This window comes from Rhodococcus sp. PSi06 (assembly GCF_054960675.1).
In genome coordinates, this window is record NZ_JBHNYO010000011.1 from 57,672 (window position 1) to 170,009 (window position 112,338).

Below are 112,338 nucleotides of genomic sequence, written 5' to 3' on the forward strand. Positions count from 1 at the left end.
GCATCGAGGTGAGTGTGATGGTTCTCGTCGATGCCGACGCGGAACTTCACGGTGACTGGGATGTCTGTCCCTTCCGTGGCTTTCACCGCCGCGGCGACAATGCGACCGAACAGGTTGCGCTTGTAGGGCAGCGCGGCACCGCCGCCCTTACGGGTGACCTTGGGAACCGGGCAGCCGAAGTTCATGTCGATGTGATCGGCCAGATTGTCGTCGACGATCATTTTCGCCGCGGCGTAGGTGGTGTCCGGATCGACGGTGTAGAGCTGCAGCGAGCGCGGAGTCTCGGTGGGGCCGAAGGTCGTCATGTGCATCGTGGCCGGCTGCCGTTCGACCAGAGCGCGGGCGGTCACCATCTCGCAGACGTACAGGCCCGACGTGCTGCCTGCTCGCTCGAGTTCCTGCTCTCGGCACAGGGTTCGGAACGCCACATTGGTGACGCCCGCCATCGGTGCCAGGACGACGGGGCTACGCAACTCGAGGGAGCCGATCTGCAATGTCATGAGAAGTGCCTTTTGGAACGGAGGGAGAACTTCCGGGAGAAACGAGGAGTGCCCGGCACCGAAGTCGGTACCGGGCACCCAGTGGAGCGAGAACTTACGATGCGCGGGCTTCGGCCTTGGCGCGTTCGCGGGCGAGCGAGCGGTCTCGCATTTCCTCGAACTTGGTGGCTTGGCGTTCGAGGTCTTCGAGGAACGCGGCGAGTTCTTCACGCTTGTTCTCACCGCGGGCGGTGAAGTCGTTGCGTTCGAAGACCTGCCACTTACGCAGAACCGGCCAGACGACGTCTTCGAGGTGCTGACGCAGATCGTAGATGCCGTGCTTGGCCATGAGCACACCGTTGCGGCGGAAGTTCGGCATCCCGGCACCGGGCATGACGAAGTTGGTGACGATGTCGGAGACGGCCTGCAACGTCTGATCGGGGGAGATGTCCATTGCCGCGCCGGTGATGTTGCGGTAGAAGATCATGTGCAGGTTCTCGTCGGCGGCGATGCGTTGGAGCATCCGGTCGGCGATCGGGTCGTCGCAGACCTTGCCGGTGTTGCGGTGCGAGACGCGGGTGGCGAGCTCCTGGAAGGTGACGTACGCGACCGAGTGCAGCAGACCGACCTGTGATCCGGCGGGCGATGCGTAGCCGTTGGTCATGTGGATCATGCGGGCTTCTTCGAGGGCGACGGGATCGACGCCGCGGCTGACCACGAGGTAGTCGCGCATGACGATGCCGTGGCGATTCTCTTCGGCGGTCCAACGCCCGACCCAGGTGCCCCAGGCACCGTCGCGGGAGAAGTTCTCGGCGATCTCACGGTGGTAGGAGGGCAGGTTGTCCTCGGTGAGCAGGTTGGTGATCATCGCGGCTTGGGCGACCTCGGAGAGCTTGGACTGCTCGGGGTCGTAATCGGTGCCGCCGAGGGCGGCGAAGTTGCGGCCTTCGTCCCACGGCACGTAATCGTGGGGGTGCCATTCGCGCGCCATCGTGATGTGCCGGTTCACGTTGTCTTCGGCAGTGGGTACCAGCTCCTGCAGAAGCTCGAGCTGTGTCAGATCCCTCGCCATTAGATCGCCTCCATAGATTGCGTACGACCGGTCCAGCTTACGGCACCGTAGGTTCGGTGTGAACCGTGTCGGGCCTGTTCACTAGCTGTTCCGTCAGTCGTGATGTCCGGTGTCGAGCGACGTGACTTCCCCGAATGCCGATCGACCGGTCGGCCTGCGCGACTCGTGCAGTTCCCCCTGCACGTCGCTTCGTCTCGGCCGATCGTTACTCCCGAGTGTACGTACCGGGGCAGGTGTGATCACTGTTACCCGGACGACGTGTGGTGCCCCCAGTAGGACTCGAACCTACGACCTGCGGATTAAAAGTCCGTAGCTCTACCAACTGAGCTATAGGGGCGCGGCTCGAAAGTGTAACGGGCCACGCAGCGCCGACGGGCATGTACCCCCGACAGCGCTGCGCAGGGGTCAACGCCCGAAGCTGCTGCACCCGCTCGGCGCAGGAATGCCCGCCAGACGAGCGTCGATCCACGCGAACGCACCGGGCATTCCGGTCAGTGCGACGACGAGGTGCTCGCCGACGTACTCCTCGAGCCGGACGTTCGCGCCGTTGGCGCACCACTCGTCGTACAGGTTCTCGGCACCTTCCGCGGGGATCCAGAACTCCTGCCGGCCGTGATAGATGAAGACGGGGACGGTCGGTGTCCTGTCTCCACCCATGCGCGTCGACGCGATGATCTGCTCGGCGATCGGTGTCCGATCGACGTCCGGAATGTCCGACAGCGCCTGAGCGGGAATGGGTGCAACCAGGCCTCCCGGCGCGGTGAGATAGATGCACATGTCCTTGGAGATGGCGGCCAGGCGCAGCCCGTTGGCATTCATCAGCGAGAACATTTCGGGATACTCCCGGGCGACTCCCAGTGTGGCGGACAGGAAGAGTGTGGAGCCGATCGTTCCGTTGAGCGAATGCAGCAGAATGCGGTAATCGGTGGGTGCACCGCCGAACGCCACGCCGACGAGATTCACGTCCGGGGCGTAGGTGGGAGCCAGTTGTGCGGCCCATCCCGAGGCAATGGCACCACCCGAATAGCCCGTCGCGGCGATCGGAGACTGCGCAGGCAGGCCCAACTCCGGCAGTTTCACCATGGCGCGGAGGGAGTCGAGAATGGCGTGTCCCGCCATCGGTCCCGACGCGTAACCCTGACGCGGACCCTGGTGATCGGTGACGACGACTGCATAGTTCTTCGCCAGGAACGACTGCACCGGAACGATCTCCGGTGCGATTCCGCGGGGGAGCGTCCACGACGGAGCGCAGGTGTTTCCGAGTGAATCGATGGCCATGTTGTAGGCCACCACCGGCCGGCTTCCGGGTCCGGTCCACGGGGCCGTGGGCACGATGACCGTGGTCACACCCGCCACCGGCCGGTCCTTGGAATCGTTGGTACGAAACAGGATCTGGGTCGATCGGACCGGGGTGAGCAACGGCCCGACGGTGACGGGGCGAGTCGCCAGTACCGACCCGGGAGGTTGCTGTTCGTATCCGGCGGGCGGATCGAACCAAGGCTCACCGAGCGGACTCGGCATGTAGAGAGCCGGATCGGGGACGGGGTTCACGAAGTTGCCGATGGGGTCCGCGGCCGCAGTGCTGATTGTCGAAAGAATCAGCAGAGAAATTGCGAAAAGTGTTGTGATGGAGCGATATATGCGGACCGATACCTTCATGGCATGCACTCGATTCCGATAGGACGAGCCGGTTGTGTGATGCAGTTCACAGTAAGCCGACGCGATGTCGAGGGTCGTGCGTTACGGGGAAAGTATCGAAACTGTTATCTCTCGTCGGTGCGTGACATCGATTATCCGACAGAGAGTTTCGACGAGGAAATGGGAAAAGCGACCGTAATTGTCTGGTGTGCAGTCGTTTTGGCTTGTTAACAAGCGGTGCGAATGAAATTGGCTCGAGATACGTTATGGCGAAATGTAATTCGGTTTTCAACCGAAATCGAGATGTGTGCTCGAGACCGTTCCGGTTATGCGTCGACGATTCCGTTCTCGGCGTGCAGATCGGGTGAATGGCGCACTTCGGGTATCGGGACCGGCGATGGCGCGGGTGGCTTCGGTTCGGCGCGGACCGGTGGTTCCGGCCGGGCTACGCGCGGCAGAAAACGGCTCGAGTGCGCACCCCCTGCAGCGCACTCGAGCCGCGCAGATCATACCATCCGGCTTGTTTCGGTTGCCTAATCAAAATTTCCGTCGGTAGCGTCCGTCGAACCGAACCGCTGGTGAGTCGACTCGCGTGTCGTTCGGGTGAAGTACTCTCTATCTGTACTGCCTGTGGATATGCAGGGCGCTTGGGGCTCGGAGGCACGGAGTAAATGGCACAACAGGAGCGCGCACGGCGGACCCGGGCGGCCATCGTGGAAGCGGCGGCGGCGGAGTTCGCCAAGCGTGGATACGCAGCAGCATCGGTCAACACCATCTTGGAAGGCTCGAATGCCACCAAGGGTGCGATGTATTTCCATTTCCAATCCAAGGAGGATCTGGCCAGAGCGGTGCTCGCTGCCGGGTTGGATCGGTATGTGGCAATCACGGAGAAGTGGGCCGACACCACAGCTCATCCCTTCTACGTCATCCGCGGGATCGTGGACGACATAGCGCAGAACTTTCAGAACGACGTGATCGTGCGCGCCGAATTTCGGCTCATAGTCGAGCCGGAGTTCTACGCCGAGGTTCATTCCGGCGGCGGTCGTGTGTGGGGAGCGCAGGGGCACAAGCAGGCCGAGCGCGCCCTGGCGATGGGTGATCTCAAGCCGGAATTCGATGCTGCCAAGTTCGTCCGCGTGCTCGCTGCGTCGATGGCCGGTCAGCGGTACATGTCCGATCTCGTCGCGGACAACGCGGACCTGCGCGAGCGGTTCGAGGAGTCCGTCGAGGTCGTTCTGTTGGCCATGGCGTCGGAGAGCTGGCTGGCCGAATTCAAACTGCGTGGGTGGGAACAGTACGGCGAGAACTACGCCAAAACTGCCTCTGACCTGCCGGTTTGAGATTTGCCAGGAAAGTGTCCTAAGCTATCCCAGCTCCCAACGGAACGCCGTTGAGGGTAGCGTCGAAGCAATTCGGCGGGCCCCCTTCGTCTAGCGGCCTAGGACGCCGCCCTTTCAAGGCGGTAGCGCGGGTTCGAATCCCGTAGGGGGTACGCAGGAAAAGATCGGTTTGACATCCCGGTCGGCAGTACAGCATTCTTCGTTTCGCTCTTCGCGAGATGCGGATTTGCAGTTCGGAGAGTTACTGCGCTAGAAATAGCGCGGCAACAACAGCAAGGCCCTGTGGCGCAGTTGGTTAGCGCGCCGCCCTGTCACGGCGGAGGTCGCGGGTTCGAGTCCCGTCAGGGTCGCAACATCGGTGCGAAATCACCGACATTGCGATGGCATTGTTTCACCGGTGCCGCCCGGCCAGGTAGCTCAGTTGGTACGAGCGTCCGCCTGAAAAGCGGAAGGTCGCCGGTTCGATCCCGGCCCTGGCCACCACGGTTTTGGATCGACATGCACGATGACAGCCCCTTCCGGTATACGGGAGGGGCTTTTTCGTGGTTACGGCGCCTGGCGTGCTCCGGCGACAACGCTCGTCGAGCGATATGGTCGACGCGTGGACGTGATCGTTCGAGCGCAAGAGGATCTGGCGCGTGGAGACACCATCGGTGCTCGGGATCGGCTCGTGTCCGCGTTGCGTCGTAACCCGGCCTCGCCGGGCATTCTCGAACTGCTCGCGTATACCCACCTGGTTCTGGGCGATCGTGCGGCCGCCGGCGCGGCATGGTTCCTCACCGACAAGTCCGACGACGATCCCACGGCATCGGCTGCATTCGCGGCACTGGAGAGGCAGTATCGATCGCCGCTCGCGCTGGCGGAGGCTCTTCCCATCCACGCGCCGTCGGACTGGTACCCGTCCCGGGCTCGGATCCGCCTCGAACGCCTCGAAGCGGCTGTGTTGGCCAACGGGCAGCGTTGGTTGCCGCCGCGCGACGTCGTCTACTTCGACGAAGACGGATTGAACGCCGACGACTTCTACAGTTCGGCCGGCGAGTACGGCGACTACGACGGCGACCGAACCGGGTCGAGCTATCGCTCGGTGCGACAGCGTGCGATAGCCGCAGCCATCGTCATCGCCATCGCGGCGACGTCGGCTTCGGTGGTCCTGGCGATGATCTTCGGGTGACCCCGGTTCCGTGACGGGCGACGACGCGTGAAGCGTAGAGTCGCACAGGAAATTCCGGCCGACTACCGAGGGCAACTTTTTTCCATGGGCACAGTGAACGGCGCACCGTCACCGGCACCGAGGGACGACAACTACGCCGTCAACCTCGCGCAGGCCAGGGTCTTCGCCCGGGGGTTGGCCGAACACATCCAGACCTGCTCGACGTCCATCGAAGTAGCGCAGTCGAAAGCGTTCAGAGCGCGCGCGGACCGCGCAGAATCGCGTGCCCGGGCATTTGAGGCCGAGGCATCGACGCTGCGTGCCGAGCTCTACGAGATGTACCGGCACATCGATGCGATGACGGCCCGGTTTCCGGAACTGCGCACCGATCCTGCCGTGCGCGGTTGACCGGTCCGACGTGGTTCAGACCGCCGCAGAATCCGTGACCGAGCCGAACGTGGCCTCGGCACCGCGACGGCCCAGGGCCGAGCCCCACACCGCATAGACGGCATCGGTGGTCGAGGATCGCTCGACATCGCGGCCCTCCGCGACGGTGATGAGGGTGCGGGAGAGCTCGAACAAGCTGACTCGGTGATGCCTGGCCGTGGTGAACAGCTCGTCTATCGCGTCGGCGACGGATCCACCGTGGATGCCGATGAGCACTCCGGTAGCGACGTCCACGTCGGTGCGAGACGCAGGTGAATCAGGCAGTCTGTCGGTCATCTTTTTCCTCGAGATGGTGTGGTCGGTACGGATGACCGAAGCGGTTGCCGGCGTCGCGCGGGGGTTCACTGTCTCACACGGACACGACATTTCATACCGTCGGTTTTGCCCGCACATGCATCCGCTCGCCCTGAGGTCCGAACAGGCTCAGCAGCTCCACCGGCCGGTTGCCGACCGCGCCGAACCAGTGCGGTACCCGAGTGTCGAATTCGGCCGCCTCACCGGGCTTCATCGTCAGATCGTGCTCGCCCAGAATCAGTCGCAGCGTGCCGTCGAGCACGTAGAACCACTCGTACCCCTCGTGCGTCCGCGGACGCGGTTCGTCGTCGCTCGGGCGAATCAACAGCTTGTAGGCCTGCAGACCGCCGGGACGGACCGTGAGCGGAAGGATTGTCACGTTGTCGCGAACGGTGGCCGTCGTGCGTACCCGGGGGTCGGCGACAGGCGGAGCCGTCACCAGGTCGTCCAGCGCCATCTGGTGGGCCCGCGCGATCGGCCACAGGAGTTCGAGGCTGGGTTTGCGGTCGCCGGATTCCAGACGCGAAAGCGTGCTGATCGAGATCCCCGTGGTCTCGGACAGGGATGTCAGGGTGGTGTTCTTCTCCATCCTGATGCGTTTCAGGCGGGGTCCGAGACCGGCGATGACCTCGTCGAGACTTGCCGCGGCTTCCTTCATACACCTATTGCAGTTTCGGCAAAGGGATTTGTCAAGTCACGTCGGTGGAGACGCAGGCGGATCCAGACGCCGATTGCTCTCGAACCGTCTGATCAGGCCGGTGAGCGGATCGAGGAATTCGATCGAGCGGGCGAGCAGCCGGAGCGGATCGGAGTAGTCGTCGTCGGCGACGTCACGAAACGACGGATAGAAGTTGTCGCCGACGATCGGAATACCCAACGAGCACAGATGAACCCGAAGCTGATGCGTCTTTCCGGTGCGGGGACGCAATCGATACAGGCCGTAGGATCCGGCGGTGTCCGCCAGCTCCACGAGCGTCTCGGCGTTGGGTTCGCCCGGGACCTCCCTGGCCTGAAGAACGCCGCGCTCCTTGATGATTCGGCTCCGCACCGTCACCGGCAGGTCCAGTTCCTGCGACAGTGGGGCAATCGCCTCGTACTGCTTGGTGATGGTGCGCTGAGCGAACAGCTCCTGGTACGGCCGGCGAGCCTGCTGCCTGACGGTGAACACCAGAACTCCGGCGGTAAGCCTGTCCAGTCGATGCGCGGGGCTCAGCTCCGGCAGGTCGAACCGGCGACGCAGCAGAACCAACGCCGACCGGGCGATGTACGCGCCCCTCGGAGTGGTGGCCAGAAAATGCGGCTTGTCGACCACCAACAGATTGTCGTCGCGGTGGAGCACGTCGAGGGAGAACGGAACCGTCGGCTCCACCGGCGGATCGCGATAGAGATAGATGTCCGCGCGCGGTGTCGCGATCGTCGCCGAGTCGATGGGTATTCCTGCGGCGTCGACGATCTCACCGTCCGCGACCTTCTCGGTAAACCGTGCCGCATCCTGGGGAAAGCGCGTGCACAGGTTCTCGAGCACGGTGGCTCCGCTTGCGACGTCAGGCATCCGGACCCGCGTGGGATCGAGGCCGTCGCGCAACGGGAGTGGGGCGGCAGGCATGTACCGACTGTAAACGGTTCGAGTATGGAAACACCCCGGCCGGAATTCCCGGCCGGGGTGTGGTCTGTGGTGGAACCGTTCGGATTCGATCTAGATGGTGACGACCATCTTGCCGGTGTTCTCGCCCTTCATCAGACCGATGAACGCCGACGGTGCATTGTCGAGACCGTCGACGACCGTCTCGTCGAATTCGATGGCACCGGTGTCGAGCCACTCGGTCATCTTCGCGCGGAATTCCTCGGTGACGTGCGCGTAGGAGCCGACGATGAAGCCCTTGAGGGTCAGCTCCTTGCCGATCGCCAGCGCGAGGTTGCGCGGAGCGGGAGTCGGCTCGGTGGAGTTGTACTGAGCGATGGCTCCGCACATGGCAATTCGGCCGTACTTGTTCATCGACCCGATGGCGGCCTCGAGGTGCTCGCCGCCGACGTTGTCGAAGTACACGTCGATGCCGTCGGGTGCGGCCTTGCGGAGCTGCTCGGAGACCGGGCCGTCGTGGTAGTCGAACGCCGCGTCGAAGCCGAGTTCGAGCAAGCGAGCCACCTTGGCCGGCGAGCCGGCGCTACCGATGACGCGAGATGCGCCCAGCGCCTTGGCAATCTGGCCGACGAGCGACCCGACTGCGCCGGCAGCGCCGGAAACGAAGACGACGTCGCCCTCCTTGAACGAGGCAACCTCGGTCAACCCGGCGTAGGCCGTCGTTCCGGTCATTCCCAGTGCACTGAGGTACGCGGACGCCTTCGCCGCCGAGAGATCGACCTTGCTCGCGGCCTTCGCCGGGACGACGGCGAGATCGCGCCAGCCCTTGCCGTGCAGAACCGCGTCACCGACTGCGAAACCCTCGGCCTTGGACTCGACGATTTCACCGACGGCACCGCCCTCGAGCGGGGCGTCGATCTGGAACGGCGGAACGTACGACTTCACGTCGTTCATCCGGCCGCGCATGTACGGATCGACCGACATCACGATGTTGCGGACGAGGATCTGCCCGTCCTGCAGTTCGGGGAGGTCGACAACCTCCGCGCGAAAGTTGTCTTCGGTCGGCCAGCCTTGTGGGCGGGACGCGAGGTGAATTTCGTGTGCCTTCATGTTCGTACTTCCTATTCGTCTTCGGTGACGGTGACGGTGACGTCGATGTTGCCGCGGGTGGCGTTGGAGTACGGGCACACCTGATGAGCCTTGTCGGCCAGCGCCTGTGCGTTCTCGCGGCTCAGGTTCGGCAGCGTCACCTCGAGGGTGACGGCGAGCTGGAAGCCGCCTGCATCGTTGGGTCCGATGTCGACGCGTGCGCCCACGGCCGAATCGGTGACGTCGGCCTTGTCCTGACGTGCGACCATCTGCAGCGCGGAGTGGAAGCATGCTGCGTAGCCGGCAGCGAAGAGCTGCTCGGGGTTGGTGCCGTTTCCGCTGCCGCCCATGGCCTCCGGGATGGCGAGGTCGAGATCGAGGCGTCCGTCGGAGGTGCGGGCATGCCCGTTGCGGCCTTCGCCGGTGGCAAGTGCCTCTGCGGTGTAGATGGTCTTCATGATGCTCCTTCTGTCGTGCTCGGGTCGGTGTGCTGCAGGGCGCTCGTCAATGCGTCGAGCGCCACTTTGAGTCGAACGAGATCGTCGTCGCCCATTGCGGTCTTCTTGGCCAACTTGCTCGGGATATCGAGTGCCTGTGTGCGCATGGCACTTCCGGTCTCCGTGAGATGGATTTCGACGCGGCGCTCGTCGGTGCTCAGGCGTCGTCGCTCGATGAAGCCGAGCCCTTCGAGTCGCTTGAGCAACGGCGACAGAGTGCCGGTGTCCAGGCCGAGTTGCGCCCCGATGTCCTTGACTCCCTGCCCATCTCGTTCCCACAACACCAGGAGTACGAGGTACTGCGGGTAGGTGACGCCGAGCTTGTCGAGCAGCGGGCGGTACGCCGCGGTGGTAGCCCGCGATGCGGAGTACAGCGCGAAGCACACTTGCTGATCGAGTGCGAGTTCGTTGGTCACGAGAAGAACAGTAGTGCACGTTTAAGTTGTGCGCAACCTATCTAAGCATGGGGGTCAGCCCTGCAGGGCACCCTTCAGGCCGTCGAGCACGATCGTTGCCGCGGTCGGGCCGGCGTTGAGGTACCACGGATCGTCGTCGACTCGCACGATGTGGTTCTCGGTGGCCGCGCTCATCCCGGTCCACAGAGGGTTGGTGGTGTACGACGCGGCGCTCGAATCGGCTCCCGTGTCCTGGCTCGACACGAACACCCAGTCGGCGTTGGCGAGCTGGATCTCTTCCTCGCTGAAGTCCTGCGAGGTCTTGTCGAACTGCTGACTTTCCGGCCGTGCCAGGCCGGCGTCCCAAGCGATGTAGCCGGCGAAGGACGGTACGCCGAACACGCGAGCCCGGTCAGCGGTGAAGCGAACGAAGGAGACCGTGGGTGCGCCGTTGCCGGCAACCGAGTTGCCCAGTGCCGCAGCATCGGAGACGAAAGTATCGATGAAGGTCCGTGCTTGCTCGGTTCGGCCCACGGCGTCGGCGAGCAGCAGGAAATCCTGCTTCCAGTTCACTCCCGTGCCCTCGGTGAGCACGGTCGGGGCGATGGCCGAGAGCGTCGAGTAGATGTCCCCGGAGCCGGTCTCGTTCGCCAGGATGAGGTCGGGTTCGAGGGCTGCGATGGCTTCGATGTCGACGCTCTGGCGGTTGCCCACGTCCACCAGTTGCGTCAGCTGATCGGTGTACTGGGGGAAGGAGAAGCTGATGTAGTCGGGCACCAGATCGGCACCGTCACCGTAGGCGGCACCGGTCGGAACGACGCCCAGGGTCAACGCGGCGTCGAGCTGCCCGGTAGCGATGACGACGACCTTCTTCGGTTCGGCGGGGATATCGGTGGAGCCGCCGAAGTGGCCGACGGTGCGCGGGAACAGTCCGTCGGCCGCTCCCGAACCCATTCCGTCGGGAATGGCGGTCGGTCCCGGTGCGTCCGATGCCGCGTCGGTGCTGGGGGTGGCAGTGGTGCTCGGCGTCTGCTCGCCGCTGTTGCCGCACGCGACGGTGGTCAGAGCTGCGACTGCAACGAAGGCAGTGACGACGAGCAGACGTTTCACTTCGATCTCTTTCACCGAATGGGCAGGAATTAGGTAACCCTAGCCTGGGGCCGTGGGAGCGACGGAGCCGCTCTGCAGGTATCACGGCAGAATCTGTTACGGTGCTCTCCATGCAGCGCACGTATTTCTGGTTTAGCAGGCCGGCCCCGGGTGGGTCAGCCAGCGACGCCATGCGCTGACTTCCACCCCACGAGCCGGATACAGACCGGCTCGAAGTGCGCGTGGAGCATGCTGAGCCGGCCTGGGAACAGGAACCCTCTCATGACGCTCTCCCTCGATACCCCGTCACTCGACGATCAACGGACGATCAGCATCAGTCCGCTGGTTGCGCCGTCGGTCGTGCGCCGCGAACATGCGGTCGACGACGCGATCTCGGCGAGTGTTCGGACCGGACGCTCCGGCGTCGTCGACATTCTCGACGGCCGCGACGATCGACTCATCGTCGTCGTCGGCCCGTGTTCGGTGCACGACACCGATGCTGCCCTCGAGTACGCCCGCCGCCTTGCCGCCACGGCAGCCGAATTGGGCGATCGACTGCACATCGTGATGCGCGTCTACTTCGAGAAGCCCCGAACGACGCTGGGCTGGAAGGGTCTGATCAACGACCCGCACCTCGACGGCAGCTTCGACATCAACGCCGGACTACGGGTGGGACGCCAACTACTGCTGGATATCTCGGCGCTCGGCCTCCCCGTCGGATGCGAATTCCTCGATCCGATCACCCCGCAGTACATCGCAGATCTGGTGAGCTACGGGGCTATCGGTGCACGGACCGCGGCGAGCCAGGTGCACCGCCAGCTGTGCAGTGCGCTGTCGATGCCGGTGGGGATCAAGAACTCCACCGAAGGCGACATCCAGGTAGCCGTGGACGGAACCCGCGCCGCGGCGGCGAGCCATGTCTTCCCCGGTACCGATCTGGACGGTCAGGCAGCACTCATTCGTACCGTCGGAAATCCGGATTGCCACGTCATCCTCCGCGGGGGTGTGGACGGACCGAACTACGACGCCGAGTCGGTCGCAGATACCGTTGCACGACTGCGTAAGTCGAGCCTGCCGGAGCGCGTCGTCATCGATGCCAGTCACGGCAACAGTCGCAAGGACCACAACAAGCAGGTCGACGTGGTGACCGACGTGGCGGCCAGGGTTGCTGCGGGCGAGCACGGGATCGTCGGGCTCATGCTCGAGAGCTTCCTGGTGGCGGGGCGTCAGGACCTCGAACTCGGCCACCGTGACGATCTGGTGTACGGGCAGTCCATCACCGACGCGTGCCTCGACTGGGACACCACGGCAACGCAATTGGCCACTCTCGCGGCGGCCGTCGAGAAGCGTCGGGAATCGAACCCTGTGAACTGAAGAACCCAGCTCGCTAACGAACCCCGCGCGGTCGGAACTGCACGCTGATGCGTGGGCCGATCGCGCGGGTGGATTTGGGAATGGCATGTTCCCACGTCCGCTGACATGAGCCGCCCATCACCACCAGGTCGCCGTGCCCGAGCGTGAACTTCAGCGACGTACCGCCGCCGCGCGGCCGAAGCATGAGTTGCCGTGTGGCACCAAGCGATACGATCGCGACCATCGTGTCCTCGGTGGCGCTGCGGCCGATGTTGTCGCCGTGCCAGGCGACGCTGTCGGACCCGTCGCGGTAGTAACACAGTCCTGCGGTGGCGAACGATTCCCCGAGCTCGCTTCGGTAGTGGTCGTCGAGTGCATCGCGAGCCTCGTACAGTGCCGCATGCGGCCACCGCTCGTGTTCGGCATAGAACCGAACCAGTCGGGGCACATCGACCACGCGGTCGTACATCTGCCTCCGTTCGGCCCGCCAATCGACGTCGGTCACCAGCGAGTCGAAGAGTCGAATATCGGACAACCAGCCGGGGCGCACGTCCACCCAGGCGCCGCGCGCCAGCTGTCGACGGGTGACGGACTGCAGCGACCCGACGCCACCGTCGTCGTCACCGAACAGCGAGCCTTGCATCGCGAGTGACATGGTTCGACTGTATCGAACAGGTGTTCCCATTTCCACCACGCGGCGGTATCTTCCTCCTATGGGCTACGGATTTCAGGTCGTCGTGGACAGTGCCGACCCTCATGCGCTGGCGAAGTGGTGGGCGCAGACCCTGGCGTGGCAGGTCGAGCCGAGCAACGAGGACTTCATTCGCGAGATGGTCGCGGCGGGGCATGCTCGCGAGGAGGACACGACGGTGTTCGAGGGTGTTCTGGTGTGGCGAGCGGGCCAGGGCATCACCGATCCCGAGTCGCCCGGCAGTCCGCGCGTGCTGTTCCAAGCTGTAGCCGAGCCGAAAACGGTGAAGAACCGGCTCCACCTCGACGTTCGCGTCGGTGACGAGCGTGAGGCGGTCGCGGCGCAGCTCGAGCAGCGCGGCGCATCGATACTTCATCGGGGACATCAGGGTCGCAGCAGCTGGATCACCATGACCGACCCCGAGGGCAACGAGTTCTGCGTCAGTTGAGCCGGTACGAGCCGGGAGTCTGACCGGTCCAGCGTTTGAAGGCGCGACGGAACGCGCTGGGCTCGGAGAATCCCAGGCGAGTCGAGATGTCGTCGACGCTGTCTCCGCGACTCAAGCCCGAGATCGCCGCATCACGCAACACTTCTTCGCGCAGCTGATTGATCGAGGTGCCCTCCTGCCGGAGGACGCGTCGAAGGTGTGGCGGGCTGATGTTGAGCATCGCCGCGATGTCCTCGGTTCCCGGTGCGCCGCCCTTGAATCCGGTTTCGAGCGCCCGGCGAACCTGGCTCGATGCGGTGCTGTCGTAGTCCCTGGACGAGAACAGTAGGTTGGGCGATTCGGCGAGGTAGTCGGCGAGAGTCTCCTCGGTCTGCACTATCGGTGCGCGCATCACAGCACTGTCGAATTCCAGTGTGGCGCGGTCGGTTCCGAACTCGACGTGTGTTCCGAAGATGGAGTCGTACATCTTTCCGGCCTCGGGACCGGGGAGCGCGTACGGAAGTTGCACCGACAGCAGTTTCACCCGATTGCCGATCAACCACGCCGCAAATCGGTGCAGCAGAATCAACAGGAAGTCCGTCAGCAAGCGTTCGGCGAGGGCGTTGGCCTCGGCACTGAGGTGCGTGGTGGGCGTGACGTGCACCGTCAACACCGTGGATTCCTCGGTTCGGTCCAGTGTCATGGGGCGAACCGGGATCAGCACCCGCATGGTCTCGGACATCCTGATCAGCGCCGCCCAGAGGTTCTCCGAGTGAATCAGGGTTTGGCACACCACGCGAAAACTACCGCGCCGCACCGGCACTGCGGCAAGGCCGAACAGTTCGTCGCCGGTCATCGCCCACACCGCCTGGGTGAACGCCGTGACCTGGCGGGTGGTCAGCCGTTCCGCCGGGTTCCCGAGAATGGTGGGCCCGATGCCGGCCATCGACAACGGGTAGGTCAAATCCATTCCGCCGCTCGTCGCGAGGTCGACGGCCTGTCGTACGAAATACGCCGGGATCGTCGGTTGCGGAGTCACAATCTCCGTAACCTCTCGGCTGCGTCGGCGAGTACCTCGTCTTTTTTGCAGAAAGCGAAGCGTACCAACGACTTCCACGGAGCAGGTTCGTCGACGAAGGCTGTGACCGGGACTGCCGCGACCCCCACCAGATCGGGTAGGGAACGGCAGAACTCGTATGCGTCCCCGCGCCCGAGCGGCGCGATGTCGGCACAGACGAAATAGGTTCCTGCGCTGTACTTCACGTCCGCGCCTGCGGCGGTCAGTGCAGCCGAGAGTGTGTCCCGCTTGCGTTGCAGACCGTCGCGCATCGAGTCGATCCACGGCTGCTCGTGCTCGAGCGCGTAGGCCACAGCAGGTTGGAATGGGGTGCCGCCGACGAAGCTCATGAATTGCTTGGCGGCGCGCACGGCATCGATCAAGGCGGCCGGGCCCAGCGCCCAGCCCGTCTTCCACCCCGTGGCGTTGAAGGTTTTCGCGGCACTCGACACGGTGACGGTGCGCTCGAACATCCCCGGCAGTGTCGCGATCGGAGTGTGCACTGTTCCGTCGAAGGTCAGGTGTTCGTAGACCTCGTCGGTGAGGACGAGCAGATCGTGTTCGACGGCGATCTCCGCGATGCGGAGCATGGTCGCGCGGTCGAAGACGGTGCCGGTGGGGTTGTGCGGGGAGTTGACGATCAACATCCGGGTTCGGGGGCCGACGGCGCGAGCGAGGGCATCGGTGTCGACGGTCCATCCGTTGCCTTCGGTGACCAGCGGTACGGCTGTCCGAGTAGCACCGGCGAGAGCGATGGCGGCCGCGTAGGAGTCGTAGAACGGCTCGATCAGCAGTACCTCGTCGCCTGGCTCGACCAGGCCGAGGAGCGATGCCGAGATCGCCTCGGTGGCACCGACGGTGATCAGTACCTGCGAGTCGGGGTCGTAGTGCAGCCCGAATCGACGTTCCCGGTCGGCTGCGACGGCGCCGCGGAGCACCGGCATGCCGGGGCCGGGGGAGTACTGATTGAGCCCGTTCGCAATGGCCTCGCGTGCGGCCTCGAGCATGGCGGGCGGGCCGTCGGTATCGGGGAAGCCCTGCCCCAGGTTGACGGCATTCTCGGCCACCGCAAGAGCGGTCATCTCGGCGAATATCGTCGATGCGAACGGGCGCAGGCGCGCTACCGTGCGCGAGGGCGGCATCTCGGACATTCGTCCAGCGTAGTTCACCGGGCCGAACCGGGCTTTCGCCCTGCATCTGTACTGTGCCTGTCATGCGATTCGGATTGTTCGTTCCACAGGGTTGGCGACTGGATCTGGTCGGTATCGACCCCGCCCGGCACTGGAGTGTGATGCGTGACCATGCGCTCGCCGCCGAGGCCGGTCCGTGGGAGTCCCTGTGGGTATACGACCACTTTCACACCGTTCCGATCGCTACCGACGAGGCGACGCACGAGGCGTGGACGCTGATGTCCGCGCTGGCCGCAACTACCTCCCGGATCAGGCTCGGGCAGATGTGCACCGCGATGTCGTACCGCAACCCGGCCTATCTCGCCAAAGTTGCTGCCACGGTGGACATCATTTCCGGTGGACGCGTGGAGATGGGCATCGGCGGCGGGTGGCACGAGCACGAGTTCCGCGCCTACGGCTACGGGTTTCCCTCTGCCGGTGAACGATTGGGCCGGCTCGACGAGGGTGTGCAGATCTTCAAGCAGGCGTGGACCACCGGCGAGGTCTTTCTCGACGGCAAGCACTACGAGATCGACGGTGCCGTGGTGCGGCCGCTGCCGTTGCAGGAGGGCGGGATCCCGCTGTGGATCGCGGGCGGGGGCGAGAAGGTGACACTGAAGATCGCGGCGAAGTACGCCAACTACACCAACTTCGACGGCACACCTGCCGGATTCGCCGCCAAATCGGCTCTGCTACGCGATCATTGCGCGAATGTGGGAACCGACTTCGACGCCATAGTCCGCTCGGCCAATTACAACGTCGTCATCGCCCCAACCGAGGCGGACGTGGAGGACAAGCTGCGAGCCCTGGAGAGTCGGCTCACCGAACTCGTGGGTGCAGACAAGGCCGAAGGATCTCTGGCGGCGTTTCGCGGAATGCCGGCCGTCGGAACCCCGGAACAGATCGTGGAAAATCTGACGGCGTTACAGGAGCAAGGAATGACGTACGGAATCTTCTACTTCCCCGAAGCTGCTTTCGACCGCTCCGGCATCGAACTCTTCGAGCGCGAGGTCATTCCGGCTCTGTAGGTCGTCGCAGGTCCTCCGGATCGACGAGCAACTGTTGATTCCTGGCCTTGCGTACCTTCTCGGACAGACCGACGTTCGCGTGCAGTAGGGCCCACTCGCCCTCGGTGATCTCGTCGGTTGCGCGGGCGAGAACCTGTCGATCCGTAGTCCCCCAGGCGATCGGCATCGCCGAGACCAACTGCCAGGTGCGTCCGCCGGCGTTACGGCCGCGATCGGCGAGAACCGAGACCGCAGGAACCTTCGTGCCGCGTTCGAGGGAGTGCCCGGGCAGTGCACTTACGACGCGAGTGGTCAGCACGTAGTGCGGCTCGTCGACGCCAGGTTTGGCGATGTCGATCAGCGCCAGTAATACAGCGCCGCTCGGCATCGTCTCGGCCACCACGGCCGGTACCAGATCACCCGCGGCGTAGAGCGATTCGATGGACCCCATCTTCTTCGGTGCCCACACCATGACCCACAGCGATGTCGCTGCCGCGATGCACAGCACTGCACCCAGGATGTACGACCACGGCGTCGCGATCCAGAAGAACCAAATCCCCAGCGCGAGCAGCACCACGGCCGTGAGCGCGGCGGAGATGCGCAGCCGGCGAAGTTCGGTGAACGTCTCGTTGACCGACTTCGCGTGGGCTACGTCTACTGGAAAATCGAATCGGCGCACACTGCTATTCCTAGCACGCCGCCGATCCGCATACGAAGCCTCAGATCGCCGGGCCGAGCAGGTCGTCGGCGTCGGTGATGCGGTACGCGTACCCCTGCTCGGCGAGGAAACGCTGACGGTGCGCGGCGTACTCGGCGTCGAGGGTGTCTCGGGAGACCACCGAGTAGAAGTGCGCCTGACCGCCGTCGTGCTTGGGTCGGAGGAGTCGGCCCAAGCGCTGCGCCTCTTCCTGCCTCGATCCGAACGTTCCCGAAACCTGCACTGCCACCGAAGCTTCGGGAAGGTCGATCGAGAAGTTCGCCACCTTGCTCACCACGAGCGTCTGAATCTCGCCCTTGCGGAACGCATCGAAGAGCACTTCACGCTCTTTGTTCTTGGTCGAGCCCTGGATCACCGGAGCGTTCAGCGCTTCACCGAGTTCGTTCAGCTGATCGAGGTACGCGCCGATCACCAGGGTCGGGGCGTCCTGGTGCTTGGCGAGAATCGACTTCACGACGGCGATCTTGGTGTGCGCCGTCGAGCAGAGCTTGTAGCGCTCCTCGGGTTCGGCGACGGCATAGGCCATCCGCTCGGCGTCGGTGAGAGTCACGCGCACCTCGATGCACTCCGCCGGCGCGATCCATCCCTGCGCCTCGATGTCCTTCCACGGTGCGTCGTAGCGCTTGGGGCCGATCAACGAAAACACATCGCCCTCGCGGCCGTCCTCGCGGACGAGTGTTGCCGTCAGGCCGAGGCGTCGACGCGACTGCAGATCTGCCGTCATGCGAAACACCGGGGCGGGGAGCAGGTGGACCTCGTCGTAGATCACCAGGCCCCAGTCGCGGGAATCGAACAGCTCGAGGTGCTTGTACTCACCCTTGGTACGACGCGTGATCACCTGGTACGTGGCGATTGTCACAGGGCGAATCTCCTTGCGCTCACCCGAGTACTCGCCGATTTCCTCTTCGGTGAGCGACGTGCGTGCAATCAGCTCGCGCTTCCATTGCCTGCCCGCGACGGTGTTGGTGACCAGAATCAGCGTGGTTGCCTTGGCCCGCGCCATCGCCGCGGCACCGACCATCGTCTTGCCCGCGCCACACGGCAGCACGACGACGCCCGAACCGCCGGCCCAGAACGAATCCGCCGCCATCTCCTGGTAGTCGCGCAGCGTCCACTTGCCGCCCTCGGTGTCGAGTTCGATGGGGTGCGCTTCGCCGTCCACGTAGCCGGCGAGGTCCTCGGCGGGCCAGCCGATCTTGAGCAGCATCTGCTTGAGGTGTCCGCGCTCGCTGGGATGAACGATGACGGTGTCCTCGTCCACCATGGCACCGAGCATCGGCGCAATCTTCTTGTGTCGCATCACTTCTGTGAGCACGGCACGGTCGAGGCTGATCAGGGCCAGGCCGTGGATCGGGCTCTTGACCAACTGCAGGCGGCCGTAGCGAGCCATGGTGTCGACGATGTCCACCAGCAGCGGTTGCGGCACCGCGTAACGCGAGAAGTTCACCAGCGCGTCGACGACCTGCTCGGCGTCGTGGCCGGCGGCGCGTGCGTTCCACAACGCCAGCGGGGTGATGCGATAGGTGTGCACGTGCTCGGGGGCACGTTCGAGCTCCGCGAACGGTGCGATGGCCGCCCGCGCTGCACCCGCAAGTTCGTGATCGATCTCGAGCAACAACGTTTTGTCGGACTGAACGATCAGCGGGCCGTCTGTCACGGTTCCTCCTAGAGACTTCCGCTGCACCCGAAAGAGCGCAACTTCTCCATTGTCCACAGGTAGGGGCGCGCGTGCACGTACGCGGCGAACTACTCGACCAGAGCGACCGAGGTGATGCGATGCAGGGTGAAGCGCCGGACCCCTCCGGTGGCGGGGTCGAACGCATCCAGTTGGCCGCCCCCGATACTGATCGGATCGACGATCCGGTGGCTGGCAACCCCCTGTGCGTCGACGTAGCCGATGCTGACACTGCGTTTGACCTTGGCTGCGGTCTGCAACAGCGTCATCGTCGCGGTGCTGCTGGCACGTGAACCGTCGGCGCGCACCACCGCGCCGCCGTTGCCCGCTGCTCTGTCGGCGGCGCGCATTCCGCGCACCAGCGAACCCAGTTGTTCCTCGGTGGGAACGGCGGGGGTACGGAAGGTCTGGCGGGCCCGCCTCGCCGATACCCGTGATCCGCGGGAGCGCAGATCGACGATGGTGCCCGACGAGTCCTCACCCGCAGGAGCGAACCCGGCCCCGGCCAACACCGACAGCACCTCGGCGAGCGGGGCCTGCGAGATCGCGACGGTCGGCGCGAGAGCACGCAGGGCCAACGGCTCGGACGCCGGCGAGGCCAGCACCTCCGCCAGCAAGGCAGGATCCTCGCATCGAACGAACGACGCGGCGACGCCTGCCCGCAAGCGACCGTGTCGACGCGCCACGTCGTCGATGAGGTAGGTCAGGGCCTGCGGCACCGGCGTGCGCGAATGAGTGGCGAACAACGCGTGCAGTTCCGACGCACTCAAGCCCACATCGAGGGCCCGGCGCAGGCTGGTGTCGCTGATCCGGTACATCGTCGCTGCGCCCGCCGACTCGACGTCGGCGACCAGTTCGATTCGATCGTGCAGTTCCGGCTCGAGCGGGCCGGGTGCCACCAGGGTGAGGTCGGCCTGCACCAGCACGTAGTCGATGGGTTCGGGCAGGGCTGCGCGCATGTCGGCCTCGGCGTTGCCGTCGTGCAGCAGCGAGCGTCCCGGGGTCGACATCGCCCCGCGCGCGACGATGCCCAGTGCGGTGGCTTCGGCGATGACGTGTCCGACGGGAGTGACGCCGAAGCGTCCGGACCAGCGAGGACGACGCCACGCCAGAGTTCGGGCCAGGTCCGCGGGCGCAGCGGAGTGTCCGCTGCCCAGTTCGGTGAGCAGCTCGAGGATCATGCGGCGATCACGCGGTGCTGCTGGAGAACGGACTTCCTCGGACAGGGCGGCGATGGGCTTGTCGTTGGGGTCGCGCATGCCGATGACCCATGGTGCCCGCGGCACCTCGAGCCAGGAGGAGGCGAGCGTGTGCCACCGGGCCGCCGGGGCAGCGGTGAGCCAGGCGTCGACGGCGGGTGTGGGTGCCCAGTAGTCGTCGCCCGTATCGGACGCGGGAACCGGGTCCGGCGTCCCGCTCGAGATCAGGTGCGCTGCCGCCAGCAGTTCCACCAGGATGCTGACTCGGTCGTCGTCGAGGCCGGTTGCCTTGGTGATCTTGCGGAGCTCCCGTACGCCGAGACCGCCGGCCTTGAGAGCAGGGGCCGGTGACGCGGACAGCGCTTCGATGATCAGGACGCAGTGCCTACCGAGTTCGAGTGCCTCGCCTGCGGCGGCTGCATCGACGTCGGCGAGCGATTGGGTCTTGGTCGCCAGCTTCGGCTCGGCGAGCGACCGTGGATCGGACATCGGCTCGCCGCGCAGAATCTGTCCGACCTGAACGGGCAGCTCGACGGTTTGCTCGTCCAGCCAGATCAGTAGGCCGGCGGCCAGCAGCTTCTGGACGGGTCGGTCCGGCGGGGTGCCCGGTGCCGCGTCTCGGGTGCGGCCGGTCGGGGACGATCTGGCGAGGGTGTCGAGCAGATTGCGTTCTCCCTCGCCGAGCTCGGCCAGTGCTGCGGTGATGTGCGACTCGGTGAGATTGTCGATCGGATCGAGCGCGCGTCCGATGCGCCACGGCACGGCATCCGCTGCGGCCGCGCTGATCCGCAGGCCGGACGCGTCGCCCCATACGAGCAACCGTTCGCGAAGCTGGGCCAGTGCCTTGTCGACGCTCTTGGCCGGCGCACGCTTGGCGACAACGGCCAGCAGCGCAGCGCGAGTGACGGGGCGTTCGTAGGCCTCCTCGATGGCCAGGATCTCGAGGACGGTCAGGGCAAGTGTGTCGAGGGTGTCCGCGGTGTGCAGGATCGACCGTCGCTGCTCTGCCCGTCCGGCCAGTACGGCCAGGGAGGCGGGCGGCGGTGCGGTCAGGTCCGGACGCAGAGACATGGCTCTGATCAGCTCGGCGTCGGAGCGAGCTGCGATCCACTGAGGTAGATCGGGAGGCGTGTCGGTGTGTCGAGGCACAGTCGTGTCGGTCATCGTCTATCAGATTAGAGACCTGGGCTGGTGCTCGCCGCAGTGCAGGTGTCAAAATAGGTGCATGGTGAACAAGTCGAAGAAGCCCTATGTCGATCCAGGCTGGCCGGACACCGCTCGCGGTGACCACGCGGTGACCGAACTCTCGTCCGCTCGATCGGGTGGCTTGTCGCCGTTCGGCGAGGACACGGAGTTCCCGCTGCCCGTCGAAGACCTGCCCTATGCGCACCCGGTGACCGTGGTCAACCGGTAGCGAAGGCCACGCAACAACGAAAAAGCCCCCGACGATGTCGGGGGCTTTTTTCGTACGAGTTGCGAACCCTCGCAGGCGCTTACTGAGGCAGGAATGCCTTGTTGGCCTGGTAGAAGCTCACGACCTGCGGATCGAGCTGGATGCCCTGTGCTGCGTTCTGGACGAACGATGCAATCGCCGGATCGTTGGTCATGTTCTGGACGGCGGTGACGATGCCGTTGACGACCTCGGCGGAGCTGTCCACTGCCGGGATGGACGACAGGTCGGGCAGTGCCGGAACCTCGGGTGCCTTGGGGGTGACCGGAACGCTGCGCTCGGACGGCGCGCTGCTCAGGCCGAGGCTCGAGGAGCAGGACGGCCATGCGCCCCAGCCCTGCGAGTCGAGGACCTTCTCTGCGACTGCGATCTGCTCTTCGCGGCTGGCCTGGTTGGCCGTAGCTGCGTACTGCTGGCCGCCGTGTGCGTTCCAGGTGCTGGGGGAGAACTGCAGGCCTCCCTGGAAGCCGTTGCCGGTGTTGATGCCCCAGTTGCCGCCGGCTTCACACTGTGCAAGGCGATCCCAGTCGGAATCCGGTGCCGCGTTCGCGGTGCCGGTGAAGGCAATGCCTGCGGTGCCCATGATGGCTCCGGTGACAGCAACCTTTGCGACGGTCTTGCCAGTGGTGCTCGGCTTGCGATGACGTCCGCTCATACGAGTTGAAATCCTCTCCACACGCGCCTGCGAGGTCAGCTGTCGGGTTCGGGCTGAGAGGTAGCCCGGCCGTTTTGCCCATTCTCATCGAATCGGCAATTGGGCTTCACCCCAAGGGAAGTCGGTGCAACTTCGTGAGTTGCGACAACTTCCCGGTTGTCCGTGGAGGACGTGGGTCCCCCGTCCTCGTCCCCTGGGTGATCGTCGAGGGTGTTCCGGTGTCCGCGGGACGAGGTTTGGCGCTGCGGACCGGAGTTCGGCCGAACTTTCCGGCCGCTGCTGACCGTACTGAAATTCCCGGCTTACGTCACTATTTGGTAACTGTCGATTTCGTGGCTGCGTCGGGAGCTCGATCGGTGCCGGTTTCGGGTCTCGCGCGTCTGCCCAGCTAGCGGAGGTTGCGACCGGTGGACCCCGGCCCGTTGCCGGGCTGTTACCTCAGCGTTATGTGATGGAAGTCACATCGGCTACGAGGGGCCCCGAAGGTCACCGAACGGCAACGACGTCCTTGCCGAGCGGCATCAGCGATACGGGGATCAGTTTCAGGTTCGCGATCGCCAGTGGAATGCCGATGATGGTGATCGCCATGGCGACCGCGGTGACGACATGGCCCAGCGCCAACCACCAACCCGCCAGGATCAGCCAGAGGACGTTGCCGACGAGCGCGCCGGACCCCGTTCCCGGTCTGTCGACGATCGTCGAGCCGAACGGCCACAGCGCATACACACCGATACGGAACGAGGCGATACCGAACGGGATGGTCACGATCAGGATGCACAGCAACAGACCGGCGAAGAAATACCCGATGGCCAGCCACAGCCCGCCGAAGACCAGCCAGATGACGTTCAGGATCAATCGCATGGTCTACCGGGCCCGCCGTCCGGACGCGAGCGCGTACCCGAGGGCCAGCAGGAACCCGGCCGGTGCCGAGAACATGGCCGTCAGATACAGACTCAGCGGGGGCTTGGCGTCGGAGAAGATCGGAAACAGCAGAATCGCGACGATGGCGACGAGGCCTATCGCGAACAGTGCGAGCGCGATGCGCAGCAGAACCGTGCTGCTCTTACGGGTCGGTGTGTCCACGTCCACCACGGTAGTGCGAAGCGCGGCCCTGTGAAGAACCGTGCGACGAACAACTCGAGTGCTCTATCGGTTTCACCGCGCTAGACTGGTGTATTCGCGTCCTACGTACTCGTAGGGCGCGAAACTTGTGCAGGCCGCAGGTCCGAACAGAGGGCCCGCGAGCAACGAAACGACCGACAGCAACAGATGAACGGGTGAGATCAGTGCCGACCGGCAAGGTGAAGTGGTACGACGTCGACAAGGGATTCGGATTCCTCTCACAGGAGGAAGGCGAGGACGTCTACGTGCGTTCGTCGGCGCTGCCGGAGGGCGTCGAGGGCCTCAAAGCCGGTCAGCGTGTCGAATTCGGCATGGCAGCGGGCCGCCGCGGGCCGCAGGCGCTGAGCCTGAAGGTGCTCGAGCCGGCACCGTCGGTGCGGCAGAACACCGGTGGCACCCGCCGCGAACCCGTCGAGCGCAAACACACGCCCGACGAGCTGCACGGCATGGTCGAGGACATGATCACATTGCTCGAGGCGACGGTGCAGCCCGAACTGCGCAAGGGCAAGTACCCCGATCGCAAGATCGCGCAGCGGATCTCCGAGGTCGTCCGGGCCGTCGCTCGTGAGCTCGACAGCTGAACCACGCCGAACCTACGGACGTGTGCCGATCGACCAGATGGCGTGGCTGACGAAACCCTCTTGATTGGTGTCGGTGTCGATGATGCCGGTGGGCAACCGCACTTCGATGCCGAGCAGCGTCCGGTTGCTGTCGTCCTCGGTGGGAACCGTGACGGAGAGCTTGGTGTCCGGTTCGTGGAACTCGGTGTTCTCCACCACGTCGCCGGTGTCGTCGCCGTAGACCACGGCCAGCACCCATGGTGCGGAGTAGATCGGGGCGGGCAGCGAGAGCTGCACCGTCCTGGCTTCGCCGACCTGAATCTCGGTGGTCTCACCGACATTGGTGCACAGCGGATCGCTCACCGCGCAGTACAGATACGGCTCCACCACAACGGTGCGTCCGTTGGCGTACGCGGTCACCGTCGGTTCCTTCTCGGGAGCTTTCCCGACCAGCAGAGCGAGCACCGCGACGAACGCGACAGCGATGACGGCGAGACCGGCGGCGATGATCGCCGCGATCTTCTTGGTACGGGTAGCGAGTGTCACTTGGTCACGTTTTCGCCGAAGGAGCCGTCGGACATTTCTTGTTCGACGTGATCGGGGCGGTTGCCGCCGAATCCGGGCAGAAGCGATCGGCCGCGGTAGGTGAGGAAGGTCTGCACGAGGCCGATCGTAAGCAACACCGACACCACGGTGAAACCGAGCCAGTATTCGGTGGGCAACAGCACACCGAGCGTGCCGCCCAGAACCCAGGACAACTGCATGACGGTTTCCGAGCGGCCGAATCCCGACGCGATCGATTCCGGCGGCAGATCGGCCTGCAGTGACGCGTCGAGCGAGACCTTGGCCAACGCGCTGGCGCTCGACGCCACCAGAGCTGCCACGGCTGCGGTGAGGAGACTGTCGGTGATCGCGGCGACGACGGCCACCACCGTCACCGCGATGGTGCAGCGCAGAACCACCATCGACGGACGGCCGAGCTTGATCCGGGCACCGAGCGCATTGCCGGCGAAGTTACCGAGACCGGCAGCGGCTCCGACGAGTCCGAGCATGGCCGCCTGCTGCAGCGGCTCGTGTTCGGTGCGTGATTTGGCGACGAACGCGATGTAGAGCGTCAGAAAGCCGGTGAGTATCCGGATGGTGCCGTTTCCCCACAGCCCTACGATGACGGCTCGTCCCAGCGGCTGCCTGCGATTCTTGGTGCCGCTCGAGTTCTTGATGCTGCGCGGGGTGCTGCGCCGCAGATTCTCCGTCGGGGCGCTGCTGCCGGCGAAGTCGGCGCCGTGGTGCTGGTCGGCGTGATAGCTGAGGGTTGCCGGCACTTCGCCCTCGGTGATCTCCACCCAGGACGGGATCTGCATGCTGAGGTAGCCCCCGAGCACGGTGATCGCGGCGACGAACCACAGTGCGCCGGATGAGCCTGCGACGAAGGCGATGCCGCCGGCGACGGCTCCTGCCGCGATGGTGCCACCGAGCAGACCGAACACCGTGAGCCGGGAATTGACTCGGACGAGGTCTATCTCCGGCGGCAGTACTCGCGGCGTCACCGCGCTCTTGAGCACTGCGAAGGACTTGCTGAGTACGAGCATGCCGAGCGCGGCGGGATAGAGCACCCAACTGTCGAAGTTGAACACCAGCACCACCGCGAGCACGGTGCGCAACCCGAACGACGTGGCCAGCGCGATGCGTCGACCGTGTTGCAGACGGTCGAGCAACGGTCCGATCAGCGGAGCGATCAAGGCGAACGGCGCGATGGTGATGACGAGATAGAGCGCCACCTTGGTCTTGTCCTCGCCGGTGGCCGCAGAGAAGAAGAGCGTGTTGGCCAGGGCGATCGCCAGCGCTGCGTCGGACGCGAAGTTCGCCATGGTGGCGTAGGTCAACGCCGTCAGTCCGGACTTGTCGGCACCGTCGGCCTTCGCCGCGCGCTGGAACGACGCGATGCCCTTGCCGGTCAGTTCGCGGCCGCGCATGGCGGCGACGCGAGTGACGGTCAGCTTCTTCGGCATCGGCGGCGGTTTGCGAGCGCCGGACCGTCCACGCGGGGCGATGATCTTCTCGGTGCGCGGCGGATGCAGAGGCGGCAACGGTTCGCGGCGGCTCGGTACACGAGTGGAGTGAGCAGGTGCGGGCGGGTAGTTGGCCAGCCCCGGGTGATCCGGTAGATCAGGAGCAGAGCCCGCGGAATGACCGGCGGATGCGCTGTCCTGTTCGCAATCGTCCGCACCCGGTGGGGTGTGGGGGAGACGTGGATCGGTCACGGTCTCAATTCTGTCCTACGGGTGCGGTATCGGTGAATCGCACCTCGAAGATCGTGGGCCAGAATTTGCCGGTCACGAGGAACCGGTCGGTGCCGGGGATCTGCGCTATGCCGTTGAAGACGTCGGCTCCGTTGCGGTCGGCAGCAGACATCGAATCCCACAGCGGAGTGCCGTCGATCACGGCGGTCACCTGCCCGGTGCCAGGGTCGATGCGCATGATGTCGAACGTCTGCCACACATTGGCGTAGACGGAGCCGTCCTCGGCACATTCGAGCTCGTTGAGCCGCTCCACCGGTTCACCGTCGAGTGTGACGTTCACCGTGCTCACGGCGTCGAACGATGTGGGGTCGCGGAACGTCAGAGTGGACGTGCCGTCGCTCATGACCAGGCGGCCGTTCGGTTGGCGCTCGGTACACAGTCCCCAACCTTCGCCGTCGTAGTTCACTCGGCGCTTCTCGGTCAGAGTGTCCCGGTCGCGGGCGATGGCGATCCCGTCCTGCCAGGTGATCTGCCACAGGGTGTCGCCGTCGACGGTGATGCCTTCACCGAACAGGTCGGAGGGCAGATCGACCCGGCCCAGCTCGGTCATGTTCTCGAGTGCGGTGCGCCTGACGAAGGACGAGCCTTCCAGCCCGGTGCCCTCGTAGAGCACGTCGCCGTCGATCTCGAACCCTTGGGTGAACGCGTCGTCGCCGCGGTCGTATGTGCGCAGCACCTCGGCCGTCAGAGTCGGTACCGAGTCCGACGACACCGGAGCTGAGGTTCTCGATTCCGTTGTCGACGAGCAGGCGGTGACCGCGAGGACGGAAGAAAGTACGACGGCGAAGGTGCGAGCGCGGACGGTCATTGCATCCATGATGGCAGCCCGAACTGGGCGTCATCGAGTCGATGCGGCAAACTGGCTGTGTGAGTGTCGTATCTTCTCCAGAGCTCGATTCCATCCGCCCCGTCTTGGCCGACGCCGTGGACCTCGCGCGGCAGGCTCTGCTCGACCTCGGAGAGGGTGGAGTCGGCGAATACCTCGGAGTCACCGTCGAGGACGCCAGCGCGGCCACGCACCGGTTCGCCAGCGATCTCGACGGCTATCGCGGATGGCAGTGGGCGGTTGTAGTCGCTGCGCCTCAGGACGCGGATCATGCGACGGTCAGCGAGCTGGTACTGCTGCCGGGCCCCGACGCTCTGGTGGCACCGTCCTGGGTGCCCTGGGACGAACGCATCCGACCCGGTGATCTGGGACCCGGCGATCTGCTGTCCCCACGCCAGGACGACCCACGACTGGTGCCGGGCTACGTCAGCTCCGGTGACCCCGCCATCGACGAGGTGGCAGGCGAGATCGGTCTCGGCCGCACCCAGGTCACCAGTCTCGAAGGCCGTCTCGACGCCGCACAACGCTGGCACGACGGCGACTTCGGCCCGGACAGCGAGATGGCCAAAGCTGCACCGTCGACGTGTGGGCTCTGCGGCTTCTACCTGCCCATCGCCGGATCGTTGTCCGCCGCATTCGGAGTGTGCGGCAACGAATTCGCAGCTGACGGCCGCGTGGTTCACACCGAGTACGGCTGCGGTGCGCACTCCGACACCGAACTGCCGACCGGGGCCGGATCACCGCAATTCGAGCCCTACGACGACGCGGCACTCGACGTCACCGCCGCGCCGACGCCTCCGGCCGAGAGCGCGTCCACCGACACTGTCTCCGAAGAAATCAGCCCTTCCGTCGACGAGAGCGCATCGGACGAGAGCACATCGGATGAGAAAGCATTGAACGAGACCGCTGTGGACGAGACGGCTGTGGACGAGAGCGCTGTGGACGAGACGGCTGTGGCAGACGAGCCAACGGCCAGTGTGGATTCGAGCGAAGCACCCGCGGAGACAGTCGAAGCACCCGCGGACACAACGGAAGCACTCGTGGATACAGCCGAAGCACCCGTGGACACAGCCGAAGCAACCGCAGACACGGCTGTGGCGCCGGAAGGTGCAGTCGAGGCTGTGGACGAGCCTGCTGCGGAGATTCCCGACGCAGATGTGACAGAAGATGTTGTGCCCGACGAGGACTCGGCATCTCCGAGCTGATCGACCCGTTCGATACCGGGTCACTGCGCGAGTCGATTCTCGCGGCCTGGAGTTCGTCGCCCACGCGACTTCGCGAGGATTCGGCCTCCGAGGCGGATCTGGTGCGCGGGGGTTATCGCGATCGACTGTTGACCGAGCTGGCGCAGAACGCGGCCGATGCGGCGGCGCGGGCGGGTGTTCCGGGTCGGCTGGCGCTGTGGATCGATGATGCCGGATCCCTCCATATCGCGAATACCGGTGCTGCGCTCGATGTTTCGGGAGTGCATGCACTGATGGCCCTGAGGGCGTCGGCCAAGACGGCTGCCGATGGCGGCGTCGGGCAATTCGGAGTGGGGTTCACCGCGGTGCGCTCGGTGTCCGACGAGATCGAGGTGCGATCGCGAGAGGGCGGCGTGCAGTTCAGTGCGCGGCGCACTCTGGCTGCGCTGCGCGAGCGCGGGACGGCCGCGCCCGAAGCCGGTGTGCCGGTATTGAGGTTGGCCTGGCCGGTGCAGGAACCTCCCGCTGCTGGTTTCGACACCGAGATCGTGTTGACGCTGCGATCCGATGCGGACGCGGAGGCTTTGATCTCCCGGTACGCGGACGAGGCTGTCGATTTGCTGCTCGAACTCGACGCTCTGGTGTCGATCGACATCGACGGCGAGGTGATCGGCTGCAGCAGAACGGCACTCGATGCTCGCACTGTCGACATCGCGATCGGCTCGCGGGCGTGGCGGCAGTTCACCACCCGGGCGGCACGCTGGCTGGCTCCGCTCGTCGACGGTGTGCCTGTTCCCGCGCCACCCGACGTGCTGCGTGCTCCCACCCGGTCGGACGAGCTGTTGTCGTTGCCCGCCTTGGTGATTGCCGACGTGGCGATGCAGCCGGATCGGCGGCGCGTGCTGCCCGGTGTCTCGTTCGATGCGGTCGTACACGGGTACGCGGATTTCGTCGCGTCCCTGCCTGCATCGACGAGGGTGTCGTTCGTGCCCGAGGTCGGTTTCGCTCGAAGTGAGGTCGACGGGCAGTTGCGGGAGCTGATCTTCCGCCGATTGTCCAGTGCGCCGTGGATTCCCGGTGCCGACGGACGCGACTTGGTGCCCGAGCGGGCCAATGTCGTCGCGGACGCCACCGAGGAACTCGCCTCGGTGCTGATCGACGTGGTACCCGATCTGGTCGACGCGGCGCTGTCGGGTGCGCGGCACGCGTCGGCGCTGTCGGCAGTGGGGGTGCACCGGATCGGACTGGCGAGGCTGGCGGACATGCTCGGTGGTCTGAGGCGCGAGCCGACGTGGTGGCAGCAGCTGTTCGACGCGTTGGCCCCTCTCGTCGTGGACGGTGTGGCCGCGGAAGAGCTTGCTGCTCTACCTGTTCCGTTGGCCGACGGTCGCACGGTGACCGGTGCGCGGACCACGGTGATCGGCTCCGACGCCTCGGCTGCGGTGACGTGGGTGCGTCTGGTGGATCCGGGTGCGGTGAGTCCACTGCTGACCCGGCTCGGTGCTCGGGAGGCAACCGCGTCGGAATTGTTGGCGGACCCGGCCCTCGAGGCCGTGCTCGACGATCTCGACTGGGATGACCACGACGAGGTCGAGGCCGTGAAGAACGCCGTTCTCGCTCTGGCCGGTGAGGCGGGTGAACTGCCTGGTTGGATCGGCGGCCTGCCACTCGAAGACCAGCACGGCGAGCTTCGCAGTGCCGACGAATTGTTGCTTCCCGGAGCGCCGTTGGCGGATCTGCTGATGGAGAATTCACCGTTCGGCGTGCTCGCGGCGGCGTCGGTGACCAAGTTCGGTGAGCGGGCTCTGCGCGCGGTGGGCGTCGGGTGGGGTTTCTCGGTGGTGCGTGACGAGCTGCCGACCGGGCCGGATCACGATCTCGACGACGAGTCCGCGTGGTGGTCCGGCCTGTCCGCGGAACCGGAGACTCTGCTCGCGGTCCGCGATCTCGATCTGGTTCGTACGGACGCATGGTCGGAAGCACTGACCGTTCTGCTCGACGATCCGAGTACCCGTGCGGCGCTGACCGATCGCGACGGCTACACCGCGTGGTGGCTCAGGCGTCATGCGCGCCTGCATGATTCGCCTCTCGCCTCGTTCCGGGCACCGTCCGACGAGACGTTCGCCGGTCTGCTCGATCCGCTGGACCAGCCGCGCGCGGACGAATTGTCGGCCGTCCTCAGTGCATCGACGTGTGACTCTGCCGAGACGGCCCGGGTACTGCTTCGGGCTTTGTCGGATCCGCAGCGGAGTCCCACCCCGGCCGTGATCGCGCGTACCCACACGCTGATCGCAACCGCGGTGGTCGACGGGCGCATCGATATTGCCGACATCGACCCACCGGATGTAGTTCGCACCCTGGGCGGAGCGATCGTCGATGCGTCGGATGCGTTGGTGATCGACACACCGTGGCTGGCGAGCGTCGTACCGCCGGAGCGTGCGGTTCTCTCGGACATGGCAACCGCGGCCGCGCTGGCGGATGTCCTCGACATCAGGCCGGCGTCGGAGGCGATCGGCGGAGAGGTCCTCGGAACCGGACGCGTCAGCTCCTGGGACCGAGAACCCGGGGCGGTGCTGGCGTGCGCGGTGATGGGATTGCCGTTGCCCTCCGGCGGGGTGGTGGTCCACCGTGAGCTGGTGGTGCGGTCGACCGGGGACGTCAGCGGCGATCACGGTTCGGGTGAAGAGCACACAGTGCCGCTGTGGGTCGATGCAGACGGAACGGTGCACTGTTCGGAGAGTTGGGAGCGGCCTCGTGGGCTTTGACGCCACAGTGCTGGACTGGATGGTCGATCATCGAGTCGACTGGCTCACCACGGTGTTCTGGATCATCACCACGATCGGCAACACGGTCTCGATGTTTCTGGTGTCCGCGGTCGTCGTCGTTGCGGTGCTTCGCGTCGGACGCAGATCGGATGCCGTCGTCGTCGCGGGTTCGATGCTCACGGGTTGGGGTCTGATGAATGCGCTCAAATATGCATTCGCGCGGGAGCGCCCGCCGATTCCCGAACGGCTGGTGGAGATTTCGAGCCCTTCGTTTCCGTCCGGCCACGCGATGATGTCGATGTTGCTTGCCACGGTGGCGATCGCGGTGCTGCTGCGATCGACCACGCCGTGGCTGCATCGGCCGGCGCTCTTGGCGCTACCTGTGGTCGCGGCCCTGGCGATCGGATTTTCTCGGATCTATCTGGGTGCGCACTGGACCACGGACGTACTGGCCGGCTGGGTGTTCGGTGCCCTGTGGGGGCTGGGTTGGATCTATGCCGTCACGCTGATCAGCGTGAGAAATCCGAACGCTGAGCGATGACGAGGAGTTCGTCGCGCATGGCCGGGCTGGAGACAGCGTTGGCGCGTGCGTAGAGGGCGCGGAGCGAGCGGACGTGGTTGCGGCGATTGCGGTACTGAGCGACGAGCTTCATGGCCTGGCTTTCGTGAATCTGTAGGTTATCTGAACTGACATAACCCATGGTCCACGTTAACTTTGTGTTACTCAACCGGCTGAGGGGTTAGTTTGCCCACGTCAGAGGCGGTGTGGTGACCGAGCTAACGTGAGGCTGGTCTCAATCGAGTCCGCGCTGGGCGGTTTTGCTCCCGCGACGTGACGCCGCTCTCTGAATCAGGAAGATTCCGACGCCCACGGCACCGACCGCCAGTCCCGACCAACAGGTGGCCGATGCGTCGCCGGTGCGGTCTCCGCCGGCGGTGAACACCACCAGTGCGACGATCCAGCCGAGTATGCCGATCGCCAACACCGGAACCGGATCGGTGAGGCTGCGCGGGATCTGGGGAATGTCGGCCACGAAATCACGCTACGCCACGCGGCCGTCTCGGCTTCGCCGTTGCAGTTACCGAACTGCTGCGGTGTGCTTTATCGTTCGCTCATGCAATTGTCGTCGCGGCTACTCGACAACTACTTCAAGATCACCGAACGCGGCTCGACGGTGGGGTCCGAGGTTCGGGGAGGCGTGGTCACCTTCGTGGCCATGGCCTACATCGTCGTCCTCAATCCTCTGATTCTCGGTAGCTTCTCCGCCGACGACGCAGCGGCCAAGACCGACGTGCTCGGCAACATCCTGCCGGTGGCTCAGGTTGCCGCCGTGACAGCGCTGGTGGCGGGGTTCATGAGTATCGCGTTCGGCATCATCGCGAACTATCCCTTCGGTATAGCGGCCGGCCTGGGCATCAACACCCTGCTCGCGGTGACCATCGCACCGCAGGTGACATGGCCCGAGGCGATGGGGCTGGTGGTCATCGACGGCATCATCATCGTGCTGTTGGCTGTCACCGGGTTCCGCACCGCAGTGTTCAACGCGATTCCGCCCGAGCTCAAAGCAGCGATCGCCGCCGGCATCGGCGCGTTCATCGCGCTCATCGGACTGGTCGATTCCGGCTTCGTGCGCCGCATCCCCGACGCCGCTGGTACGACGGTTCCCGTCGGGCTCGGTATCGACGGTTCCATCGCGTCGTGGCCGACGGTCATCTTCGTGTTCGGCCTGTTGCTGATGGGTGTACTGGTGGTCCGCAAAGTGCGCGGCGGTCTGCTGATCGGCATCGTGGTCACGACGGTGCTCGCGGCCATCGTCGAAGCGGTGACCGATGTCGGTCCGTCCAACGGTGTCGACCCCAAGGGGTGGAACCTGTCGGTGCCGCAGTTGCCCAGCCAGCTGGTGCAGTCGCCCGATCTGTCGTTGGTCGGAGACGTCGATCTCGTCGGAGCCTTCACCCGCATCGGTGTGCTGGCGGCGAGCCTGCTGGTGTTCACGCTGGTGCTCGCCAACTTCTTCGACGCGATGGGCACGATGACCGGCTTGGGCAAGGAGGCGAAGCTGGACAAGGACGGGGCACTGCCGAATATCGGGAAGGCCTTGGTCGTCGAGGGCGCGGGGGCAATCGTCGGTGGCGGCGCGTCGGCGTCGTCGAACACCGTGTTCGTGGAATCGGCGTCCGGTATCGCCGAGGGAGCCCGCACCGGGCTGGCCAACGTGATCACGGGATTGTTGTTCTTGCTGGCGATGTTCTTCACTCCGCTTACGGCCGTCGTCCCGATCGAGGCGGCCGCTCCGGCCCTGGTGGTGGTGGGTGCGTTGATGATCGGGCAGGTGCTCGACATCGACTTCCGACGCTTCGACTACGCGCTGCCGGCCTTCCTGACCATCGTGGTGATGCCGTTCACGTACTCCATCGCCAACGGGATCGGCGTCGGATTCATCACCTGGGTCGTACTTGCGGTCGGATCCGGCCGTGCGAAGTCGGTACATCCCCTGTTGTGGATCGTCGCGTTGCTGTTCGTCGTGTATTTCGCCGTGGGACCCATCACCGAGGCGGTTACATGACGCGCGGTCGGTACCAGGGCGTATTCTCTGCGCTGTGACGTCGGGAAACATAGTTAATGACAATCGGGCATTGGCAAGCGATCTCTCGCTTGCGGTGGTGAGGCTGACTCGCCACCTTCGGGGTAGGCGAGTGGACTCGCAAGTATCACTGACTCAGCTGTCGGCTCTGGCCACACTGAGCCGGGAGGGCGACATGACGCCCGGTGCGTTGGCTGCGCGGGAGAGGGTGCAGCCGCCGTCCATGACGCGAGTGATCGCGTCGTTGGCCGAACTCGGCCTCGTGGTGCGCACACCGCACCCCACCGATGGACGTCAGGTGATCGTCTCGCTCTCGCCCGCCGGTAGCGAGCTGATCGCGGACGAGGCCAGCGCGCGCGAGGCCTGGATGACCGCGCAGCTAGCGGGCCTCACACCCGAGCAGCTCGACACCTTGCGTGATGCGGTGAACATCATCGGTGCCCTGGTGAGCGACTCCGAGTAGTTACCTAGGTTTATTATCTGAGTGGTGGCCCCTGCTTCTCGTACATCCGGTTCGACGATGTTCGCTGCCCTGAAGACTCGCAACTATCGATTGTGGGCGTCAGGACAGATCGTCTCGCTGGTCGGAACGTGGATGCAGCGGGTTGCCCAGGACTGGCTCGTTCTCACGCTGTCCGGCGGCAACGGCTTCGCGGTCGGCATCGTCATGGCGCTGCAATTCGGTCCGACGCTGTTTCTCTCGGTCTGGGGCGGAGTGCTGGCAGACCGATACGACAAGCGCAAGCTCCTCATGATCACCCAGGTCTTCGCTGCGCTCTGCGGCCTGGTGCTCGGCCTGCTGGACGTCGGGAACGTGGTCCAACTGTGGCACGTCTACGTCATTGCTTTCATCCTCGGTTGTTCGTCGGCCATCGACGCGCCGGTGCGGCAATCGTTCACCATCGAAATGGTGGGCAAGGAAACCCTCGCGAACGCGATCGCCTTGAACTCCATGACCTTCAACATGGCGCGGATCGTCGGGCCTGCGGTGTCCGGGGTGCTCATCACCCTTGTCGGTACCGGCTGGGTGTTTCTCATCAACGCGGTGTCGTTCGCCGCAGTGTTCGGTGCCCTACTGGCGATGAACGTCGATCGGCTCTTCCGCGTGGAACCGGCACCGCGAGCCAAAGGGCAGGTGCGAGAGGGCTTTCGGTACGTCTGGAGCCGGGGAGACCTCCGTGTTCTGCTGGCGACGGTGTTCATGGTCTCGACGTTCGGCCTCAACTTTCCGCTGAGTCTGTCGGTGTTGGCGCGCAACACGTTCGGCAGCGGAGCCGACGCCTACGGATTGCTCTCGACCACTCTGGCGGTCGGCACGTTGGCGGGAGCGACACTGGCTGCCCGGCGCGCGTCCGCCCCGAGGTTGCGCCTCTTCATCGGTGCGGTCATCGCCTTCGGACTCTTCGAGCTGCTCGTGGGGCTGATGCCCAATTACGTTCTGGTGGCAATACTGCTGGTACCCACCGGCGCACTGACACTGACGTTCACGACGTCGGCGATGAACATTCTGCAGATGTCCGTGCCATCCGACATGCGTGGGCGAGTGATGGGCATCTACATGCTGTGTTTTCTCGGCGGAACTCCGCTGGGCAGCCCGGTGCTCGGATGGTTCGCCGACGTACTCGATCCACGCGCACCGCTGCTGTTCGGCGGCATCATCTCACTCGCGACGGGGATCTTCGCAGCGGTGTATCTGCTGCGACACAACAACTTGCGGATCACCGTGGTACCGCCCGCCGACGGTCACCGGCTGCCCACCCTCGACACGGTGGCCGCAACCACCAAGGTGTGACGGGAATCAGATCCACCCGTGGCGCCGGGCCAGCGCGCAGGCCTCGTGCCGATTCGCCGCGCCGAGCTTCGCAGCGGCGGCGGACAGGTAGTTGCGCGTGGTCCCCGGAGACAGATGTGCGCGCTGTGCGATTTCCGCGATCGACGCACCGTCGGCAGCGAACTCGAGTACGTCCGCCTCACGCGGTGTGAGCGGGGAATCCCCGGCCCCGATGGCTTCCGCAGCGAGCGTGGGATCCACGTAGCGACCACCGCCGTGCACGGTGCGCACCACCTCGGCCAGGGTGGCAGCGGAGGTGGTCTTCGGCAGAAATCCCCGCACGCCGGCCTCCAGTGCCTTCTTCAGGTAACCCGGTCGACCGTGGCTGGTGACGATGATCGACGCGCAGGCCGGCAGGGTCTCGGCAATTTTCTGGGCCGTCTCGATGCCGTCGATCCCGCCCATCTGCAAGTCCAGTACCGCCACATCGGGTGCCAGGGTGGCGGCCACGGTCAGCGCCTGTTCACCGGAGTCGGCCTGACCGACGATCTCGATGTCGTCCTCGAGATCGAGCATCGTCGCCAGCGCGGTTCTGATCAGGTTCTCGTCGTCGGCCAGTAGAACTCGAATCATGGTGTGGTCCTCGGCTTCTGGTTCGACGCGGGTAACTCCGCGATGAGGGTGAAGTGCTCGGTCGTCTTCTCCGTGTTCATCGCCCCTCCGACTGCGACCAACCTTTCGCGCAGGCCGCTCAAGCCGGTGCCGTCGTCGCGGCCGGTCGATGCCTGCGGATTGTCGTTGATCAGTCGAATGCTGCGCTCGGTCAGCTCGATCCGGCAGTAGGTGGCCTCGGAATGTCGCAGGATGTTCGTCACTCCCTCGCGGACCACCCACGCTGCCGCCTCGGCGGCTCGCTCGGACAGGGCCGATGTCTCACCGACCAGTTCGGTGGAGATGCCGGCGGCGGACAGCAGCGATCGAGCGCCGTCCAGTTCCGACGCCACATCGACCGATCGGTAGCCCCGAACCAGCTTTCGGGCGTCGGTCATGGATTCCTGAGCGAGAATGCGCACCTCGTCCATCTGGCCGGCCGCTCGGTCGTCCCCTCGACGAGCCAGTGTCGCGGCAAGTTCGCTCTTGACGGCGATGGCAGACAAGGCGCGTCCGACGACGTCGTGCAGATCACGCGAGAACCTCAAACGTTCCTCGGCAACGGAGAGCGCAGCAGCGGCGTCGCGGGTGGCGTCGAGTTCGGTGACGATGCGCAGCAGCCACGCCGACAGTTGCACGGTGAACGCCATGAAGGCAATGAAGAGGCCGAGTATCAGAGTTTCCACTGCCGGGGTTCCCAGAGCCGCCGCGAGCGCAGCGGCGGCGACGGCCGCCACCAGAGACCATCGCAATGGAATCCGGGTCGCAACTGCGGTGGTGACCAATACGCCGGCCCACAGGGTGTTGCTCGTGGTCCCGCCGGCGACCAGGACCACAGCGGCGACGGCCAGGATCGCCAACGGGATTCGTGGGTCGGCCGTCGACTCGCCGCCGAGTGCGGGGGTGCGCTGCACGACCACGAAGGCGGCGGCGGAGCAGGCCGCCATCGCTGCCATCGAGAGATAGTCGTCGAACTGCAATGACGTCAGCACCCCTGCCGCGGCAACAGCGACGGAGATCAGCAGAAACGACTGGCGGGTGTAGACGCGTACCTTGTCCACTGCACTGCTGTCGTTCCAGCCGTGCAGTGGATTGAGGTACTCGTACAGCTTCATGATCTCCAGCCTTGCAGATGGACGGGGAAGGGGGCGGTCTAGGACCGCGGTTCCCAGCGGAAGTGCGTCCGGGCGATCAGCAGGCTTCCGACGATCCAGGCCAGCATCACCGCCAGAGGCATGGCGGCCTCGCCGAAGGTGCCGGCGAACTCGAACGACGCGTCGCCGGGAGTGGTGTTACCGAACCAGCCCAGATTCAGCAGGTCCGACACCGCGGCCATGGGGGTCAGGTCGATGACGTTCCTCAGTGAATCCGGGACGACGCCGCGCAGCGCGGACGAGCCGGCCAACGCGATCAGAATGACCGGCAGGCTGGTGATCTGTGCCGCTTCGGCGTTGCGGGTGAAGGTCGAGGTGATCAGTGCCAGTGCGGCGAACAGCCCGGCACCGCCGAGGAGGGCCACGGCGACGAGCAGCACGTTGACGGGAACTGGCCCACCGAAGGCGATCACCACAGCTCCGACGATCACACCGAGGGCGACGGTGAGGATCAGCGAGGGTATTGCCGGGCCGAGCAGAATCTGGACGTCCGAGCTCTCGCCGGTGCGAAGTCGCTTGAGCACCAACTCGTCTCGACGGGTGGCGTAGACCGAGAGCATGTTGTAGTAGACCACGAGCACCACCAGGAACAATGCGAAGATCTCCAACGCACTCGCGACGCCTGCGTCTTTCAGTCCGCCGTCACTCCGGCTGCCGATGATCAGCAGCGCGATAGGGAAGATCAACGGCATGACGATCGCGTTGAACAGAAGTACTCGGTTGCGTCCGAGCAGCGTGAATTCTGCTCGCGACAGGGCGGTCATCGTGCTCATGCGCTCATCACCTCGGTCTTTTCGATAGCTGGGTCGTTCACAGTGGAGTTGTCGAATTCGTCTGCGATGGAGAGGAACACGGTCTCCAGTGATGCCGCGCGGGCATCCAGACCGTGCAGAGTGACGCCATTGGTGCGGGCCCACACGAGCAGGTCGGTGAGCGTGTCCTGTACCGATGATGTCTGGATCGAGACGGTGTCACCCGAGACGTCGATCGACGTACCGGGCAGCGACGGCAATGCCGTGCCGGGGGCCTTCAACTCGATCTTCGCCGGGTGGTCGGCGACCACCTCGTCCACGGTGCCGCTGCGAACGACTCTGCCGCGGTGCATGATCGCGAGTCGATCGCACAGGGACTCGGCCTCGTCCAGGTAATGAGTCGTCAACATGATCGTCACGCCGGAGTCCTTCAGCTCCTGAATCAATCGCCATGTGTTGCGACGACTTTCGGGATCGAGCCCGGTGGTCGGCTCGTCCAGGAACAGGATGCGCGGACGGCTGATGATCGCGCAGGCGAGGTCCAGCCTGCGCTGCTCGCCGCCGGAGAGAAACTTCACCCGGGTATCGGCGCGATCGGCCAGGTCGACGCGTTCGAGCACGTCCGCCACCGGCAGTGGATCACTGCAGGTACCTGCCCACATCCGCAGGCTCTCGGCGGTTGTCAGATCCTGTGGCAGGCCGCCTTTCTGCAACATGATGCCCAGAGCCGGGCGCACCTTACGGCGATCGGCCACCGGATCCATTCCCATGATCCGGACGGTTCCCTTGCTGGGGCGCGAAAGACCCTGGATCACTTCGAGAGTGGAGGTCTTGCCGGCACCGTTGGTGCCCAACAATCCGAACAGCTCGCCCTCGGCGATATGCAGATCGAGGGCTTGGACGGCCTCGTACGCGTTCTTGCCCGAGCCGTAGCGGCGCGTCATTCCGTCGACGTCGATGATGCTCATGATTGCTTCTCCCAGTGCCGCAGTCCGATGACGAACCGGACGCCCATGAAGGCGACGATGACGCCGAGTGCGACGAACGCCGGAAGGGACGTGCCGACGATCGCGAACAACACGGCGACAATGGCCAAGCTGATGACGATGACGACGATCTCACGCGCCATCGTCGGAGCTGGCCCGATCTCCATCAGATCGGTGAACAGGTTTCCTTCGTCTGGTTGCTTCATGACTACGAGTCTGCTGCGCCCGAACCGCCGAAAACAGTGCAGCGCATCATGACCTGAAGTGACACCGTCACGGTCCAGCCATGACAAAAGTCATGGTCCTTTTCGCTCGGGTTTCTCCACCCGTTCTCCACCCGTGGGTCGATTCGCCACCCTCGCGATCTTCGTAGCGTTACTGCCATGAACATCGCAACGATTGCTCTCGTAGTCCTTCTGGTCGGATACCTGCTGGTGCGGCGCATGACCGGCCAGCTCATGGAAGCCCGGCGCCTGCTGATAATTCCAGCGATCCTCGCCCTCGTCGGGCTGACGACACTCGACTCGACGGTCCTGTCGCCCATGGCGATCGGGTTCCTCCTCCTCGGCTGCGTCGTCGGAATCGTCCTCGGTGCGATCCGCGGTTACACCGTCAGAATCACCGAGCGAGACGGGATGGTGTGGATGCGGTACTCCGTCGCGTCGATCGGTCTGTGGATCGCCGCCATCGCCGTTCGGATTCTGCTCATTCCCTTGGAGGTCGTCATAGACCCGACTGCCGCCTCTGCCGCCGGCCAGGCCACGATGCTGGCCGTGGGCATCGGATTCCTCGCCGAGTCGGTCGCCGTCCTCTACCGAGCCATGCACTTGGACGCAACCATCGTGTGGCGCGCCGACAAGGCCGGAAACCACACCACGTCGCCTACGCTGACCGACATGCACAATCGGGTTCGCGGCGGAGGGTCGAAGATTCGGTGACATCGGCACCCCACTCCGACGTACGGTTGCCCACGCTCGACCGCCTCCGGCTGTCGAGCCGGCCGTATGTCGCGATCGTCGTGATCGTCGGGGCCTTCGCCACCTCGGACCTGAGCAATCCGCTCGTACTTGCGCTGCTCGTCGTCAACGGTGTGGTGCTACTGGCCTCGTCGCTTCCACGACGGTTGATCGGCCCTGGGATCTCTCTGGCCGGCGCGGGTGTCGCGCTGATCGCCTCTGCGGCAATCCTGGCCGTGGACGGCACGGCTGCGGCTACTCTGTTTCCGTTTCTGTTTGCGGGACATGCAGGGTGGCGGTTCAAGCCGTCGATCTCGTTCCCGTTCGCGATCTCGCTCAGCGTGGCGTGCGCAGCCGCTCTGTGGGTTGCAGAGCACAGTGGTGTCGACGGATGGCCCTGGGCTGCAGGATTGTTCGCGGGTTGGCCGGTACTGATCGGGTACTCGCGGCGCAGTCGGCTGGACGCACTGCTCAATGCGCGCCGCGCCACCGATGCCGAACTTCGCGAGCATGCCCTGGCCGAGCGGGCCCGCATCGCGCGCGATATTCACGACGTTCTCGCTCACTCGCTGTCCGGCGTCAACATGCAACTCGAAGTCGCCGACGCGTTGCTCGACGCGGGCCGCGTCGAGGAGGCCAGAGCGGCAGTGGGCAAGGCGCAGAGTCTCGCTCGGGAAGGGCTCACCGAAACCCGCCGTGCCGTCCAGACTTTGCGTCAGGATGCGCTGCCCCTCGTGCCGACGTTGGCCGCACTCGTGGGTGATGACGCGAGCTTCCGTGTCGACGGCACACCGCGAGATCTCGATACCTCGCAGGCCCAGTTCCTGGTCCGGTGCGCGCAGGAGGCGATGACCAACACTCGCAACCACGCCCCCGGCGCTGCCGTCGAGGTACTACTTCGGTTCGATGCCGGATCGGTCGAACTCTCCGTGACCAACGGTCCGGCCCCGTCGCTGCCAGAAACGGTCGAGAGCACCGGAATGGGCCTGGTCGGCATGCGCGAACGCGCGGCCCTCGTGGGCGGGTCGGTCACTGCAGGTCCGGACGGGCGAGGCTGGGTCGTGCGCGCCGAAGTGCCTCTGCGACAACCTATCGAGTCCGACACGGAAGCTAGAGCATGAGCATTCGGATTGTGATCGCGGACGACCAGGCGTCGGTACGCGAGGCGCTGGCAGTGATGTTGGATCTGGTCGAGGACATCACCGTCGTCGCCACCGCAACGGACGGCGACAGCGCCGTCGCCGAAGTACAATCCGCGATGGGCGTTGAGCCCCTCGACGTCGTGCTGATGGACCTACGAATGCCGGGTACCGACGGGATCGAGGCGACGCGAATCCTCAAAGGACTCTTTCCCGATCTGCCCGTGGTGGTGTTGACGACCTTCTCGGACGAACGCTCGATTCTCGACGCACTCGGCGCGGGCGCCCGCGGCTATCTCACCAAGGACGCCGGACGGGTGGAGATTGCGGCGGCACTGCGGGCAGCAGCCGCCGGGCAGGCGGTGCTGAACCCGGAGGTGCAGGCCCGGTTGCTCGGAGCCGTCGAGCAGTCGCGTCCGCCCGAGATCCCGGCCGGTCTGACCCCGCGCGAGGTCGAGGTTCTCCGGGCCATCGCGGCGGGCCTGTCCAACCGGGAAATCGCTCAGCAGATGTTCGTCAGCGAGGCGACGGTCAAGACACACATCAACCATCTGTTCGCCAAGGCACAGTTGCGAGACCGGGCTCAGGCCGTGCACTTCGCCTTCACCCACGGGCTGGCCGGGCAGACGCGCTAGAAGCCCCAACCCATGACTGCGGGACGGTCCGTACCGAATGTCAGGTCCAGTGCCTGCAGTGATGCTTCGTTGCGGGCGGTGAGGCGGTTGGACTGGGCGAACAGTCGGGCCCGGTGGGTGCCGAAGTAGATACTGGCGAGCACGTCGATGTCGAGTTCGATGTCCGGCTCGGACTCCACCCGGGTGCAGGTGGCTCTGCCGTCGGTGATGGTGAGCGAGTAGGTCCCGCCTGCGTCGAGGAAGGGATCGCGGACGGCGATGGTCAGCGACGTGTCGAGCGCGTACGTCCTCGCCTCGAGTGCTGCTTCCACATGCATGATGCGTGCCCACAACGTGTCGTGATGGGCAGTCACCTTCGGCAGGCGGTAGTCGGTCAGCAGGAACGGCAACGCCTCGTCGCGTGACTGTTGAACCTCGATCGTGTCGGCCAGGTCGACACCGACGAGGACCTGCCACAGCGCGGAATACGCCTCGTCGGTGATCGCGATGAACTCCTGTACCACCACGCGACTCGGGTTCCGTCCGCGCCGGTAGGCGACGTACCCGTCGGGATGGACGATGAAGAACAGGGCAGTCAGCCCGCCGCGCCGATTCTCCCGATCTGCGAAGAAGCGTTCCCACCGAATCGGCGGCTTGGGCTGTGCACCTGCTGTCTGCTGCTGCCACCGGTGATAGATATCGGGAAGAAGTGCCGGAGCCTCCGCCGTTTCGATGAGACGCACACCGGTGGGCGGGGGAACCTCCTTGCGGAACTGCGCGAATCGACGGTCCAGCGAGATGCTGACTTCCTCGGTCACCGGTCCGTAGCCGAAACGCCCGTAGATGGTTGCCTCGCTGGCCGTCAGCAGTGACAACGGCGCTCCCGCGTCGTTGAGGGCACGGTGCTGCTGAGTGAACATCGACCGCAGAATGCCCCGCCGGCGATGGGTGGGGGCCACCGATACCCAGGAAACTCCGGACGCGTCGAGCTGTGCTCCGCCGGGAACCGTGACAGACATGGGGAAATGCATCGCCACGCCCACCGGAGTGGTGCCGTCCCACGCCATGTAGAAGTGCTCGGAATTGGTCAGAATCTGGGTCTCGGCCAGGTCCTCGGCGTTCTGGTGTTCGCCGAACGCGTGCGCGTCGAGCAGCGCGACGGCATCCCAGTCGTCGTCGGTTGCGGTTCGGATGGTGATCGATTCGTCGGTAGTCATCGCTGGCAACTTTTCCATACAGGAGTAGTTCGTCGTCGGGGGACTGCCAGAAATGTCGGGTGACAAGATGAGCGGGTGGTTCATGTAATCGATGTCGACGATCCCCTCGACCCCCGGCTGGACGACTTCCGCGACCTCAACTCCTCGGATCGCCGCCCTGATCTGCCCGAGGGCAAAGGGTTGGTGATCGCCGAGGGGGTGCTCGTTGCGCAGCGCCTGCTGACATCCCGTTTTCCGATGATCAGCCTGCTCGGCGTGGATCGACGGCTCGACGCCTTGCGCGAGGATCTCGCGGAGTCGGATGTCCCGTTCTATCGGACGTCGGCGGAGGTGATGGCCGAGGTCGTCGGGTTCCATCTCAATCGCGGGGTGTTGGCGGCGGCGAACCGGCCGCCTGCACTGGATCTGGACGAGGTGTTGGCCGACGCGAAGACGGTGGCGATTCTCGAGGGCGTCAACGATCACGAGAATCTCGGCTCGATGTTTCGCAATGCGGCCGGTCTCGGGGTGGATGCGGTGTTGTTCGGTGCGGCGTGTGCCGATCCGCTCTATCGTCGTTCGGTCCGGGTGTCGATGGGGCATGTGCTGCGCGTGCCGTTCGCGAAGGTGCCCGAGTGGGCGCGCGGCCTCGATCGCGTTCGTGCGCACGGCTTTCAGCTGATTTCGCTGACCCCCAATCCGGAGGCGGTGTCGCTGGCCACGGCGATGACGGGGGAGAAGGTTGCCCTGCTGCTCGGTGCCGAGGGCCCGGGTCTGACCGAACATGCCATGCGCGCCACTGATATTCGTGCTCGGATTCCGATGGCACCGGGCACCGATTCACTCAACGTGGCGACGGCTGCGGCGATGGGATTCTACGAACGCGTGCGTCTGACGTGAGTGATCTCGACCCGGGTGTCCGCTGGACCGGCATTCCGATTGCCGTGGTCTCGGCGATTCTCGTGGCGGTGGCACTGGCGGCGTTCGGTATGGAACTGGCGCGAGTGCATCCGTTGCTCGCGATCGGCCTCAACCTCGTCGTCGTGGCAGGCGCGGCGCCGACGGTCCTGCGGTGGCTCCGCGTCCCGGTGTGGCGCTGGGCTGTCTACGGTGCGGGTGTCGGTGCGCTACTGAGCTTCGTGGCTCTGGCGGCCCTGGCGTTCTGACCGACCGACCGCGGGCAGGGTTGCACGCTACCGGCGACAATCGACGGGAACCCGTCGCCGGCGGTTCCCGTCGTGCAACGGTGCCCACGCCGGCCGGGCGAAGCGACTACTTCCGGGAGAACCAACGCTTCTTCGGTCGCTGCGGCGGCTCGGCCGATTCCGGTGCGGGTGCACTCTGGACCGGGACGTTCTGGGGTTGCGGCTCCTGCCCCGGCACGTACATGGTGAAACCGCAGACCGGCACTGTGTTGGGGTCCAGCTCGCCGGGGTGTGGGCCGCCGGTGTAGCGGAATCCGAGCCATTCGGCGTTGGCGGCCTCGGCGAATTCCTGCGGGTGAAACGGCAGGGACTGCGGGTCCGGCATCACTCCGGGGGGATAGATCAGCGGGTGCTCACCGGCCCAGAAGGATCGCTCCCACACCAGCGGCAGGCCCGCGTCCTCGTAGATGTACACCGGGGTGGCGCTGAACGATCGGCGAAATTCTCCACGTTCCCAGTAGGCGAATGCGCCCCACGCGTGCTCGGGATCCGAGGCGACGAGGTAGGTGTGCTCGGATGCCAGAGGGCGAGTGAAGGATTCGGGGAGCGTCGACGGTGTGGGCACCGAAAGATTGGACCCGCACACCACGGTGACGCCCGGATAGCAGCCGATGAAGACGTGATCGTCGTCCACGCCCGCCGAGGTCGAGATCGGCCCCTGAGCGAGGGGTACCGCGGTCAGGTGGGGGTACAGGCGGCCGACGAGAGCCGTCGCAGCATTCCAGTCCGAGGTGGTCGCCTCTCTGAGGACAGAAATGGGATCCGGTGTGTCCACGTACCAGATCGTTGATGCTTTGGCCCCCACTACCGGCACCTCTCTCTCCGTAAGCTCCGTCGGAAGCCTACGGTGTGAGCGTCGGCAGTTCGTCACCGAGCGGTGAATCGGTCACGACGAGGTCAGTTGTGACCGCTGCTGCGGACGCCGAGCAGGACGTCTTCCCAGGACGGCATGGCCGGCTTGCCGCGCTTGTCCTTGCCGCCGTGACCGGGGGCAGCCTTGGGTGCGGGCTTGGGCTCCCTGGCCACCGGCTCGCGCGGCTGCTCGACATCGGGGGTCGGCGTCTCGTCCACCTCGACCTCGATGGTCTCGGCTTCGAGTTCGCTGTCGGAGGTGGTTCCGTAGTACTCGTCGAAGCTCTGCTGCGAGGCCTCGTCGTCCGCGGACGCGAGTGCGCGTACCGGAGCGAGGCCGCGCAGCTGGCGTCCGAAGTCGGGATCGATCAACTCGTGTGCGGTGTCGTCGAGCGGCGCGATGGTGCCGCCGTGGCCGTCGGGCAGGAACTGCCAGTGCGCCTTGTTGGTGGTGCGTCCCGCTTGCCACTTGAGCTGCGCAACCCACTTGTTGTCCTCGTCGCGCCAGGCGTCCCATTCTGCGTCGTCGAGATTGTGGCCCCGAGTGCGGAAGGCGAGAGTGACGATGTCGAGCAACGTCTGGACGGCAGGACCGTCGTGGCGCAGCGGATGGCCTGCCTGAGCCATCGACGCGGCCTGTGAGCGCTCGAGCAGGACGGGGTGCGCGAACACCTCGACGCGGCTGACGGCCATTCCGGAATCGGCGGCGACCTGTTCGATGGTCGCTCCGCTCCGAATTCGAGCCTGAATTTCCTTCGGACGAAGCAAGCTGTCCATTTCGATCTCAATCTGTCCTAGTCGAGCGATGTCGCCGCGTGAGGCTGCGCGGAGTTTGTCGTCGGCTGGAAGCCGGAATCTGTCGCCGGTCTTGGGATCTGCGCAGACGACGAACTTTCCGTCGGCCTCGAGACCCACCACGTGTAAGTCTCGCACCTTGACCTCCTCATCGCGCCGGCTCGCGATACCGTCGAATTCGACCCTAGTTCACCGGGTGTATCCGGTGGGTGTCCGACACGCACCGCGATCGCCGGCGATCGTTTCTCTCTCAGAGAGTAGACAGCTGCGGGCTCGGCTGCACTCGATCGGCCGATGTTGCGCCAATTGCATTGCGGCGCAACATCGATCCGTCTCGGTAGAGGTACAGCGCGCCCAGGCCGAGGCCGATGCTCAGGGCGAGCGCGTGGCCGACGGCGGTGAACGACGGGTTCGATATTCCGCCCACGGCGACGACCCCGATCCACAGGGACGCCCAGCCCAGCCGCCACGGCATCGGCAGGAAGCTGATCATGGACCCGGCCACCGCTGCTGCTGCGTAGCTGGCCCCCACGTCGACGGCCATTGCCAGCGAGTCGGCCAACCAGTCGACGCGTATTCCGATGAACAGTCCGACGGCCACCAACACCGTCGCGCCGATGTGGCCGGCACCGAAGGTGAGCAGGAAGCGTCGCCATCCGGACATCCATTCGGCGACGGCGAACAGGAGTGCGATACCGGCCAACCAGAGCCAGTCCACCGGACCTTCGGTGAGGAAGACGCTCGTGACGAGGGTGGCGAGATGGCCGTCGGTCAGGTTGTGCAGATTGGTACTCGCCGCACGCAGCACGTGCCAGCGAGCGTGCGGCCCGATCTGCCCGAGTGCGACGGTTCCTGCCGCTGTGAGCAGGCAGTACACGAGTGTCACCCGCAGTCGTAGGACGATGGACAGGAGCCTGGACATACGAACGCTCCCTCCGAGGTCGTTACGCCTGCGTATTTCATTGCAAGTGTAGGCCTCGAAGGGAGCGGTGCAGCTGTGAGTGCGCTGTCAGGTACCTGCTAGCCCAGCGTGGAGACGACCCAGTCGATGCTCTTCGTCAGCGCGGTGATGTCGTCCGGTTCGATGGCGGGGAACATACCGACACGAAGCTGATTGCGTCCCAGCTTGCGGTACGGCTCGGTGTCGACGACGCCGTTGGCGCGCAGGATCTTCGCAACCTGGGCTGCGTCGACCTTCTCGTCGAAGTCGATGGTTCCGACGACCTGGCTGCGGTGATCCGGGTTCGACACGAACGGCGTCGTGAACTCGGTCTTCTCGGCCCAGTCGTACAGGCGTGAGGACGATTCCGCGGTCCGCTTCGTGGCCCAGTCCAGGCCACCCTGGGAGTTGAGCCATTCGATCTGGTCTGCGAAGAGCAGCAGCGTTGCCACTGCTGGGGTGTTGTACGTCTGGTCCTTGCTGCTGTTGTCGACGGCGATCGGCAACGACAGGAAGTCCGGGACCCAGCGCTTCGAGGCGGCGATCTCGTCGACGCGGGCGAGTGCGGCCGGGCTCATCAGCGCGACCCACAGACCACCGTCGGCGGCGAAGCATTTCTGCGGAGCGAAGTAGTAGACGTCGGCGTCGGCGACGTTCACCGGCAGACCGCCTGCGCCGGACGTGGCGTCGATCGCGACGAGCGCGTTCTCCGAGCCGGCCGGACGGCTGACCGGGATGGCCACGCCGGTCGACGTCTCGTTGTGGGCCCAACCGATGAGGTCCACCGACGGGTCGGAGGTCGGCTCGGGCGCGCTGCCCGGATCGGCCGAGACGACGATCGGATCGCCGATGAAGGGGTTGTTCTTGGCCACCGAGGCGAACTTCGAGCTGAACTCACCGTTGGTGAGGTGCAGCGACTTCTCGCGGATGAGGCCGAACGCAGCGGCATCCCAGAATGCAGTGGTGCCGCCGTTGCCGAGGACGACCTCGTAGCCCTCGGGCAGCGAGAACAGGTCCTTCAGGCCACTGCGTACGCGTCCGACAACGTCCTTGACGGGCTTCTGCCGGTGGCTGGTACCGAACACGGACGCACCGACGTCGACCAGGGACTGCAGCTGCTCGGGACGAACCTTGGACGGACCGCAACCGAAGCGTCCGTCGGCGGGAATAAGATCGGCGGGAATGATCGGCAAATCGGCCATGGAGTAGCGCGTCCTAAGGTCGAGGGAATATGGCACCCGGAGGTTTGTCGATCACCCAGCGTAGTCGGGTACCGCTGTTGCCGTGACTACCGGATCAGGTCCCAGCCGTCGACGGAGTCGGGGGTACGGGGTTCGGGCCCGGTGTAGAGGGCGGCGGGGCGTACCAGCTTGCCTAGGCGCTTCTGCTCGAGGATGTGCGCGCACCAGCCGGCGGTACGTCCGCAGGTGAACATCGCGGGCATCATGTGCGCGGGTACCTCGGCGAAGTCCAGAATCACCGCGGCCCAGAACTCCACGTTGGTCTCGATGGCTCGATCGGGGCGGCGCTCACGCAGTTCGGTCAGCGCGGCCTGCTCGAGTGCAGCGGCAACCTCGTAGCGAGGTGCGTTCAAGCGCTTGGCGGTGGCGCGCAGTACGCGGGCGCGGGGGTCCTCGGCGCGGTAGACGCGGTGTCCGAAGCCCATGAGCTTTTCCTTGCGGTCGAGGATGCCGGTGATCAGCGCGCGTGCGTCGCCGGTCTTTTCGACTTCTTCGATCATCGGCAGCACGCGGGCGGGCGCACCGCCGTGCAGCGGCCCGGACATCGCACCGATGGCACCGGAGAGGCAGGCTGCGACATCGGCGCCGGTCGAGGCGATCACGCGGGCGGTGAAGGTCGACGCATTCATGCCGTGTTCGGCAGCCGAGACCCAGTAGGCGTCGATGGCCGCGACGTGAGCGGGGTCGGGTTCGCCCTTCCACCGGACCATGAAGCGTTCGGTGACGGTGGAGGCCTGATCGATGCGGCTCTGTGGGACGGCGGGCTGGTAGATACCGCGAGCGGACTGGGCAACGTAGGACAGTGCCATCACCGACGCGCGGGCGAGGTTGTCTCGTGCGGTGGTGTCGTCGATGTCGAGCAGGGGCTGGTATCCCCAGATGGGCGCGAGCATCGCCAAGCCGGCCTGGACGTCGACGCGGACGTCGCCGGTGTGGATGGGGAGGGGGAAGGGTTCTGCCGGGGGCAGGCCGCGGCCGAATGCGCCGTCGACGAGCAGTGCCCACACATCGCCGAAGGTGACGTTCTGCGCGACGAGTTCTTCGATGTCGACGCCGCGGTAGCGCAGTGCGCCGCCGTCCTTGTCGGGCTCGGCGATGTCGGAGGTGAAGGCGACCACACCTTCGAGGCCGGGGACGAAATCCTCGGGAACGTGTTGAACAGCCATGGCCTGTGGACTCCCTCGTCGCGTTTGCGCCCGGCTCTGCGCCGCATCCGGGCGTACTGTGCCAGAACCATAGCGATCACGTACGCGGGAGTAGCGTCTGGGTTCGTGTCTGCAGATGAACAGCGACTGGCGAACATGCGGGTGGACTACGGCGAGCCCGAAGACCTCGATGTCGACGCTCTGGCCGGTGGGTGGTTCCCGCTCGCGCAGCAGTGGTTGGCCGACGCGGTGGCAGCCGATCTGCCCGAGCCCAACGCCATCGTGTTGGGAACCGTCGACGAGGCGGGCAGGCCCGCCACTCGCACCGTGCTGTGCAAGGGCCTCGACGCGGACGGCGTGGTGTTCTACACCAATTACGACTCGGACAAGGGCCGCGCTCTGACTGCCAATCCCTACGCGTCGGTGACCTTTCCGTGGATCGCCAGTGCCCGGCAACTCACCGTGCGCGGCTCGGTGGTCAAGGTCGACGCCGAGACCACCGAAACCTACTGGCGCACCAGGCCGCGTGGCTCCCAGCTGGGGGCGTGGGCGTCGGAACAGTCGCGACCCGTCGGCTCGCGAGAAGACCTGGCCGGCAAGCTGGCCGAGGTCACCGCAACGTTCGACGGCGTCGATGTACCGGTACCGCCGAACTGGGGCGGCTTTCGCGTCGAGCCCGAGACGGTCGAGTTCTGGCAGGGCCGAACCAGCCGTATGCACAACAGGATTCGTCTGACGGTGGCCAATGGTGTGATCGAGCGTCTGCAGCCGTGAGCGGATTGCGCGGCATTCTTGCCGATACGACACCGCTGAAGACTGCTGCCTATCGCCGGTTGTGGTTGGCGAACATCGTCACCGTCATCGGTGCCCAGCTGTCCATTGTCGCTGTGCCGCAACAGGTATTCCAGATTACGCAGAGCTCCGCCTACGTGGGGCTGACCGGAGTTTTCGCGCTGGTCCCGCTCATCGTCTTCGGACTGTGGGGCGGGGCACTGGCCGACGTGATGGACCGCAGAGCCCTGCTGATGATCACCACGTTCGGTCTGATCGGTACGTCGGGGTTGTTCTGGCTGCAGGCGCTTCTCGATCTGAACAATGTGTGGATCGTGTTGGTGCTGTTGGCAGTTCAGCAGGCGTTCTTTGCGGTGAACCAGCCGACCCGTAGCGCGATCCTGCCGCGGATTCTGCCGCCCGATCAGCTTCCCGCGGCGAACTCGCTGAACATGACGGTGTTCAACTTCGGAGCCATTGCGGGCCCCCTCAGTGCCGGCATCCTGATCTATTACATCGGGCTCGAAACCCTGTACCTGATCGACACCGTCTTTCTGTTCGCCACCTTGTGGGCGGTGGTTCGGCTGCCCGCCATCCCGCCTGTCACGAGCGGTCAGCGTGCCGGATTGCGTTCGGTCTTCGAGGGCTTCGCCTATCTCGCAACCCAGAAGGTGCTGCTGGCGTCATTCGTCGTGGACATCATCGCGATGGTGTTCGGTATGCCGCGCGCACTCTTTCCGCAGATCGCCCACGAAAGTTTCGGTGATCCGCTCTCGGGCGGGCCGGTGCTGGGCATGCTCTTCGCGGCGATGTCGGCAGGCGCTGTGGTCGGTGGGGTGTTCTCCGGCTGGCTTCCGCGCGTTCGGAGGCAGGGACTGGCCGTACTGATCTGCATCGTCGTCTGGGGTGCGTCGATGATCGGGTTCGGAGTCGCGGTCGGACTCGCCACGGACGGCGCGACGACCGTCGCCCTGTGGTTCGCGCTGGCGTTCCTGGCGCTCGGCGGCGGTGCCGACATGGTCTCGGCGGCGTTCCGCAGCACGATGCTGCAGACGGTCGCGACCGACGAGATGCGCGGCCGATTGCAAGGTGTGTTCATCGTCGTCGTCGCGGGAGGACCCCGCATCGGCGACGTGCTGCACGGTGCCGCAGCGGCCTCGGTGGGGACAGCGGCCGCCGCAGCGGGCGGTGGCGTGCTGGTCGTCATCGGTGTCTCGATTGCTGCGCTGGCACTTCCGGCATTCATTCGCTACCGAGTGGGTGCCGTAGTAAAGAATGGCTCTCATGGCTGAGGCACAGACGTACTCGTTGACGAGCGGCAAGTATCGGGCAGACATCGCTGCTGTCGGCGCAGGCCTGCGGGTGCTCGAGTACGACGGCTCACCGCTCACCGAAACGTGGGAGGCAGGCACCAAGCCCCCGCTCTCGGCGGGACTGGTGTTGGCCCCGTGGCCCAATCGCACGGCCGACGGGACGTTCACGTTCGAAGGCGTCGAGCATCGGTTGGAGATCTCCGAGCCGTCGCGTAACAACGCCAGCCACGGATTCGTCCGACGGACGGCGTGGAAGCTGGTCGACCACACCGACAGTCGTGTCGAGCAAAGCGTGGACGTTGGGACCCATCAGGGCTGGCCGTTCTCGTTGACGGTGACCGTGGCGCACGAGCTGTCGGCGGAGGGCCTCACCGTGACCGCGTCGGCGACGAACACCGGTGATTCGGCCGCGCCGTACGGGATGGGTTTCCACACCTACGTCCGCGTGGGGGATGTGCCGCTCGACGAGTGCACGCTCGAGTTCTCGGCCGGCACCCGGCTGCCGCTGGACCCGGTTCGTAATCTGCCCGTGGGTAATTCGGTGCCGACGGCCGATACCGAGTACGACTTCCGAGTACCGCGCACACTGCAGGGCGTGCAGTTGGACACCCCGTTCAGTGCGTCGCTGCCCGACGGCGACGGCCGTGCGAACCATGTTCTGCGGGGTCCCGACGGCACCGCGACCGTGTTGTGGACCGATGCGAGCTTCGGTTGGGTGCAGGTGTTCACCGCCGATCCGGCCAACGATCAGGCCTATCCGGACCGGGGCCGGGCGCTGGCGATCGAACCGATGACGTGCCCGCCCGATGCGTTGAACTCCGAGATCGATCTGATCGTGCTGGGGCCGGGGCAAACCTGGTCGGGCACCTGGGGAATGAGGTACGAGAAGTGACGATTCTGGTGTGCGGCGAGGCATTGGTCGATCTGGTTCCGGTGCACGAAGGACCGTTGCTCTCACCCAAACTCGGCGGCGGACCGTTCAACGTCGCCATCTCGATCGGACGACTGGGTTCGCCGGTCGCGTATCTCTCGCGCATCTCGCGTGATTCGTTCGGCGAGCAGATCCTGGCGAGTCTGCGCGATGCAGGCGTCGACATCTCGTGGGTGCAGCGCGGCGACGAGCCGACGACGTTGGCAATGACCACCCTTGCCGAGGACGGCAGCGCCGAGTACTCGTTCTACGCCGACGGCACCGCCGATCGCCTCGTCGCCGATCCCGGTGATCTGCCCGACGAGATCAGCGTTCTCTCGTTCGGCACGTTGTCTCTGCTCTACGAGCCCGGTGCGTCGATGTACGCGGGCTTATTGCACCGAGCGCGGGCGGCAGGCAAGCTCACGATGCTCGACCCCAACATCCGTCCGGCCGCCATCGACAGCACCAGTGGGGACATCACCGCCGACGGCTTCCGCGACCGCTTTCGCTCGTGGCTGCCGAGCATCGACATCTTGAAGGTGTCCGAGGACGACTCGTACTGGTTGGGCCTGGGAACCCAGGGCACCACCGTCGACGATTGGCTCGCGGCGGGCGTCACCGCAGTGGTCATGACCCGCGGCGGCGACGGTATTTCCGTCTTCACTGCAGCCGACGAGACGTCGGTTCCCGGAGTGGCCGTCGACGTGGTCGACACGATCGGCGCTGGTGACACCGTCCACGGCGCGCTGCTGAGCTTTCTTCAGAAGGAGAGCATTATCACATCGAACGCGGTGAAAGAGATGAGCAAGCAAGATTGGCAACACGCGCTCGAGTTCGCCGCGAAGGCAGCAGCGATCACGGTTTCACGACCCGGTGCCGACCCTCCGTGGGCGTCCGAGGCGTCGAGAGACTAGTTTCACTATCGACGTTAGATCTGTCCGTTTTAAGTACGTGTCCGTTACACGAGTTCGAGAGGGACCATTCGTGCCCGCTGAGAATGACGCCAAAGCCACCCTCACCTATCCCGGTGGCGAATACTCCATGTCGATTGCCGAGGCTTCCGAAGGCAACAACGGCATCGAGCTGGGAAAGTTGCTGGCTACCACCGGTTATACGACGTTGGACGGCGGGTTCGTCAATACCGCGTCCACCAAGTCGGCCATCACCTACATCGACGGTGACGCGGGCATCCTGCGGTACCGCGGGTACCCGATCGAGCAGCTCGCGGGCAAGTCGTCGTTCATCGAGGTCAGCTACCTGCTGATCTACGGGGAGCTGCCGTCCGCGGATGAGCTCGAGACGTTCACCGACCGCATCCGTCGCCACACGCTGCTGCACGAGGACCTCAAGCGGTTCTTCGACGGCTTCCCGCGCAACGCGCACCCGATGCCGGTGCTGTCCAGCGCGGTCAACGCACTGTCGGCGTACTACCAGGATTCGCTCGAGCCCAACGATCCCGAACAGGTCGAGCTCTCCACGATTCGCCTGCTGGCGAAGTTGCCGACCATCGCGGCCTACGCCTACAAGAAGTCGGTCGGTCAGCCGTTCCTGTACCCGGACAACTCGAAGAGCCTGGTCGAGAACTTCCTGCGCATGACATTCGGTTTCCCCGCCGAGCCGTACGAGGTCGATCCCGAGATCGTCAAGGCACTCGACATGCTGCTCATCCTGCACGCCGACCACGAGCAGAACTGCTCCACGTCGACGGTCCGCCTCGTCGGATCCTCGCAGGCCAACCTCTTCACCTCGATCTCCGGCGGCATCAACGCACTGTGGGGCCCGCTGCACGGCGGAGCCAACCAGGCCGTACTCGAGATGCTCGACAAGATCAAGGCCGAGGGCGGCGACGCCACCGACTTCCTGCGTCGAGTGAAGAACAAGGAAGACGGCGTCAAGCTCATGGGCTTCGGACACCGGGTGTACAAGAACTTCGATCCGCGCGCGACGCTGGTCAAGGAAACTGCGCACACCATCCTCGGCAAGCTGGGCAACGGCGATGAGCTGCTCGAGATCGCCCTCAAGCTCGAAGAGACCGCGCTGACCGACGACTACTTCGTCGAGCGCAAGCTCTACCCCAACGTGGACTTCTACACCGGCCTGATCTACCGCGCGATGGGCTTCCCGCCGCGCATGTTCACGGTGCTGTTCGCGATGGGCCGTCTCCCCGGCTGGATCGCGCACTGGCGTGAGCAGAACGAGGACACCACCGGCAAGATCGGCCGCCCGCGCCAGATCTACACCGGCTACACCGAGCGCGACTACCAGGACGTCAGCTCCCGCTAGCTTTCGCTTCACAACAACGCCGCCGAGCCCATCAGGGTTCGGCGGCGTTGTCGTGTGGTGTCCGTATCCCGCCGACTTCGCAGTTACGCGGGCGATATGGCCGGTTTCGGCTGCACAAGTGCGATCTCGGTGCGTTCCGGCCGAGTTCGCAGCGCCGAACTCGACGTTATGTACGGTTTTCGGCCGGGATCTATCCCTGGCTTCGAGTTCGCGGCCGGAGTTCGATCTCGGCGTGCGCGATGAACCACTGCTCCCATTGCTCGGAGGTCCATCCGCGCTCACGGGTCAATCTCAGCCACACCGAGCGAGCCGTGAGCAACCACATGGCGTCGACCATCGCGTCCGGCGGAGGGCTGTCGAGGATCAGCCCGGCTGCCCACCGGTTCTCGTCCCATCGAGTCTCTTCTCGGACAGAAAGTCGTTGCGCAGCAACAGGGTCCACCACTGCGGCCTCGTCGAGCACATGTTGGATCGCCGCGGATCGTTCGTGGGCCCCGCGGAGCCAGGCCGCGCCCGCGGCGAGTCGCTCCTCGAACGTTCCCGTGCCCATCTTCTCGTAGTTCGGCATCTCGCGGACGGGAGAGTTCAGGCCGTTCGAGAGCGCACTGTCGATACATCCGTCCAACAATGCGAGCTTTCCGTCGAATTGTTGGTAGACGGTCTGCCGGGTCAAACCGGCTGCAGATGCGACGTCGGCCATGGTGGTGGCGACCCAGCCCCGGTTCAGGAACATCGTGTGCGCAGCGTCGATCACTGCCGCGCGGTTGAGTCGAGCGCGCTCGGTGCGTACGTCCGACGAGTAGGTCCTGGCCATGAAATGCAGTCTAGACAGAATTCAAATTACGCTGTGTAATGTCAATTATGAACGAATACTTCTTCCCGACTCGTCTCGGTCGGTTGCATGTTCGGGTGACAGGCACGGGACCACCGGTTGTGTTGTGGCACAGCATGTTCGTCGACTCCTCGAGCTGGGATCGCGTCGTGCCGATGTTGGCTGCCAGTCGGACTCTGCACCTGGTCGACGCCCCATCCTGTGGCTCGAGCGATCCGTTGAGCAAAGCTGCCGACATCTCTACGTGTGCTGATGCTGCTGTCGAACTACTCGAGGAGATGCAGCGCCGATGGGGATTCGACAGCGTCGATTGGGTCGGAAATGCGTGGGGTGGTCATGTCGGTCTGGAGGTGGCCGCGCGGCGGCCGGACCTGATCGCCACCCTCGTCGCAATCAGCGCGCCGACGCATCCGATCGACACGGCGTTGCGTCGTAAGGTCCGGATGTTGTTGCCACTCTTTTGCCTCGTCGGTCTTCGCGGTCCGGTCCGATCGGCGATCGAGGACACGATCTTCACCGATCACACCCGAGCTCACGACCCCGAGGCCATACGGTTGCTGCGTGACGCGATCGGGCGTGCAGGCCGTCGGGCGACCGCAGTGGCCATCGAGACTGCGATTCTCAATCGGACGGACCTGATGTGGGCGGCGAGGGCATTGACGTGCCCCACGCTGTTCGTCACCACCGACGACCGGGGTGAGTGGACGCCGGAGGAGGCGCGCGCCGTCGTGGCGACGATGGCGGATGCGCGCGAGGTGACGGTCCTTGGTGCGCGGGTGATTCCGGCGTTGGAGCAGCCCGAGCAGTTGGCCGACATCGTCACAGAATTCTGGTCGATGAATGCAGACGTTCGCCGAGCTCGAAGATAGGGACGATTTACGGCGGAATGTCGTCCACAACTTCGAGTTCGCGGCACCGTCAGGCGTCGAAGTGCTTGCGGTTCTTCAATACCGGCAGAGTTTTGCGCACAGCGTCGACCAGTTCGGTATGGATGTCGATGGTCAGCATGCCGGGCGTGGCGTCGAGCTGCCCGAGGATTTCGCCGGTGGGGGAGCAGACGACGCTGTGGCCCACACCCAGGGGGGCATTTCCCTTGGCGGCAGCAGGTTCGGCCTGATCGCAGGCCGCGATGAAGGTGGTCGAATCCAACGCGCGTGCGCGGGCGAGCAGGGTCCACTGATCGATTTTTCCGTCGCCCGATCCCCACGACGCCGGGACGACGATCAGTTCCGCGCCGAGGTCGCCGAGTTTCTGGAACAGTGCTGGGAATCGAATGTCGTAGCAGGTCGCGAAGCCCACTCGAACCCCAGAGATGTCGACCACCAGTGGGTCCGAACCCGGTGCGACGGTATCGGATTCGGCAAATCCGAAGGCGTCGAAGAGGTGGATCTTGTCGTAACTCGCATCGATGCCGGGGCCGGTGACGAGCAGGGTGTTGGTCACTCGTTCGTCTGCGGCGGGAGTGAACATCCCGGCGACGACGGTGATGCCGGCGTCGGCCGCGATGGAACGCACCGCGTTGGCCCAGTCACCGTCGAGGGGCTGTGCGAACTTTCGGATGGGTCCGCCGAAGCAGCGCATCATGGCCTCCGGGAACACGACGAGGTCCGAGCCGGCCTCCGCCGCGGCACGGGTGTGGGTCTCGACGAGTTCGAGGTTCTCGGTGGGGTCGTCGCCACTGGTGATCTGGGCGAGGCTGATACGGATCGTGTCGCTCATGCACTACATCGTAGGCTCCGAGCAGATGACGTCTCTGACCAGCGGATACGGGCCAATTGCGGGTACCAGCGCCCGTCGGCACCCGTCTACGACGTAAAGTCGTGTTGGTTATATGCCCAGAGCACCACAGTCGGCGTCGGCGGGCCGGCATCAACCGCAGGAGACTTCAGTGACGAAGCCAGTGATCGAATTTCAGGCCGGACCGGCACCCTTGGACTTGGTGGCGGTCGACCTCGTCGAGGGTGACGGCGCAGAGGCAGTAGCAGGCGGCACCGTCGAGGTGCACTACGTCGGCGTCGAGTTCGACTCGGGTGAAGAGTTCGACTCGTCCTGGAACCGCGGAGAATCCATTCAGTTCCCGCTGCAGGGTCTGATCCAGGGCTGGCAGGACGGCATCCCCGGAATGAAGGTCGGCGGACGTCGCCAGCTCACCATCCCGCCGGAGCTCGCATACGGCCCGGCCGGCGCGGGTCACCGCCTCTCCGGCAAGACCCTCGTGTTCGTCATCGACCTGCTCGACGTCAAGTAACACCAGCGCATCAAATAACAGCAACGCGTCAGGTAACAGCAGCGCGTCGTACTCGCTCGGCTTCGCGGGTTGCCGAGGCATTCGCCGTTCCGCCTCGGGAACCTGCCAGCTTGGCCGCAATGTGTTCGGCCACGGTCACCGGTTCATACCCGGGCGCTGCGCCGGGTTCGATGCACGACGCCAACGGCGCGATCACAGCGTCGAGGTTGCCGTCGTGAAAGAAGGCAGCAGATCGCCTGCGTTGGATGGTTCCGCCCGATACCGGTGGCCGCACGCGATGCAGCGTCGACATCCAGCGATCGTTGGTCAATCGGGCTGGCAGATCACCCAGATTCACCAGCAACGCGCCCTCGGCAGGCTGCACGTCGTGCCACAGCCGGTCGGCACCGAGGACCTGTAGGCCGGGTACCCGATCGGCCCAGAGCACCGTCACCAATCCGTAGTCGGTGTGCTCGCTCATCCCGGTGAGCTCGCGCTCCGGTACGGCGGTGCCCGGATCGAGTGCGTAATTGTTCATCCGCAGCGTGTCGAGAGACCGGTCGGTGATGCGTGAGAACAGGTTCGGCGATTCCCCGAGAGCGTCGGCGAAGGCCCCGGTCAGTGTCCGTGCCACTCGGCCAGCTTCGGCGAAATACCTCTCGACGGGCTGCCGGAACGCGGCCGATTCGGGCCAGGTGTTCGGTGCACCGGTGCCCACGTTGAAGGCCTCGAAGTAGTCGTTCATGCCCGATGCCGAATCGAGCCCGAGGCTCAGGCTCAGAGTTTCGCTCTTCGGGGCGGTGTAGCCGCGGTTGAGCTCGGGCGGGCAGATGTAGGCGGATTTCTGCGCTGGGTCGAGACCGAAGAACGAATCCATCGCCGACGCGAGCCCGCCAACTATCTCGTCCGGAATGCCGTGGCCGACGATCTGCATGAAACCGACTGTGCTGCAAGCACGGTCGATCTGCGACGCCACTCCCCGGCGGGCGATCATATCTGCGTCCGGTGAGCGCTCGTCCAGCGCGTACGGCGAGATGTCGACGATGGGGACAGTGAAATCCGATGTCGAGTGCACGATCCCATACTCCTCGCATCGGGTTATCCCGCGGATTTCTTTCGTGTAACGAGTGCCGCAATCTAGCGGATCTGCAACTCCATCACCAGGCGCGCCCCGCCCAGTGGACTGTCGGTGAAATACACACGGCCACCGTGTAACTCGGCCTGTTGCGCAACCAAGGCCAGGCCGAGGCCCGAACCACCTTTGGCTGCCCGGGTGCCGCGCTCGAAGCGGCCGAACACCGATTCCCGTTCCTCTACCGGTACCCCGCATCCGTTGTCGTCGATCAGAACGCGCACCGTGGTGTCCACCCGTTCGGCGGTGATGACGATCGAGGTGGCGTTGCCGTGCCGGACGGCATTACCGATCACGTTGTCCACGGCCAGTCGTAGACCGGTCGGTAGTGCGCGCATGGTGATCTCGGAGTCGGGAGCGGACTCCACTCGAATGTCGAGTTCGGGGTGCAGTCTCTGCGCGTCCTGGGCGGCGACGTCGCAGATGTCGATGATGTCGGTCTCGACTCTGTCGCCCTCACTGGACAGTTCGCCCGACGCCAGTCGTTCCAGGGCGGTCAGCGTCGTCTCCACCCGTCCCTGTGTTCGTTCCAGGTCACCGAGAATTTCCTGTTGCTGCGCCGGCTCGAGGTCCAGCGTTCGCAGCACCTCGATGTCGGTGCGCATCGCTGTGAGCGGCGTGCGCAGTTCATGTGCGGACACCGCCGCGAAGTCGCGTGCGGTGTCGAGTGCGGCATTGGTGCGGTCCTGCGCCTCGTTGAGTCTGGTGAGCATGTCTCCGATCGCCACCGCGAGGGCGTCGGCCTCGGTGACGCCGCTGCGGGTCGCGGGAGCGGTCGGTGGCTGCGCGCTGACCTGCCGGGTCAACGTCACCAGTGGCCGGACGGCTCGACCGCCGAACAGCCAGCCCAGGCCCGTGGACACCGCGATCGCACCCAGCCCCAGCATCAGCACCTGTTTTTGTTGCTCGTCGGTCACCTGTTGCGCTTCGAGTGCCGGCACGCCGATCGAAATGGAGATGGTGGACACGATGGTCGATACCGCTGTGTAGACCCGGAACCGTTGGCCGTCCACGTCGACGGTCTGCGATCCGGTGTCCAGCGCGGGCAGCCGCGTCGGCGTGGATGCGACCACGATGTCTCCGCTGCGAATGGTGACGGCGAACGCCCCGGAGAGTTGATCTATGAAGGCCTCCAGCGTCGACGAGTTGGGGACCAGTACCTGCGATGCCGTCGTCAACCGTTCGTCGAGTTGGTTGACGTTGTTGCGCGAGATGGCAACCGAGGTGACCACCGCGAGGGCGGCGACCACGAGGGTGGCACCGAGGGCCGTCGCAGCAGCGACGCGGGCGCGCAGCGAGAAGCTCATGCGGATTCTCGGACGACGAACCCAACGCCGCGGACGGTGTGCAGGATGCGGGGCGACCCATCGGATTCGAGCTTTCGACGCAGGTAGCCGACGAACACGTCGACGACGTTGGTGTCGGCGACGAAGTCGTAGCCCCACACCAGTTCGAGCAATCGCTCCCGGGTGAGGACGACGCCTTTGTTCCGCGCCAGGATTGCCAACAGCTCGAATTCACGTTTGGTCAGATCGATGTCCACTCCGCCGCGATGCACGCGGTAGCCGGGAATATCGACGACGAGGGTGCCGATGGCTACCGCCGAGTTGGGCGCACCTGAGTCTGCAACGGGTACAACGGGATTGGTGCCGCGTCGACGCAGCATGGCACGAATCCTGGCAACGAGTTCGGCCAGTACGAACGGCTTGGTGAGGTAGTCGTCGGCACCGGATTCGAGGCCGGCGATGCGATCGTCCACCGAACTGCGGGCACTGAGCACGCAGATGGGAATGTCGTTGCCCATCGCACGCAGCGCAGTCACCACGCTGGCTCCGTCGAGCACCGGCATGTTGATGTCGAGCACGATCGCGTCGGGTGACGTCCTGGACACCACACCGAGCGCCTCGGCTCCGTCGGACGCGGTGATGACGGTGAACCCGGACAGGCGCAGTCCGCGTTGCAGCGACGACAACACATCGGCGTCGTCGTCCACGACGAGGACGGTGGCGGGTTTGCTCGACGATTCGGTCACCGGTCCAATGCTAGGCAACCCAACTGTCGACGGTGCTGCGACGCTCCTCGGGTGTCTTGGCGAAGAATTCCTCGAGCGCACTGCGGCGGCTGGTGTCGGCATCGAGCGACCACGCGAGCGCTGGTGCCTTGGCATAGAGCTGCTCGTAGTACTTCTCGAAGGTGCAGGTGCTGTTCACCAAGGAAAGAGCGCCGGGGAAGGGGCGGGTGTTCGTCATGGTGTTCTCCTTGTCTCTTCTGTGTTTCCCAAGCTAGAGGCCCATGTTGCGGCCTTGGTGAGTCGTCGTTGGCGATTCTCTGAGAATCAGAATTAAGAGCCGGGGATTGCTCGGGGCGGGGGTGGGTAAGACTGGATCCATGTCGCTCGTATGGTTTCGCCGTGATCTCCGTCTGGGGGATCTACCCACCCTCACCGCCGCCGCCGAATCCGGTGATCCCGTACTGGGGCTGTTCGTGCTCGACGATCGGTTGCTGAAGCCCTCCGGCGGGCCGCGGAAGGACTTTCTGTTCAGGTCACTCGAGGCACTGAACGAGCAACTCGACGGTCGGTTGATGGTGGTGCACGGCGACCCCGCGACGGTGGTACCGAAGGTGGCGAAGGCGATCGACGCCGACGAGGTCCACATCAGTGCCGACTACGGTCCGTACGGACGCGAGCGAGACAAGCATGTGGGCGAGAAGGTCACGTTGGTCGAGACCGGTTCGCCGTATGCCGTTGCGCCCGGGCGGATCACCAAGAACGACGGCGAACCGTACAAGGTGTTCACGCCGTATTCGCGTCAGTGGATGGAACACGGCTGGCGCGGACCGGCCGATACTTCTGCGAAAACCGTGAAGTGGATCGACCCGGACGACGTGAAAGGCGTGCAGCGCGCGACGGTTCCGAGCGAGAAGGAGACGTCCGATGCCGATGCAGGCGAGAAGGCCGCGCTGGCGCAGTGGAAGGACTTTCTCGACGAGGTCTCGAAGTACGACGACGAACGCAACCGCCCCGATCTGGATTCGACGAGCCGGATGTCGGTGCACCTGAAGTACGGAACCATTCATCCGCGAACCATGTTGGCGGACTTGGGCAAGCTTCGCAGTGAGGGTTCGGCGTCGTACCGCCGGCAGATCTGCTGGCGAGACTTCTACGCAGACATACTCTTTCAGCGACCCGACAGTGCCCGGGAGAACTACGTCAAGAAGTTCGACGCGATCGAACTGGACTCCGGCAAGCACGCCGACGAATTGTTCGATGCTTGGTGCAAGGGTGAGACGGGCTTCCCGATCGTCGATGCCGGTATGCGCCAGCTGAACTCGGAGAAGTGGATGCACAACCGAGTCCGCATGATCGTGGCGTCGTTCCTCGTCAAGGATCTGCACCTGCCGTGGTGGCGGGGAGCGCGCTACTTCATGCAGCATCTCGTCGACGGCGATCTGGCCAACAATCAGCACGGTTGGCAGTGGACGGCGGGAACCGGTACCGACGCCTCGCCGTACTTCCGGGTGTTCAATCCGATCACGCAGGGCGAGAAGTTCGACCCCACCGGCGACTACGTTCGGCGCTGGGTGCCCGAGCTTCGCGGTGAAGAAGGGAAAGCCGTCCACACGTTGAAGTTCGGCAGACCCAAGGACTACGTGGAGCCGATCGTCGACCACAAGCACGAGCGTGAAGTGGCGATCGCCCGGTTCAAGGCGCTCTAACGTTTGCGGGACAACCCGACTCCCACCAGGCAGATCACTCCGCCGACCACGGCGAGGTAATGCGGAACTTCGCCCAGTAGCAGCCAGGCGAGAGTGATGGTGATCGGCGGCACGGCGTAGGTGGTGATGCCGAGCTTGCCGGCGTTCATGCGGGTCAACGCGTAGGCCCAGGTGCTGAACGCGAGTGCGGTCGGCACCAGGCCTAGATAGATCAGTCCGCCGGTGGCTCCGGCCGAGGCGGTCGACAGATCTCCCAGTAGGGCCGGGGCGAAGGGAAGCGTGCAGACCGCGCCGATGGTGCATGCCATCCACGTGACCTGGAGTCCCGGAATCGTTCGTAGCACGGGCTTTTGGCTGAGCACGCCGATCGCGTAGGTCACCGCGGACACCAGACACAGCGCGATACCGAGGAAGTCGGCGTCGGTTCTGGTGGTCGAGGTGGTGGTGACTGCCGTGACGACGCCGACCATGACCGCTCCGGCGAACGCGATCCCCGCTCCTATCACCAGCCACTTCGGAAACCCCTCGCCCAGAAGCAGACCCGCGAACAGGGCAACCAGAATCGGTCCGATCTGAATGATCATCGACGTCGTTCCGGCGTCCACGCGTTGCTCGGCGGCGTTCAGCGAGACGTTGTAGATGCCGAACCAGAACACGCCGATGCTGATGATCTGCAGCCACTGTGTTCGGTTCGGCTTGACCCATTGCCTCCTGATCGCCACGATCGCACCGAGTGCGATCGATCCGATCAACAGCCGGCCCAGGGCCAGCGGGCCGGCACCGAACGATTCGCCGACGCCGCGAATCGCGACGAAGGCCGAGGCCCACGAAATCACCGTGACGGTGACCGCGCCGAGGGCGAGCCAATCCACGCTCGGGCGGCTGTCGAGATCTGTCATGCCGATGACGCTATCGCGTGGGAGAGCCCGCTGGCGCGCGGATTTCGGCCATGGTTGCTCCGATTCCCGCCTATCTGCGTAGCAGCTTCTCCAGAGCATCGAGGACTGCCGGATCCTCGATGGTCGACGGCACACCGTACTCCTCGCCCGCGACGATCTGACGCATGGTCTTCCGCAGGATCTTGCCCGATCGGGTCTTCGGCAGGGCTCCGACGATCGTCACGTCGCGGAACGTCGCGAGTGCGCCGATCTGGTCGCGGACCATGGCCACCAGTTCGGTACGCAGCTGCTCCTCGGAGATGTTCTCGCCGGCCTTGAGGACCACGTACCCGCTGGGCCGCTGGCCCTTCAGGTCGTCGTGAATGCCGATGACGGCGCATTCGGCGACGGCAGGGTGGCCCGCCAATACCGCCTCCATGGAGCCGGTGGACAGTCGGTGCCCGGCGACATTGATGACGTCGTCGCTGCGGCCGAGTACGTAGACATACCCGTCGGCGTCGATGTATCCGGAATCACCGGTGAGGTAGTAGCCGGGGAACGTGTCGAGATACGAACGCTGGAAGCGTGATTCGTCGTTCCACAAGCCGACGAGCGCGCCGGGTGGAAGTGGCAGCTGCACCACGATGTTGCCCTCGGTGCCCGCATCCACGGGATTGCCAGAGGCGTCGAGAATACCGACCTGGAATCCCGGTACCGGTACCGTCGGCGATCCGGGTTTGATCGGAAGTGGCTCCAGGCCGCGAAGATTGGCGCAGATCGCCCACCCGGTCTCGGTCTGCCACCAATGGTCGACGACGGGCCGATCGAGTGTGCGCGAAATCCATTCGTAGGTATCGGGATCGAGGCGCTCGCCGGCGACGAACAAGGTCTCGAGTGAGGAGGTGTCGTATTTCTCCAGCTCGACGGCGTGGGGATCGACCTTACGAATGGCTCGTAGTGCCGTCGGTGCAGTGAACAGGGCCCGCACACCGTGATCCTGAATCACTCGCCAGAATGCGCCGGCATCGGGGGTGCCGACGGGCTTACCTTCGTAGAGAACCGTTGTGGCACCGGCGAACAGGGGCGCGTAGACGATGTACGAATGTCCGACGACCCAGCCCACATCGGACGCCGTCCACATCACCTGCCCTGCCCCAACGTCGTAGATGTTGCGCATCGACCACGTCAGTGCGACGGCATGACCACCGTTGTCGCGCACCACGCCCTTGGGCTTCCCGGTGGTTCCCGAGGTGTAGAGGATGTACAGCGGATCGGTGGCCAGGACCGAAACCGGTTGTGCTGCGGTGGCATCGGCGACGAGGGTGTCCCAGTCGAGCCATTCGTGGTCGCCGGGAATGCCCTCGCGCCCTTTCACGATCACTGTCGGTGTGTTCGCCGTCGTCAGCGTCAGGGCGCGCTGCACCAACGGCAGATACTCGATGACCCGGCCCGGCTCGAAGCCACCGCTCGCGGTGATCAACAGCACCGGCTCGGCGTCGTCGATTCGGGCCGCGAGTTCTTTGGCGGCAAATCCGCCGAACACCACCGAGTGCACCGCGCCGAGCCTGGCGCACGCGAGCATCGCGATGACGGCCTCGGGGATCATCGGTAGGTAGATCACCACGCGGTCGCCCGGGCTTACGCCCTGCTCGCGCAGTACCCCGGCGAATCGGGCGACCTGGTCGAGCAATTCGGCATAGGTGTAGCTACGGGTGAGCCCGAGCATCGCGGAGTCGTAGATCAACGCGGTCCGGTCGCCGTTACCGGCCTGGACGTGCCGGTCGAGGGCGTTGAAACAGGTGTTCAGGCGGGCCCCGGGGAACCACTGCGAGCCGTCGAACGCGCTGGTGGGAGGGGTGTCCCAATCGACTCCCGCCGCGGCGTCCAGCCAGAATTCCTCGCGATTGTCGATGCTGCTGTCGAATGCCTGCCGATACTCGCCGCTCATGGGTTCGAGCGTAGTTCGAGGGTGCGAGGTCCGGGCCGGGTTGCACAGTACCGGCGACGACCGGCGGAATCCCGTCGATCGGCGGTCGTTGTGTGCACTGGTGCCCGAAGCGGCGTCAATATTCACAGCTGGGGCGTCAAGATTGCGTCAACACCTCTGTTCGACGCCACCACCCGGCGCAAGACTTCTTCTCATGACTCTTCTCGACATACTTCCGTCCCTCGGTGCCGCCTATGTCTCGCGGTGTGATCCAGCGCTGTGGCCCGCCGATACGCACTGTGTGTGCGGGCGCATCACCGTCGATGGCGTTGCGCTCGAGGATGTGGCCGACGCCGAGGGCACTCCGGTGCAGTGGGGCCGGATTCTGATCACGCGCGTGCGGTCGGTGATTGCCGGCGAGGTGGGCGTCGACGCCGAGTTCGGTGATCTATTGCAGGCCGTGGTGGTCAACCGGCATTCGGTAGGCGAGATGGTGAAGGTCGATGTGCACAGCCCTGGGCGTAGCTGCGTGAGTCCGGTCGAATTGCCCGCCGACTTACGGGCGGGCGACGTAGTAGCGCTCGTGACCTCGCAGGTGCACGGCGGAGCCTGCGGTCGTTCCGCAGGCTCCACTCCGGTCTCGTAGCAGGGGTCGAGTTCCACTCACATGGCGACCCCGAGAGTGCGGTAGCGGCCGAGTCTCGCACTCGTTCGAGCTGCCGCTTCGAGGGTCGACAGCTCGCGTAGTTCTTCGGCAACGGCGTCGGCGATGCGACCGGAGAACTCGGCCGGTTCGTCGGCCGCATCGGGATATTCGGGGACGATGGCGTCGACGATGCCGTCACGCAGCAGGTCGACCGACCGAATGCCCTGTGCCTCGGCCATGTCCGGGGCATGGGCGGTGTCGCGGTGCACGATGGCGCTGGCGCCCTCGGGTGGAAGCGGTGCGAGCCAGGCGTTCTGGGCACACAGGACCCGGTCGGCCGGCAGCAGCGCGAGCGCTCCGCCGCCGGTGCCCTGACCCAGTAGCACCGACACCGTCGGGGTGTTCACGGTGACCAGGTCCGAGATCGAACGGGCGATTTCGGGAGCCAGGCCGCCCTCCTCGGCTTCCTTGGACAGCGCTGCGCCGAATGTGTCGATGACGAGTACCAGGGGTAGTCGGAGTTCCTCGGCCAGGCGCATGCCGCGGCGAGCTTCGCGTAGTGCCGCCGGGCCCATCGTCGCTGTGGCGGTGCTGCTGCTTCGGTCGTTGCCGAACAGCACACACGAGACGCCGCGAATGCGGCACAGTGACAACAGGATCGACGTATCGGCCTCGCCTTGTCCGGTGCCGCTGAGCGGAACATGCTCGGTCGCAGTATGTTCGATCAGTTGCCGAATTCCAGGGCGGTCCGTGCGACGCGACGATTGCACCGAATGCCATGCCGATCGCGCCGGTATCTCGGCCTGTTCATCTTCTGTGAGATCGGGCCACGCTGTGGCGTCGAGCATCACTCGCAGCGTACGGATCAGCAAGTGGCGCAATTGATCGACCGGCACCACGCCGTCGATGACTCCGTGCTGGTACAGGTTCTCGGCGGTCTGTACGCCGTCGGGAAAGGGCTTGTCGTACAGGGCTCGATACACCCGCGGGCCGAGGAAGCCGATGAGGGCCTCGGGTTCGGCGACGGTGACGTGCGCCAGTGATCCCCAGGATGCGAACACCCCACCGGTCGTCGGATTGCGCAGGTACACCAGGTACGGCAGATGCGCCGCCTTGTGCGCGGTGACGGCGGCGGCGATCTTGACCATCTGCACGAACGCGAGAGTGCCCTCCTGCATTCGAGTTCCCCCAGAGGTGGGGGAGGCGATCAGCGGCACACCTTCGGCGGTCGCGCGTTCCACGGCCGATGTGATGCGCTCGGCCGCTGCGACCCCGATGGAGCCGGCGAGAAACGCGAACTCGCACGCGATGATCACCACGCGTCGGCCCTCGATGGTGCCCTCGCCCGTCACCACCGACTCGTCGACGCCGCTCTTCTCGCGTGCCGTGGCCAGGTCCTTGCGATATGACTCCCCGGGATGGACGTCGACCGGTGTGGTGTCCCAGGACACGAACGATCCGCCGTCGAGAACGGAGTCGAGAATCTCGGCGGCGGATGTCCGTGGGCTCATGGCGCGAACTCTATCGAGCGAAAGCTTCCTTCCACGAGACGGTCTTGCCGATGCGGAGAATGGAGCGCTGGTAGATCTTCGCTGCGCCCATGGCCAGGATCGCGGTGGTGACGATCATCAGGACTGCCGAGCCGACGATCTGCACCGGTGAAGTCACCCCGGCCGCGATGCGCAGCGGCATCATGATCGCGGAGAACGGTGGAATCCAGCTCAGCGTGTTGGCGAGGGTGCTTTCGGGATCGCTGACGGAATAGAAGGCCGCGAAGAACATGGCCATGATCAGGATCAGGAGCGGCATGGTCGTCGAGTTGACGTCCTCCTGTCGCGACACCATCGACCCGCCCGCCGCGTAGAGCACCGCGAAGAACGCGAAGCCCAAGATGAACCAGGCCAGCGTTGCCGCGAAGACGCTCACTGCGGCCCCGGTGACAGTGAGAACGCCCGTGCCCAATCCTGCACCGACTCCTGCAATTCCGTAAAGGGCGAGTTGCAGAATGCCGACCGCGCCGATGCCGAGAATCTTGCCCCAGAGCAACTGCAGCGGGCGAACGGTGGAGAGCAGCAGTTCGACGACACGCGAGGACTTCTCCTCGACGACGCCCATCGCGACGTACATGCCGAAGCCGATGATCTGGGCATACAGCAGGAACACTGCAGACAGGGCCAGCGCGGTTCGCTGACCGGATTCTGGATCCGGCGGATCGATTGCGTCGACGGTGACCGTCGCGGCGCCCGTCCTTGCCGCCAGTTCACTCTGGTCGACACCCTGTTGCGCCAGTGCGGTATTCGTTGCCTGTGTCGTCACACTGCCCTCGACGACGGCACGCAACGTCCCGGTCAGATCGGATTCGGTGACGGCGGTGTATGCGCCTGCGGTTCCGTCCGGAACCAGCGCCACGTCGAGATCCCCGGATTCGACGCCACTACGCGCGGCCGCCGCGTCGGCGATCTCACGAACTTCGACGGGAGACCCGACTGCATCGCCGGTTGCTTCCACTATTGCCGCGATGGATTGATCGCCCGCAATCCCGACCACGTCGCGGTCCTCGTCACCGCTGCCGGAGAAGATCGAGTAGGCGATGATGCCGCCGACGATGACGGCGAGAATGATGACGTTGCTGATGACGAAGCTCTTCTTCATCACCTGAACGGTGAACTCGCGCTTGGCGATCAGCGAGACCGCGCTGAAGGAATTCAGTTGTGAGCTCATGCCACTACCGCCTCTCGGAACAGGTCGCTCAGGGAAGGTTTCTGGATGGAGAATTCGTGTACCGGTCCGGTCGCGAGCGCGGCTCGCAGAACCGATTGATCGTCGGCTCCCGGTGCCAACCCCAGTACGGTGATGCCGTCGCTCTGGCCGAGCACGCTCACTCCGTCGATGCCCGACGCCCATCCGGGGGCAGCGTTCGGTGCGTGGACGTGCAGATGCGAATCTCCCGATCCGCGCAGTTCGTCGACGGTGCCGACGGCCTTCATGGAGCCGGCGGCGATGATGCCGACGCGGTCGCACAGGCGTTGCACCAGATCGAGTTGGTGGCTCGAGAACACCACCGGTACTCCGGAAGCCGCCTTCTCGCGGAGAACCTCGCTCATGACGTCCACGGCGATGGGGTCGAGGCCGGAGAACGGCTCGTCCAACACGAGAACCGCGGGATCGTGCACCAGTGCTGCTGCCAACTGCACGCGCTGCTGGTTACCCAGGCTGAGTGCGTCGACTGTGTCGTTCACTCGCTCGTCGATGCCGAGACGTTCGGTCCAGCGAATCACCGCGGCCTTGGCATCCTTCGACGACAGGCCGTGCAGCTCGGCCATGTATGCCAGCTGCGGTCCGACTTTCATCTTGGGATACAGCCCGCGTTCCTCGGGCATGTAGCCGATGGTGCGGCGCACATCGAGGTCGACGGGTTTGCCGCCCAACAGAACCTGGCCGGAATCAGCGGAGAGAACACCGAGCGCAATGCGCATCGTGGTGGTCTTGCCCGCGCCGTTGCTGCCGACGAAGCCGAACAACTCGCCCGGCCTTACGTCGAAGCTCAGGTTGTCGAGGGCGATCTTGTCGCCGTATCTCTTGGAGATGGAGTCGATCGTGAGGGTGCTCATGGTGCCCTTTCGGTCGTTACTGCTGGTCGAAATTTTCGGTGTCTTCGGGTTCGGGGTCCGGAGTGATCCAGGCGAGAATGATTGCTGGGGAACACCCGCCGGCCAGTAGGGCAGCGAGCGTCCACAGTGCTCCGGCGTAAGCCAAGTTTTCGTTGTCGTACGTTCCTGACAGCACGATCAGAGCAAGAAGTGCCGCCATCACCAAAGCCTGGGTGACGGTAAGACCGATGGAACGTGCTTCGTTGCGCTGCTGCACTTCCCATTCGTCGAGTGCACCCACCGGTGCATCGCTGTGGCGACGGGACACTGTTTGCAGCATCGTCCACGTGACGAGAAACATCACGGTGGCCGGGATCCATGCGATCGGTGCCCACCTCGAGAACAGGGACCACACGGCAACCACCATCAGGGTGAGCAAGGACGCCATCAGCGAGACGGCGAGTATGCGTCGACGTTTCTGCGTGCGCCAGTTCGGAAGCCAGTGACGGGACGTCGCGTCGTTTTCGTGAAATCGTCTGGTGCGATAGGCCTGATAACGGGTGAGGATGTCCGGTTGTGTGGTCATGATCTCAGCTGTCCTCGGGATCGGCGTCGGGAGTGGTCCACGCGAGAATCATTGCGGGAGTTGTGTTGCCGGCAAGGAGCGCGATAAGGATCAATGCGCCACCGGAAACTCCCAGGTTGGTCGATACGAATACCGATCCGATGAACAAGTACCCCGCTGCTGCGGTACCCAGCCATTGAGTGACTCTCAGCCCGGTGGATCGGGCCTCGCTCCGACGCTGGATCTCGAATTCGTCCAGCGCTTCGTCCGGCGCTTCGGCACGACGGTCGGAGACGACCCCGAGTGCTATGGCAGCAAAGGCGAAGGCGATGTAGCACAGTGCCCACACCGCAATTGCCCAGTCGATCAAGGGTTCCACGAAGGCGAACACCGTGGCAACGACGAGCGCTACCGCCATCGCGACGACGAACGCTCGACGCCGTTTCAGTGGGCGCAGCGCCGGAAGCCTACGCGCCAATTCGCTGTCGTTCTCCAGGAAGAACTCCGTTCGAGCTTGCCGATAGCGGGTGAAGATGTTGGAACGGGGCGTGTTCATCGATCCTTCTCCCTTCGGAAGAGTTCGGCCGAGAGTGGTCCGAGTTCTTCTCGTGAGAACACTGCTTCGATCGGCAGATCGAAGACGTCGCAGATGCGCATCGCGAGGTCGAGGCTCGGGTAGTGGTCGCCTCGTTCCAGGGCGCCCACTGTCTGGGGGTTGACTTCGACGAGTTCGGCCAGTTGCGCGCGGCTCATCTTTCGTTCTGCCCGCAGAACACCCACCCGGTTGAAGATCGGGAGCGCGGTACCGCGCTTGACGGGGCTCATGACAATGAATTGTTGTATAAACCCAACGATCTGTCAACGGGTGATAACAGATTTGTCCAACATTCTTACGGAGCCTGCTGATCCCGGGCGGCCGCGACGACAGCGCGCATGGTCGTCAGAAACTCGTCGATCGTTGCCCTCTGTTCGGGCGTGAAGCGGCTGAGCTCGTCGACAGCTGAGGCGATGACCGGACCGAAGAACGTTGTCCCGAGTTCCGACGCACGGGCGGTAACGCACAGCAGTACTCGCCGGCGATCGGATGGGTCCGGTTCGCGTAGTACCAAGCCGCGCTTGCTCATTCGATCGATCAAGGCCGTGACGGACGCCGATTCGAGGCCCAGCTTCGCGCCGAGCCAGCCGGGTGTTGCAGAGATCGATGCCCTGTCAGCGTCGAGCAGGCAGATCAGTGCCCGGATATCCGTCGGGTGAAGCGCATGCCGCTGCGCGAACTCTGCGCCCAGGAGATCGAGGTCGACGGTCAGCGCGCGTAGCTGATGGACGGCGGAGGCGGGCTCGGTCATGTGCTGATCCCTCGGGAGATGCTGGACGAGAAGTCCCTCTATTGTCTACTATCTCGATCATCGAGAGAATAGAGGAACCGGTGACACTAGACGGATTCTTCGCCGCCTACGACCGCGTGCTGCGGAAATGGCCCGCCGATACCCAGGCCATCGACGTGAACACGGTGCACGGCACCACGCGAATCAACGCCTGCGGACCGGTCGACGGTCCAGCGCTGGTGCTGCTGCCGGGAGCCGGTGCAACCTCCACGGTGTGGTTCGCCAACGTCGGCGCGCTCGCCCAGCACTACCGGATATTCGCAATCGATTTGATGGGCGACGTCGGACGCAGTGTGCCGGGGGAGCAGGCCATCGAGTCCGTGGACGAGCTGCTGAACTGGGTGTCGGCGGTGCTGGATGAGCTGGGGCTGCCGACCGCGGCATTGTGCGGCCATTCCTACGGCGCGATGATCGCGTTGGCGTACGCCCTGCGCCACGAAGATCGAGTCGACGCGCTGACGCTGCTCGATCCCAATTCCTGCTTCGGCTCCATGAGTCCGCGGTATCTGCTGCATGCCCTGCCGATACTGCTGTCTCGCAACGAGCAACGGCAGCGTGAGTTCGTGCGCTGGGAAACCGACGGCGCGCAGCTGGATCCGGATTGGCTCGACGTACTTGCTCTCGGTGCCGCGCATGCCCCGACCACAAAGACCATCGTCCCGAGGCGGCCGAAAGCTCCTGCGTTCGACAACTTCGGTGTGCCCACCACCGTGGTTCTGGCAGGGAAGGGGAAGGTGCACAACGCCGCCCGCATCGAAGCAGCAATCCGAACAGACCTGCCTGCAGCGCGAACAGTGATACTCGGCGGTGCTACGCATCACACGCTACCGATGGTTCCCGCCGCCGAGGTGAACGACATTCTGCTGAGTTGACGCGAATCGGGTGCAATTGGCCGCGGTCAGCGCGGTGCGCTGCACCCGATTCAGGGCGACTTACTTCTCGCTCAATTGCCCGCCCGCCATCGTCCACTGCCGAGTGCTGCGGACCGTGTCGAGCATTCTGCGATCGTGCGTCACCAGGAGCAGTGTTCCTTCGAAGTTCTCCATCGCACGTTCGAGTTGTTCGATGGCGGGCAAATCGAGGTGGTTGGTCGGCTCGTCCAAGACAAGCAAGTTCACTCCGCGGGCCTGCAACAAGGCGAGTGCGGCACGGGTTCGCTCACCGGGAGAGAGTGACGAGGCCGGTCGGAGCGCATCGTCGCCGCGCAGGCCGAACTTGGCCAACAGGGTGCGCACCTCGGCGTCGGGCCACTCGGGAACCGCTGCGCTCAGTGCGTCGGACACGGTGCCGTCACCGACGAAATGTGCTCGTGCCTGGTCGATTTCGCCGATCGCCACACCTGAACCCAGCGAGGCTGTGCCCTCGTCCGAGGCCAGGCGGCCCAGCAGTACCGAGAGCAGTGTGGTCTTGCCGGAGCCGTTGGGGCCGGTGATCAGGATGCGATCGCCCCACTCGATCTGCGTCGTCACCGGACCGAAGGTGAACCCTGGCCTGCGTACGACGGCTCCGCCCAGTACCGCGACGACGGTTCCGCTACGAGGTGCCGCCGCGATCTCCATGCGCAGCTCCCATTCCTTGCGGGGCTCTTCGACCACCTCGAGCCGCTCGATGCGACGTTGTGTCTGGCGGGCTTTCGCGGCTTGTTTCTCGGTGGACTCGGCGCGGGTCTTGCGGGCTATCTTGTCGTTGTCGGTGGCCTTTCGGCGCGCATTGCGGACGCCCGATTCCATCCAGTTTCGTTGCATTTGCGCGCGAGACTCCAACGCGGACTTTGTATCTGCGAACTCGTCGTACTTCTCCCTGGCATGCTGGCGCGCTATCTCTCGTTCCGCCAGGTAGGACTGGTAGCTGCCGTCGTAGACGTCGATGCGGCGCTGCGCGCGATCGAGCTCGACGACGCCCGTCACTGTCCGCGCCAGAAACTCTCGATCGTGACTGACGACGACGATCGCCGCCCGTGTCGCGACGACGAACTGCTCGAGTTGCTCGAGGCCTGCCAGATCGAGATCGTTGGTGGGCTCGTCGAGCAGAAGAATGTCGTACCGCGCCAGCAGAATCGCGGCCAGACCGGCGCGGGCAGCCTGCCCACCCGACAGATCCGTCATCAGTGCAGATCCGTCGACGTCCAGTCCGAGATCCGCGAGCACTTTCGCGGTGCGCTCCGCCAGGTCCGCACCGCCGAGGGCCAGCCACTTCTCGAGCGCCGGGGTGTACAGGTCCTCATCACTCGACCCCAACGCCTCGGCGGCTGCGTTCATCGTGGATTCGGCGTCGGTGACCCCGGTGCGCCTGCCGAGAAAGTCCAACACTGTCTCGCCCAGAATTCGCTCGGGCTCCTGCGCCAGATAGCCCACGGTCGCATCCGGCGGACTGGTGTAGATCTCACCCTCGTGATCGGCTGTGCCCACTCCCGCGAGCAGGGTCAACAGCGTCGACTTGCCCGCCCCGTTCGCACCGACCAAGCCGATGACGTCGCCCTCGGTCACCGTCAGCTCGAGGCCGGAGAACAGGGTGCGATCGCCGTGGAATGCGGCGAGATCATCGATGCGGAGCGTGGCAGTCACCGGACCAGTATCCCCGGGGCCGGGAACAGATCCACAGTGCCGTCCGTTGGCATTTGTATGACGTATTCAGCCGAGACCAGTACTGTCCCGACCATCGTGCTCAACGACGGCACGTCCATTCCCCAGCTCGGCTTCGGTGTGTGGCAGGTTCCCGACGACGGTGCCCAGGCCGCAGTGACCGAGGCGCTGAAGGTCGGTTACCGCAGCATCGACACCGCCAAGGTGTACGAGAACGAGGCCGGCACCGGTAAAGCGATCGCGGAGTCCGGCATCGCCCGTGACGAACTCTTCATCACCACCAAGTTGTGGAACGACGATCAGGGCTACGACTCCACCCTGCAGGCCTTCGACGCCAGCATGGATCGCCTCGGGCTCGAGTACCTCGACCTCTACCTGATTCACTGGCAGCAGCTCGATCGCGACAAGTACATCGATACGTTCAAGGCGTTCCAGAAGCTGAAGGCGGACGGCCGTATCGGCTCGATCGGCGTCTCCAACTTCACCATCCCCACCCTCGAGAAGCTGATCGACGCGGTCGGCGAGACGCCGTCGGTCAACCAGATCGAGCTGCATCCGCGGCTGATTCAGGAGGAACTGCGCGCGTTCCACACCTCGAAGGGCATTGCCACCGAGGCCTGGAGCCCGCTCGGCTCGGGCACCATTCTGGACGAGCCGGTGTTCGCGAAGATCGGTGATGCACACGGAGTCACTCCGGCCCAGGTCATCCTGCGCTGGCACATCCAGCTCGGCAATGTCGTGATCCCCAAGTCGGTCACCCCTGAGCGGATTGCCAGCAACTTCGACGTGTTCGGCTTCGAGCTGAGCAACGACGAACTTCAGCAGATCAGTGCGCTGGATTCCGCCGACGGCCGCACCGGCCCGGACCCGGACAAGTTCAGCAGCTGATGATGGGGGCCTAGTCTGTATTCATGTCGGAACCGCTCGACGGCAAGACCGTTGCCCTCACCGCCGAGCGGCGTGCGGACGAAATGGCCACCATGCTCGAACGCCGCGGCGCGAACATCGTTCACGCCGCGGCGATTCACGTTCTACCCCTGATCGACGACTCCGAGTTGAAGTCTGCCACCGCAGGCATCGTCGAACGCCCACCGCAGATCGTCGTCATCAGCACCAGCATCGGTTTCCGGGGCTGGCTCGACGCCGCCGCCGACTGGGGTGTGCGCGATGACCTTCTTTCCGCTTTGGGGCAGACGCGCATCATTGCGCGAGGCCCGAAGGCGCGCGGAGCAATTCGCGGTGTCGGGTTGCGTGAGGAGTGGTCGCCGGCCACCGAAGCGTCGCAGGAAGTTTCCGATCATCTTGCTGCCGAGGGTGTTTCGGGCGTCGACATCGCGGTTCAGCTGCACGGCGTCATCACCGAGTGGGAACCGACGATCCACCTGAGCGATGCTCTGAGCGCTTTCGGTGCGCAGGTCCGACCCATCCCGGTGTATCGCTGGATCCGGCCCGTCGATCAGGCCCCACTCGTGGACCTGCTGGCGCAGATCATCGAGCACCGCGTGGACGCGGTGACGTTCACCAGTGCCCCGGCCGTCGCATCCTTGCTGTCCACCGCCAAGGACAACGGCATGCTCGACGCGTTTCTGGACGCGCTCCGCGGCCCCGTCGCCGCGATCTGCGTGGGGCCGGTGACGTCCGCCCCGTTGGATGCTCTGGATGTCCCGACCTCGATGCCGAGCCGGGCGCGATTGGGCGCGCTGGCGAAGTTCGTGACCGAGCAGCTCGGTTAATCCAGAGTCTCGAGCAGCTCCGTCACTGCGGCTCGTCCGGCGCGGTTCGCCCCGATCGTGCTCGCGGACGGCCCGTAGCCGAGCAGGTGCACGCGATGGTTCGCTGCCACTCGAGTGGCGAGTCTGCCGTCCATGACGATTCCTCCGCCTCGCCCCCGCAGGCGCAGCGGGGCGAGGTGGTCGAGTGCGCTGCGAAATCCGGTGGCCCACAGGATCACGTCCGCGTGTTGGCTCGATCCGTCGTCCCAGACCACGGAATCGGCGGTGATCGAGGAGAACATCGGCTTGCGCTCGAGCGCGCCGCGCTCGCGGGCGGCCGCCAACGACGGCGTCAGCAACAACCCGGTCACCGACACCACCGAGCCCGGTGGCAGGCCCGCCCGAACCCGCTCCTCGACCATGGCCACGGCGGTGCGTCCGGCATTCTGGTCGAACTCGCCGTCTCGGAACACCGGTGGTCGACGCGTGACCCACGTCGTGGTCGTCACCTGGGAGATCTCGTCGAGTAGTTGGACGGCCGAGATTCCGCCGCCCACCACCACGACGTGCTTGCCGGCGAACTCGTCGGCCGTCCGGTAATCCTTCGTGTGCAGTTGCCGGCCGGTGAACGTCTCGGCTCCGGGGTAGTGCGGAACGAACGGCTTCTCCCAGGTTCCCGTCGCGTTGATCAATCCCTCCGCCATGACGACCGTCTCGCCGGCCTCCACCCGAAAGAGAGGTTCGCGGTCGCACACGACGGTCACCGTCACCGGGCGTCGGACATGCAGGTCGAATCGCTCTTCGTACTCACGGTAATAGCGGGGAACCGCGTCAGCGGCCGCAATGGTGTCGGCCGGTTCCTCGCCCAGTGTGTCGGCGAACGGCATTCCGGGCAGGTCGTGGACTCCGTTGACGGTGCTCAGCGTCAGCGAAGGCCAACGGAACTGCCAGGCACCGCCGGGGCCGGGTGCGCTGTCCAGCATCACGAAGCCCGCGCCTGCGTGCAGGCCCGCTCGATGGAGGTGGTAGCCGGCCGAGAGGCCTGCCTGCCCTGCGCCGATGACGGCAACTCGAGTGTCGGTCACGGCTATCAGTACATCAGTCACCCAGTAGGTAAAACCGCTACCGGTCGGTAACCTCTGCTCTCGTGATCGGACTCTCTCGTGACGGCGATGTCGTCACCCTCGAATTGCAGCGCCCGGAACGACGCAACGCGCTGAACACCGAACTGTGTCTCGCGGTGCGCCACGGCGTGGAACAGGCCGAGCGTGACGGCGCGCGAGTGCTCGTCATCACCGGGCAGGGCACCACCTTCTGTGCGGGCGCGGACCTGACCGGTGACGCGTTCCCGGAATCGTTCGGGCAGATCCTCGAGGAGATGTTGAGTGCCGTCGAGTCGGTGTCCATTCCGGTGGTCGCGGCGATCAACGGCCCGGCCGTGGGGGCGGGCACTCAGTTGGCGATTGCCTGCGATCTGCGTGTGGTTGCGCCGGGTGCCTTTTTCGAGATCCCATCCACGCGCCTCGGGTTGGCGGTGAGCAACTGGACCATCAAGCGTCTGGCCTCGCTCGCGGGCGGAGGTGTTGCGCGCACCATTCTGCTGGGCGGGGAGCGAGTGTATGCCGAGCAAGCCTTCACCTGCGGCTTGGCGAACAAGCTCGGCGACGTCGATGCCGCGATGACGTGGGCGCAGTCGATCACCGAACTCGCTCCGCTGGCGCTGCGTCACCTCAAGCTCGTGTTCAACGATGATGGGACACATCATGATCCGACGCCCCAGCAGCAGGCCGCGTTCGACGCCGCGTGGAGCAGCGAGGACATGAAGGAGGCGCGCCGCGCCCGATCCGAGAAGCGCGCACCGAAGTTCGTGGGCAGGTGATCAACGGCGCGCCCGATGCGGGCGATACCGCGTGGCTTTTGGCCAGTACCGCACTGGTCCTGCTGATGACACCGGGCCTGGCCTTCTTCTACGGCGGCATGGTGCGCTCGAAGAGTGTGCTCAACATGATGATGATGAGCCTGTCGGCCATCGCCGTCGTGTGGCTGGCGTGGTTGGCGTTCGGATTCTCGATGGTGTTCGGCGACAACGTGATCGGCGGCTGGATCGGAAACCCGTTGCAGTATGCCGGTTTCGAGGGCTTGCTGGGCGGGGTGTACACCTCGGCCGGGGGAGCGGTGTCGATTCCGTTGGTGGGAACCGTTCCGGCGCTGGTGTTCGCGGCGTTCCAGGCGGGATTCGCCATGGTGACGGTGGCGTTGATCTCCGGCGCTGTCGCAGACCGGATGCGGTTCGTTCCGTGGGTCGTGTTCGCAGCGTTGTGGTCCACCCTGGTGTATTTCCCGGTGGCGCACTGGGTGTTCTCGCTCGACGGGCTCACCAGTGAATTCGGTGGATGGTTGACCAACAGGCTCGGTGCGGTCGACTTCGCCGGCGGCACGGCCGTGGAGATCAACGCCGGAGTCGCCGGGCTGGTGCTCGCGCTCGTGGTGGGTAAGCGTCGGGGTTGGCCACGGGATCCCATGCGCCCGCACAACCTACCGGCCGTCATGCTCGGTGCCGGGTTGCTGTGGTTCGGCTGGTTCGGCTTCAACGCGGGATCGTCGTTGGCCGCGGACGGCGTCGCCGCGGTGGCCCTGGTGAACACGATGGGTGCCGGAGCGATGTCCATGGCGGCGTGGCTCGTCGTCGAGAAGCTGCGGGACGGTCATGCCACATCGTTCGGCGCGGCCTCGGGTGTCGTGGCCGGTCTGGTGGCCATCACACCGTCGTGCACGGCGGTCACTCCGATCGGTGCCGCAGCGATCGGCATCGCGTCGGGTGCGTTGTGCGCTCTGGCCATCGGGCTCAAATACCGCTTCGGTTACGACGATTCGCTCGACGTCGTCGGCGTGCACCTCGTCGGTGGCATCGTCGGCACGCTGATGATCGGGCTCGTCGCCAGCGCGCAGATGCCGGCCGGGGTGGACGGTCTGTTCTACGGCGGCGGGCTGCATCAGCTGTGGGTGCAGGCGATAGCGGTCGTGGCGGTGTTCGTCTACTGCGCCGTCGTCACCACCGTTATCGCGTTCGCGATCAGGGCGGTGATGGGCGTGCGCGCCGATGCCCAGCACGAAGCCGACGGCCTCGACGAGCACGAGCATGCCGAGTCCGCATACGACTTCGGGGTGGGCCACGGCGGCAGCAACAAGCCGGGCCTTTTCGGTAAGTAGCGGCAACGCATACGTCCTCTTTACGAACCGATCGGTCGCTGAAAGTCGTTCTGTCCCTTTCGGGTTGATCCGATCGATCGTTGTTCGATTCGACCCCGTTCGTTCATCTTGGGTTCGCCTCGACCGCGTGTTTCCCCCATAGTTTTTCGCTGCTCGGCATCGAGTGATGGACACGACGAAAGACTGAGGAACATGAAGCTGACTCGATTCGCGGCAACGTCCGCATTGGTCATTGCAGCGATGACGACCGCCATGGGCACCGCCTACGCCGATCCGGCACCGGCTCCCACCGCTGCCGTCGGGTGGAACGTCACCCAGGCCGGCAACCAGGTCCTCGTCGATACGACGGCCGGCACCCTGAGCAACGAGGACAACCACCTCGTGGTGCGTGACACCAACGGTGCAGTGGTCGAATCCGTGCCGCTCGCCATTGCCGCCGACGGATTCTCGCACCCCGTCGCTGCCGTGATCGACGGTAACCACGCCACCCTGACCGCCGATGTGTCGCCTGCCGCGGCCACCCCGGCCTCCACCTCTATCCCCGGCCTGCAGCAGGTCGACCTGCCTGCCGCTGTCGCAGGCGTCAAGGACAACCTCAGCCTCACGGCCTCTGTCGGTGGATTCCTCGGTGCCGCAACCGGAATCGTCGGCGGATGCATCCTCGGAATCATCACCGGAGTCGTCGTGACCGCACCGGTTGCCACGCTTCTCGGAATGGGCCCGATCGGTGGTTGCGTCATCGGTGCCATCGCTCTCGGTTCCATCGGATCGCTCGCCGGTACCGCCGGCGGTGGCCTCGGCGCCGTCGCAGCCAACGCCGGACAGTTCATCCAGCTCCTCAACGCTCCCCCCGCCGTCAAGAAGTAATTCCCGCGCAGTAGAACTGTGGCCCACACCGGATGTCCGGTGTGGGCCACAGTCGTCTTCGGGTCTAACGCGCCAGCGCGAGATCGGACACGTGCGCGCGTCTGGCTGCCGTCACGAGTTCGACGATGTCGTTCGCCACCTCGTGTGCTCGTTCGAGAATCACCATGTGTCCGGCCTGCGCGACGCGTACCAACCGTGCGCCCGGGAGGTGCGAGGCCAGGGTTTCCGAGTGGCGCATCGGCGTCATCAGATCGTCCGAGCCGCACAGCACCAACGTGGGAATCGTCGCCAGCGCTGCCAGGCCGGCGATCTCGTCGAGACCACGGAATGCCCCGAGAAACCCCGCCAGCGTGACGATGGACGTCTCGCCCAGCATGGCCGTCGCCAGCGTGACCACTCGTGGGCTGACGGTTCGGGATCCGCAGCCTGCTGTCCTGACGATCGGTGCGCAGACGCCTCGACTGAGCTTCTTGGCACCGGACATCAGCCGGGGGGCGCGTCGAACAGCCGCTTGGAACACCGCCACGGCCGGATGGGCGAGGCAGCTGCCGAGCCCGTCGTCGGTGATCCCGCCTGCGGACGTTGCGATCAATCCGACCCCGACCAGACGCGATCCGATGGCATCCGGGTATTGACGAGCGTAGGAGAGCGCAGTCATTCCACCCATGGAGTGTCCGATCACAACGAACGGCCCCACCGGCACGACAGCGCGGATCACATCGGCCAGGTCCTCGCCGAGTTGATCGATTGTGCAGTTCTCGGGGACGGCCGCACTCGATTCCCCGTGACCGCGGTGGTCGTACATGACGATTCGGACGTCGTCTCCCCAGGTGCGCTCCACTTCTCGTCGCACATCGGTCCACGACTGCATGCGCAGGCAGTGGCCGTGCACGAACACCACGGTCAGCGGCGCATCCGAGCATCCGAATTCCCGAACAGCCAGGGCGGTGCCATCAGCGGCAGCGACGGTGCTGCGGCGACCGACCTGATGGATCTGCTCGCTGGTGTTCATGTGCGCTCCGCGGGGGTGAGGGTCACGTGCTGCGACGGGTTCGTTGTCCGGTACTTCGCTCCGCAGACACACCGTGTTACCTGAGTCACATTTTTTTCAGATGTGGTACCCACTGCGACCAAGCCGAACGGGAATCTGCGCCGAAGCACTCATGAGCGTTCAGGAGAGGACGCGCGTTGCCAGTGAGGAGATCGGCCATGGGCGTGGACAGGCTCGAAGAGGTAGTACCGCACGCTGTCGCGGGAGACCGATCAGCACTCGAGCAGGTGCTCGTGTTGATCCAGCCTCCGGTACGCAGATACTGCGCCGCGCGGATCGGCAATCTCGATGTCGCCGCCGACGATGTGGTGCAGGACGTCTGCCTCGCGTTGGTCACCGCGATTCCCAAGTACCGCGATATGGGCAAGCCCTTCATGGCGTTCGTGTACGGAATCGCTTCCCACAAGCTGGCCGACGCCGGACGCAAATCGGTACTGCGACAGACATTCTCCATCGACGAAATGCCCGAGGAACAGTCTCAGGACGCAGGCCCCGAGCAGCTCGCCCTCGGCGGCGAACTGCGCAGTCATGCACAGGCGCTGATGGACACCCTGCCGACGAAGTACCGCAAGATAATCCTCATGCGCGTCGTGTGGGGCCTGACTGCACCGCAGACTGGCGAAGCATTGGGAATGACGGCAGGTGCGGTACGGGTGGCCCAGCATCGCGCGATGAACATGCTTCGCGCGGAACTGTCCAACTTCTCCCTGCTGGAAGCCGGCGCAGCCGCCTGACTCTTCTGCCTCGAGGTGCCCCTCCGTGTGATCGACTGTCACAATGACCGGTACAGGGGGACCCGAGCCGCAGTTCGTTCCGAGCGAGCCGCACCGACCGAACCGCCAGCAGTGGGTGTTGGCTGCCATCGTGCTGGCCCTCGCCGTGGCGGTGATCGTCCGCACGCTGCTGCAGAAGACCGGTCATGAGCAGACCGCCGCCTTCTACGTCGGCATTCCTACCGTGCTGGCCATCGTCGTGGTGCTGTCGGCACCGTGGGGAAGCGTCATCGGCACGACGGTCAAGGTGGTGACGGTATGTCTTTTGCTGTCGATGATCGTGCTGGGTGAGGGCTTCATCTGTGTCATCTTCGCGGCACCGATCTTCTACGGTGTGGCCATCATCGTGGCGGGTCTGATCTCCTACTTCAAGCGACAGGGCGGCAGCACACTCCAGATCTCGGTTCTGCCCGTGCTCGTACTCGTCATGGCGACCGAGGGTGTGCTGCCGATGACGACCTTCCCTACGGACTCGACGGTCTCGGCAACCCGGGTGTTCGACGCCTCCTCCGACGAGGTGGGTTCGGCCGTCGGGTCGCCGCTGAGATTCCACGAGGTCGCGCCGTCGGGCATTCTGTCCTGGGGGTTTCCGGAACCGCAGCACGACGACGTGCAGGGCTCGCAGGTCGGCGATCGACGCATCGTCGAGTTCGCCGGGGCGCACCATCGGCCCGCGATGATGTCCACCCACCACTGGGGTGAGCAGTCGTCCGCGTTGACGCTCGAGGTGACCGAGCGGAGCGCAACATCGGTTCGGATGCGCGTGGTCTCGGACACGACCCCGCTCGCGACGTGGTTGACCTGGAAGACGATCGACATCGGCTGGTCCGAGCAGGGCGATGGCCGCACCGCGGTGACGTGGACGCTGAACTTCGACCGCGAATTGGCGCCCGCCTGGTATTTCGGCCCCATCGAGCGCGTCGTGGCCGAGCGGGCAGCGGGCTATCTCCTGGATTCGCTCGACCTCGAGGGGTGAGCGCTTCGATGCAGACCGGCCTCGATATCGCGGCACTGCGGTCGGCGGTGGTGCTGGTACCGCTGATCTCGGTGGCGGCGCTGTGGACAGCGGGTCTGTGGGGTGTCGGAGCGGATGTGAAAGGGCGGGGTGCCGCGGTATTGGCCCTGCTGTGGTGCGCCGTGAGTCTGCTGCCCGTCAACGCGCTTGCGGTTCACCTGGGGTGGTGGACTTTCGGGACCGACGGTCTCGAATGGTTCGAGGTGCCGATCGATGTGATGTTCGGTTGGGCGTTGCTGTGGGGAGCGGTACCGATCCTGTTGTCGCGGTGGGTGAATCAGCTGCTCGTCGTCGCCGTTCTGGTCACTGCCGACGTTCTGGTGATGGGCAGTCTCGAGCCCCTGGTGGTCCTGGCACCGGCGTGGTGGTGGGGCGAAGCGGTTGCCGTTCTCGTATGTCTCGTCCCGGCAACGGCATTGGGCATCCTGACGGCGACTCGGCGCGCATTGCGGGTCCGGGTAGTGCTGCAGATGGCGCTGTTCGCATCGTTGCTGGTCTTCGTGATTCCCTCTATCGCGTTCGAGGCGACCGGGAAATCGTGGGCAGGTGTACTCGCCGGGATGGGAGGTCTGCTGGATTCGGTGACCATCCAGGTGATCGCTGTGCTGGGCATCGTCGCCCTGCGCGCCGTTTGGGATTTCGCGATCATCGGCCACGGAACGCCGTTTCCCTGGGATCCGCCCACTCGTCTCGTCACGTCGGGACCCTATGCGTTCGTGCGCAATCCGATGCAGCTGTGTGCGGTGTTGATTCTCGTTGCGTGCGCAGTTCTGTTCGGTGCGCCGGCGCTGATTCTCGCTGCGGTGGCCGGGGCCGCATTCAGTAGCGGCATCGCGGCGTGGAACGAGACGAGTCATCTGACGGCCCGGTTCGGACCGGCCTGGACCGAACACCGATCGCAGGTTCGCAACTGGTTGCCCCGATGGCACGCGCGGCCGGACCGCGCGTCGGGCACGCTGTACGCGTCGGTCACGTGCGATCCGTGTAGTGCGGTCGGTCCGTGGTTCGCCCGTCGTTCGTCGGCGGGGCTGGTGATCGCGGCCGCCGAGGACCATCCGGACGCGCTGCGGCGGGTTCGCTACGAGAGCGCCGACGGATGCGTCGTCGCCGACGGCACTCGGGCCATCGGATGTGCACTCGAGCATCTGACCCTCGGCTGGGCGGTGCTGGGTTGGCTGATGCGAGCACCGATACTGGCGAGTGTGATCGCTCTGGTGACCGACGCGTGTGGGGGCGCTCCGCGATCGATTCCGAGGCGCGTGTCCGAAACGCCGGATTGAGTAACAGTAGCTACACACACGCAAGACACTGCGGCAACGTTGCGGTTCTACGTTACTGAGCCATGACCGCCGTACAGCCTGCGCCGACAGACACCGCGCTGAAAGAGACGCTCGAGGACTACACGCTGCGCTTCGCGCCGCGTAGCTACCGTAAATGGGGAACCGGTGTCGTCGCGACGTCCGCGCTCGGCGGGATCGCCTATCTCGCGGACTTCGCCATCGGTGCCAACATCGGAATCTCCTACGGAACCGGCAATGCACTCTGGGGCATCCTGGTTTTTGCCGTGGTGATCTTCCTGACCGGGCTTCCGCTCGCCTACTATGCCGCCCGCTACAACATCGATCTCGACTTGATCACGCGGGGAAGCGGATTCGGGTACTACGGGTCCGTCGTCACCAACGTCATCTTCGCGACGTTCACGTTCATCTTCTTCGCGCTCGAAGGTTCGATCATGGCGCAGGGACTCGAACTGGGGCTGAGCATCCCGTTGCCCATCGGGTACGCGGTCTCGACGATCATGGTGATCCCGCTGGTCATCTACGGCATGAAAGCTCTTGCCAAACTTCAGGTCTGGACCACTCCGCTGTGGCTCGTCCTGATGGTGTTGCCGTTCGTCTACCTGGTGATCAGCAATCCCGATTCGGTGGGGGAGTTCTTCGCCTTCGGTGGGCAGGACGGAGCCGACGGCAAGGGCGTCAACGTCGGGTCGGTCATGCTCGCCGCCGGTGTGTGTCTCTCGCTCATCGCGCAGATCGCCGAGCAGATCGACTACCTGCGCTTCATGCCACCCAAAACTCCGGAGAACTCTCGGAGATGGTGGACGGCAGTACTTCTCGCCGGTCCGGGCTGGGTCATCTTCGGTGCGCTCAAGCAGGTCGTCGGTCTCTTTCTCGCCGTGTACCTGATCGCCAACGTCGTCGACGGATCCACCATCGCCAACGAGCCGGTGCATCAGTTCCTGGAGATCTACGAGAACTTCATGCCGGGTTGGCTCGCGATGACGCTCGCGGTCATCCTGGTCGTCATCAGCCAGATCAAGATCAACGTGACCAACGCGTATTCCGGGTCGCTGGCGTGGACCAACTCCTACACCCGCATCACCAAGACCTACCCGGGTCGCATGGTGTTCGTGCTGTTCAATCTCGCGATCGCGCTGATTCTGATGGAAGCCAACATGTTCGACTTCCTCAACAGCATCCTCGGGTTCTACGCCAACTGCGGTATCGCGTGGATCGCGGTGGTGGCCTCGGACATCGTCTTCAACAAGTACATCCTGAGGCTCTCGCCCAAGGTGCCCGAGTTCCGACGCGGCATGCTCTACAACATCAACCCGGTCGGCTTCGGATCGATGGCGGTGTCGGCCGTCCTGTCGATCCTCGTGTTCTTCGGGGCCTTCGGATCTGCGATCAAACCGTATTCGCCCATCGTGGCTCTCGTTCTCGCACTGGTGCTTCCGCCCATCTTGGCGGTGGCGACCAAGGGCAAGTACTACCTGCGCCGCACCGACGACGGGATCGATCTGCCGATGTTCGACGAGCACGGCAACCCGTCGGACGAGCTCGTGATGTGCCACGTGAGCGGCATGGAATTCGAGCGACCCGACATGATCGCGTCCAACGTGCCCGGGCCCGACGGTGAGAAGCAGTACATCAGTTCGCTGTCGCTGAGTACCGACAAGACGGGGGAGCACATCCTGCCGGAACAGTGACCCAGCAGTGGAGCCTGCGGAACGACCCGCAGGCTCCACGCTCACATGCGGCGCAGCCGCTCAGATGGTGCGCGTCAACCGATCGGCGAGCAGCTTGGAGAACTTCGCCGGGTCCTTGAGCTCGGTGCCCTCGGCCATGAGTGCCGTCGCATAGAGCAATTCGGCGGTTTCGGCGAGGTGCGGATCGTCGCTGCGATCCTCGCGAGCCTTCTTCAGTCCCGTCACCAGGTCGTGGTTCGGGTTGAGTTCGAGGATGCGCTTGGAGGTCGGTACGAACTGTCCCGACGCCTTGTACATCTTCTCGAGCTGCGGGGAGAAGCTGAACTCGTCACCGACGACGCAGGCCGGTGACGTCGTCAGGCGCGTCGACAGACGTACCTCCTTGACGTCCTCGCCGAGGGTGTCGGTCAGCCAGGTGAGCAGGTCCGCGAACTCCTTGTCCTGCTCCTCGCGCTTGGCCTCGGACTCCTTCTTCTCCTCTTCGGTGTCGAGGTCCACCTCGCCCTTGGCGATGGACTGGAACGACTTTCCGTCGAAGTCGGTGACGTTGCCGACCCACACTTCGTCGACCGAGTCGGTGAGCAGCAGCACCTCGAGACCGCGAGCCGTGAAGGCCTCCATGTGCGGCGAGCTCTCGATCTGCTGACGGGATTCACCGGTCATGTAGTAGATCTGCTGCTGGCCGTCCTTCATCCGGTCCACGTACTCGGCCAGAGTGGTCAGACCCTCTTCGGAGTTGGTGGACGCGAACGACGAGATGCCCAACAGGGTTTCGCGGTTGTCGGAGTCGGAGATCAGGCCTTCCTTGAGGACCGTGCCGAACTGCGACCACAGCGTCTTGTACTTGTCGGGCTGCTCGCTCTGCAGCTCCTTGACGGTCGAGAGCACCTTCTTGGTCAGGCGTCGACGGATCGCGCGGATCTGCCGGTCCTGCTGCAGGATTTCGCGAGAGACGTTGAGCGAGAGGTCCGCTGCGTCCACGACACCCTTGACGAAGCGCAGGTACTCGGGCAGCAGTTCCTGCGAGTCGTCCATGATGAAGACGCGCTTGACGTACAGATGTACGCCGGCCTTGCTCTCGCGCATGAACAGGTCGAACGGTGCCTGCGACGGAATGAACAGCAGCGCTTGGTATTCGAACGTGCCCTCGGCCTTGAACGGGATGACCTCGAGCGGTTCGTCCCAGGCGTGGCTGACGTGCTTGTAGAACTCCTTGTACTCGTCCTCGGACACCTCGTCCTTGGAGCGGGTCCACAGTGCCTTCTGCGAGTTGATCGTCTCGGTCTCGATCGTGACGGTGTCCTCGCCGCCCTCTTCTTCGCTCTTGACGCGCTTCTCCACGTCGATGCGAATGGGCCACGCGATGAAGTCCGAGTACTTCTTGACCAGTTCCTTGATCTTGCGCTCGGACGCGTAGTCGTGGAGGTGGTCTTCCTCGTCGGCGGGCTTGAGTGCCAACGTCACCGAGGATCCCTGGGGGGCGTCGTCGACGTCGGTGATCTCGTAGGTGCCCTCGCCGGTGGACTCCCACTTGGTTGCCGTGCTCTCCCCGGCCTTGCGGGTGAGCAGCGTGACCTTCTCGGCCACCATGAACGTGGAGTAGAAGCCGATGCCGAACTGGCCGATCAGTTCCTCGGACGCGGCCGCATCCTTGGCTTCCTTGAGCTTCTTGCGTACTTCGGCGGTACCCGACTTGGCGAGGGTGCCGATGAGGTCGATCACCTCGGAGCGGGACATGCCGATGCCGTTGTCGCGGATCGTCAGCGTGCGGGCACCGGAGTCGATGTCGATCTCGATGTGCAGATCCGAGACGTCGACGTCCAGATCCTTGTTGCGGTACGACTCCAGGCGCAGCTTGTCCAGCGCGTCCGAGGAGTTCGAGATCAGTTCACGGAGAAAGCTGTCCTTGTTGGAGTAGATGGAGTGCACCATCAGATCCAGGAGCTGGCGCGTCTCCGCCTGGAATTCGAGCTGTTCGGTACTCAATGTCTCCCCTTCTAGCAGCAAAACCGACGCGAATATTCTACGGCAAGGTTACGGGTGAGCTGCGCAGACGTCGGAGCCGCCTACTGTGGTGGCCGTGACGAAGACCAAGTGGGTTACAGGAGTGTCCGCAGCTGTGGGTGGGGCATGGTTGGCGCGCGCTCTGTGGGGACTCCCGTCGGCAATCGGTGCGCGACGGGTACAGATCTCGCCGTATGCGGCCGGCTCCCCGCGGTATCGCGATCGCCGATTCCACAACTCCGATCCCAGTTCCAGCTTCGTGCCGGGCCGAGGCGAGAAGGGGCAGAAGAACATTCTCGTCTCGCTGTTCACCGAGCGGGGCAAGGGCAGACCGCAACGCGCCATTCCGTTGGCCCCTCCGATTGCCCCCGTGGATGCGGGTGAGCTGGCGGTCACCTGGTACGGACATTCGAGTGTGCTCGTCGAGGTCGACGGCTACCGCATTCTCGCGGATCCGGTGTGGAGCAACCGCGTCTCGCCGTCCACCGTGGTCGGCCCTGCGCGCATGCACCCGACTCCCGTTGCTCTGACCGATCTTCCGCAGGTCGACGCCATCGTGATCTCTCACGATCACTACGACCATCTCGACAAGACCACGGTGCAGAAGCTGGCGAGCACGCAGTCGGCACCGTTCGTGGTGCCGCTCGGCATCGGCGCGCACCTGCGCAAATGGCGAGTGCCCGACGAACGCATCATCGAACTGGACTGGGACGAGCAGACGAACATCGGCGGCCTCACCGTCACGTGCACCGAAGCTCGGCACTTCTCCGGGCGAGGGTTGACCCGAGACTCGACGCAGTGGGCGTCCTGGGCCTTCGCCGGTCCGGTTCGACGGGTCTTCTTCGGCGGCGATACCGGCTACACCCCGAAGTTCGCCGAGATCGGCAGCAAGTACGGACCGTTCGATCTGACGCTTCTGCCCGTCGGTGCCTACGACGTGCGGTGGCCCGATATCCACATGAATCCGGAGGAAGCGGTCACGGCCCACGTGGATCTGACGCCGTCGGGCATCTTCGTGCCGATTCACTGGGCCACGTTCAACCTGGCGTTCCACCCGTGGTCCGAGCCGATCGTGCGGCTGCACGCTGCCGCGCAGGACGTCGGAGTGCAGGTGGCGGTGCCGATGCCGGGGCAACGAATAGACGGCACGCGAACGCTGCACGACGATCGCTGGTGGGCTCGGCTGGGCTGAGCAGATCCCAACTAGGCAGGAGTGGAGCCTGCAGAAACGACCCAACTAGGCTGCACGCATGTCTATCGACGCCGATGCGCAGCGTGACACCGGGCTGACCGAGGCGGAAGTTGCCAGGCTCAGGGCCGAGGGAAAGTCGAACGACGTTCCGGCCCGTGCCTCTCGATCGGTGCGCGACATCGTTCGCGGCAACGTGTTCACTCGCATCAACGCGATTCTGGGTGTGCTGTTGATCATCGTGCTCTCGACCGGCTCGGTGATCGACGGCATGTTCGGGTTGTTGATCGTCGCGAACAGTGGCATCGGCATCATCCAGGAGATCCGCGCGAAGCGCACGCTGGATCGGCTGGCCATCGTCGGCCAGAACAAGCCCCAGGTGCGACGCGACGGTGTCTCGAAGGAAGTTCCGCCCGACGAGGTGGTGCTCGGTGACATCGTGGAACTGGGCCCCGGCGATCAGATCGTCGTCGACGGTGAGGTGATCGAGACCGCGAGCCTCGAGATCGACGAGTCGTTGCTCACCGGTGAAGCCGACACCGTGCACAAACTCGAAGCAGCGCAGGTGCTTTCGGGCAGTTTCGTGGTCTCGGGCAGCGGGGCATATCGAGCCACGAAAGTGGGTCGCGATGCTTATGCGGCCAAGCTCGCCGAGGAGGCCAGCAAGTTCACCCTGGTCAAGTCCGAGCTGCGCAGCGGTATCGACAAGATCTTGAAGTTCATCACCTATCTGATGATCCCGGCCGGTGCGCTGATCATCTACAACCAATTGTTCTCCAGCGGGCAGGCTTTGAGGCCGGCTCTGAACGGCATGGTGGCCGCCCTCGTTCCCATGGTCCCCGAGGGCCTGGTGCTGATGACGTCGATCGCGTTCGCGGTGGGCGTCATCAGGCTCGGGCAACGGCAATGCCTGGTGCAGGAGCTGCCCGCCATCGAAGGGCTGGCCCGCGTCGACGTGGTGTGTGCCGACAAGACCGGCACCCTCACCGAGAACGGGATGCGGCTGTCCGAGTTGGTACTGATCGACGAGCGTGACTCCGATTCCGTCACAGCAACTCTCGCATCGCTGGCGCACGACGACCCGCGTCCCAATGCCAGTGTGCAGGCGGTGGGCGAGGCGTATCCCGACGCACCGGGGTGGACGCAGAGCGCGGTGGCACCGTTCTCCTCGGCCAAGAAGTGGAGCGGTGTGTCCTACGGCGAACACGGAAACTGGCTCCTCGGTGCCCCCGACGTCTTGCTCGATCCAGGCTCGGACACGGCTCGACGCGCGGAATCCGCTGGGGCGAAGGGCCTGCGGGTCTTGCTGCTCGCCAGCAGTGACCTCGCCGTGGACGACGCGGATGCGCCGGGAGTCGTCACTCCGCGCGCTCTGGTGATTCTCGAGCAGAAGGTGCGCGAGGACGCGCGAGAGACGTTGGAGTACTTCGCGAGTCAGCAGGTGCAGGTCAAGGTCATCTCCGGAGACAACGCCGTGTCGGTCGGCGCGGTCGCGGGTTCACTCGGACTGCCGGGCGGCGACGCCCCGATCGACGCTCGTGAGTTGCCCGAGGATTCCGAGCAACTGGCCGACACCCTGCAGAGCTCGACGACGTTCGGGCGGGTGCGGCCCGATCAGAAGCGAGCGATGGTGGGCGCGTTGCAATCTCGCGGCCACGCCGTCGCGATGACCGGTGACGGCGTCAACGACGTGCTGGCTCTCAAGGACGCCGATATCGGCGTGTCGATGGGGTCGGGAAGCGCGGCAACGCGTGCCGTCGCGCAGATCGTGCTGTTGGACAACAAGTTCGCCACACTGCCCTACGTCGTGGGGGAGGGGCGACGCGTCATCGGCAACATCGAGCGCGTGTCCAACCTGTTCCTGACCAAGACCGTCTATTCGGTGCTGCTGGCGTTTCTCATCGGAATATCCGGTGTCCTGTCCCAGGTCTTCCATTTCGAGCCGATTCCGTATCCGTTCCTGCCGCGGCACGTGACGATCGCCGCCTGGTTCACCATCGGCATTCCGGCCTTCGTCCTCTCGCTCGCGCCCAACAACGAGCGAGCGCGCAGTGGGTTCGTCTCGCGGGTGATGCGGTTGGCCGTCCCGTCCGGGCTGATCGTCGGCTCGTGCACGTTCGTCTCCTACCTGCTGGTCTACGCGGGTCCGAACGCCACCGAGACCCAGGTGACGCAGGCCAGCACCACGGCATTGATCACGCTGATCATGATCGCGCTGTGGGTGTTGGCCGTCGTGGCCAGGCCCTACAACTGGTGGAAGATCCTGCTGCTCGCCGGATCGGTCGGCGGGTACCTGTTGCTGTTCGCAATTCCGTTCTGCCGCACGTTCTTCAAGCTCGATCCCTCCAACGTCGGTGCCACCACGAGCGCGTTGATCATCGGCGGCATCGGTATCGCGCTCGTCGAGGTTGCCCACCGCTTCGGATCGGTACTGCGCAACCGGCAGTACAAAACGTAAGCTGCCAGGTGTTCGGTTGTACCCCTCGAGGTAGGAGTAGGTCATGGGCTTCGCAGACAATCTGAAGGGCATCGTCGACAAGGGCAAGGACCTTGCGGCCGAGAACTCGGACAAGATCGACGACGTCGTGGACAAGGCGGGTGACTTCATCGACAACAAGACCGGCGGTAAGTACTCCGACAAGATCGACAAGGTGCAGGAAGCAGCCAAGAAGGCAATTCCGGACAAGTAGGGCATATCGGTTGTCCGATTCCGGCATTCGCTGCCGTCGGTCGCGCCGAAGGGTGCGGCTGACGGCAGAATTGTCGGGGTGGACGGACCGATTCTTCTTCTCGTAGTCATCTTCGCGATCGCCGTCGCCGGTTTCGCCAAGCGTTTGGACCTTCAGGTCCCGCTCGTTCTGGTCACCGTCGGGTCCATCGCGTCGTTCGTCCCCGGCGTTCCGCACGTCGACCTCTCGCCCAACCTGATCCTCGGTGTGGTGCTGCCGCCGCTGCTGTATTCGGCTGCGCTGGATTTCTCGTTCGTCACCTTTCGTCGGAACCTTGGTCAGATCCTCCGGCTCGGACTGGTCATGGTGGTCGTGACGACGCTCGTCGTCGGCTGGTTCGCCAATCTGCTGGTTCCGGAGCTGACGCTCGGTGCGGCCCTGGTGCTCGGTGCCGTCGTCGCGCCACCCGACGCGGTGTCGGCCATCGCCGTCGGCCGCAAGCTCGGCCTGCCCGCCAGGATGATGGCCATCCTCACCGGGGAGAGCCTGGTGAACGACGCGGCCGCATTGACTCTGTTCACTCTGGCCGTGGCGTCGGTGACGGGCAGTCGCATCGAGCTGGGTTCGCCGGTGTTGTTCTTCCTGTACGAAATCGTCGGTGGCGTCCTGGTCGGCCTGGTCCTCTCGCGCATCGTCCGGTTCGTCCGACGGCGCATCGCCGACTCGGCGCTCGAGACGGTGCTCGGTCTCGTGCTGCCGTTCGCGGCGTATCTGGCAGCAGAGGAGATACACGCCTCCGGCGTCCTCGCCGTGGTCACCGCCGGTTTCGTGTTGGGGCGTGTCACCGCAGACGTCTCGGTCACCACGCGAGTCCAGGAACGTCAGGTGTGGCCGACGCTGGACCTACTGCTCGAGGCGTTCGTGTTCGCCTACATGGGTTTACAGCTGAAGTTCGTGATCCGGGAGGTCCAGCGAGAGGGCCTGCCGGTCCATCACGTCTTCGCGTACGCCGTGGTGGTGCTGTTGGTCGTCATGGCCGTACGCCCCGCCTGGATCTTTGCCAATTCCGGTCGAGACACGTTGTTTCGGAAGATCTTTCGACGAGAGGTGTCGGCCGGTAACGGCCTGACGTGGCAGCAGAACATGGTGCTGTCGTGGGCCGGCATGCGCGGAGTGGTGACGCTGGCCGCAGCCGCCGGTGTGCCGTTGACGACCGTGGTGGGGGACGAGTTCCCCGGCCGCGCCGTGATCCAGGCCGTGGCGTTCGTCGTCGCGGTCGGGACGTTGCTGCTGCAGGGCCTGACGCTTCCGCTGCTGATCCGTCGGCTCGACGTCGCCGATCCACTCGAGAAGCAACGCACCGACAATCAGCGATTGCTCTCGCAGGCCATCGCCCGCACTGCCGCCGAGACCTACCTCGAGCGCGCCGCGAAGGACGGTATCGCCGGAGTGGATGGGGAGCGAGTGACCGAAGTGATCGATCGGGTTCGCCGTTCGGTGCGGGCACGGTTGGATGCGGACGAAACCGAGGACCGGGAGAAGCGAATCGCGGCGGCCGGGGCGTTGTTCGATACGTTGCGCCACAATGTGCTGGTCGCACAACGAGCCGCTCTCATCGCCGCCCGCGACTCGGGGGAGTTGGAGGACGAGGCTCTGCGGGCAGTGTTGAATGGTCTGGACGTGGAAGAGGTTGCGGCCGAGGCCCGCATCGAACGACGATCGATGTAGAGAAACGCAATGTAGGAGCGCAGAGACAGTGAGGTCGACCGGGTTGGCGACGACCGCGGCGCTGGTGTTCGCGCTTGCCGCCTGCAGCGCGCCGGTGGCCGAGCCCGTGCCGTCCGCCCCCGCGGCCCTGCCCGCGCCCGAGGGTGACGAGCGCGGATCCATCGTGTCGGCGACGCCGCTGGGCCAGGTCGACATCGGTGTCGCATATCTGGGCGGGACGGCCTCGAAGATCGTGTACCGCACCACCGACGGGCTGACCGGCGGTGGAACGCAGACGTCGGGAACGGTGTTCGTGCCCAAGGGTTCTGCGCCTGCGGGCGGCTGGCCGATCGTCTCGGTGGGGCACGGCACGACCGGCGTCACCGACGAATGCGCACCCTCGTTGTACCCGAATCTTTTGGGCACCATCGGATTGGTGACGCCGTTCCTCGAGCGCGGCACAGTGGTGGTGGTGACGGACTACCAGGGGCTCGGGACGCCGGGAGACCCCGCCTACCTCGACCGAGATGCCGCCGCCTACGACGTCATCGACGCGGTGCGAGCGGCCCGCAACGTGGTTCCCGATGTCGGCACCAGATGGGGCGCGATAGGCACTTCGCAAGGCGGGCAAGCAGTCTGGGCTGCCGCAGAACGCACGGCGGAGTACGGTGACGGCCTGCAATTGGTAGGAGTTGCCGCGCTGTCGCCTGTAGCCGATGTGACGCGGTTCTTCGCATCGGACACCGAACAGACGCTGCCTCGTCAGTTGCTGGTGCCGTTTCTCTACGAGGGCCTCCACGTCACCGATCCGAGCGCCGAGCGCGCGGACTACATCCGCGGCACCTTCGCCGACAACGTGACCGCACTGACGGCGTGCAGCGATCTGCTCGGTTTCTCGAAGGCCGACGCGGGTGCGGTCATCGATCCCGCCGATGCCGTCCCGGCCGACGATCGGGCCGCGAATCGGATGGCGGATTGGCTCGCGGCGGTCGCACTGCCGACGTCGCGGACAGATGTTCCGCTGTTCGTTCTGGTCGGCGAGCGCGACGATCTGATCGACCCGCAGTGGACCCGCGACGCGGTAGCGAAAGCCTGCGGACTCGGCGACGACGTGGAACTGCGCGCAGAACCCGAGCAGGGGCACGCGGACCTGGCCGCCAACGGTATCGGCGTCGACTGGCTCGTCGAACGGTTCCTGAACGTCCCGACCGCGAGCACGTGCGCGCGATGAGGTCCGCACGATGACCGGGGCCCTGGCCTGGCTGGCGATGATCGTGGCGTTGATCGTCACCGTGATCGCGGTCATCAGCCTGCGTGGTCGACGTGATCTGACCACCCCCGAGGAGCGTGCGGTCCATTCCACCCTGCACACTGCATCGCTGGCGGCCACGCCGCTGCGCGACGGTCTCGACACCCGTTCGGCATCGGTCGCTGCGCCGCATCTGCGGGTACTGACCGGAGCGGACGCGCTCGGTGTCTGCGATCCCGACGGTTCCCTGCTGGCGTGGGACGGTCCGTGGGAGGAGCTGACACCGGCGTTCGTGGAGGCGGCGAAGCGGGCGGTGGACGGGCAACGCCGAGTTCTGGTGCGCCTGCCCCTCGGTTCGATCCACTCGGTGAAGGCGTTGGTGGTGCAGCCGTTGGTCGTCGACGATTCGCCGGTGGTGGGGGTGTTGGGTGCGGCTCTGGTGACCGAGCCGGGACCGGGCGTGCTCGGTGCCATCGCCGAGGTGGCGCGCTACGCATGCGGGCAGATCGAGCTCGCCGAACTCGATGCGTCGAGGGCTCGTTTGGACCGCGCCGAGGTGCGGGCGCTCCGGGCGCAGATCAGCCCGCACTTCATCTACAACGCACTGGGCACCATCGCGTCGTTCGTCCGTACCGATCCCGATCGGGCCCGGGAGCTGGTGCTCGAGTTCGCCGATTTCACTCGGTACTCCTTCCGCAACGCCGGCGAGTTCACCGTGCTCGCAGACGAACTCCGCAACATCGACCGGTACCTGACACTCGAGCGTGCGCGCTTCGGTGATTCCCTGCAGGTCTCGTTGCAGGTCGCGCCCGAGGTGTTGGGCGTTGTCCTGCCGTTCCTCGCGCTGCAGCCACTGGTCGAGAACGCAGTCCGCCACGGGCTGGCCGGCAAGGCCGACGGGGGCCGCGTGACGATCGTCGCCGCCGACGAGGGCACCGATGCGGTGATCAGCATCGAGGACGACGGTGTGGGCATGGACCCCGAGGTACTTCGCTCGGGCAGCCTGCACACCGAGGACGCGGCCCATGTCGGACTGGCGAACGTGGACGATCGGCTGCGGGCGGCCTTCGGAAACGATTACGGTCTCGTAGTGGACACCGCACCGGGCGCAGGCACGAAAGTGAGCCTTCGCGTGCCCAAATTCAGGCCGGGTGTGCGGGCATGACGCAGGCCGCAACCGCAGGTGGGCGCGGATTGATCGTGCTCGCAGTCGACGACGAGCGCCCCGCGCTGGACGAGCTCGCCTTCCTGCTGCGCAGCCAGGACGCCGTCGCCGAGGTGCATACCGCGCAGGACGCGACCACCGCACTACGGCAGCTCCAGCAGAGCTCCGGGCAGTCCGTCGTGGATGCGGTGTTCCTCGACATCAACATGCCCGGCCTCGACGGACTCGAGCTGGCCGGGATTCTGTCCGCATTCGCTCGGCCACCGGCCGTCGTGTTCGTCACCGCCCACGACGATCGGGCCCTGGCCGCCTACGATCTGGGTGCCGTCGACTACCTGCTCAAGCCTCTGCGCGAGGATCGGCTCGCCGAGGCCGTGCGGCGCGTCGTTGCCGCCCGACGGACGCCGGCGACGTCCGCCGACACCTCCGCGGACGAGGTGATTCCCGTCGAACTCGGAGGAACGACCACGCTGGTTCACCGGTCCTCGGTCGCGTGGGTGGAAGCCGACGGCGACTACGCCAGATTGCACACCGCCAATGGGTCGCATCTGGTGCGAATACCGATCTCGGCTCTCGAAAGTCGTTGGGCCGATGCAGGATTTCTGCGGGTGCACCGCTCCTACCTGGTCTCGCTGCGGCTGGTGACCGGAATCAGGAGTGTCGGTTCGGGTCTGGTGGTGTGCCTGCGTGGCAGTGGAGATCTGGCCGCATCCGAACTGCCGGTGAGCCGCAGGCACGCCAGAGAACTCAAGGACAGGCTGGTCCGCGGGCCGCTGCAATCGTGGTCGTCACGGTGAGCAGGGGGACGCGGTGAGTCAACCGGATCGCCAGCGCGTCGTACTCTCGCAGCGCCGCGGAGCGCGGATGGTGCGCACCCGCATCGAAGTGCAGGAGCAAACCGAGGTGGGTGACGCTCTGGTCCGCAGTCTCGTGCGTGCCCAACTGTTGTTGTCGGTGCGCCTCGCGGTGGTCACGCTGTCGATACTGTTCGCGATCCCGTTGTCGGGCTTGCTGCTCTCACGTTTCACGGACGTCGCGTGGCTGGGCATCGGAGTGCCGTGGTTGGTGCTGGGGGTGGTCATCTATCCGTTGCTGTTCGTGGTCGGGAGGGCCTACGTGCGCCGAGCCGAGCGCAACGAGGCGGAGTTCGTAGGCTTGGTCGAGGATTAGCCGTCGGTGAACCAGTCCATTCCCGTCGCAACGGTGATCGCGCTGCTCGTGGCAGCTGCCGCCACCGTGGGCATCGGCATCTACGGAGTTCGGTTGGCTCGCACCACCTCGGACTTCCTGGTGGCCTCGCGCACCGTCGGGCCGCGGTGGAACGCCGCCGCCATCAGCGGTGAATACCTCTCTGCTGCATCGTTTCTCGGGGTCGCCGGTCTCATCGCCAAGTACGGGGCCGACGCGCTGTGGTACCCCGTCGGCTTCACCGCGGGTTACCTGGGGCTATTGCTGTTCGTCGCTGCGCCGTTGCGGCGCAGCGGTGCGTACACAGTGCCGGATTTCGTCGAGTTCCGGCTCGGCGCACCATGGTTGCGCACGGTGGCGATGCTGGTGGTGGTGGTCATCTGCGCGCTGTATCTGGTGCCTCAGTTCCAGGGTGCGGGCCTGACCCTGAACATCCTGCTCGGAGTGCCGGGCTGGGTGGGAGCCCTGGCGGTCGGGCTCATCGTCATCGCCAACGTCGTCGGCGGGGGGATGCGCTCGATCACGTTCGTGCAGGCGTTCCAGTACTGGCTCAAGCTCACCGCGATCGCAATTCCGGCGTTGGTGCTGGCCGTGCACTTCTTCGCCGACGATCGGAGCGTCGGCAGCCCGGCACCGCCGACCGTAACCGAGCAGACCGTCGTGGACATCACCACCGACGTTGTGGTTCAGGTCGATTCGCCGATCGTGGTGTCGGTGACCGGAACGTTGGACGAGCAAAGCGCGGACGGACGAGTGAGGCTGGAGGCGGGCGAACATCGGCTCGGATCCGGCACCCTGCTCACCCTCGACGCGGGATCTCCGGTTCCGGTGGTGGCCGGCGCCCCGACCACCGACCGAGCATGGGCGATGCCCGGCGGGGGACTGGGCGGAGCGCATCCGCTGTATCAGGTCTACTCGCTGATCCTGGCGACGTTCCTCGGCACCCTGGGACTGCCGCACGTGCTGGTGCGGTTCTACACCAACCCGGACGGTCGAGCCGCGCGACTCACGTCGTTGACCGTGCTGGCGTTGCTCGGCACGTTCTATCTGTTCCCGACGGTGCTCGGGGTCTTCGCGCGCCTGTACGTACCGCAACTGCTGATCACCGGTGCATCGGACGCCGCGGTTCTGCTCTTGCCCGGCTCCGTGCTGTCCGGAATCCCGGGGCAATTACTCGCCGCTCTCGTGGCCGCCGGTGCCATCGCGGCCTTTCTGTCCACCTCGTCCGGCCTACTGGTCAGCATCGCCGGGGTGCTGAGTACCGACGTGCTCTCGGGCAAGGTGCGGGACTTCCGCGTCGCCGCGGTACTCGCGGGCGCGGTACCTCTCGTCCTGTCGATCGCCGTTGTCTCGCTGGACCTCTCGCGGACCGTCGGGCTCGTCTTCGCCGTCGCCGCATCCACGCTGTGCCCATTGTTGGTGTTGGGCATCTGGTGGCGCGGGCTCACGGCTGCGGGTGCCGCGACCGGAATGCTGTTCGGCGGCGGTATCTCGCTCGTTGCCGCGTCGATCTCCGTCGTCACCCCCATCGCCGACGGTGTCCTCGGCGGGTGGCCGGCAGCGATACTCGGTTATCCGGCGGCGGTCAGCGTTCCCGTCGCCTTCGCTGCGATGATCCTCGTCAGTCTCGCCACCCGAAAAGCGGTGCCGCCCGACGTCTCCCGTATCTTCGCTCGCCTGCACCTGCCCGAAGGCCTCGACATGGGCAAGGACCGCGAGGGAGAGCTGTAGCGAGAACGAGGCCGCTCGACCGCCGTTCTCGACCGCTCGTCGCACACTCCCGCAGCCCGTCGTGTGATCGCCGCCACCCCCTGATGTTGTGACCTGACTCTCACTACTGTTTCCGTCAGCTACAGCTCACACCAACTTCAGGAGTCCAAGGTGACCGCACCGGAAACCAATTCGCCACCGGACGCGCAGGCGTTCGTCGACATGCAGGCCAGTCCGGAGTTCCAGGAACTCCGCCGTCGCCTGCGTAGCTTCGTGTTCCCGATGGCCGGGTTCTTCCTGGTCTGGTACATCGCCTACGTGCTGCTGAGCACCTACGCGGTCGACTTCATGTCGACCAAGGTGTGGGGCAACATCAACGTCGGCCTGCTGCTCGGCCTCGGCCAGTTCGTCACGACGTTCGCCATCACCGGCATCTACGTGAAGTTCGCCAACCGTGAACTCGATCCTCGCGCCGCAGCCCTGCGCGCCGAGATGGAAACTTCCCAGGGAGCCAAGTCGTGATGACACTCGCCCAGGCCGCCGACACCACCGTCGGTGAACCGCTCGTCAACATCGCCATCTTCGGCGCGTTCGTCCTCATCACCATGGCTGTGGTCATTCGCGCCTCGAAGAAGAACGCGACCTCCGCGGAATTCTTCACCGCGGGCGGCGGATTCTCCGGGCCGCAGAACGGCGTCGCCATCGCCGGTGACTACCTCTCTGCAGCAAGCTTTCTCGGTATCGCCGGTGCCATCGCCGTCTACGGCTACGACGGCTTCCTGTACTCCATCGGCTTCCTCGTCGCCTGGCTCGTCGCCCTGTTGCTGGTTGCCGAATTGCTCAGGAACACCGGCAAATTCACCATGGCGGACGTGCTGAGCTTCCGGCTCAAGCAGGGCCCGGTTCGCACCGCGGCCGCTCTGTCCACGCTGACCGTGTCGCTGTTCTACCTGCTGGCGCAGATGGCAGGCGCAGGCGGACTCGTCGCACTTCTGCTCGACATCTCCGACCGCACCGGCCAGTCCATCGTCATCGCCATCGTCGGTGTACTGATGATCGCGTACGTCCTCATCGGCGGCATGAAGGGCACCACGTGGGTGCAGATCATCAAGGCCGTTCTGCTCATCGCCGGTGCCGCGTTCATGACCGTGCTCGTGCTCGCCAAGTTCGGTCTGAACTTCTCCGAGCTGCTCGGCAGCGCGCAGGCGATGGTGTCCAGTTCGGCCGACCCGGTCGTCGGGGCACGTGACGTCATCGAGCCCGGCGCCCAGTACGGCGGCAGCGCCACCTCGAAGATCAACTTCCTCTCGCTCGGTATCGCCCTCGTGCTCGGCACTGCCGGCCTGCCGCACGTGCTCATGCGCTTCTACACGGTGCCCACCGCTAAGGAAGCTCGTCGCAGCGTCGTGTGGGCCATCGCGCTCATCGGTGCGTTCTACCTGTTCACCCTCGTGCTCGGCTACGGTGCCGCAGCGATCGTCGGACCCGACCGCATCCTGGCCTCGGCCGGCGGTCAGAACTCCGCAGCTCCGCTGTTGGCGTTCGAGCTCGGCGGCGTGATTCTGCTGGGCGTCATCTCGGCGGTGGCCTTCGCCACCATCCTCGCCGTGGTCGCCGGATTGACGATCACCGCGTCGGCGTCGTTCGCTCACGACATCTATGCGAGCGTCATCAAGAAGGGCAAGGTCGACGACAAGAAGCAGGTCAAGGTCTCCCGCATCACGGCCGTCGTCATCGGTGTGCTGGCCATCGGCCTCGGCATCCTCGCCAACGGGCAGAACATCGCCTTCCTGGTGGCGCTGGCGTTCGCCGTCGCCGCGGCCGCGAACCTGCCGACCATCCTGTACTCGCTGTTCTGGCGTCGCTTCACCACCACCGGCGCACTGTTCAGCATGTACGGCGGCCTGATCTCGACGATAGTGCTGATCATCTTCTCCCCGGCCGTGTCGGGATCGAAGACGGCAATGCTGCCCGATCTGGACTTCGCCTGGTTCCCGCTGTCCAACCCCGGCATCGTGTCGATTCCCTTGGCCTTCATCCTCGGCATCGTCGGAACGCTGATCTCGAAGGACACCGAGAACACCGACAAGCAGGCCGAAATGGAAGTTCGCTCATTGACCGGTATCGGTGCGGAGAAGGCCAGCGCCCACTGATCCACCGGTAGGACCGTCTCGGAAGTGCCCGTGTGAGCAAGGCCTCACACGGGCATTTTTCGTCCAACGGTTACCATCCCTGCTGTGGCCAAGCTGAAGGTTTCCCTCGACGTCCCACTGTCCCCCGAACAGACGTGGGCGCACGCGTCCGATCTGTCCGGATACGAGCAGTGGCTCTCCATCCACGAAGCGTGGCGCGGTGAGCTGCCCGAGCAGCTGGCCGTCGGCACCACTCTGGACTCCATCGCCAGCGTGAAGGGCATGCGCAACCGGGTGTCCTGGAAAATCGAGTCCTACGATCCGCCCAAGAAGCTCGAGCTGAAGGGCAACGGCAAGGGCGGTGTGAAGATCGGTCTCGACCTGTCGGTGAAGTCCAAGGGCGACGGCTCCGAGATCACGATCGACGTCAACCTGGGCGGTGCACCGCTGTTCGGTCCCATCGGGTCCGGCGTCGCCCGCGCACTCAAGGGCGACATCGAGAACTCGCTGAAAACGTTCGTCAAGATCTACGCCTGACGGTGTAGGAGTGGAGATGCATGCCCGGTAGGCACAGCGCGCCGTCGTCCGCGACGAGCAGCAGAGGGTTCGCCAAGTACGTCGTCGTTGCCGTCGTCCTGCTACTGGTCGTCGCAGGCGGAGTGTTCGTCGCACAGAAGTTCTTCGGCAGCGCGTGCGGCGACGAGTCCGAGTACACGGTGGCCGCGGACCCCTCGATCGCCCCGGTGCTGCAGAAAATCGTCGACGGCACGTCCGCGGAAGACCTGGACTGCGCTCGAATCGCCGTCACTGCGAGCGAGTCGGGTCAGGTGTCTGCTGCGGTGGCCAAGGGTGATGACGCACCCTCGCTGTGGATTCCGGATTCGTCGTTGTGGATCGGGAAGACCGTCCGATCCACTGCCTCGCTGATCGACCTCGCGAGCCAGTCGGTGGCCAGCACTCCGGCGGTGCTGGCTGCGCGCAAGGATGAGGTGCCGTTCTTCGACACCTGGCTCACCGCGCTGAAGCTCGAAGGCCTGCGTATCGGTAATCCCTTGGCCAACACCATCTCCGACGCCGCCATTCTGGGTGCGGTGGCAGAAGCAGGTTCCGACGAGAAGGCTCTCGACTCGGTGTCGACCGCACTGGTCCCCATCGCCCAGGCTCAGGCCGCCACGCGCGGGGAGGCCGATCCCACGACACGCCTGGACGACGTCGTCGCGGGCGGCGGCGTCGCCGTGGTCTCCGAGCAGACCTTCCTGCAGTATCAACGCGACAACGGCGACGCTCTCGGCGCGACGGCACCGCCGACGGGCAGCATCTTCCTGAACTTTCCGTTGGCGGTGACCGAGCCTGCAGACGATCGACACGAGGCCGCCAAGTCCGTCGGAACGGCTCTGGCCGCAGCCATCGAATCCGAGCAGGGTCAGCAGGCGTTGTCCGGGGCCGGCTTCAGATCTGCGGACAATGCCGTGCTGGATTCCGATCGTGGGATCGGGGAGGTTGCGCCCCTGACGATTGCCGATCAGCAGGCCGCCGAGTCGACGCTGAAGCAGTACCAGGTGTTGGCCCTGCCCTCGCGGGCATTGGTGATGGAAGACGTCTCCGGATCGATGAACTACAGCGCGGGTGCGAACTCGCGTATCGCCATGACGGTGCAGGCCAGCGAGACCGGCAACGGACTGTTCCCCGACAACGCGTCGATGGGATTGTGGGCTTTTTCCATCGGACTCGGCGGCGGCAGTCAGGACTACAAGGAACTGGCACCGATCCGGCGGATGGACGAGAAGGTCAACAACACCAGTCAGCGCGAGGTGCTGTTGCAGCAGATTCGAACCCTGCCCTCTTTGGTCGGGGGCGGTACCGGCTTGTACGACACGACGTTGGCCGCGTTCCGCACCGTGCAGGAGGGATACGACCCCGACGCGGTCAACAGCGTCATCATTCTCACCGACGGTGCCAACGAGGATCCCGACAGCATCTCGCTCGACGAGCTGTTGTCGACGCTGCGCGCGGAGCAGGACCCGTCGCGTCCGGTCGTCATCGTCACGATCGGCATCACCGACGACGCCGATGCCGGTGTGCTGCAGCAGATTTCGGCCGCCACCGGTGGCACCAGCTTCGTCGCGCGAAATCCGGCCGAAATCCCGAACGTCTTCGTCAATGCGCTGAGAAGCCGTTCCGGTCGGTGACGGGAGCGGCTATGCTGTGCGCCGCGTGCCTTCCGGTACTTCGGGTAGGCGGCGCAACCGCGGTGCAGGGGCGTGCCGGGGGATCGAAGTAGGGGGCGAAGTCGATGTCTGGACGTCACAGCGGCAGCAGTCGCAGATTCAGTCCTGTCGTGACGTGGGGCGCAGCTGCGCTCGCGGTGGTGGTCGTGTCCGCCGGTGGGTGGTTCGGAGTCCAGGCCGTCCGCGCGTCCGATGCCAATTCGTGCGATTCCCTGGACACCGTCTCGCTCGCGGTCGACGCGTCCATCGCCGAGCCGGTTCGGCAGATCGTCTCGCAGGCCGGCGAGTTCGATCGCGGCTGCGTGAACTTCGACGTCCGCTCCGAGCGTCCCACCGATACCGCAACGGAGATCGCGGGCACCGTGAACCGGCCGGACCTGTGGATTCCGGATTCGACGTTGTGGTTGCTCAAGACTCTCCGCTCGACCGGCGCTCTCCCCGAGTTGGCCAAGACGTCCGTCGCGAACACGGTGCCGGTCCTGATCTCGAAGTCCGACGCCGTGCCGGTCACCGACACCTGGCTCAGTGTGTTGCAACTTCCCGGGCAACGCATCGGCGATCCCCTCACCAGTAGTGCGTCGAATGCGGCGGTACTCGGCGCGCTCGCCGAGTCCGAGGTCGCGATCTCCGATGCCAAGGCCGTATCCGCGGCTCTGGTGCCCATGGCCCAGGACTTCGGGCGCATTGCCGACGCGCCGCACGACACCCCCGATCTCGTCGCCCAGGTGGCTACCGAAGGTGGTACCAGCGTGGCCACCGAGCAGGCGTTGCTCGCCTACGAGGCGGACAACCCGGGCGCGAGTCTCACCGAGTCGGTTCCGCCGACCGGCAGCTACTTTCTCAACTACCCGTTGGCAGTGACCGCTCCGGCCGGGCCCGACTACGACCGAGTCAAGAAGGCCGGAGCGGCCCTGGCCTCGGTTCTGGCCACGCAGTCGGCCACCGACACGCTGGTGGCGGCCGGCTTCCGAACTGCGAGTGGCACTCCGTTGCCCGACGGCAAGGGCGTCGGATCCGTTGCGTCGTTGGAGATCAAGAACCCACTCTCGATCGAGACGACACTGCGAGATTGGGCCGTGCTGGCCCTGCCGCTGCGCACCCTCGTGGTCGAGGACGTATCGGGCTCGATGGCCGCGAAGTCGGGTGATTCGACGCGCATCGCGTTGACCGTCGACGCATCGGTCGGTGCCAACGATCTCTTCAGCGACCAGACTCAGATGGGGTTGTGGGCCTTCTCCATCGGACTCGGTGGCGGAAAGCAGGACTACCGAGAACTGGTGCCGCTCGGGCCGGTGAGCAACACGTTCGACGGCAAGCCGCAGCGCCAGGCCATCCTCGATTCCATCCGGGGCCTTCCTGCTCTCGTCGGAGGCGGAACCGGGCTGTACGACACGACGCTGGCCGCATTCCGGCGGGTCAAGGAGGGCTACGACCCCGACTACGTCAACAGCGTCATCATTCTGACCGACGGATCCAACGACGACGACGGCAGTATCACCCTCGATCAGCTGCTGGCAACGCTGCAGAAGGAGCAGGATCCGGTGCGGCCCATCGTCATCGTCACCGTCGGCGTCACCAGTGACGCAGATCCGGTTGCGCTGCAACAAATTTCCGCGGTGACGGGTGGAACGAGTTATGTAGCGGAGGATCCGCGCGATATCCCCGACGTGTTCGTCAAGGCACTGAACTCGCGCACCGAGCGCCTCGCGGGCGAGTAGTTCAGCCCCACAGGAAGCTGATCGCGATCGCTGCGGCGCACGCGAGGGTCACCACGGTCAGCGCCACCGCGTCCGAGGCCTTGAAGCGCGAGTCGGTGGCGGTGATCATCCCGGTGCCGCCGCGAGCAGTGATGGCCGTGCCCATCTCGTCGGCTCGTCTGATGGCCACCGACATGACGGTCGTGACGATGTCGACCAGTGAATTGTCCGAGGCACTGTTGACGACGGGCTTGGGGCGAAGGCGTCGGGCCGCGTTGAGGGTGCGCATCTCCTCGATCAACAAGGGCAGCGACCGCAGGCTCAACGCGACGGCGATCGCCCACTCGTCGACCGGCAACTTCAGCTTCTTCAACGGTGCACCCAGCTTGGACACCGCAGGCGCGATGTCGCTCATCGAGGTGGTCCAACCGATCATCATCGAGGCACCGAGCAGTACGAACACGAACAGCGTCGCCCGCAGGTACACCAACACTGCTGCTCCGCCGATCGGCACATTGAGCAGCGCACCGAAGCCGAACAGTGCCCAGATCCACCACGGTGGCCGCGGCAGTGCGGTGATCGGAACGTGCGCAATGATCGCGGCGATAAGCAACAGGCCGAACACGATTCCGAGCGCGGGCCACGTCGGTGCCACCACGAGAGTGACGCTCAGTAGCAGCACGACGACGAGCTTGGTGCCGGCCCACAGACGGTGGATCGGCGAAACTCGAGGAACTCGACGCAGTACGACGGTGGTCACGAGGGCACGCTCCCCAGGATCGAATCGGAGACGATGTGGCCGTCGGACATCGTGATGGTGCGGCTGCAGACCGCGTCCATGCCGTCCACATCGTGCGAGATCACCACGATTGCGACGCCCCGTTCCCGCAGTCCGGCGAGGACGCCGATGATGTCGTCGCGTCCAGGGGGATCGAGGCCGGCCAGCGGCTCGTCGAGAACCAGCATGCGGGGCCGGCGCGCGATGAGACCGGCCAGTACGACGCGTCGCATCTGGCCGCCGCTGAGCGAGTCGATTTCGCGGGCCGCGAGCGATCTGTCGAGGCCGACCGCATCCATGGCGGCCGAGACTGTGGCAGAACCGGTTTCGGGGCCGGCTGCCGCAGCGATGTCCTCGGACACGGTGCGACGCTGCAACTGCAGACGCGAATGTTGGAACGCGAGTCCGATATCGCCCACCCGTGTGGTCATGGCCTTGCCGTCGAGCTGCGCGGTGCCCTTCGTCGGGCCGGTGAGCCCGGCCATGATCCAGGCGAGAGTGGACTTACCCGAGCCGTTTCCGCCGAGAATCAGAACTCCTTCACCGCGCTTGACGGTGATGTCGATCCCGTTCAGCGCCATCTGCGCCCAGGGAGTGCGGCGGTTGTAGGTGTGCTTCACACCGGCCACTTCGAGCAAACGCTGGCTCGAATTGTCGTGCAGCACAGCGGGATACGCGGCGTTGGGTTGCATCCAGGTGGAGTCGTGCTGTACCTGGTATCCCTCGTGCAGATGCACGACGCGATCTGCGGCAACGGTTTCCGAGACATGATGGGTGACGAGAACGACCGACATTCCGTGTCTGCGAGGCAGTTCGGCGAGGAGCGAGACCAGATGTTCGCGGCCGTCCGCGTCGATCATGGCCGTTGCCTCGTCGGCGATGAGCAGGGCGGGCCTGCGGGCCAATGCTGCGGCAACGGCGAGCCGCTGCATTTCGCCGCCGGACAGTGACGCGGTATCGCGGTCACCCATTCCGCCGAGGCCAACCTCGTCGAGTAATGCCTCGACGTCGGGACGGGAATCGCCGGGCGGTAGGCCCCACACCACGTCGTCGGCGACGCGAGTGCCGAGGATCTGGCTCTCGGGTCGTTGCAGGACCATGGCGGTGCCGCCGTAACGGCCGAGGCCGGTGGCACCGGGCCGCTCGACGACACCGTCCGAGGGTTCCAGGCCGGCCAGGATTCTCGTCAGGGTCGATTTGCCGGAGCCGTTGTGACCGACGATCACCGTGAATTCACCCGGTTCGATGCGCAGGTCGACGCCGGTCAAGGCCGATGTGGCCGAACCCGGGTATCGATATCCGACCGAGCCGAGCGTGACCGGCAGCGGTCCGATCTCCTCGTCGGCGGTGCTCGAGGCCAGAGCTTCGGGGGTGGGGATGGTGGAGAGACGATCCAGGATGGCAGTGAGAATCAGCCATGCGAACAGTGTTCCGGTGACGATGCCGAAGGCGATCGAACCGCCCACCCACCACCACCAGTTGTCCAGCACGGCGGTGGAGCTGCTGCGCAGTACGTCGGCGGCACCCTGCAACGCCGACGTGCGCTCGAGCAGCCGCGACACTCCCTCCAGGGTGTTGCGGAGGGTGTCGAGGAACAAGGTGCGCAGCGGAGCGAGGATCAGCAGCAGTACCACCATCAGGGCTCCGAGCGCAGGCCCGACGACCAGCGAGGTGACCATCACGCCGAACAGTCCCTGCTTCTTGCGCTTCGCCCGGCCCACCAGGCCTCCCAGCAGGGCCGCGGTGGCCACGGTGAGAGCCGTCTGGGTGCCGGCAGCCACGAATCCCACGAGGGTGCCCGCGACCGCAGCGGTGAGAAGAGCACGCGTGCGATAACGCAGGGCGACCACCGACATGGGGATGGCCGCAACGACCTGAAGAATCGTGGCCATCGGTACGAGCACACCGATCACCGTCAACGCGACCGTGAAGCTGCTCATGACCGCGGCGGTCGCCAATTCCTGAGGACCGAGGGGCACCGACTTCGGGGTGCGAGAAGAACTGACGGTCACCGCTCCAGTGTGCCAGGCCGACTGAGGCACACTGTCTGCGTGACATCCGAGATCGCGACCCTCAGGCGACTTCATCCGGCGTGGATCGTCGCGGCCGTGGCGTTCCTCGCCCTCGTCGGTGCCGCCGGCTTCCGTGCGGCACCGAGTGTGTTGATGGTGCCGCTGCAGGAGGAGTTCGGCTGGCCACGGTCGATGCTGTCGTTGGCCGTCGGCGTCAATCTGGTGTTGTTCGGCCTGACGGCTCCGTTCGCCGCGGCCCTGATGGAGCGCTTCGGAATCCGGGCGGTGACGTCCGTCGCTCTGACGATCGTCGCGGCAGGCAGCGCTCTGAGTGTCTTCGTCACCCAAGCTTGGCAGTTGGTGTTGACCTGGGGAGTCATGATCGGTCTCGGCACCGGATCGATGGCCCTGGTCTTCGCAGCGGTGGTGACCGATCGATGGTTCGTGCGCCGGCGTGGCCTGGTGTCGGGAATCCTCACGGCCGGAAGCGCGACGGGGCAGCTGATCTTCCTACCGTTGATCGCGCAACTCGTCGACAGGTCCGGTTGGCGCGCCGCCTCGTTGCTCATTGCGGGTGGCTCGCTGATCGTCGTCCCGTTCGTCCTGCGGTGGCTGCGGAACATGCCGGCCGACATCGGGGTGACCCCGTACGGTGCGCCGGAGGGTTACACGGCGGTGGTGGCGGATACGACGGTGAATCCAGCGATGGCGGCTGTACAGGCTCTGCGCGACGCGAGCCACGTCCGCACGTTCTGGGCTCTGGTTGTGGGTTTCGCTATCTGTGGGGCAACGACCAACGGGCTCATCGGAACTCACTTCATCCCGTCTGCGCACGACCACGGAATGCACGAAACCACCGCCGCGGGACTGCTGGCGGTGGTGGGAATCTTCGACATAGTGGGGACTATCGGATCGGGCTGGTTGACCGATCGCGTCGACCCGCGCTACCTACTCGCGGCCTACTACGGATTTCGTGGCGTGTCGCTGCTGTTCCTGCCGTGGCTGTTGTCCGCGACCATCCAACCGTCGATCGTGATTTTCGTGGTGATCTACGGATTGGATTGGGTGGCAACGGTTCCGCCCACGATTGCACTGTGTCGAGAGGTCTTCGGCGATCGAGGTTCGCTGGTGTTCGGCTGGGTGTTCGCCTCACATCAGATCGGTGCCGGTATCGCATCGGTCGTCGCGGGAGTCGTGCGAGACGCAACCGGCGCGTACACGATGGCGTGGTTCGGTGCGGCGGGACTGTGCGCGGTCGCTGCGGTGGTGAGCGTGAGAACAGGAAAGCGCGGAAAGCCCTCGTAGAGAGGGCTTCCCGCGCTCATGCCTGAATCAGTTCAGCTCGAGATCAGCGGCTGCGCTGGCTCGTGGCCGGTCCTGCTGCACGACGGCTGTGGCCGCCGCCACCGCTGCGGGGCTGTCCGCCACCACTGCGCGGCTGACCACCACTGCGGGGCTGTCCACCACCACTGCGCGGCTGACCACCCGAGCGGGCCGGGCCGCCGCGTCGAGCATTGCTGTTGCGCGGGGCTCCGGTACGTGCGGGTGCCTGCTCGACGCGTGGCGCCGGCTCGACGTAACGGGCCTGCTCACCGACGAGGTTCGCCACTGCGGGCGAATCGGCGGTGACGCGGATCGGAGTGACCTTGATGTCCGCCTTGCGCAGCAGTACCGCGGTGTCCTTGCGCTGCTCGGGCAGCACGACGGTCACGACGTCGCCGGCGCTTCCGGCGCGCGCCGTACGGCCGGAGCGGTGCAGGTACGCCTTGTGCTCGGCCGGGGGATCGACGTGGACGACCAGCTGCACATCGTCGACGTGAACGCCGCGGGCTGCGACGTCGGTGGCGACGAGAACGCGGGCCTGGCCGGAGGAGAAGGCGGCGAGGTTGCGGTCACGTGCGGCCTGCGAGAGATTGCCGTGCAGGTCGACGGACGGGATCCCGGCGTCGGTGAGCTGCTTGGCCAACTTGCGGGCCTGGTGCTTGGTGCGCATGAACAGGATGCGACGTCCGGTGCCCGAAGCGAGGTGATGAACCAGCTTCTTCTTGGCTTCCACGCCGTCGACCTCGAAAACGCTGTGCGTCATGGCCTCGACGTGCGAAGTGGCCTCGTCGACGGAGTGCGTGATCTGGTTGTGCAGGAAGCGCTTGACCAATTTGTCGACGCCGTTGTCCAGAGTCGCCGAGAACAGCATGCGCTGGCCCTTGTCCGGGGTGGCGGCGAGGATGCGGGTGACGACGGGCAGGAACCCGAGATCGGCCATGTGGTCGGCCTCGTCGAGGACGGTGATCTGAACGCCGTCGAGCGTGAGGTGACGCTGCTTCATCAGGTCTTCGAGGCGACCGGGGCAGGCGACGACGATGTCGACTCCACCCTTGAGTGCGGAGACCTGGCGAACCTGCGACACACCACCGAAGATCGTGGTGACCTTCAACGAGTACGCGGAGGCGAGAGGTTCGATCGCGACGGCGATCTGGGTGGCGAGCTCACGCGTCGGTGCGAGGATAAGGCCGCGCGGGCGGCCGGGCTTGCGGTTGCCGGGAAGCTGGCCTGCGAGGCGAGCGACCATCGGGATGGAGAACGCGAGTGTCTTTCCGCTGCCGGTCTTTCCGCGTCCGAGCACGTCGCGTCCCTGCAGCGTGTCGGGGAGCGTATCGGCCTGGATGGGGAATGCCTCGGTCTTGCCCTGGCTCGCGAGTACATCCGCGATGGCCTGGGGTACACCGAGTGCAGCAAAAGTCTGTGGGGTCGTCATTGTGATGAAAAGTGCCTTTCGGGCAGGGTGTTGCACCTGCGGGCCTTGGGCCGAGATGCAAGGTGGCGAGACTGCCGGTGGGCAGTTTCGATCGCCGTAAGAGAAGCCTGTGCGGGGTGCACATGGTGATTCGGGAGCATTCCACGACGTCCGACGCGCAGCTACGCGCGTCGTCACCGAGTGTAACCGAGTTGTGGCCCGGTCTCTTCCCGCGCTGTCTCGTCATGCCGCGCCGTCGCCGAAGAGATCGGTGATCATAATGTTCTCGATCCGCGAGCTGTAGAGCTCGACCACCGGCATCGGCGGGGCACTCGAGTCATAGGTGTGCCCCGTGGGTGAGATGAGTCGGTAGCGATGTCTCGCGTTCCGTTTGTCTCGCAGCGCTTCGGCAGTCCAGCCCTCGCCCTCTTTCGCGTAATTGCAAGCGGCACAAAGGCCTGCGCCGTTCTCGGCACTGGTTCTGCCACTGGAGGAATGCGGTCTGATGTGGTCGTGGTGTCGGATCGGCGCGTCGCACCAGGGGGTGCGGCAGGTGCGATCTCGAAGATCTATGAGGCGTCCCAGAGCGGTCGGAAATGCACGTGAAGTGGACTCCACGGCTGTCAGTGCGCCGGATTTCGGATGGGCATAGAGGCGACGTAATGCGACGTGCGTCTCACTATCGAGCGTGTCTCGGATCAGTTGCCGTGCGACGTCGGACGGGATGTCGCCGTAGCCGTGCATGTATGCGGACGTGGAACCGCCTGCGAGCAGAGTCGAGTCGGAGATGGCGATGTCGACGGTCACCGGCGGGCCTTGGGCTGCCGACGCGCCGGTGACTCGCTCGAAGATGAGGTCGGCCATGATCTGGTCGCGGGTGCGTGTGTCGCCACCTGAGTTGATGATGGTGTCGGCATCTCGTCGCAGTGTCGCCCACATGCAGACGGACTTCTCCATCGACGTGAGGACGGTGAAGAAACCCATGGATTCGGGTGCGGGGCGGGTACTGGTGCGTCGAGCGGCGTAGGCCTTGGCGCGTCGTTTCACCTGGGAGGCAGCGTCGAGCTCGTTGGCAAGTGCGCGAGCGCGACCCTCGATCGTGCGGTCGCCGGCACCGGCCAAGGTGGCGGGATCTGCGCACAATCGCTCGTCGATGGTGCGGCGATCGTCGACGGTGAGGCATGCCGTCTCGCGAGCAAGAATCATGACTCGCCATTCGTTGAGTTCGCCGGCTCTCAGACGTGCGAGAGTGTGCGGCATCTCGTGCACCAGGGCGCGAGCAAGTCCCAGATGAGTGCCCCCACGGTTCGGTGATTCGCGTCGGGCCAGACCGACCTGTGACGCAATCCCGCTGCGCCACTGAGCTTTCGGCTTGCCGAGTTCTCTGCGCTGGGTACTGATGGCTGATGCGACGGCATCGGTCACCTCGGCTTGGGTCGCCACACTGGCGCACTTGACGGTCTCGAGGGCAGAGATCAAATCGATGCCTGCTGCGGCGTCGGACTCGAACCTCGACGACTGAAGCCGCGCAACGAAGCGCAGCACCTCGTCAGGCGTCAACGGCGGATTCTTCAAAGCTGTGACCACGAGTTCCTCCCCAGTACTCGAACGGGTGTTCGATATTGCGGGTGAATTCGATCAGGCGCAAGACCTGCTTCGGTCGTCAGGTCAGCACTAGTGCGATGGCGATGGAACTCACGACAGCGTTGTTGGTTGCGTGCAAAATGAGCGGAGCCCACAGCGATCGGTACCAGAGCCGTAGTGCGACAAGGCCGGTGCCGAGGAAGAGGATGTACAGCATCGCCGGCGGTGCAATGTGGCACAGCGCAAAGACTATGGTGACGAGCGCAGCACTGACCACTGTCGGCATCTTGGACATGAGCCAGTCGAGCAGTACTCGGCGAAACACTATTTCCTCGATCAGCGGTACGACGCCCGCAATCAGCACGAGTATCGCGGCGATCGAGGCCGGTCCAATTTGGGCGGCGTCTTTCACTATCGCGTTCTGGTTGCCGTCCGGTGCGACGTCGAGGAGTGCGCCGATTCCGGCCGTGGCGAGCACGGCGAAAGCCATCAGGAGCGGGACCTGCCACAGGAGATGGAGGAGGCTGTGCACGGGGGACCGAAAGCCCAAGTCCGACAACGACCATCGACGTCGGCGAATCAACGCGAAGTAGAGGCCGGCGCATCCACACATGCCCGCCAGAATCATTGCGAGCAAGGCCGCCTCGGCGACCTCGCCGACCATGAACCCCACCACGGCCCCGAGCAGTCCGCCGATCGTCG

Annotated in this window: 111 protein-coding genes, 4 tRNA genes, 1 pseudogene and 1 riboswitch (2 of these 117 running past the window's edge); of the genes and pseudogenes, 56 read left to right on the top strand and 60 right to left on the bottom strand. The window is 65.1% G+C overall.

The window, feature by feature from the left end:
* The 4 genes from dusB to ACFI9K_RS15515 all read right to left on the bottom strand — a co-directional run.
* Positions 1–500, bottom strand: partial view of a tRNA dihydrouridine synthase DusB gene (dusB, locus tag ACFI9K_RS15500; protein ID WP_462664328.1) — the beginning only. It extends 640 nt beyond the left edge of the window; only the first 500 of its 1,140 coding nucleotides appear in the window; it begins with the start codon at positions 498–500; its stop codon lies off the left edge, out of view.
* 94 nt (positions 501–594) lie between these two features.
* The gene (locus ACFI9K_RS15505; protein WP_462664329.1) at positions 595–1,551 is read right to left on the bottom strand and encodes an acyl-ACP desaturase; all 957 of its coding nucleotides are present in this window, start codon (positions 1,549–1,551) and stop codon (positions 595–597) included.
* Between the two features lie 261 nt (positions 1,552–1,812).
* Positions 1,813–1,888 (bottom strand) — tRNA-Lys (locus tag ACFI9K_RS15510).
* A 68-nt stretch (positions 1,889–1,956) separates the two neighbouring features.
* A complete protein-coding gene (locus tag ACFI9K_RS15515) occupies positions 1,957–3,210 on the bottom strand; it encodes a lipase family protein (protein ID WP_462664330.1) in 1,254 nt (417 codons plus the stop codon).
* 650 nt (positions 3,211–3,860) lie between these two features.
* On the opposite strand from ACFI9K_RS15515, the gene ACFI9K_RS15520 reads away from it, so the two are divergent.
* The 6 genes from ACFI9K_RS15520 to ACFI9K_RS15545 all read left to right on the top strand — a co-directional run bounded on the left by ACFI9K_RS15520 (position 3,861) and on the right by ACFI9K_RS15545 (position 6,087).
* On the top strand, positions 3,861–4,529 hold the full coding sequence (locus ACFI9K_RS15520; protein WP_462664331.1) for a TetR family transcriptional regulator: 669 nt from the start codon (positions 3,861–3,863) through the stop codon (positions 4,527–4,529).
* Positions 4,530–4,608: 79 nt separating this feature from the next.
* Positions 4,609–4,681 (top strand) — tRNA-Glu (locus tag ACFI9K_RS15525).
* 124 nt (positions 4,682–4,805) lie between these two features.
* Positions 4,806–4,879: transfer RNA gene (locus tag ACFI9K_RS15530), tRNA-Asp, on the top strand.
* Positions 4,880–4,935: 56 nt separating this feature from the next.
* Positions 4,936–5,012 (top strand) — tRNA-Phe (locus ACFI9K_RS15535).
* 118 nt (positions 5,013–5,130) lie between these two features.
* Positions 5,131–5,700 carry a DUF6584 family protein gene (locus ACFI9K_RS15540; RefSeq protein WP_462664332.1) on the top strand — a complete coding sequence of 190 codons (570 nt, stop codon included), beginning with the start codon at positions 5,131–5,133 and terminating at the stop codon, positions 5,698–5,700.
* A gap of 27 nt (positions 5,701–5,727) precedes the next feature.
* Positions 5,728–6,087, top strand: a complete 360-nt coding sequence (locus ACFI9K_RS15545) for a hypothetical protein (RefSeq protein ID WP_462664333.1) — start codon at positions 5,728–5,730, stop codon at positions 6,085–6,087.
* 15 nt (positions 6,088–6,102) lie between these two features.
* On the opposite strand, the gene ACFI9K_RS15550 is transcribed toward ACFI9K_RS15545, so the two are convergent.
* The 7 genes from ACFI9K_RS15550 to ACFI9K_RS15580 all read right to left on the bottom strand — a co-directional run bounded on the left by ACFI9K_RS15550 (position 6,103) and on the right by ACFI9K_RS15580 (position 11,093).
* Positions 6,103–6,402: an ANTAR domain-containing protein gene (locus tag ACFI9K_RS15550; protein ID WP_462664334.1), complete on the bottom strand. Its 300-nt coding sequence runs from the start codon at positions 6,400–6,402 to the stop codon at positions 6,103–6,105.
* 91 nt (positions 6,403–6,493) lie between these two features.
* Positions 6,494–7,078: a helix-turn-helix domain-containing protein gene (locus ACFI9K_RS15555; RefSeq protein WP_462664335.1), complete on the bottom strand. Its 585-nt coding sequence runs from the start codon at positions 7,076–7,078 to the stop codon at positions 6,494–6,496.
* Between the two features lie 36 nt (positions 7,079–7,114).
* Entirely contained in the window at positions 7,115–8,026 is a 912-nt protein-coding gene (locus ACFI9K_RS15560; protein ID WP_462664336.1) for a pseudouridine synthase, read from the bottom strand.
* A 90-nt stretch (positions 8,027–8,116) separates the two neighbouring features.
* Positions 8,117–9,112: an NADP-dependent oxidoreductase gene (locus tag ACFI9K_RS15565; protein ID WP_462664337.1), complete on the bottom strand. Its 996-nt coding sequence runs from the start codon at positions 9,110–9,112 to the stop codon at positions 8,117–8,119.
* An 11-nt stretch (positions 9,113–9,123) separates the two neighbouring features.
* Entirely contained in the window at positions 9,124–9,549 is a 426-nt protein-coding gene (locus tag ACFI9K_RS15570) for an organic hydroperoxide resistance protein (protein ID WP_027495882.1), read from the bottom strand.
* On the bottom strand, positions 9,546–10,004 hold the full coding sequence (locus ACFI9K_RS15575; RefSeq protein ID WP_462664338.1) for a MarR family winged helix-turn-helix transcriptional regulator: 459 nt from the start codon (positions 10,002–10,004) through the stop codon (positions 9,546–9,548). The genes ACFI9K_RS15570 and ACFI9K_RS15575 overlap by 4 nt, the downstream gene beginning before the upstream one ends.
* A gap of 54 nt (positions 10,005–10,058) precedes the next feature.
* A complete protein-coding gene (locus ACFI9K_RS15580; protein ID WP_462664339.1) occupies positions 10,059–11,093 on the bottom strand; it encodes an iron-siderophore ABC transporter substrate-binding protein in 1,035 nt (344 codons plus the stop codon).
* 261 nt (positions 11,094–11,354) lie between these two features.
* On the opposite strand from ACFI9K_RS15580, the gene ACFI9K_RS15585 reads away from it, so the two are divergent.
* Positions 11,355–12,446 (top strand): 3-deoxy-7-phosphoheptulonate synthase, encoded by a 1,092-nt coding sequence (locus tag ACFI9K_RS15585; RefSeq protein WP_462664340.1) that lies wholly within the window; start codon positions 11,355–11,357, stop codon positions 12,444–12,446.
* Between the two features lie 13 nt (positions 12,447–12,459).
* Here the strand turns inward: ACFI9K_RS15585 and ACFI9K_RS15590 are convergent, their stop codons facing one another.
* Positions 12,460–13,080: an alpha-ketoglutarate-dependent dioxygenase AlkB gene (locus tag ACFI9K_RS15590; RefSeq protein ID WP_462664341.1), complete on the bottom strand. Its 621-nt coding sequence runs from the start codon at positions 13,078–13,080 to the stop codon at positions 12,460–12,462.
* A 58-nt stretch (positions 13,081–13,138) separates the two neighbouring features.
* Between ACFI9K_RS15590 and ACFI9K_RS15595 the strand changes: the two genes are divergently transcribed.
* Positions 13,139–13,564 (top strand): VOC family protein, encoded by a 426-nt coding sequence (locus tag ACFI9K_RS15595; protein ID WP_462664342.1) that lies wholly within the window; start codon positions 13,139–13,141, stop codon positions 13,562–13,564.
* Here ACFI9K_RS15595 and ACFI9K_RS15600 read toward each other — a convergent pair.
* Positions 13,557–14,582 carry an AraC family transcriptional regulator gene (locus tag ACFI9K_RS15600; protein ID WP_462664343.1) on the bottom strand — a complete coding sequence of 342 codons (1,026 nt, stop codon included), beginning with the start codon at positions 14,580–14,582 and terminating at the stop codon, positions 13,557–13,559. The two genes, ACFI9K_RS15595 and ACFI9K_RS15600, sit on opposite strands and share 8 nt — an antisense overlap.
* The gene (locus tag ACFI9K_RS15605) at positions 14,579–15,751 is read right to left on the bottom strand and encodes a pyridoxal phosphate-dependent aminotransferase (protein ID WP_462664344.1); all 1,173 of its coding nucleotides are present in this window, start codon (positions 15,749–15,751) and stop codon (positions 14,579–14,581) included. The genes ACFI9K_RS15600 and ACFI9K_RS15605 overlap by 4 nt, the downstream gene beginning before the upstream one ends.
* A 62-nt stretch (positions 15,752–15,813) precedes the next feature.
* Here ACFI9K_RS15605 and ACFI9K_RS15610 point away from each other — a divergent pair, with 62 nt between their 5' ends.
* Entirely contained in the window at positions 15,814–16,797 is a 984-nt protein-coding gene (locus ACFI9K_RS15610; protein ID WP_462664345.1) for an LLM class F420-dependent oxidoreductase, read from the top strand.
* Here the strand turns inward: ACFI9K_RS15610 and ACFI9K_RS15615 are convergent.
* The 3 genes from ACFI9K_RS15615 to ACFI9K_RS15625 all read right to left on the bottom strand — a co-directional run bounded on the left by ACFI9K_RS15615 (position 16,781) and on the right by ACFI9K_RS15625 (position 21,532).
* Positions 16,781–17,455 (bottom strand): DUF3239 domain-containing protein, encoded by a 675-nt coding sequence (locus ACFI9K_RS15615; RefSeq protein ID WP_462664346.1) that lies wholly within the window; start codon positions 17,453–17,455, stop codon positions 16,781–16,783. The two genes, ACFI9K_RS15610 and ACFI9K_RS15615, sit on opposite strands and share 17 nt — an antisense overlap.
* A gap of 40 nt (positions 17,456–17,495) precedes the next feature.
* Positions 17,496–19,151 carry a DNA repair helicase XPB gene (locus ACFI9K_RS15620; RefSeq protein ID WP_462664347.1) on the bottom strand — a complete coding sequence of 552 codons (1,656 nt, stop codon included), beginning with the start codon at positions 19,149–19,151 and terminating at the stop codon, positions 17,496–17,498.
* Positions 19,152–19,240: 89 nt separating this feature from the next.
* A complete protein-coding gene (locus ACFI9K_RS15625; RefSeq protein WP_462664348.1) occupies positions 19,241–21,532 on the bottom strand; it encodes a helicase-associated domain-containing protein in 2,292 nt (763 codons plus the stop codon).
* Positions 21,533–21,593: 61 nt separating this feature from the next.
* On the opposite strand from ACFI9K_RS15625, the gene ACFI9K_RS15630 reads away from it, so the two are divergent.
* Positions 21,594–21,782, top strand: coding sequence for a hypothetical protein (locus tag ACFI9K_RS15630; protein WP_032395857.1), 189 nt, complete (start codon positions 21,594–21,596; stop codon positions 21,780–21,782).
* Positions 21,783–21,861: 79 nt separating this feature from the next.
* Here ACFI9K_RS15630 and ACFI9K_RS15635 read toward each other — a convergent pair whose 3' ends face one another.
* The 3 genes from ACFI9K_RS15635 to ACFI9K_RS15645 form a co-directional block, all read right to left on the bottom strand.
* Positions 21,862–22,473, bottom strand: a complete 612-nt coding sequence (locus ACFI9K_RS15635; RefSeq protein ID WP_462664349.1) for a transglycosylase family protein — start codon at positions 22,471–22,473, stop codon at positions 21,862–21,864.
* An 8-nt stretch (positions 22,474–22,481) separates the two neighbouring features.
* Positions 22,482–22,683: riboswitch (cyclic di-AMP (ydaO/yuaA leader) on the bottom strand.
* A 276-nt stretch (positions 22,684–22,959) separates the two neighbouring features.
* On the bottom strand, positions 22,960–23,334 hold the full coding sequence (locus tag ACFI9K_RS15640) for a YccF domain-containing protein (protein ID WP_462664350.1): 375 nt from the start codon (positions 23,332–23,334) through the stop codon (positions 22,960–22,962).
* A 3-nt stretch (positions 23,335–23,337) separates the two neighbouring features.
* Positions 23,338–23,556 carry a hypothetical protein gene (locus ACFI9K_RS15645; RefSeq protein WP_462664351.1) on the bottom strand — a complete coding sequence of 73 codons (219 nt, stop codon included), beginning with the start codon at positions 23,554–23,556 and terminating at the stop codon, positions 23,338–23,340.
* A 203-nt stretch (positions 23,557–23,759) separates the two neighbouring features.
* Between ACFI9K_RS15645 and ACFI9K_RS15650 the strand changes: the two genes are divergently transcribed.
* On the top strand, positions 23,760–24,176 hold the full coding sequence (locus tag ACFI9K_RS15650) for a cold-shock protein (RefSeq protein WP_462664462.1): 417 nt from the start codon (positions 23,760–23,762) through the stop codon (positions 24,174–24,176).
* A gap of 12 nt (positions 24,177–24,188) precedes the next feature.
* Here the strand turns inward: ACFI9K_RS15650 and ACFI9K_RS15655 are convergent, their stop codons facing one another.
* Genes ACFI9K_RS15655 through ACFI9K_RS15665 form a run of 3 tightly spaced genes read right to left on the bottom strand, consistent with a single transcriptional unit; the run spans position 24,189 to position 27,263 of the window.
* Positions 24,189–24,701 carry a DUF2771 domain-containing protein gene (locus ACFI9K_RS15655; RefSeq protein ID WP_462664352.1) on the bottom strand — a complete coding sequence of 171 codons (513 nt, stop codon included), beginning with the start codon at positions 24,699–24,701 and terminating at the stop codon, positions 24,189–24,191.
* Positions 24,698–26,416 (bottom strand): MFS transporter, encoded by a 1,719-nt coding sequence (locus ACFI9K_RS15660; protein WP_462664353.1) that lies wholly within the window; start codon positions 26,414–26,416, stop codon positions 24,698–24,700. The genes ACFI9K_RS15655 and ACFI9K_RS15660 overlap by 4 nt, the downstream gene beginning before the upstream one ends.
* A 4-nt stretch (positions 26,417–26,420) precedes the next feature.
* On the bottom strand, positions 26,421–27,263 hold the full coding sequence (locus tag ACFI9K_RS15665) for a glutaminyl-peptide cyclotransferase (RefSeq protein ID WP_462664354.1): 843 nt from the start codon (positions 27,261–27,263) through the stop codon (positions 26,421–26,423).
* A 41-nt stretch (positions 27,264–27,304) separates the two neighbouring features.
* Between ACFI9K_RS15665 and ACFI9K_RS15670 the strand changes: the two are divergent.
* From ACFI9K_RS15670 to ACFI9K_RS15680, 3 genes and pseudogenes are all read left to right on the top strand, one after another.
* Positions 27,305–28,088: pseudogene (locus tag ACFI9K_RS15670) on the top strand (DUF3027 domain-containing protein); the annotation flags it as partial.
* A 499-nt stretch (positions 28,089–28,587) separates the two neighbouring features.
* Positions 28,588–31,230, top strand: a complete 2,643-nt coding sequence (locus tag ACFI9K_RS15675) for a sacsin N-terminal ATP-binding-like domain-containing protein (protein ID WP_462664355.1) — start codon at positions 28,588–28,590, stop codon at positions 31,228–31,230.
* Positions 31,220–31,771: a phosphatase PAP2 family protein gene (locus ACFI9K_RS15680; protein ID WP_462664356.1), complete on the top strand. Its 552-nt coding sequence runs from the start codon at positions 31,220–31,222 to the stop codon at positions 31,769–31,771. Before ACFI9K_RS15675 ends, ACFI9K_RS15680 begins: the two co-directional genes overlap by 11 nt.
* On the opposite strand, the gene ACFI9K_RS15685 is transcribed toward ACFI9K_RS15680, so the two are convergent.
* Together ACFI9K_RS15685 and ACFI9K_RS15690 are read right to left on the bottom strand one after the other, a co-directional pair.
* The gene (locus ACFI9K_RS15685; RefSeq protein WP_198289516.1) at positions 31,740–31,883 is read right to left on the bottom strand and encodes a hypothetical protein; all 144 of its coding nucleotides are present in this window, start codon (positions 31,881–31,883) and stop codon (positions 31,740–31,742) included. The genes ACFI9K_RS15680 and ACFI9K_RS15685 overlap by 32 nt on opposite strands.
* Positions 31,884–32,024: 141 nt before the next feature.
* The gene (locus ACFI9K_RS15690; protein WP_462664357.1) at positions 32,025–32,264 is read right to left on the bottom strand and encodes a DUF2530 domain-containing protein; all 240 of its coding nucleotides are present in this window, start codon (positions 32,262–32,264) and stop codon (positions 32,025–32,027) included.
* An 81-nt stretch (positions 32,265–32,345) separates the two neighbouring features.
* On the opposite strand from ACFI9K_RS15690, the gene ACFI9K_RS15695 reads away from it, so the two are divergent.
* From ACFI9K_RS15695 to ACFI9K_RS15705, 3 genes are read left to right on the top strand one after another with little or no spacing between them, the layout of a single operon-like run.
* Positions 32,346–33,797 carry an NCS2 family permease gene (locus ACFI9K_RS15695; protein ID WP_462664358.1) on the top strand — a complete coding sequence of 484 codons (1,452 nt, stop codon included), beginning with the start codon at positions 32,346–32,348 and terminating at the stop codon, positions 33,795–33,797.
* Positions 33,798–33,846: 49 nt separating this feature from the next.
* Entirely contained in the window at positions 33,847–34,278 is a 432-nt protein-coding gene (locus ACFI9K_RS15700) for an Rv0880 family HTH-type transcriptional regulator (RefSeq protein WP_222092248.1), read from the top strand.
* Between the two features lie 57 nt (positions 34,279–34,335).
* Positions 34,336–35,607, top strand: coding sequence for an MFS transporter (locus ACFI9K_RS15705; RefSeq protein ID WP_462664463.1), 1,272 nt, complete (start codon positions 34,336–34,338; stop codon positions 35,605–35,607).
* Between the two features lie 6 nt (positions 35,608–35,613).
* Here ACFI9K_RS15705 and ACFI9K_RS15710 read toward each other — a convergent pair whose 3' ends face one another.
* Genes ACFI9K_RS15710 through ACFI9K_RS15730 form a run of 5 tightly spaced genes read right to left on the bottom strand, consistent with a single transcriptional unit; the run spans position 35,614 to position 39,335 of the window.
* Positions 35,614–36,219 carry a response regulator transcription factor gene (locus ACFI9K_RS15710; RefSeq protein ID WP_222092249.1) on the bottom strand — a complete coding sequence of 202 codons (606 nt, stop codon included), beginning with the start codon at positions 36,217–36,219 and terminating at the stop codon, positions 35,614–35,616.
* Positions 36,216–37,352, bottom strand: coding sequence for a sensor histidine kinase (locus tag ACFI9K_RS15715; protein ID WP_462664359.1), 1,137 nt, complete (start codon positions 37,350–37,352; stop codon positions 36,216–36,218). The genes ACFI9K_RS15710 and ACFI9K_RS15715 overlap by 4 nt, the downstream gene beginning before the upstream one ends.
* Before the next feature lie 38 nt (positions 37,353–37,390).
* On the bottom strand, positions 37,391–38,164 hold the full coding sequence (locus tag ACFI9K_RS15720) for an ABC transporter permease (protein WP_462664360.1): 774 nt from the start codon (positions 38,162–38,164) through the stop codon (positions 37,391–37,393).
* Positions 38,161–39,111 (bottom strand): ABC transporter ATP-binding protein, encoded by a 951-nt coding sequence (locus ACFI9K_RS15725; protein WP_032407636.1) that lies wholly within the window; start codon positions 39,109–39,111, stop codon positions 38,161–38,163. Before ACFI9K_RS15725 ends, ACFI9K_RS15720 begins: the two co-directional genes overlap by 4 nt.
* Positions 39,108–39,335, bottom strand: a complete 228-nt coding sequence (locus ACFI9K_RS15730) for a hypothetical protein (RefSeq protein WP_174557234.1) — start codon at positions 39,333–39,335, stop codon at positions 39,108–39,110. The genes ACFI9K_RS15725 and ACFI9K_RS15730 overlap by 4 nt, the downstream gene beginning before the upstream one ends.
* A gap of 177 nt (positions 39,336–39,512) precedes the next feature.
* Here ACFI9K_RS15730 and ACFI9K_RS15735 point away from each other — a divergent pair, with 177 nt between their 5' ends.
* From ACFI9K_RS15735 to ACFI9K_RS15745, 3 genes are read left to right on the top strand one after another with little or no spacing between them, the layout of a single operon-like run.
* Complete coding sequence (locus ACFI9K_RS15735; RefSeq protein WP_462664361.1) at positions 39,513–40,067, top strand: hypothetical protein; 555 nt, start codon at positions 39,513–39,515, stop codon at positions 40,065–40,067.
* Complete coding sequence (locus ACFI9K_RS15740; protein WP_462664362.1) at positions 40,064–41,206, top strand: sensor histidine kinase; 1,143 nt, start codon at positions 40,064–40,066, stop codon at positions 41,204–41,206. The genes ACFI9K_RS15735 and ACFI9K_RS15740 overlap by 4 nt, the downstream gene beginning before the upstream one ends.
* On the top strand, positions 41,203–41,859 hold the full coding sequence (locus ACFI9K_RS15745) for a response regulator transcription factor (RefSeq protein WP_462664363.1): 657 nt from the start codon (positions 41,203–41,205) through the stop codon (positions 41,857–41,859). The genes ACFI9K_RS15740 and ACFI9K_RS15745 overlap by 4 nt, the downstream gene beginning before the upstream one ends.
* Here the strand turns inward: ACFI9K_RS15745 and ACFI9K_RS15750 are convergent.
* Positions 41,856–43,055, bottom strand: coding sequence for a GNAT family N-acetyltransferase (locus ACFI9K_RS15750; protein ID WP_462664364.1), 1,200 nt, complete (start codon positions 43,053–43,055; stop codon positions 41,856–41,858). The genes ACFI9K_RS15745 and ACFI9K_RS15750 overlap by 4 nt on opposite strands.
* 75 nt (positions 43,056–43,130) lie before the next feature.
* Here ACFI9K_RS15750 and ACFI9K_RS15755 point away from each other — a divergent pair, with 75 nt between their 5' ends.
* Positions 43,131–43,934 (top strand): TrmH family RNA methyltransferase, encoded by an 804-nt coding sequence (locus tag ACFI9K_RS15755; protein ID WP_462664365.1) that lies wholly within the window; start codon positions 43,131–43,133, stop codon positions 43,932–43,934.
* Positions 43,931–44,200 (top strand): DUF2537 domain-containing protein, encoded by a 270-nt coding sequence (locus tag ACFI9K_RS15760; protein WP_462664366.1) that lies wholly within the window; start codon positions 43,931–43,933, stop codon positions 44,198–44,200. The genes ACFI9K_RS15755 and ACFI9K_RS15760 overlap by 4 nt, the downstream gene beginning before the upstream one ends.
* Before the next feature lie 106 nt (positions 44,201–44,306).
* On the opposite strand, the gene ACFI9K_RS15765 is transcribed toward ACFI9K_RS15760, so the two are convergent.
* The 5 genes from ACFI9K_RS15765 to ACFI9K_RS15785 all read right to left on the bottom strand — a co-directional run bounded on the left by ACFI9K_RS15765 (position 44,307) and on the right by ACFI9K_RS15785 (position 49,233).
* Complete coding sequence (locus tag ACFI9K_RS15765; protein ID WP_462664464.1) at positions 44,307–45,044, bottom strand: DUF6928 family protein; 738 nt, start codon at positions 45,042–45,044, stop codon at positions 44,307–44,309.
* 92 nt (positions 45,045–45,136) lie between these two features.
* Positions 45,137–46,024 carry a septation protein SepH gene (sepH, locus tag ACFI9K_RS15770; RefSeq protein ID WP_462664367.1) on the bottom strand — a complete coding sequence of 296 codons (888 nt, stop codon included), beginning with the start codon at positions 46,022–46,024 and terminating at the stop codon, positions 45,137–45,139.
* A gap of 112 nt (positions 46,025–46,136) precedes the next feature.
* Positions 46,137–46,808, bottom strand: coding sequence for a rhomboid-like protein (locus tag ACFI9K_RS15775; protein WP_462664368.1), 672 nt, complete (start codon positions 46,806–46,808; stop codon positions 46,137–46,139).
* A gap of 98 nt (positions 46,809–46,906) precedes the next feature.
* Positions 46,907–48,028, bottom strand: a complete 1,122-nt coding sequence (serC, locus tag ACFI9K_RS15780) for a phosphoserine transaminase (protein ID WP_462664369.1) — start codon at positions 48,026–48,028, stop codon at positions 46,907–46,909.
* A gap of 86 nt (positions 48,029–48,114) precedes the next feature.
* The gene (locus ACFI9K_RS15785) at positions 48,115–49,233 is read right to left on the bottom strand and encodes a citrate synthase 2 (protein WP_462664370.1); all 1,119 of its coding nucleotides are present in this window, start codon (positions 49,231–49,233) and stop codon (positions 48,115–48,117) included.
* A gap of 135 nt (positions 49,234–49,368) precedes the next feature.
* Here ACFI9K_RS15785 and pdxH point away from each other — a divergent pair, with 135 nt between their 5' ends.
* The 5 genes from pdxH to ACFI9K_RS15810 all read left to right on the top strand — a co-directional run bounded on the left by pdxH (position 49,369) and on the right by ACFI9K_RS15810 (position 54,492).
* On the top strand, positions 49,369–49,986 hold the full coding sequence (gene pdxH, locus ACFI9K_RS15790; protein WP_462664465.1) for a pyridoxamine 5'-phosphate oxidase: 618 nt from the start codon (positions 49,369–49,371) through the stop codon (positions 49,984–49,986).
* A complete protein-coding gene (locus ACFI9K_RS15795; RefSeq protein ID WP_462664371.1) occupies positions 49,983–51,275 on the top strand; it encodes an MFS transporter in 1,293 nt (430 codons plus the stop codon). Before pdxH ends, ACFI9K_RS15795 begins: the two co-directional genes overlap by 4 nt.
* A complete protein-coding gene (locus ACFI9K_RS15800) occupies positions 51,259–52,188 on the top strand; it encodes an aldose 1-epimerase family protein (RefSeq protein ID WP_462664372.1) in 930 nt (309 codons plus the stop codon). Before ACFI9K_RS15795 ends, ACFI9K_RS15800 begins: the two co-directional genes overlap by 17 nt.
* Positions 52,185–53,123, top strand: coding sequence for a carbohydrate kinase family protein (locus ACFI9K_RS15805; RefSeq protein WP_462664373.1), 939 nt, complete (start codon positions 52,185–52,187; stop codon positions 53,121–53,123). Before ACFI9K_RS15800 ends, ACFI9K_RS15805 begins: the two co-directional genes overlap by 4 nt.
* A 70-nt stretch (positions 53,124–53,193) precedes the next feature.
* Complete coding sequence (locus tag ACFI9K_RS15810) at positions 53,194–54,492, top strand: citrate synthase (RefSeq protein ID WP_082521158.1); 1,299 nt, start codon at positions 53,194–53,196, stop codon at positions 54,490–54,492.
* A 190-nt stretch (positions 54,493–54,682) separates the two neighbouring features.
* Here ACFI9K_RS15810 and ACFI9K_RS15815 read toward each other — a convergent pair whose 3' ends face one another.
* Entirely contained in the window at positions 54,683–55,306 is a 624-nt protein-coding gene (locus ACFI9K_RS15815) for a TetR/AcrR family transcriptional regulator (RefSeq protein WP_462664374.1), read from the bottom strand.
* Positions 55,307–55,401: 95 nt separating this feature from the next.
* On the opposite strand from ACFI9K_RS15815, the gene ACFI9K_RS15820 reads away from it, so the two are divergent.
* Complete coding sequence (locus ACFI9K_RS15820; RefSeq protein WP_462664375.1) at positions 55,402–56,193, top strand: alpha/beta fold hydrolase; 792 nt, start codon at positions 55,402–55,404, stop codon at positions 56,191–56,193.
* Positions 56,194–56,242: 49 nt separating this feature from the next.
* Here the strand turns inward: ACFI9K_RS15820 and ACFI9K_RS15825 are convergent, their stop codons facing one another.
* The gene (locus ACFI9K_RS15825) at positions 56,243–57,043 is read right to left on the bottom strand and encodes a carbon-nitrogen hydrolase family protein (protein ID WP_462664376.1); all 801 of its coding nucleotides are present in this window, start codon (positions 57,041–57,043) and stop codon (positions 56,243–56,245) included.
* Between the two features lie 169 nt (positions 57,044–57,212).
* Between ACFI9K_RS15825 and ACFI9K_RS15830 the strand changes: the two genes are divergently transcribed.
* On the top strand, positions 57,213–57,572 hold the full coding sequence (locus ACFI9K_RS15830) for an FKBP-type peptidyl-prolyl cis-trans isomerase (RefSeq protein ID WP_462664377.1): 360 nt from the start codon (positions 57,213–57,215) through the stop codon (positions 57,570–57,572).
* Between the two features lie 28 nt (positions 57,573–57,600).
* Here the strand turns inward: ACFI9K_RS15830 and ACFI9K_RS15835 are convergent, their stop codons facing one another.
* The 4 genes from ACFI9K_RS15835 to ACFI9K_RS15850 form a co-directional block, all read right to left on the bottom strand.
* Positions 57,601–58,626 carry an isopenicillin N synthase family dioxygenase gene (locus ACFI9K_RS15835; protein ID WP_462664378.1) on the bottom strand — a complete coding sequence of 342 codons (1,026 nt, stop codon included), beginning with the start codon at positions 58,624–58,626 and terminating at the stop codon, positions 57,601–57,603.
* 62 nt (positions 58,627–58,688) lie between these two features.
* Positions 58,689–59,990: a sensor histidine kinase gene (locus ACFI9K_RS15840; RefSeq protein WP_462664379.1), complete on the bottom strand. Its 1,302-nt coding sequence runs from the start codon at positions 59,988–59,990 to the stop codon at positions 58,689–58,691.
* Positions 59,987–60,715 (bottom strand): response regulator transcription factor, encoded by a 729-nt coding sequence (locus tag ACFI9K_RS15845; RefSeq protein WP_462664380.1) that lies wholly within the window; start codon positions 60,713–60,715, stop codon positions 59,987–59,989. The genes ACFI9K_RS15840 and ACFI9K_RS15845 overlap by 4 nt, the downstream gene beginning before the upstream one ends.
* 10 nt (positions 60,716–60,725) lie before the next feature.
* Positions 60,726–60,932, bottom strand: coding sequence for a hypothetical protein (locus tag ACFI9K_RS15850; protein ID WP_462664381.1), 207 nt, complete (start codon positions 60,930–60,932; stop codon positions 60,726–60,728).
* A 139-nt stretch (positions 60,933–61,071) separates the two neighbouring features.
* On the opposite strand from ACFI9K_RS15850, the gene ACFI9K_RS15855 reads away from it, so the two are divergent.
* Positions 61,072–62,400: a cryptochrome/photolyase family protein gene (locus ACFI9K_RS15855; protein WP_462664382.1), complete on the top strand. Its 1,329-nt coding sequence runs from the start codon at positions 61,072–61,074 to the stop codon at positions 62,398–62,400.
* Here ACFI9K_RS15855 and ACFI9K_RS15860 read toward each other — a convergent pair.
* Complete coding sequence (locus tag ACFI9K_RS15860) at positions 62,397–63,299, bottom strand: DMT family transporter (RefSeq protein ID WP_462664383.1); 903 nt, start codon at positions 63,297–63,299, stop codon at positions 62,397–62,399. The two genes, ACFI9K_RS15855 and ACFI9K_RS15860, sit on opposite strands and share 4 nt — an antisense overlap.
* 70 nt (positions 63,300–63,369) lie before the next feature.
* Complete coding sequence (locus ACFI9K_RS15865) at positions 63,370–65,226, bottom strand: propionyl-CoA synthetase (protein ID WP_462664384.1); 1,857 nt, start codon at positions 65,224–65,226, stop codon at positions 63,370–63,372.
* Positions 65,227–65,419: 193 nt separating this feature from the next.
* Here ACFI9K_RS15865 and ACFI9K_RS15870 point away from each other — a divergent pair, with 193 nt between their 5' ends.
* The gene (locus ACFI9K_RS15870) at positions 65,420–65,851 is read left to right on the top strand and encodes a hypothetical protein (RefSeq protein WP_462664385.1); all 432 of its coding nucleotides are present in this window, start codon (positions 65,420–65,422) and stop codon (positions 65,849–65,851) included.
* Between the two features lie 17 nt (positions 65,852–65,868).
* On the opposite strand, the gene ACFI9K_RS15875 is transcribed toward ACFI9K_RS15870, so the two are convergent.
* From ACFI9K_RS15875 to ACFI9K_RS15905, 7 genes are all read right to left on the bottom strand, one after another.
* Positions 65,869–67,362 carry a carboxyl transferase domain-containing protein gene (locus ACFI9K_RS15875; protein WP_462664386.1) on the bottom strand — a complete coding sequence of 498 codons (1,494 nt, stop codon included), beginning with the start codon at positions 67,360–67,362 and terminating at the stop codon, positions 65,869–65,871.
* Between the two features lie 10 nt (positions 67,363–67,372).
* A complete protein-coding gene (locus tag ACFI9K_RS15880; protein WP_462664387.1) occupies positions 67,373–68,572 on the bottom strand; it encodes an ABC transporter permease in 1,200 nt (399 codons plus the stop codon).
* A complete protein-coding gene (locus ACFI9K_RS15885; protein ID WP_462664388.1) occupies positions 68,569–69,462 on the bottom strand; it encodes an ABC transporter ATP-binding protein in 894 nt (297 codons plus the stop codon). Before ACFI9K_RS15885 ends, ACFI9K_RS15880 begins: the two co-directional genes overlap by 4 nt.
* Before the next feature lie 16 nt (positions 69,463–69,478).
* Positions 69,479–70,027: a hypothetical protein gene (locus tag ACFI9K_RS15890; protein WP_462664389.1), complete on the bottom strand. Its 549-nt coding sequence runs from the start codon at positions 70,025–70,027 to the stop codon at positions 69,479–69,481.
* Positions 70,028–70,031: 4 nt separating this feature from the next.
* The gene (locus ACFI9K_RS15895; protein WP_462664390.1) at positions 70,032–70,562 is read right to left on the bottom strand and encodes a hypothetical protein; all 531 of its coding nucleotides are present in this window, start codon (positions 70,560–70,562) and stop codon (positions 70,032–70,034) included.
* A complete protein-coding gene (locus ACFI9K_RS15900; RefSeq protein ID WP_032385724.1) occupies positions 70,559–70,831 on the bottom strand; it encodes a helix-turn-helix transcriptional regulator in 273 nt (90 codons plus the stop codon). The genes ACFI9K_RS15895 and ACFI9K_RS15900 overlap by 4 nt, the downstream gene beginning before the upstream one ends.
* A 65-nt stretch (positions 70,832–70,896) precedes the next feature.
* On the bottom strand, positions 70,897–71,352 hold the full coding sequence (locus ACFI9K_RS15905) for a MarR family winged helix-turn-helix transcriptional regulator (RefSeq protein ID WP_462664391.1): 456 nt from the start codon (positions 71,350–71,352) through the stop codon (positions 70,897–70,899).
* A gap of 80 nt (positions 71,353–71,432) precedes the next feature.
* On the opposite strand from ACFI9K_RS15905, the gene ACFI9K_RS15910 reads away from it, so the two are divergent.
* Positions 71,433–72,263 carry an alpha/beta fold hydrolase gene (locus ACFI9K_RS15910; protein ID WP_462664392.1) on the top strand — a complete coding sequence of 277 codons (831 nt, stop codon included), beginning with the start codon at positions 71,433–71,435 and terminating at the stop codon, positions 72,261–72,263.
* 60 nt (positions 72,264–72,323) lie between these two features.
* Here ACFI9K_RS15910 and ACFI9K_RS15915 read toward each other — a convergent pair whose 3' ends face one another.
* Positions 72,324–73,955 (bottom strand): ABC-F family ATP-binding cassette domain-containing protein, encoded by a 1,632-nt coding sequence (locus tag ACFI9K_RS15915; protein ID WP_462664393.1) that lies wholly within the window; start codon positions 73,953–73,955, stop codon positions 72,324–72,326.
* Positions 73,956–74,012: 57 nt separating this feature from the next.
* On the opposite strand from ACFI9K_RS15915, the gene ACFI9K_RS15920 reads away from it, so the two are divergent.
* Together ACFI9K_RS15920 and ACFI9K_RS15925 are read left to right on the top strand one after the other, a co-directional pair.
* Positions 74,013–74,861, top strand: coding sequence for an aldo/keto reductase (locus ACFI9K_RS15920; RefSeq protein WP_397521668.1), 849 nt, complete (start codon positions 74,013–74,015; stop codon positions 74,859–74,861).
* A 23-nt stretch (positions 74,862–74,884) separates the two neighbouring features.
* A complete protein-coding gene (locus tag ACFI9K_RS15925) occupies positions 74,885–75,706 on the top strand; it encodes a uroporphyrinogen-III synthase (protein WP_462664394.1) in 822 nt (273 codons plus the stop codon).
* Here ACFI9K_RS15925 and ACFI9K_RS15930 read toward each other — a convergent pair.
* On the bottom strand, positions 75,703–76,770 hold the full coding sequence (locus tag ACFI9K_RS15930; protein WP_462664395.1) for an NAD(P)-binding domain-containing protein: 1,068 nt from the start codon (positions 76,768–76,770) through the stop codon (positions 75,703–75,705). The two genes, ACFI9K_RS15925 and ACFI9K_RS15930, sit on opposite strands and share 4 nt — an antisense overlap.
* Positions 76,771–76,832: 62 nt before the next feature.
* Between ACFI9K_RS15930 and ACFI9K_RS15935 the strand changes: the two genes are divergently transcribed.
* The 3 genes from ACFI9K_RS15935 (at position 76,833) to ACFI9K_RS15945 (ending at position 79,762) form a co-directional block, all read left to right on the top strand.
* Complete coding sequence (locus tag ACFI9K_RS15935) at positions 76,833–77,564, top strand: enoyl-CoA hydratase (protein ID WP_462664396.1); 732 nt, start codon at positions 76,833–76,835, stop codon at positions 77,562–77,564.
* Positions 77,561–78,895 carry an ammonium transporter gene (locus ACFI9K_RS15940; protein WP_462664397.1) on the top strand — a complete coding sequence of 445 codons (1,335 nt, stop codon included), beginning with the start codon at positions 77,561–77,563 and terminating at the stop codon, positions 78,893–78,895. The genes ACFI9K_RS15935 and ACFI9K_RS15940 overlap by 4 nt, the downstream gene beginning before the upstream one ends.
* A gap of 192 nt (positions 78,896–79,087) precedes the next feature.
* Positions 79,088–79,762 (top strand): hypothetical protein, encoded by a 675-nt coding sequence (locus ACFI9K_RS15945; protein ID WP_462664398.1) that lies wholly within the window; start codon positions 79,088–79,090, stop codon positions 79,760–79,762.
* A gap of 64 nt (positions 79,763–79,826) precedes the next feature.
* Here ACFI9K_RS15945 and ACFI9K_RS15950 read toward each other — a convergent pair whose 3' ends face one another.
* The gene (locus ACFI9K_RS15950; protein ID WP_462664399.1) at positions 79,827–80,774 is read right to left on the bottom strand and encodes an alpha/beta fold hydrolase; all 948 of its coding nucleotides are present in this window, start codon (positions 80,772–80,774) and stop codon (positions 79,827–79,829) included.
* A 197-nt stretch (positions 80,775–80,971) separates the two neighbouring features.
* On the opposite strand from ACFI9K_RS15950, the gene shbA reads away from it, so the two are divergent.
* From shbA to ACFI9K_RS15970, 4 genes are all read left to right on the top strand, one after another.
* A complete protein-coding gene (gene shbA, locus ACFI9K_RS15955) occupies positions 80,972–81,547 on the top strand; it encodes an RNA polymerase sigma factor ShbA (protein ID WP_462664400.1) in 576 nt (191 codons plus the stop codon).
* 43 nt (positions 81,548–81,590) lie between these two features.
* Positions 81,591–82,562 (top strand): hypothetical protein, encoded by a 972-nt coding sequence (locus tag ACFI9K_RS15960; RefSeq protein WP_462664401.1) that lies wholly within the window; start codon positions 81,591–81,593, stop codon positions 82,560–82,562.
* Entirely contained in the window at positions 82,559–83,881 is a 1,323-nt protein-coding gene (locus ACFI9K_RS15965; RefSeq protein WP_462664402.1) for a methyltransferase family protein, read from the top strand. Before ACFI9K_RS15960 ends, ACFI9K_RS15965 begins: the two co-directional genes overlap by 4 nt.
* Positions 83,882–83,943: 62 nt before the next feature.
* Entirely contained in the window at positions 83,944–85,590 is a 1,647-nt protein-coding gene (locus ACFI9K_RS15970) for a purine-cytosine permease family protein (protein ID WP_462664403.1), read from the top strand.
* A gap of 60 nt (positions 85,591–85,650) precedes the next feature.
* Here the strand turns inward: ACFI9K_RS15970 and htpG are convergent, their stop codons facing one another.
* Positions 85,651–87,576 carry a molecular chaperone HtpG gene (gene htpG / locus ACFI9K_RS15975; protein ID WP_462664404.1) on the bottom strand — a complete coding sequence of 642 codons (1,926 nt, stop codon included), beginning with the start codon at positions 87,574–87,576 and terminating at the stop codon, positions 85,651–85,653.
* A 94-nt stretch (positions 87,577–87,670) separates the two neighbouring features.
* On the opposite strand from htpG, the gene ACFI9K_RS15980 reads away from it, so the two are divergent.
* From ACFI9K_RS15980 to ACFI9K_RS16045, 14 genes are all read left to right on the top strand, one after another.
* Positions 87,671–88,786, top strand: a complete 1,116-nt coding sequence (locus ACFI9K_RS15980; RefSeq protein ID WP_462664405.1) for an MBL fold metallo-hydrolase — start codon at positions 87,671–87,673, stop codon at positions 88,784–88,786.
* Between the two features lie 58 nt (positions 88,787–88,844).
* A complete protein-coding gene (locus ACFI9K_RS15985; protein ID WP_462664406.1) occupies positions 88,845–91,241 on the top strand; it encodes an HAD-IC family P-type ATPase in 2,397 nt (798 codons plus the stop codon).
* Positions 91,242–91,284: 43 nt separating this feature from the next.
* Positions 91,285–91,473: an antitoxin gene (locus tag ACFI9K_RS15990; protein WP_462664407.1), complete on the top strand. Its 189-nt coding sequence runs from the start codon at positions 91,285–91,287 to the stop codon at positions 91,471–91,473.
* A gap of 78 nt (positions 91,474–91,551) precedes the next feature.
* On the top strand, positions 91,552–93,180 hold the full coding sequence (locus tag ACFI9K_RS15995; RefSeq protein WP_462664408.1) for a Na+/H+ antiporter: 1,629 nt from the start codon (positions 91,552–91,554) through the stop codon (positions 93,178–93,180).
* A 28-nt stretch (positions 93,181–93,208) separates the two neighbouring features.
* On the top strand, positions 93,209–94,390 hold the full coding sequence (locus ACFI9K_RS16000; protein WP_462664409.1) for an alpha/beta hydrolase family protein: 1,182 nt from the start codon (positions 93,209–93,211) through the stop codon (positions 94,388–94,390).
* A 10-nt stretch (positions 94,391–94,400) separates the two neighbouring features.
* Complete coding sequence (locus ACFI9K_RS16005; protein WP_462664410.1) at positions 94,401–95,573, top strand: sensor histidine kinase; 1,173 nt, start codon at positions 94,401–94,403, stop codon at positions 95,571–95,573.
* The gene (locus tag ACFI9K_RS16010; RefSeq protein ID WP_462664411.1) at positions 95,570–96,370 is read left to right on the top strand and encodes a LytR/AlgR family response regulator transcription factor; all 801 of its coding nucleotides are present in this window, start codon (positions 95,570–95,572) and stop codon (positions 96,368–96,370) included. The genes ACFI9K_RS16005 and ACFI9K_RS16010 overlap by 4 nt, the downstream gene beginning before the upstream one ends.
* A 67-nt stretch (positions 96,371–96,437) precedes the next feature.
* Positions 96,438–96,743 (top strand): hypothetical protein, encoded by a 306-nt coding sequence (locus ACFI9K_RS16015; protein WP_462664466.1) that lies wholly within the window; start codon positions 96,438–96,440, stop codon positions 96,741–96,743.
* Between the two features lie 6 nt (positions 96,744–96,749).
* Positions 96,750–98,492 (top strand): sodium/solute symporter, encoded by a 1,743-nt coding sequence (locus ACFI9K_RS16020; protein WP_462664412.1) that lies wholly within the window; start codon positions 96,750–96,752, stop codon positions 98,490–98,492.
* Positions 98,493–98,693: 201 nt separating this feature from the next.
* Positions 98,694–98,993, top strand: coding sequence for a DUF485 domain-containing protein (locus tag ACFI9K_RS16025; protein WP_462664467.1), 300 nt, complete (start codon positions 98,694–98,696; stop codon positions 98,991–98,993).
* Positions 98,993–100,624, top strand: coding sequence for a solute symporter family protein (locus tag ACFI9K_RS16030; protein WP_462664413.1), 1,632 nt, complete (start codon positions 98,993–98,995; stop codon positions 100,622–100,624). Before ACFI9K_RS16025 ends, ACFI9K_RS16030 begins: the two co-directional genes overlap by 1 nt.
* A gap of 84 nt (positions 100,625–100,708) precedes the next feature.
* Complete coding sequence (locus tag ACFI9K_RS16035) at positions 100,709–101,140, top strand: type II toxin-antitoxin system Rv0910 family toxin (RefSeq protein WP_462664414.1); 432 nt, start codon at positions 100,709–100,711, stop codon at positions 101,138–101,140.
* A 20-nt stretch (positions 101,141–101,160) separates the two neighbouring features.
* Positions 101,161–102,792: a VWA domain-containing protein gene (locus ACFI9K_RS16040; RefSeq protein ID WP_462664415.1), complete on the top strand. Its 1,632-nt coding sequence runs from the start codon at positions 101,161–101,163 to the stop codon at positions 102,790–102,792.
* A gap of 149 nt (positions 102,793–102,941) precedes the next feature.
* On the top strand, positions 102,942–104,549 hold the full coding sequence (locus tag ACFI9K_RS16045; protein ID WP_462664416.1) for a VWA domain-containing protein: 1,608 nt from the start codon (positions 102,942–102,944) through the stop codon (positions 104,547–104,549).
* Between the two features lies 1 nt (position 104,550).
* On the opposite strand, the gene ACFI9K_RS16050 is transcribed toward ACFI9K_RS16045, so the two are convergent.
* Both ACFI9K_RS16050 and ACFI9K_RS16055 read right to left on the bottom strand, forming a co-directional pair.
* The gene (locus ACFI9K_RS16050; RefSeq protein WP_462664417.1) at positions 104,551–105,288 is read right to left on the bottom strand and encodes an energy-coupling factor transporter transmembrane component T family protein; all 738 of its coding nucleotides are present in this window, start codon (positions 105,286–105,288) and stop codon (positions 104,551–104,553) included.
* Positions 105,285–107,318 carry an ATP-binding cassette domain-containing protein gene (locus ACFI9K_RS16055; RefSeq protein ID WP_462664418.1) on the bottom strand — a complete coding sequence of 678 codons (2,034 nt, stop codon included), beginning with the start codon at positions 107,316–107,318 and terminating at the stop codon, positions 105,285–105,287. Before ACFI9K_RS16055 ends, ACFI9K_RS16050 begins: the two co-directional genes overlap by 4 nt.
* 39 nt (positions 107,319–107,357) lie before the next feature.
* Between ACFI9K_RS16055 and ACFI9K_RS16060 the strand changes: the two genes are divergently transcribed.
* Complete coding sequence (locus ACFI9K_RS16060) at positions 107,358–108,623, top strand: MFS transporter (protein ID WP_462664419.1); 1,266 nt, start codon at positions 107,358–107,360, stop codon at positions 108,621–108,623.
* A 43-nt stretch (positions 108,624–108,666) separates the two neighbouring features.
* On the opposite strand, the gene ACFI9K_RS16065 is transcribed toward ACFI9K_RS16060, so the two are convergent.
* The 3 genes from ACFI9K_RS16065 to ACFI9K_RS16075 form a co-directional block, all read right to left on the bottom strand.
* Complete coding sequence (locus tag ACFI9K_RS16065) at positions 108,667–110,073, bottom strand: DEAD/DEAH box helicase (protein WP_462664420.1); 1,407 nt, start codon at positions 110,071–110,073, stop codon at positions 108,667–108,669.
* 222 nt (positions 110,074–110,295) lie between these two features.
* Positions 110,296–111,639: an HNH endonuclease gene (locus ACFI9K_RS16070; RefSeq protein ID WP_462664421.1), complete on the bottom strand. Its 1,344-nt coding sequence runs from the start codon at positions 111,637–111,639 to the stop codon at positions 110,296–110,298.
* A gap of 76 nt (positions 111,640–111,715) precedes the next feature.
* Positions 111,716–112,338: the 3' portion of a lysostaphin resistance A-like protein gene (locus ACFI9K_RS16075; RefSeq protein ID WP_462664422.1), read on the bottom strand. 43 nt of this gene lie beyond the right edge of the window; 623 of the gene's 666 nt are visible here — the last part of the coding sequence; its start codon lies beyond the right edge, outside the window; the stop codon is at positions 111,716–111,718.

Coding starts and splice junctions, on each gene's coding strand:
- ACFI9K_RS15505 (WP_462664329.1), bottom strand. CDS start 1,551: ATGGCGAGGGATCTGACACAGCTCGAGCTTCTGCAGGAGCTGGTACCC.
- ACFI9K_RS15515 (WP_462664330.1), bottom strand. CDS start 3,210: ATGAAGGTATCGGTCCGCATATATCGCTCCATCACAACACTTTTCGCA.
- ACFI9K_RS15520 (WP_462664331.1), top strand. CDS start 3,861: ATGGCACAACAGGAGCGCGCACGGCGGACCCGGGCGGCCATCGTGGAA.
- ACFI9K_RS15550 (WP_462664334.1), bottom strand. CDS start 6,402: ATGACCGACAGACTGCCTGATTCACCTGCGTCTCGCACCGACGTGGAC.
- ACFI9K_RS15555 (WP_462664335.1), bottom strand. CDS start 7,078: ATGAAGGAAGCCGCGGCAAGTCTCGACGAGGTCATCGCCGGTCTCGGA.
- ACFI9K_RS15560 (WP_462664336.1), bottom strand. CDS start 8,026: ATGCCTGCCGCCCCACTCCCGTTGCGCGACGGCCTCGATCCCACGCGG.
- ACFI9K_RS15565 (WP_462664337.1), bottom strand. CDS start 9,112: ATGAAGGCACACGAAATTCACCTCGCGTCCCGCCCACAAGGCTGGCCG.
- ACFI9K_RS15570 (WP_027495882.1), bottom strand. CDS start 9,549: ATGAAGACCATCTACACCGCAGAGGCACTTGCCACCGGCGAAGGCCGC.
- ACFI9K_RS15585 (WP_462664340.1), top strand. CDS start 11,355: ATGACGCTCTCCCTCGATACCCCGTCACTCGACGATCAACGGACGATC.
- ACFI9K_RS15590 (WP_462664341.1), bottom strand. CDS start 13,080: ATGTCACTCGCGATGCAAGGCTCGCTGTTCGGTGACGACGACGGTGGC.
- ACFI9K_RS15595 (WP_462664342.1), top strand. CDS start 13,139: ATGGGCTACGGATTTCAGGTCGTCGTGGACAGTGCCGACCCTCATGCG.
- ACFI9K_RS15605 (WP_462664344.1), bottom strand. CDS start 15,751: ATGTCCGAGATGCCGCCCTCGCGCACGGTAGCGCGCCTGCGCCCGTTC.
- ACFI9K_RS15610 (WP_462664345.1), top strand. CDS start 15,814: ATGCGATTCGGATTGTTCGTTCCACAGGGTTGGCGACTGGATCTGGTC.
- ACFI9K_RS15625 (WP_462664348.1), bottom strand. CDS start 21,532: ATGACCGACACGACTGTGCCTCGACACACCGACACGCCTCCCGATCTA.
- ACFI9K_RS15630 (WP_032395857.1), top strand. CDS start 21,594: ATGGTGAACAAGTCGAAGAAGCCCTATGTCGATCCAGGCTGGCCGGAC.
- ACFI9K_RS15635 (WP_462664349.1), bottom strand. CDS start 22,473: ATGAGCGGACGTCATCGCAAGCCGAGCACCACTGGCAAGACCGTCGCA.
- ACFI9K_RS15640 (WP_462664350.1), bottom strand. CDS start 23,334: ATGCGATTGATCCTGAACGTCATCTGGCTGGTCTTCGGCGGGCTGTGG.
- ACFI9K_RS15665 (WP_462664354.1), bottom strand. CDS start 27,263: ATGACCGTCCGCGCTCGCACCTTCGCCGTCGTACTTTCTTCCGTCCTC.
- ACFI9K_RS15685 (WP_198289516.1), bottom strand. CDS start 31,883: ATGAAGCTCGTCGCTCAGTACCGCAATCGCCGCAACCACGTCCGCTCG.
- ACFI9K_RS15695 (WP_462664358.1), top strand. CDS start 32,346: ATGCAATTGTCGTCGCGGCTACTCGACAACTACTTCAAGATCACCGAA.
- ACFI9K_RS15705 (WP_462664463.1), top strand. CDS start 34,336: ATGTTCGCTGCCCTGAAGACTCGCAACTATCGATTGTGGGCGTCAGGA.
- ACFI9K_RS15710 (WP_222092249.1), bottom strand. CDS start 36,219: ATGATTCGAGTTCTACTGGCCGACGACGAGAACCTGATCAGAACCGCG.
- ACFI9K_RS15715 (WP_462664359.1), bottom strand. CDS start 37,352: ATGAAGCTGTACGAGTACCTCAATCCACTGCACGGCTGGAACGACAGC.
- ACFI9K_RS15720 (WP_462664360.1), bottom strand. CDS start 38,164: ATGAGCACGATGACCGCCCTGTCGCGAGCAGAATTCACGCTGCTCGGA.
- ACFI9K_RS15725 (WP_032407636.1), bottom strand. CDS start 39,111: ATGAGCATCATCGACGTCGACGGAATGACGCGCCGCTACGGCTCGGGC.
- ACFI9K_RS15730 (WP_174557234.1), bottom strand. CDS start 39,335: ATGAAGCAACCAGACGAAGGAAACCTGTTCACCGATCTGATGGAGATC.
- ACFI9K_RS15735 (WP_462664361.1), top strand. CDS start 39,513: ATGAACATCGCAACGATTGCTCTCGTAGTCCTTCTGGTCGGATACCTG.
- ACFI9K_RS15745 (WP_462664363.1), top strand. CDS start 41,203: ATGAGCATTCGGATTGTGATCGCGGACGACCAGGCGTCGGTACGCGAG.
- ACFI9K_RS15750 (WP_462664364.1), bottom strand. CDS start 43,055: ATGACTACCGACGAATCGATCACCATCCGAACCGCAACCGACGACGAC.
- ACFI9K_RS15775 (WP_462664368.1), bottom strand. CDS start 46,808: ATGTCCAGGCTCCTGTCCATCGTCCTACGACTGCGGGTGACACTCGTG.
- serC (WP_462664369.1), bottom strand. CDS start 48,028: ATGGCCGATTTGCCGATCATTCCCGCCGATCTTATTCCCGCCGACGGA.
- ACFI9K_RS15785 (WP_462664370.1), bottom strand. CDS start 49,233: ATGGCTGTTCAACACGTTCCCGAGGATTTCGTCCCCGGCCTCGAAGGT.
- pdxH (WP_462664465.1), top strand. CDS start 49,369: ATGCGGGTGGACTACGGCGAGCCCGAAGACCTCGATGTCGACGCTCTG.
- ACFI9K_RS15800 (WP_462664372.1), top strand. CDS start 51,259: ATGGCTCTCATGGCTGAGGCACAGACGTACTCGTTGACGAGCGGCAAG.
- ACFI9K_RS15815 (WP_462664374.1), bottom strand. CDS start 55,306: ATGGCCAGGACCTACTCGTCGGACGTACGCACCGAGCGCGCTCGACTC.
- ACFI9K_RS15825 (WP_462664376.1), bottom strand. CDS start 57,043: ATGAGCGACACGATCCGTATCAGCCTCGCCCAGATCACCAGTGGCGAC.
- ACFI9K_RS15840 (WP_462664379.1), bottom strand. CDS start 59,990: ATGAGCTTCTCGCTGCGCGCCCGCGTCGCTGCTGCGACGGCCCTCGGT.
- ACFI9K_RS15850 (WP_462664381.1), bottom strand. CDS start 60,932: ATGACGAACACCCGCCCCTTCCCCGGCGCTCTTTCCTTGGTGAACAGC.
- ACFI9K_RS15855 (WP_462664382.1), top strand. CDS start 61,072: ATGTCGCTCGTATGGTTTCGCCGTGATCTCCGTCTGGGGGATCTACCC.
- ACFI9K_RS15860 (WP_462664383.1), bottom strand. CDS start 63,299: ATGACAGATCTCGACAGCCGCCCGAGCGTGGATTGGCTCGCCCTCGGC.
- ACFI9K_RS15865 (WP_462664384.1), bottom strand. CDS start 65,226: ATGAGCGGCGAGTATCGGCAGGCATTCGACAGCAGCATCGACAATCGC.
- ACFI9K_RS15870 (WP_462664385.1), top strand. CDS start 65,420: ATGACTCTTCTCGACATACTTCCGTCCCTCGGTGCCGCCTATGTCTCG.
- ACFI9K_RS15875 (WP_462664386.1), bottom strand. CDS start 67,362: ATGAGCCCACGGACATCCGCCGCCGAGATTCTCGACTCCGTTCTCGAC.
- ACFI9K_RS15880 (WP_462664387.1), bottom strand. CDS start 68,572: ATGAGCTCACAACTGAATTCCTTCAGCGCGGTCTCGCTGATCGCCAAG.
- ACFI9K_RS15885 (WP_462664388.1), bottom strand. CDS start 69,462: ATGAGCACCCTCACGATCGACTCCATCTCCAAGAGATACGGCGACAAG.
- ACFI9K_RS15890 (WP_462664389.1), bottom strand. CDS start 70,027: ATGACCACACAACCGGACATCCTCACCCGTTATCAGGCCTATCGCACC.
- ACFI9K_RS15895 (WP_462664390.1), bottom strand. CDS start 70,562: ATGAACACGCCCCGTTCCAACATCTTCACCCGCTATCGGCAAGCTCGA.
- ACFI9K_RS15900 (WP_032385724.1), bottom strand. CDS start 70,831: ATGAGCCCCGTCAAGCGCGGTACCGCGCTCCCGATCTTCAACCGGGTG.
- ACFI9K_RS15905 (WP_462664391.1), bottom strand. CDS start 71,352: ATGACCGAGCCCGCCTCCGCCGTCCATCAGCTACGCGCGCTGACCGTC.
- ACFI9K_RS15920 (WP_397521668.1), top strand. CDS start 74,013: ATGACGTATTCAGCCGAGACCAGTACTGTCCCGACCATCGTGCTCAAC.
- ACFI9K_RS15925 (WP_462664394.1), top strand. CDS start 74,885: ATGTCGGAACCGCTCGACGGCAAGACCGTTGCCCTCACCGCCGAGCGG.
- ACFI9K_RS15945 (WP_462664398.1), top strand. CDS start 79,088: ATGAAGCTGACTCGATTCGCGGCAACGTCCGCATTGGTCATTGCAGCG.
- ACFI9K_RS15950 (WP_462664399.1), bottom strand. CDS start 80,774: ATGAACACCAGCGAGCAGATCCATCAGGTCGGTCGCCGCAGCACCGTC.
- shbA (WP_462664400.1), top strand. CDS start 80,972: ATGGGCGTGGACAGGCTCGAAGAGGTAGTACCGCACGCTGTCGCGGGA.
- ACFI9K_RS15960 (WP_462664401.1), top strand. CDS start 81,591: ATGACCGGTACAGGGGGACCCGAGCCGCAGTTCGTTCCGAGCGAGCCG.
- ACFI9K_RS15970 (WP_462664403.1), top strand. CDS start 83,944: ATGACCGCCGTACAGCCTGCGCCGACAGACACCGCGCTGAAAGAGACG.
- ACFI9K_RS15985 (WP_462664406.1), top strand. CDS start 88,845: ATGTCTATCGACGCCGATGCGCAGCGTGACACCGGGCTGACCGAGGCG.
- ACFI9K_RS15990 (WP_462664407.1), top strand. CDS start 91,285: ATGGGCTTCGCAGACAATCTGAAGGGCATCGTCGACAAGGGCAAGGAC.
- ACFI9K_RS16005 (WP_462664410.1), top strand. CDS start 94,401: ATGACCGGGGCCCTGGCCTGGCTGGCGATGATCGTGGCGTTGATCGTC.
- ACFI9K_RS16010 (WP_462664411.1), top strand. CDS start 95,570: ATGACGCAGGCCGCAACCGCAGGTGGGCGCGGATTGATCGTGCTCGCA.
- ACFI9K_RS16015 (WP_462664466.1), top strand. CDS start 96,438: ATGGTGCGCACCCGCATCGAAGTGCAGGAGCAAACCGAGGTGGGTGAC.
- ACFI9K_RS16025 (WP_462664467.1), top strand. CDS start 98,694: ATGCAGGCCAGTCCGGAGTTCCAGGAACTCCGCCGTCGCCTGCGTAGC.
- ACFI9K_RS16030 (WP_462664413.1), top strand. CDS start 98,993: ATGACACTCGCCCAGGCCGCCGACACCACCGTCGGTGAACCGCTCGTC.
- ACFI9K_RS16040 (WP_462664415.1), top strand. CDS start 101,161: ATGCCCGGTAGGCACAGCGCGCCGTCGTCCGCGACGAGCAGCAGAGGG.
- ACFI9K_RS16065 (WP_462664420.1), bottom strand. CDS start 110,073: ATGACGACCCCACAGACTTTTGCTGCACTCGGTGTACCCCAGGCCATC.